Raw genomic sequence first — 115,343 nt, forward strand, 5'->3', positions numbered from 1 at the left:
GACATAGGGCCGCACTTTCATCAGCAAAGCTTCGGCTTTCTTGTAGTCTTCGGGATTCTTGCTGTGGTGCGGCAGGCCCAGGTAGTTGAGCGCCGCCGGGAGCAGTTCCGGGCCGTTGTCGAGGATCGCCACGCCGCACTTTTGCAGTTTTTCCATGTATTCGGGTTTGAAGATCAGATCCCAGGAATCCACCGGCGCGTTGTCGCCCAGCACCGCTTTGACCTTGGCGATGTTGTAGCCGATGCCAGTGCTGCCCCACAGGTACGGAAAGCCGTGCTCGTTGTTCGGGTCGTTGGTCTGCAAGGCCTTGAGCAGCGCCGGGTTGAGGTTCTTCCAGTTCGGCAACTGACTCTTGTCGAGTTTCTTCAGCGCCCCACCCTGAATCTGCCGCGCCATGAAGTGGTTCGACGGGAACACCACGTCGTAACCGGATTTGCCGGTCATCAATTTGCCGTCAAGGGTTTCGTTGCTGTCGTAGACGTCGTAGGTGACGCCGATGCCCGTGTCTTTCTGGAAATTCTTCGTGGTGTCCGGGGCGATGTAGTCAGACCAGTTGTAGACCTTGACCGTCTCGGCCGCGTGACTGACGGAAGCGGCCAGCAGCAGCGGCGCCAATGCGAGGGTTTTCTGGATCATGGGGCGATTCCTGTATGGGCTTTTTTTGTTGGCAGGCAATCAAAGGATCGAACAATCAGAAAATCAGCACGTAGCTCTTGCGCACGGTTTCCTGGATATCCCAGATCCCGAGCGTGTTGGCTGGCAACATCAGTGCGTCGCCGCCTTGTATGTGCAGGGTTTCGCCGCCACCGTCGGGGGTGAAGGTGCAGCGCCCGGAAATGAAATGGCAGAACTCCTGCGCGGTGATCTGCCGCCGCCAGCGGCCCGGGGTGCATTCCCAGACGCCGGTTTCAACGCCGTCATCGCGCTCGACGCTGGTGGTCGAGGCAATTGCGACGGGCTCGCCGAGGGGCACGGCGACCGGGCTGGATTCATCGAGCTCCAGCGTGGCTGTGTTCTTGAATTGGGTGATGCTCATGGCGTGACCTGTTTGTTGAGGGAAACGGCGGTTAGTGCATGAAACTTTCCATGAATCCGGCGACTTGGCTGGCGAGCTTGCGCCGCCAGGGCGCGGTCGCCGGATTGGCCAGCGTCTGGTCTTCATGCACGAAGCTTTTGATGATCGCGTTGTAACCGAGCCAACGGCATGGCTCCGGTTCCCAGGCACGCAGCGCATGAATGCCACCGTCGGGCAGGACCCACGGTTGTTGGGTCAGCTCGCTGTCGCGCTCAAGAATCAGATCGGCCAGGGTGCGCCCGCCAAGGTTGCTGGCGCCGACGCCCTCGCCGCCGTAACCGCCCGATAGCGCGATGCCGTTGGCGCGGTCGCAGAGCATGTGCGGTTTGAAATGCCGCGACATGCCGAGGTTGCCGCCCCAGGCGTGGGTGATCTGCACATTTTTCAGCTGCGGGAACAGTTCGCCGAACAGATAGCGGCGCAACTCGACTTCATCGCGAGTGAGGTTGAAGTCATGGCGCAGCTTGCCGGCGAACTGATAGCCGCCACGGGCGCCGAAAATCAGGCGGTTGTCGGCACTGCGCTGGCCATAGGTGACTTGACGGCTGAACTCACTGAAGGCCTGGCCGCGATTCAGGCCGATTTCGTCCCAGGTCGCGGCGGACAGCGGCTCGGTGGCGACGATCAGGCTTTGCACCGGCAACTGATAGCGACCAAGCGGCGGCAACGTCACCGAATAGCCTTCCACAGCCGGGACGATCCAACGGCTGCGCACGCTGGCCTTGGCGGTGCGCAAACTGCCAGTTTGCCAGTGGGTAACCGGGCTGTTTTCGTAGATTTTCACGCCCATGTTCTGCACGGTACGCGCCAGGCCACGGACCAGTTTCGCTGGGTGAATGGTCGCGACATGGGGGGCGAAGATGCCGCCGTAGGGCTTGGCCACGCGGATCTGCTGAGCCAGTTGATCGGGACTCAGCCAGCGGTAATCGTCGTCAGTCAGGCCTTGGGCATGCAGCTTGCTCAGGTAATCGCGCAGAACGGTTTCCTGCTCTGGGTAGCGCGCGGCACAATAAAGCACCCCGCCCTTGCGGTAATCGCAGTCGATGCCTTCGCGTTCAACGACGATCTCCACTTCATCGGGGATGCTGTGCAGCAGATCAAACGAAGCCCTGCGCTGCTGCGGCGATAAGCCTGCGAGCAAGCGATCCTCGCCCAGCAAGTTACCCATCAGCCAGCCGCCATTGCGTCCGGACGCACCGAACCCGGCGGTTTGCGCCTCGATGATGGCGATATCCAGGCCGGGCGCCTGTTTTTTCAGGTAGTACGCCGTCCACAGTCCGGTGTAACCGGCGCCGATGATCGCCACGTCGACATCCAGATCCCGCTCCAACGCGGGCCGCGCCAATAGCGGCTCATCGAGCTGATCCATCCACAAACTGATCGTGCGCCACGCCGACATGCCAGACTCCGCCACTGAAAACCTTCGATGGCGTCGATCCTAGTGGCTGCCTTCAGTGGATGTCTTGCGCGCGTGCCCGCAGAGAAATTTGTTTGGCGTAGGCCTTGGGCGACTGGCCGGTGTGCTCGCGAAAGCATTTGTAAAACGCCGACAGCGAATTGAAACCGGCGGCAAACGCCAGCTCGTCGACGCGCAATGGCGGTGCGGCGCTGTCCAGTGCACGCAGCAAATGCTGCAGGCGCGCCTGGTTGACGTAGCGATAAAAGCTTTGCCCGAGTACCTGATTGAGCAGATAGGAAATCTGATTGCGGCTGTACCCGCACTCCTTCGCCACCCTTTGCAGGTCAAGCTCAGGGTCCAGATAAGGCTGCTGCTTTTCGAAATACTGCTGCAGGTCTTCGGCCATGAAGCTCAGTTGGCGCGGTGACAGACCGAGACGACTGACCGCCGGACGGCTCGGTGCCGAACTGCCGTTGGTTTGGGTACGCACCAGCGAGGCGTATTCATTGACGCGCCATATCAGGCCGTCCTTGACCGTGATCGCTTCGCTGGAACGGAACGACACCAAACCATCGCCGCCACGCAAGGTCACTTCGTACTGAATGAACGCGGTATTGCCATCCACCCGAATGCGGTCGCAATGCTCGAGCAGTTCGTCGGATTCTCGCGGCATGCTCACGCGCACGTACTCGCGCAACTCATTAAGACCGAGTACACGGTTCTGAAAGAAATCGCTGTACTGGATATCGGCGTGATAAAGCGCCATGACGCTGTCCAGATCCCGGTGTTTCCAGCTCAGGTGATAGCGCATGACCGTGGCGGCCGTGGCCTGGGTCTGTTCTGGGCCGTCGTCATCGGCGTGCATAAGCGGCTCGGCGAAAAAGAACCGAGCTTGCCCAACTTCCTCTGCCGCTTCAATGAAAAATCCATGGTGGCGTTTTGGCGATAATCGATGAGCCAGTGACTTACATCAAAAAATGCGAATCAATCGCTAAACGGACTGAAAAAACTCACAGTTTTTTCACACACGGATGCTACTTTTAAAGCTCAAGCACTGGTTGAGCCAATGAAGGCTCTTCCCACCTAACATGAGCAAAAGGAAGCGCTCGATGAAGCAGGCGGGCAACACCATGAATAAAGGGTTCAGCAAAGTCACCTTTCCAAACGCTTGCCAGCTGATGCGCTGGCATTTTCATCCCATGGGTTTCGAGGCGACGATGGATGCGCCGGGCAGCCTGATCGCCCGTCTGTTTGATCGTGCCAGCGGCGAAACCATGATCGCCATCGCTGGCATTCCCTGCGCAACGGTGATGAACGCGGCGGACGTCGAGCGCATCATCGAGGCCATCGAAGATGAGCTGGAAGCTTTCACTCCTCCGGAATCTCTCAAGAACTACGCATAAACGACTGATTTAAAACAAAAAGCCCGCAGCGATGCGGGCTTTTTTATTGATCAGGCGCTGGCCTTCTCGGTTCGATGATCGACGAAGAACGGCTTGCCCTTGGCAACTCGATTCGATGCCCTCGGCATATTTACCGCTTGGGTTTCCTGCGGTTCGACGTACCAGTAGCAATGGCTGACGGCGCGCGTGATACCAACGTAGGCAAGGCGCAGGATTTCGTCTTTTTGCGCATTGTCGTACGGCTCGCTATCGCCACTTTTGCCCAATCCCGCCATGCGATACACCTGGTTCTTGTACGGAGAACTGGTCAGATGCTGGCAATCACCCAGCAGAAATACTGCATCAGCCTGCAAGCCTTTGGCGCTGTGATAGGTCAGCTGTTTCAGCCGCCGAGCCTCATAGGGCAAGCTCGAATCCACATTAAGTACAGGCTGAATATGCTGCTCTATCAATAACTTATCGCTGCTTTTTCGATAAAGCATCAGGATTGAATCTCCCCGCCGGTAATGCTCGGCCAGGCGCTGCCCCAACGCTTCATCGTCACGCTCAAGCACGTTGACCGGGTGAAGCGGCTTGGGCTCACCACTGGCCTTGGCCTTCTTGCCTGCGATCGCCGGCGCTGCACGGACAATGTGCTCGGCTGCGTCGATGATGTGCTGATGGCTGCGATAGTTGTCACTGAGCATGACCCGCGTGGTGCTTGGCGACGGAAACTCCTTGTTGAACTCCATGAAGTAACTCGGAGAACTGCCGCGCCAGCCGTAAATCGACTGCCAGTCATCACCCACACACAGCAACGATGAACGCTGTGCCCCACGCCCAACGTGCATGGCCGGGCCACGGCTGCGGATTTCATTGAGGCTGGCGCGAATCCACGAAACGATTTGCGGAGAGACGTCCTGGAATTCGTCGATCATCAAATGCGCCATCGGCCGCAGCAACTCATCGCTGAGCAGCTTGAGGTTTTCCGGCGAGTGTTCGCTGAACAGCGCGAACATGCGGTTGTAGGTCATGACTGGCGGTTTCTGATCCAGCAGGTGATCTTCAAATGCGCGCCAGAACAGGCTCAGGGCCTCAAAGAAAAAACGATCAGGATCGTCCTTGGCGAAGCTCATCCGGCTGACCGCGTCCGGCACATCCAGGCCGAGGTTTTCGATGAAGCCCGCCGCGGCGACAAAACAGTCCAGCAATGGCGCGGATGCCAGCTCGCCCTTGACCTTGTAATCAAATCCGGGACCGGCGCTAGCATCTCCGGCCAACGTCGCAAGAACGCGCCTGGATGACTCGTAACTATCCAGCCATATCAATGGCTTACGGCAGAAAGCTTGAAACAGGGTGCGCTTGACCGCCCATTCTGCGCGGACATTCAGCTTGGCGTTGGGTCGGGTTAGCTGGGCGTTTTCCCTGGGATCAAAGCCGAGCACCACCCAGGCATCGAGACTGGGAATATAGCCGTGAGCGTGGAAACGCGAGCCGTTGATTTCAAACGTTTGCCGACTCGGCTCAATGCCTTGGATAGGCCACGCACCGGCGCGAAACCACAGATCCTCGATGACATCGCAGAGCTCTTCATCGCGCTTGGCCGCCAGTTCGGTGACCGCCATGCGTTTCTGCACATCGGGATGATCGCGCTCCAGTTCCTTTAATTGCAAACCCGCGCGGGACAGCGGCTGGATCAATTGGCGGAAACGCTCATCCTCGTTGAACAAGCGGTGGTAGCAGGCATTGAGTTGCTGTCGTTGCGCGTCGTTGATCCGCAGGTCAAACGGATTGCTGTCGACCTCCTCTGCGCCACTTTGCGGGCGGTCGCTGAGGTTTTCGAAGGCCTGCAAGCGCTCGAAACCCGGCAGGCTGCGCACCATCGGCAGGATGCGCGAGTGGAAGGTTCGCACCAGTTCGCGCGCCTGCTTGAGGTTCAACGGCTGACCCCACAGCGTGAATATTTCGATGAGCTTGTTGATGAAGTCCTTGCGCGATTCACGGGTGAAGGTCACCACGGTCATCGAATCCAGCTCAAAACCCAGATAATGGCTGAGCAACAGTATGCGCAGCACCAACGTGGTCGACTTGCCGGCGCCCGCACCGGCGACCACCGAGGTGGACGGCGTATCGCTGAAGATCATTTTCCATTGCGCGGCGCTGGGCTGGGCGTGGGCCGGGAGCAAACGAGCGACGTCAGCCTTGATGCGTTTTTTCAATTCGGCGGTGAGCGGCAGGCGCCAGTCATCGAACAGGTTGTTATCGACGATGGGTGGCCGATGCTCGGTGTTGCGGCTGTCGCGAATCAGCAGCACCTGACGGCCCTCTTCCAGCCCCTCGAGCTTGCCTTCCTTGAAGCCGTACTCGACGCCGGCTGTGTGGCCACTGCGAAATCCGTCAGCTTGCCCGTGCAGCCACGATGCCCGGTGCTGCGCGCGCAGCTTGGTCAACCCGTGACCAAAGAATCGCGCGGCCAGACGCTTGAACCAGGGCATCTCGGCCAGTGGACGAAGTTCAGGGGGAAGATCGGGGGTGTGATGCGCCACGCTGACGGACTCCAGGGTGTGAGGCTGTGGCGGCTATGGTGTCTGGATTTGCTGATGAGTTCTAGCGAAATGCTTACAGGTCATCGGTTTAGGCGACGAATTGAAAGTCGGATGAGACGATTTTGAGGCAAATTCCTATCAAATAACCTGATCATGATGCGGCAGTTTTTGCGCTTTTTATCGATGATTGGCTGATAGATGATCGTCGTCATCAACCACGGGGCCCGCCCCCTGACGAACCTAATTTAAGGAGACGATCATGCTTGAACTCAGACCCTTCAGCTCGCTGGGCGGCGCCCATCATGGCTGGCTGGACGCGCATCACCACTTTTCGTTTGCCGAATACTACGATCCGCAGCGGATGAGCTGGGGCAACTTACGCGTGTGGAACGACGACATCATCGCCGCAGGCACCGGTTTCCCGCAGCATCCGCACCGCGACATGGAAATCATCACTTACGTGCGAGAAGGTGCCATCACGCACCAGGACAATTTGGGCAACAAGGGCCGCACCGAAGCTGGTGATGTACAAGTGATGAGTGCCGGCACCGGCATCGCCCACAGCGAGTACAACCTCGAAGACAAGGAAACCAAGATCTTCCAGATCTGGATTCTGCCGACCGAAACCGGTGCGCCGCCGTCGTGGGGAGCCAAGCCGTTTCCCAAAGGCGAGCGCGAAGGTTTTGTCACCTTGGCCAGCGGCAAAGACGGCGACGATGAGAGCCTGCACATTCGCGCCAATGCGCGCCTGGTGGCGGCGAACATCAAGGCCGGTGAAACCGCCGAATACCGGCTCGACGAAGGGCGTCGCGCCTATCTGGTTCCGGCCACTGGCGTGATCGAGGTCAATGGCTTGCGTGCCCAAGCGCGTGACGGTGTGGCGGTAGCCCATGAGCAAGTGCTGACGGTCACGGCGATCGAGGACAGCGAGATCGTATTGGTCGACCTGGCTTGATCGGCAGGCAATAAAAAAGGGCAACCATTACGGTTGCCCTTTTTCATGTGCGCATCATTTGCTGGAAATGGCGCCATCTACCAAAGTTTGCGCCTCGGCCACCAGTTGCTTGAGGTGGTCGTCGCCAAGGAAGCTTTCGGCGTAGATCTTGTAGATGTCTTCAGTGCCCGAAGGACGCGCGGCGAACCAGCCGTTTTCGGTCATGACTTTCAGACCGCCAATGGCCTGATCGTTACCCGGTGCATGGCTGAGGATGCTCTGGATCTTCTCGCCTGCCAGCTCGGTCGAGGTGACCTGCTCCGGCGCCAGCTTGCTCAGCAGTGCCTTCTGCTCAGGGTTGGCCTTGGCGTCGACGCGTACCGAGAACGGCTCGCCCAGTTCGTCGGTCAGCGCGCGGTAGGCCTGGCTTGGATCGCGCCCGGTGCGCGCCGTCATTTCGGCGGCGAGCAAGGCAGGAATCAGACCGTCCTTGTCGGTGCTCCATACGCCGCCATCCTTGCGCAGGAACGAGGCGCCAGCACTCTCTTCACCGCCAAAACCCAGCGAGCCATCGAACAGGCCATCGGCGAACCACTTGAAACCGACCGGCACTTCGTACAGGCGACGGCCCAGGCGCTTGGCCACGCGGTCGATCAGGCCGCTGCTGACCACGGTTTTGCCCACGGCGGCATCAGCGCGCCATTGCGGACGGTTCTGGAACAGGTAGTCGATGGATACCGCCAGATAGTTGTTCGGCGCGAGCAAACCACCGGACGGCGTGACGATGCCGTGGCGGTCGTGATCCGGGTCGCAGGCAAACGCCACGTCGAAGCGCTCTTTCAGGCCAATCAGGCCCTGCATCGCGTGGCTGGACGACGGATCCATACGGATTTGGCCGTCCCAGTCGACGGTCATGAAACGGAACGTTGAATCGACCTGTTTATTCACCACTTCCAGGTCGAGACGGTAGTGTTCGGCAATGGCCGACCAATAGCGCACCCCTGCTCCGCCCAGCGGATCGACACCCAGACGCAGCTTGGCGTCGCGGATGGCATCGAAGTCGATGACGTTGATCAGGTCGGCGACATAGGTGTTCAGGTAATCATGGCGATGGGTCGTGCTGGCCTTGAGCGCCTGCTCGTAGCTGATGAGTTTAACCCCGACCAGTTTGTTCGCCAGCAGCTCGTTGGCCTTGGCTTCGATCCACTTGGTGATGTGGGTATCGGCCGGGCCACCGTTGGTTGGGTTGTATTTGTAGCCACCGCTTTGTGGCGGGTTGTGCGACGGCGTGATGACGATACCGTCCGCCAGGCCGGAGGTACGGCCGCGGTTGTAGCAGAGAATGGCGTGGGAAACTGCCGGGGTCGGCGTGTACTCATCGCCTTGGGCGATCATCACGGTGACGCCGTTGGCGGCGAGGACTTCCAGTGCGCTGGCGCCGGCCGGGGTCGACAATGCATGGGTGTCGATGCCGACAAACAGCGGGCCGGTGATGCCCTGGGCTTCGCGATACAGGCAGATCGCCTGGCTGATGGCCAGAACGTGCCATTCGTTGAAACTCAAATCGAACGAACTGCCGCGGTGGCCGGAGGTGCCGAACGCCACTCGCTGGGTAGAAATCGATGCATCAGGCTGGCCGGTGTAATAGGCCGTAACCAGTCGCGGGATGTCGACCAACAGTTCTGCCGGTGCCGGTTTGCCCGCAAAAGGACTGAGTGTCATGCAAAAACCTCTGAAATCGGAGTGGTTCAGGAAATGCTGCGCAGTTTACTGGCAGTTTGACCACTGTGCGACGGGATGTATCCGAAACTCGCCCGATGTTTTTTAACGTTATTGGCCGGGCGACAGGCGCAAGGCATCGCCGAGCAAGCCGATGACACTCGGCAAATCCCGCTCGCCATGGTTTAGCGCGCTCAAACGCAGATGATCCGCATGCAAGCCCTGCAGACTGAACAGCTCGCCCGGTGCGACGATGATCTGTTGCTTGAGCAGGCGGTGAAAGACGCTTGCCATGTCGACCGGGCGTAACGAACGTACCCACACCGTCGCCCCGCCCGGCGGCTCGCCAATCTGCAGGGTATCGCCCAGGCGTTCGCGCAGTGTCTGGATCAACACGGCTCGCCGCTCACCCAGCATCCGCCGCAACACGGATAAATGCTGATCAAGCCGTCCGCCATTCAACAGCCGCGCAATTGCCTTCTGGCGAATGGGCGACAAGCGAAACGCCCGCAGCAGAAAATGGCGCTGCAATTCCTCGCGCCAGTGACGCGACAAGACAAAGCCGAATGGTGCTTCGGCGCCGATGAATTTCTCGAAAGTGGAAAACACCAGCAGACGATCAGGATCGAGCCAACTGCGCAAACGCTGCGAATCATTGCGCTCGTCAAGCTCGCTGTAGCAGTCGTTTTCCAGTACCCAGACGCCATGATGATTGAGCAACTGCGCCGTGGCCTGCTGACATTCGCGAGTGAAACCGTTGCCTTGGGGCATGCTCAGCACGGAAGACAGCAGGATCAAACGAACCGGCTCGTTCTTCAGCAGTGATTCGAGTGACGACAGATCGAGCACGCCTCGGGCAAGCAATGGCCACTCGATCACGCGTACTCCGCACGACTCAAGCAGGCGCAGGATGACCCAGTCGCACGGTGATTCGACAATCACGGTGGCCTGACGCAATCCAAGCACCGAAATCAGAATCTCCAGGACCCCGCGCAGATCAGCCCCGATATAAATGTCATCGGCGTGCCAGAAGTGCTCTGTCGAGCTGGTATACCGCGCCGCCAGCGCAACCCGCAGTTCCAGTTCACCGCAAGGCTGCACGAATGTCTGCAACTGACGCGGGTATTGACGCAAAAGCTCACGTTCCGAGGTCAGCAACGGACTGTCCAAAGGTTGCAGCGAGGCCGGTTCGTCAGCACTCAACACACACATCCCGGGACGCCTGGCGTTGACGTACAGGGTCTCCAGCAGGTCATTGCCGTTGCCGGGTGCATCCATGCTGAACTGCGCTTGCGCGTAATACCCTGACTTGGCGATCGAATAGACCCGGCCTTCCTTTTCCAGAAGCGAATAGGCGTATTGCACCGTTGAGATGGAGACATTCAGCCGGTCCGCCAGTTGTCGCAAGGAAGGCATGCGTACCGCCCCACCACCTCCGGCAGCATCAATCAGCGTTGTCAGATATCGATAAACTGCCTGATAAACAAAGTCGTTGTCCCGCGCGCCCTTCACACCCTCATTTCCGTAGATATTGGTTCACAATCCAGGCTCTGGCTCACCGTCAGCGTTCCGTCGACCGCTCGAACGGCGCAGCCGAACGCGCCTCGTCCGAACCCGAACTCTCCGAGGAGAATTGCGCAGGTGCATCAATCTGCACAGGACCCATCGCATACAGGCGGTTCAACAGCCTGACTGGCAAGCCGCTGACTTCCGTCAGCCACTTCATCACCTGCTCAGGTGCGTGCAGACCCTGCATGGCGCGGTGCAGGTCCGGCATGGCGACCAGCATGCCGGGATGACAGTTGCGCAGGAAGCGTTCGAGACCTTTGCCGTTGTCGATGAACGGCGCAAACAGCAGGCACGCCAACTGCGTTTCGGTCAATCCGAAACCATTGCTGAGGTAATCCTCGGCAAGCATCCGCAGTTGTTCTGGCCCGCCGGCGTTGTCGTAGCTGGCCAGCAAGTGCTCGCAGACGGGCTCGGCAACCTGCTTTCGCCGCATGTCGGCCAGCGTGTGCCGGACGTAATCGTCGATGCCCGCCTCATAGGCGCGCCCTTCGATGAACCGTGCATACAACCCTCGCACGTGTGCCGAGATCAGAGGATCAGCAAACACCGCTTCGCCCTGGTACAGCGCCAGATCATCAGGTTCATAACCGAGAAACTCGCCCAACAGCGGCCAGCGGTCCTCGAGCTTGCCGACCATCATGTTGTTGATGTCGATAAAACTGGTGCGCCGGCAGGCTTCGAATTCACCTTCCGGCCGCCACACGGTCCGGTCATCATCGGCACGCAGTTCCCGGTAAAAGTCGTCACCGAGCTCGTCGAGCAGAGGAAAAAGCGTTTCGAATCCGGCATTGACCAGGCCAGGAGCCGGTATTGCCACTCGCTGCATCGCGCGGTTCAGGCCTTCGAGGAAATGCTGCTGACTGCCTTTGGTTTCGGTGCTGATCATGGCGTCGACGCCGTTGTTCCAGCGCGCGATCTGGCTGTAGTACTCGGCCGTCGCCAGGTAGGCGTCATCCCATAATTCAGGTGTTTCCAGCCAGGTGCGACAGTGCCCCACCAGCAGCAGATTGACCCGGCTGGCCTCGCGCCCTTCATTGCTGACAGGCGTGCGATGGTCGAACGGCAGGACCTCGCGGTTATCCACCATCAGCACCTCGACCCGCGGATCGTCATAAAGGAATAGCGCGCTGTAGCTGCGATGCAGGTTTTGCAGGGCGAGCGGGCTGTCGCCATTCCAGCGCAGGGAAGCCACGCGCAGCTGAAAGGTCGCCGGAGCACGGCCGGCAATGGTCAGCTGAGCGGCCCGGAGCAAGGCCAGGGTATAGCAGCCGTCCCGCAGGCCGGACTGAGGCACCAGCACCTTGAACTGCCCGATGTTTTCCATGCCGCCAGCGGCCACCACCAAGCGCTGTATCAGCAATTGCAAAGCCGTGCGCTCGGCTCGGGAAAAGAAACTCAGCAAACGCTGCAATACTTGCTGATAGACATAGTTCATTGCCTGATCATGGATCGTGCTCATCGGTATTTACCCGGTATCAAAAGTTTCATGCCGCGCAGACATGACAGTAGGCGCGCGGCAATTGGATCAATAAGTAATAGACGCTGAAATGCTAACACTTACAAAGTTGTAGTTATTTGAAACACTTCACCTGAACAAAGCCTTCCAGACGCCAGGCTTGACGCTCAACCACCCGTATTCATTGGCCTTTCGCCACTCAACAATGTTCTGAGGAAACTTCCCACAACGTCCCACGCCAAATCATTACAAGAAAAAGAGAAGCAACTTCCGAATCGCCCTACAGCAATTAAACAGAAATTGACGAAGCCAGCTGAGCCAGCCATTTGATATTGCCTCGGACAAATTGAATGCACAGCCATAGCTCATTCCTTGAGATGAAAGTAATCATTCAATTATCAGTGCTTATAGTGTGATTAGAAGATACAGATGAACGGCAAAAACCAGTTCAGTTGCTGAAAAGGCCAATGCGTCGATATTGGGGAGGGTTTACTGACAGCGGAGGGTATAAACAGAAAAGAGTCCGTGGGGGCCACGGACTCTGATGATCGGATTTACGCGGTTTCCACTTGCAGGGCCACTCGCTCGCGGCATGGGCATTCGTCCATGTAGCGATGTGCTTCGACGAACTCGTTGAACGGGAATACACGAGTCTTGAGCGGCAAAAGCACGCGGTCAGCGGTCAACTGGTTGATGTCACGCAGAGCACGCTGCAGAGCGACGTGGTCCTGGACAATGCCCAGCTCCGGCTTGCCGGTGAAGTTGCCGATGCAGTGCACAAAGAACTGAATGTTCTTCTGGAACGCTGCACACGCCGGGAATGGGGTCTGGTTACCACCTTGCAGCCCGTACAGCACCAGACTGCCGCGTGGCGCCAGCACATCGCCGAGCAACGACATCTGCGGGCCGCCAAGACCATCGAACACCACATCGACGCCGCGGTTGTCGGTGATCTTGTTGATGCGCATCAACAGATCTTCCTCTTCGGTGACGATGACCTTCTCCGCACCGAGGGACAGCAGGTACTCCCGCTCCTCCGCCGATTTGGTCGCCGCGATCACTCGCACACCCAGCGCTTTGCCCAATTGCACAAACGACGGGCCGGCGCAGTGGCTGGCGTCGGTCACCAGCGCAAATTGACCGGGTTTGACCCGTGCCAGATCGGCATAAGCGAAGTAGGCGATCAGCAGCGGCGTGTAATGCACGCTCGCTTCGATCGGGCTGAGCACATCCGGATAACGGGTCAGCGCCGTGCGCGGCAGGACGATAGACTCGCCGTACACCGGATAGTCGTTCGGGCTTTCCGCCGGAAAACTGGCCACTTTGTCGCCGACGGACAGGTCGTCAACATCAGCGCCCACCGCAGTGACCACGCCAGCCATTTCATGACCGAGGCCCGAAGGCAGACGCGCCTGGGACGACGCCAGATTCTGGCGCCACAGGGTGTCGTACCAACTGATGCCGATTGCCTCGACACGCACCTGCACTTCGCCAGGACCTGGCTGAGCAGCCGCATGCTCTTCGCATTTGAGCACCTCGGCCGGACCAAACTTGTGAAAACGGATCGTGCGGGACATCGCAAACCTCGTCAAAGTAACCTCTAATGCCATGAACTCTATCTGGGCTTTGGACCCAAGACCATCAGTGGCTATTAATAGTCGACATGCCTGTCATTGATTCCGCATCAAGGGCGGCATTGGCAAAATCCATGAAAAAAGGCCTGCCACCGTCGCAGTAAAGCTGAATTTTCCGGTGCAGAGTACCAGCCTTTCCCCGTAAGATTCATGCCGGCCATTGTTCTCATATGGTCGCCCTCGTCAAGTTTGATGACTCTGCCAGGACTCCAGATGAATCGTAATGACCTGCGTCGTGTCGACCTGAACCTGCTGATCGTGTTCGAAACATTGATGCACGAACGCAGTGTGACTCGGGCCGCGGAAAAATTGTTCCTCGGCCAACCGGCTATCAGTGCGGCCTTGTCGCGCCTGCGCAGCCTGTTTGACGATCCCTTGTTTGTCCGCACCGGCCGCAGCATGGAACCTTCCGCGCGCGCGGTGGAAATCTTCGCCCTGCTCTCGCCTGCCCTTGATTCGATCTCGACCGCCGTCAGTCGTGCCGCCGATTTTGATCCGGCGACCAGCACCTCGGTGTTTCGCATCGGTTTGTCCGACGACGTCGAATTCGCGCTGCTGCCCATGCTGCTCAAACGTCTGCGCGCCGAAGCACCGGGCATTGTCCTCGTGGTACGGCGGGTCAATTACATCCTGATGCCGGGCCTGCTGGCCTCCGGCGAGATTTCGATCGGCGTCAGCTACACCACCGACCTGCCGGCCAACGCCAAGCGCAAGGTCCTGCGCCGCAGCGCACCGAAGCTGCTGCGCGCCGACACCGTGCCGGGGCCGCTGAGCCTGGACGACTACTGCGCCCGACCGCATGCACTGGTGTCGTTCGCTGGCGACCTCAGTGGTTTCGTCGATGAAGAACTGGAGAAACTCGGACGCAAACGGCACGTGGTGCTGGCGGTACCGCAGTTCAACGGACTGGGCACGCTGCTGGCGGGCACCGATATCGTCGCGACCGTGCCGGATTACACGGCTGAGGCACTGACGGCGGCTGGAGGGCTTCGTGCTGAAGATCCGCCGCTGCCGACGCGGACCTTTGAATTGCACATGGCATGGCGTGGGTCGCAGGATAACGACCCGGGAGAGCGGTGGTTAAGGTCGCGGATTCAGATGTTTTTTGGAGATCCGGATAGTCTTTAGGAACTACTTGCCACCCGTCACATCCAGAAAAGTCCCGGTGACAAACGAAGCCTCCGCGCTGGCCAGCCACAAAATGGCCCGCGCCACCTCTTCCGGCTGACCGCCCCGGCCCATCGGGATCGACTCCTTCACGCGATCCACCCGCCCCGGCTCGCCGCCGCTGGCGTGCATATCGGTATAGATGTGCCCCGGGCGAATGCAGTTGACCCTGATCCCTTCCCGCGCGACTTCCTTGGCAAAGCCGATGGTGAAAGTTTCCAGCGCGCCTTTCGATGCTGCGTAGTCGACGTATTCATTCGGGCTGCCCAGGCGCGCCGAGGCAGAAGAAACGTTGATCACTGCGCCACCTGTGCCGCCGTGCCGGTAAGCCATGCGCTTCACCGCCTGCTGCGCGCACAGGATCGGCCCAAGCGCATTGACTGCGAAGATGCGCTGCATGCGTTCGAATCTCAGGTCCTCCATGCGTGACTGCTTCGCCAGCACGCCAGCGTTATTGACCAGAACGTCGATACGCCCGAATGTACGATCAATGGCCGAGAACAGCTCAGCGACCTGCTCAGGGTCAGCGCTGTCAGCACGCACCGCCAGCGCCTTTCGCCCCAACGCTTCGATATCCGCCACCACCACCAGCGCGGCGGACTCGTTGGCGACGTAGCTGATGGCGACGTCATAGCCTTGCGCGGCGGCGAGTCGGGCGGTGGCGGCGCCGACTCCGCGACTGCCGCCGGTGATCAGAATCAGCGGTGCTTGCGAAAGGTTATTCATGCGACGTTCTCCCGAGCAGTTGGGCTGTGTCAGCCGATGATGATGGCGCCGCTGGCGATCACCACGCACGCCAGCATCCTGCGGACGGTGAGCTTTTCACCGAGGAACAGATAGCCGAGCAATGCCGCGAACAGCACGCTGGTTTCGCGCAGGGCCGACACCGCGCCCAGTGGCGCTTCGTTCATCGCGTAGATAACGATTGCGTAAGCCAGTAAGGAAACCAGTCCGCCGCCCACAGCGGCGAGCATGCCGGGCCGTACGGAAAACAGACTGCGGGCGTCGCGCAGGCCGATATACACCAATGGCATCAACACACCCCACAGGGCGCTCATCCACACCGTGTACGCGAGCGGCGCACCGGACAGCCTGGCGCCAATGCCATCGACGACGCTGTAGGCGGCGATGAAACAACCGGTGCCCAGCGCATATGGCAGGCTCGGCACCGACAGGCTGCGCCCGCGGAACGCCAACGAAATGATGCCCCCGGACACCAGACCAATGCCGAGCAGTTCGCCGGGGGTTATGGTTTCGCCGGCAAACAGCGCGGCGCCGAGGGTGATCAGCGCCGGCGACGACCCACGGGAAATCGGATAGATCTGCCCTAGATCGCCGACCCGATAGCTGCGTACCAGAAACAGGTTGTAGCCGACATGCAGCAGTGCCGAGAGCAGCGCATACCCCCAGCTCTCAGGTGCAGGCGCGGCCATGAAAAAGGTGGCGATGAGGCAGACGATGGCGATGGCCACGCACATCATCGTCATCGACCAGAGCCGATCGGCGCCACCGCGCAGCAGCGCGTTCCAGCTGGCGTGCAGGAGCGCGGCGAACAGAACGAGGAGTACGAGATGGATTGGCATGCAGCATTCTAAGCATCTCTGGCATCGGCCTTACAGTGAAGTCTCCTCATTACACCGTGAGCAATTGCTCATACTTCAGCGCTGTGCGCTCTGCACCTTCAGCGCTTCACTGAGCAACCATTGACGAAATCTGAGGATGTGCGGCTGGGTCTCGATGCCTTTGGGGCAGACGAAATAATAAGCAAGCGGCGAAGTGAACGGCACATCGAACAGCCTCACCAGACGGCCATCGGCGATTTCGTTTTCGACATGGCCGCTGCGCACCAATGCAACGCCCTGGCCGAGCAACGCAGCTTCCACCGTCATGTTGGTGTCGCCAAACCTGACGCCTTCGCGCAGCGGTAAAAACTCCAGCCCGACGGACTGAAACCACACCTCCCATTTCGGCGCCAACTCGGCGCCGTCGCGAATGAGTAACGGCATCTGCAGCAACTCGGCGGGACTGCCCGGCCTGCCGACGCGCTGCAGCAGTTCGGGGCTGGCCACGGGAAACACCTGTTCGCCGAACAGGAACTCTGAATACAGGCCGGGGTAATTGCCCTTGCCCAAGCGGATTGCGACATCGGCTTCGCCATTGGCGAAGTGGATGATCTCGTCCGTGGTATCCAGCGACACCAACAGCTCCGGGTGCAGGCGCGACAGAGTCGGCAAGCGTGGTAGCAGCCACTTCAAGGCAAACGAATAAGTGGTGCTGACAGTCAGGCGAACCCTGTCCTTTTGCTCGCGCAGATCCTCCAGCGTTGCTTCAAGGCTGATGAAAAACTCGCGCACGATCGGCGCCAGCGTCGCCCCCGCTGTTGTAAGGCGTAACGCCTTGCCGCGCTCGAACAATTGCAAGCCCCAAAGTTCTTCGAGGTGCCGGAGCTGGTGACTGACGGCGCTTTGGGTCACGTGCAGTTCTTGAGCGGCAGCCGTGAACGTCGGGTGCCGGGTGGCCACTTCGAAAGCCCGCAGGGTCGCGGTCGGGGGCAGGTCGCGCATAAAAATGATCCGGGGACGGTAAATGGCAGAGCATGAGGTTACGCTCATGTTAGAGCGAAACTCCCTTGGTTGCCCGTTCCGCGATATTGGCGTATTGCTCCGGCAAGTGGGCGAGGTGCTGGTAACAGCGAAGTATTTAATCGCCGGATAATCCTCCGCGCGCAGCGTCGGGCGCAATCATTGCAGATCAAGCAACACAGAATTGCCTTCAGGCCGATTGTTAGCCCCCTAACGAAAGGTGCATGCTAGAGGGCTGCCTCGCCGCTTATATCATTCCGAATGATAGTTACCTTTGCTTCATTCGATTCGTGCCATCACACCCGCGCCGAGCATCATCCGCCCATCTTCAATACTTCGGCGGATTGCATCCATGGAACAATCACTCAAACATTTGCGCTTCCCGTTGGCCATGCTGGCCGTACTGGTGATGAGCGCCTGCGGCAAAACTCCGGAGACTGCCGGCGCCCCGCCCGCTGCCAAAGTCAGCGTAGCCAAGGTGCTGGAACAACCGGTCAACGAGTGGGACGAATTTACCGGGCGCCTCGAAGCGCCGGAAACCGTTGAAATCCGCCCACGGGTTTCGGGCCAGATCGATCAGGTCGCGTTCACCGAAGGCGCGCTGGTCAAGAAAGGCGACCTGCTGTTCCAGATCGATCCGCGTCCGTTCCAGGCCGAGGTACGCCGCCTCGAAGCTCTGGTTGCTCAAGCCCGCGCCACCGCCACTCGCAGCGAAAACGAAGCCGCTCGCGGTGAACGTCTGCGTACCAGCAACGCCATTTCCGCTGAACTGGCCGACTCGCGCACCAGCGCTGCCCAAGAGGCCCGCGCCGCCGTCGGTGCTCTGCAGGCACAATTGGACCTGGCCAAACTGAATCTGAGCTTCACCCGCGTGACCGCACCGATCAGCGGCCGCGTCAGCCGCGCCGAAATCACTGCCGGCAACCTGGTGACCGCCGACACCACCGCACTGACCAGCGTCGTCTCCACCGACAAGGTCTACGCCTATTTTGACGCCGACGAACGCGTATTCCTCAAATACACCCAACTGGCCCGCAACGGCCAGCGTGGCGCCACTACGCCGGTATACATGGGCCTGTCCAACGAAGACGGCAACCCGCACCTCGGCCAGATGAACTTCGTCGACAACCAGGTCAATCCGAAAACCGGCACCATCCGTGGTCGCGCAGTCTTCGACAACGCTGACGGCACCTATACCCCGGGCCTGTACGCACGGCTGAAACTGGTCGGCAGCGGCACCTACAACGCCATGCTGATCAATGACGAAGCCGTGGGCACTGACCTGGGCAAGAAGTTTGTGCTGGTGATGGATGGCGACAACAAGACCGCCTACCGCGCCGTCGAACTCGGTCCGAAAATCGAAGGCCTGCGCATCGTCCGCAACGGTCTGAACAAGGACGACACCATCATCGTCAAGGGCTTGCAACGAGTTCGTCCTGGCTCACCGGTCACCCCTGAGGTGATTCCGATGGCCAGCGAGCAGACCCTCGCCGCCCTCGCTCAACAACGTCAAGCGCTGGAAGCCAGCAACCTGCCCAAAGTTGCCCCTGCCAAGGGTGCATCGGGTTCGGCTGCGAAGCTGGCTGCTACGACCCCACGCGGTTAAGGGACGACAACTCCGATGAATTTTTCCCAATTCTTCATTTCCCGGCCGATCTTCGCAGCGGTGCTGTCGCTGTTGATCCTGATCGCCGGCGCGATCTCGCTGTTCCAGTTGCCGATCAGCGAATACCCGGAAGTCGTGCCGCCGACCGTGGTCGTGCGCGCCAACTTCCCGGGCGCCAACCCCAAAGTCATCGGTGAAACCGTGGCCGCTCCGCTGGAGCAGGCCATCACCGGCGTCGAGAACATGCTGTACATGTCCTCGCAGTCGACCGCCGACGGCAAGATCACCCTGACCATCACCTTCGCCCTGGGCACTGACCTGGACAACGCGCAGGTGCAGGTGCAGAACCGGGTAACCCGAACCGAGCCGAAGCTTCCCGAGGAAGTAACGCGCATCGGTATCACCGTCGACAAGGCATCGCCCGACCTGACCATGGTTGTGCACTTGACCTCACCGGACAAGCGCTACGACATGCTGTACCTGTCCAACTACGCGATCCTCAACATCAAGGATGAGCTTGCTCGCCTCGGTGGTGTCGGTGACGTGCAGTTGTTCGGTATGGGCGACTACTCGCTGCGCGTCTGGCTTGACCCGAACAAGACCGCTTCACGCAATCTGACCGCCACCGATGTGGTGACCGCGATTCGCGAGCAGAACCGTCAGGTCGCCGCCGGTCAACTGGGCGCGCCCCCTGCCCCGACCGCGCAAAGCTTCCAGCTGTCGGTCAACACTCAAGGCCGTCTGGTTTCCGAAGAAGAGTTCGAGAATATCGTCATTCGCGCTGGCGACGACGGTGAGATCACTCGCCTGAAGGACATCGCGCGCATTGAACTGGGTTCCAGCCAATACGCCTTGCGCTCGCTGCTGAACAATCAGCCGGCTGTAGCGATTCCGATCTTCCAGCGTCCCGGTTCCAACGCCATCGACATTTCCAACGAAGTGCGCGGCAAGATGGAAGAGCTGAAGAAAGGCTTTCCGCAGGGCATGGACTACAGCATCGTGTATGACCCGACGATCTTCGTCCGTGGCTCGATCGAAGCGGTGGTTCACACCCTGTTCGAAGCGCTGATCCTCGTGGTGCTGGTGGTGATTCTGTTCCTGCAGACCTGGCGCGCCTCGATCATCCCGTTGGTGGCAGTGCCGGTATCGTTGATCGGTACGTTTGCGGTCATGCACCTGTTCGGTTTCTCGCTCAACGCCTTGTCGCTGTTTGGCCTGGTACTGGCCATCGGTATCGTGGTGGATGACGCCATCGTCGTGGTGGAAAACGTCGAACGGAACATCGAACTCGGCCTGACGCCGGTCGAAGCGACCAAGCGCGCCATGCGGGAAGTGACCGGGCCGATCGTGGCCACGGCACTGGTGCTGTGTGCGGTGTTCATTCCAGCGGCGTTCATTTCCGGCCTCACCGGGCAGTTCTACAAACAGTTCGCACTGACCATCGCGATCTCGACAGTGATCTCGGCGTTCAACTCGCTGACCCTGTCGCCAGCGCTGGCTGCCGTGTTGCTGAAAAGCCACGATGCGCCGAAAGACCGCTTCTCGAAAGTGCTCGACAAGATCTTCGGCGGCTGGCTGTTCCGTCCGTTCAACCGTTTCTTCGACCGTGCCAGTCATGGCTACGTCGGCACCGTGCGCCGGGTTATCCGTAGCAGCGGCATCGCCCTGCTTGTGTATGCAGGCCTGATGGTACTGACCTTCTTCGGTTTCTCCAGCACGCCGACCGGTTTCGTACCCGGCCAGGACAAGCAATACCTGGTGGCCTTCGCGCAATTGCCGGATGCCGCGAGCCTGGATCGCACCGAAGACGTGATCAAGCGCATGTCCGACCTCGCGCTGAAACAGCCGGGCGTGGAAAGCGCCGTAGCGTTCCCGGGCCTGTCGATCAACGGTTTCACCAACAGCCCGAACGCCGGCATCGTCTTCGTGACGCTGAAACCGTTCGACGAGCGTAAAGACCCGAGCATGTCCGCCGGCGCGATTGCCGGCGCCTTGAACGGCCAGTACGCGAACATTCAGGAAGCGTACATGGCGATCTTCCCGCCACCGCCGGTACAAGGTCTGGGCACCATTGGTGGTTTCCGCCTGCAAATCGAAGACCGGGGCAACCTGGGCTACGACGAGCTGTACAAAGAAACCATGAACATCATCAACAAAAGCCACAACGTGCCGGAACTGGCCGGCCTGTTCACCAGCTATACGGTGAACGTGCCGCAGGTCGATGCCGCCATCGACCGCGAAAAAGCCAAGACCCACGGCGTGGCCGTCAGCGACATCTTCGACACCCTGCAGATCTACCTGGGTTCGCTGTATGCCAACGACTTCAACCGCTTCGGGCGCACCTATCAGGTCAACGTTCAGGCCGAACAACAGTTCCGCCTTGAATCCGATCAGATCGGCCAGCTGAAAGTACGCAACAACAAAGGCGAAATGATCCCGCTGGCGACCTTTATCAAGGTCAGCGACACCTCCGGGCCGGACCGCGTGATGCACTACAACGGCTTCATCACCGCTGAAATCAACGGTGCCGCAGCTCCGGGCTATAGCTCTGGCCAGGCGGAAAAAGCCATCGAGAAACTGCTCAAGGAAGAACTTCCGAACGGCATGACCTATGAGTGGACCGACCTGACCTACCAGCAGATTCTGTCCGGCAACACCGCGCTGTTCGTGTTCCCGCTCTGCGTACTGCTGGCGTTCCTGGTGCTCGCCGCCCAATACGAAAGCTGGAGCCTGCCACTGGCGGTGATCCTGATCGTACCGATGACCCTGCTGTCGGCCATCACCGGTGTGATCATTTCCGGCGGTGACAACAACATCTTCACCCAGATCGGCTTGATCGTACTGGTGGGACTTGCCTGTAAAAACGCGATTCTGATCGTCGAGTTCGCCAAGGATAAACAGGAAGAAGGCCTCGATCCGCTCGCTGCGGTGCTGGAAGCCTGCCGCCTGCGTCTGCGGCCGATCCTGATGACCTCCTTCGCGTTCATCATGGGTGTGGTGCCACTGGTGTTCTCCAGCGGCGCCGGTGCCGAAATGCGTCACGCCATGGGTGTCGCGGTGTTCTCCGGGATGCTCGGGGTGACCTTCTTCGGTCTGCTGCTGACGCCAGTGTTCTATGTACTGATCCGTAACTTTGTCGAACGCGGCGAGCAGCGCAAAGCAGCCAAGGCGCACACTCTTCAAAAGCCACTGGAGGCGCAACAATGAGTCTGAAAGTCTTCCTGCCGAGTCTGCTGGTGCTGGCCCTCAGCGCCTGCGCCGTCGGCCCCGACTACAAGACCCCAGCTACGGAGGCGGCCAACATCACGACCGCCACCGACGGCGCCGCCGGGCAAAAGAACTTCGACCGTTCGAAATTCGAAGGCATCTGGTGGCAGCAATTCGATGATCCGACTCTGAACCAGTTGGTGAGCCAGTCGCTGCAAGGCAACCGTGAACTGCGCGTGGCGTTCGCCCGCTGGAAAGCCGCCCGGGCGATCCGCGACGACGCCAGCAATGATGCGATGCCGACCATCACCAGCCGCGCCAGCAGCGACTTGGGCAAGGGCCAGATTCCCGGCCAGACCACCGACCGGGTCAATAGCGAGCGTTATGACCTCGGTCTGGACATGGCCTGGGAGCTCGACCTGTTCGGCCGCATCCAGCGCAATCTGGAAGCCAGTGACGCCGACCAGCAGGCCGCCGAAGCCGATCTTTACCAGTTGCAAGTCACCATGATTGCCGAACTGGTCGACGCCTACGGTCAACTGCGCGGCGCCCAGCTGCGGGAAAAGATCGCCGTGGCCAACCTGAACAACCAGCAGGAGTCGCGCAAGATCACCATCAGCCTGCGTGACGCCGGTGTCGGTGATCAGCTCGATGTCGAACGCGCCGATGCGCGTCTGGCCAACGTCGAAGCCACGGTGCCGCAGTTGCAGGCGGAACAGGTTCGGCAGAAAAACCGTATCGCTACCCTGCTCGGTGAGCGCCCGGACAAACTGACCGTCGACCTGAGCCCGAAAGATCTGCCGGCCATCGCCAAGGCGCTGCCGATCGGTGATCCGGGTGAACTGCTGCAACGTCGTCCGGACATTCTCAGCGCCGAACGGCAATTGGCTTCGGCCACTGCGCGCATCGGCGTGGCCAAGGCCGACCTGTTCCCGCGGGTCAGCCTCAGCGGCTTCCTCGGCTGGACCGCCGGACGTGGCTCGCAGATCGGTTCCTCGGCAGCCAACGCCTGGGCACTCGGCCCGAGCATCACCTGGGCTGCGTTTGACCTCGGCAGCGTCCGCGCCCGTTTGCGCGGTGCCGATGCTGACGCCGAAGGCGCGCTGGCCAACTACGAGCAACAGGTGCTGCTGGCGCTGGAAGAATCGGAAAACGCCTTCAGCGATTACGGCAAGCGTCAGCAACGTTTGATCTCGCTGATCCGTCAGAGCGAATCGAGTCGCAAGGCCGCTGATCTGGCGGAAATCCGCTACCGCGAAGGCACCACCGATTTCCTCGTCCTGCTCGACGCCCAGCGTGAGCGCCTGAACGCCGAAGACAGTCAGGCCCAGGCCGAAGTCGAGCTGTATCGCGGCATCGTCGCGATCTACAAGGCCCTCGGCGGTGGCTGGCAACCGGAGACAGTCGCCAGCAAGTAAAGGTTGTTAAAGAGCTCCTTTGGTTGGCCGCAACCAACCAAATTTTTTGCCCCGCGTATCATTCGGTCGCGGGTTTTTTTTATGCCACTGAATCACCAATCCCGTGTAGGAGCTGTCGAGTGCAACGAGGCTGCGATCCTTGATGGGAATGTAGCCGGGGACGCTCTGCGTCCCAAGATCAAAAGATCGCAGCCTCGTTGCACTCGACAGCTCCTACAGGGGGATCAGTGTTCCAGTACCGTCACGGTGGCGGTTGTACCGGCGCGCAGGCGATCCTTACCGGCAAAGTCACCATCAATCCCAATGCGCACCGGCACCCGCTGCGCCAGCTTCACCCAGGTGTAACTCGGGTTGATGTTTGCCAGCAATCGGCTGCCGGGCGCGTTTTCGCGGTCGGCGATGGCGAAGGCGATGCTTTCCACCGTGCCGCCGAAACGCTCACCGCTCATCAATTGAATGCGCACCCGATCACCCTCCGCGATTCGCGGCAGCTTGGTTTCTTCGAAATAGCCGCTGACGTAGAACGAATCGCTGTCGACCAACGCCAGCAGTGCCCCGCCCGCCTGTGCGTAATCACCTTGGCGGGTAAGCAGGTTGGTGACATAACCGCTGACCGGCGATTCGACACGGGTGCGCTGCAAATCCAGTTCAGCCTGGGTCAGCGCAGCAATTGCCAGTTGCACATTGGCTTCGGCCAAGCCGAGGTTGGCCTGATTGCGCAGCAGATCCGCTTGGGCAACCGCCACGTCGGTACTGGCCTTCTCCCATTCTTCACCTGAAATCGCGAAGCCCTGCTTCAGCGTACGTCGCCGGCGCTCCTCGCTCTGGCGTTGCTTGAGCAACGCTTCACTGGCGACGATTGCCGCTTGCGATTGCCCCAGCGAAGCCTTGGACACTTCCACCGAGCGTCGGGCATGCTCGACCGCCAGTTGATAGCGCGCCGGATCGATCTCCAGCAACAATTGACCTTTGTCGACATGCTGGTTGTCCTGCACCGCCAGTTTGACGATACGCCCCGAAACATCCGCCGACAGCGTCACCACATCCGCCCTCACCCGAGCATCCCGTGTCCACGGCGCGCGGGTGTAATACTCCCAGGCAAACCAGCCGAGGACGATCGCCAGGATCACCACTGCCACGGTCATCATTCGTGCAACTAGTGCTTTCAAGACATCAGGCTCCCATCAACAGAATCAGCGTGGCGCAGACACAGGCGTACAGCGCGCCTTCGAACAGCGCTTCATGCCAGACCAGGCGCAGTAGGCCCAGGCGGCGCAAGCACCAGTCCAGCAACATGAAAATCGGGATTGCCAGTAACAGTGCCTGGGCAATCGGCGGCAGGTAAACCCCGCCAATTTCGAAATCAATGGGCAAGTTGCGGTTCTCCTTCCAGACCTTGAGGTTGCAAATATTCGCCGTGCCGCTCGAGGAACGACACCACAATCAGCAGCGCCACACGCATGCGAAAAACCGACCATAAATGTTCATGGCTGGCGGCGTGCAACTCGTCCAGCTCATCTCCGAGTTGGTGCAACGTCGCCAGCAGCACCGGGAGCTGCACATCCGCGCGTCCGGCGACCAGGCGACCGGTCTTGCGTAACGCCGATACCAGGCGCTGGCTGAACGCATCGGTGAGTAACGCGTTGTTCTGCACCTGCTGCCTCATCTGATGCATGGCCACGCCGAGGGCTACGCAAGCCAGGCTGATTTCATACAAGCGTTGCATGGCGCGATCGTTTGCCGCTGGCAGCAGGCCGAGCATGCTGGTCAGGCGATCGGTCATCCGACTCTCGAAGGCGAATTGTTGTTCATCGGTGGCCGGCATTTTGCTCAGTTGGTACACCTGCTCCCGCGCTTCGCCGTACAGGCGCCGGATGCGCAAGGCCGGGCGGAACGGGAAGATCAGCGCATAAACGATCAAGGCCAGCATCGCTGCACTGACGTAGGCGCCGGCGAATTCGAACCATTGGATCGCCGTATTCTGCCCAGTGCCGGTGTTTTGCGGTCCGAGCATGAGAAAACTCGACAGCCCAAGGCCCATGCCGATGCCGGCGGTGGCCGGACTGGAGATGCCCACGGCAATGGCATACAGCAGCGGCGCCAGCAGCAAGGCCAGCAGCTCGAAATCACTGATCGCCGGCACCAGCATGAATTGATAGAACGCCGACACCACCAGCGCCAGACCCAAACCTCGCGCATAGCTTTGCGCAGCCATGAGCGGACGCGGAAACGTCGCCATCAGCGAGCAGAGAATCCCCACCAGAATCATTCCGCCGCGCGCGCCATCCCACGCCGTTTCGATCCAGATCAGTCCGCTGACCAACAGCGCGGTAAAGGCGCGAATGGCGTTCATCGAGGCCAGGGTGAAATCCAGATGCAACGGACTGCTCTGGCCGCGATAGAGGCAACTGGCCGGGCGCCCTTCCTGAATGGCGTCGCTCAGTTCGAGAATCTGCTCCAGTTGCTGCAGCAGGCGCGCCTGCTCCCAACGCAGCGCCCAGGCCAGTGAACGCAGGGCCGCACTCATGTTCTCGGTCTGCTGCTCGGCCTTGTACGCCAACGCTTCGAACTGTTGCTGCAAGGTGACGAAACGTTGCCGGTCCGCGCCAGACAGCGCACGACCCTGTTGCGCCAGTTGCTCAAGCAACGTCAGTTCCTCGGCCCGCAGTTGCTGCACCTCCAGCGGCAGATCGCCCTCCCAGCGTTCGATGAGCAATTCGCGCTGATGCCGTAGCGCGGTCAGTCGCGACGTCAGCAGCATCAGTTGATTGCCGAGCAGCAACACCAGATTGTCGGCATCGCGCAAACGTGGGGCATCGAAATACAAATGGCGCCGCAACCCCTCCAATGCGCTGATCTCGCCGAGCAGTTGCATCTGCCGACGCTGAAAATCGGCTTCGCTTTCTTCCGTGCGAAGCACTTCGGCGGCGTGGCTGGCGGCCAGTTTGATCACCTGATCGATTTTGGCGAAATAACCTTTGGCCACTGCTTCAGGCCGGGCTGTGAGCAGGCTCACCACGCACACGCAGGCAACGGCCAGCAGGGTTTCGGTGACGCGGGTGACCGCTAGCAAAAACGTGCCTTCCTGGTCCGGGATCGCCAGCAAGGCCACCACCACCGCCGTGTAGCCACTGAGCACGAACGCCTGGGAACTGGTGTAGCGCAACAAGGTGCCGCCCGCTGTGCACAGCGCCAGCCACAACGCCAATGTCGTGATGAACGGCAGCGGCGCCTGAGGAAAAATCGCCATGATCAGCACCGCCACCGCGGCACCCACGGTGGTGCCGACCACTTGGCCGAAACTGCGCGCCAGTGCCATCCCTGCCAATGGCTGACTGACAATCACCACAGCCATAATCGACCACTTCGGTTGTTCGAGATCGAAAATGAACGCCAGATATAGGGTCAACAGCCCGGCGGCGATGGTCCGCAGGGCAAACAGCAGAACAGCCTGACCGGGATGGATCAAAGCCTTGAAATAGGTGTACAGCGCAGACATAGGCACTCTCTTTAAAACGACTTCTGCAAGCGTAGACATTGCAGCAAAAGCCTGACGGATTTCACAGTCGACACGTGTTGTAGGACGATTCGCCGGCAACGGTTTGACTCCCGCGCCAAGCTGAACGAAGCTTGCCGCTCTGCTCAAGTTCGAAGCTTTCGGAAACCCCGCATGACTCAGTCCCGCCGCAACCTGCTGATCGGCCTAGGCCTCGTACTGATCCTCGGCGTCGTCTGGCTGTCATGGCGCAGCAGCACACCGACCATTCCCGATGCTATCAAACATGGCTACAGCGAAGCGCTGAACGCCGCGCGCACTGGTGAACCCGGAGCGGCGCGCCAGTTGTACCAGCAATTGGGCCGCCCGGACATCTCGGTCAAACGCCGGGTCTGGCTGCACGGCGAGCTGCCCAACTACCCCAGCCCGCAGGCCTTGAAACTGGCTGACATCGACCTGCATCACGAAGCGCCGCAAGTGCGCGTCGCCGCGATCAAAAGCATCGTCGGTCTGGTGCCCGGCGGGCAACGCAGTCTGCTGCTCGGACCGTTGCTCGACGATGAAGAACAAACTGTCCGTTTCGCTGCGATCAATGCCCTGCTCGGCCTGAGCCCGGACGAGCTCGGCCTGTATTTCGCACCGCTACAGCAGGCTATCGACGGCTGGCAACAGACCTTGGAAAACCAGCCGGAAAGCGCTGCCAACTATGCGCAACTGGCCCGTCTTTATATCCATAACGCCGAATACAAACAGGCCCAACAGGCGTTGGACAATACCTTGCGTCTGGAACCCGGCAACCTGCCGGCGCTGGTCATGCAGATCGATGTGCTTGACCGCCAGGGCCAGAGCGATGCCGCACGCCAGTTGCTTGCCCGCCAGCTCAAGGCGCAGCCAGATTCGGCCTATCTGCAACATGCCCTCGGCCTGTGGCTGCTGCACCACGGCCAGCGCGAATACGCCCTGCTCGGCCTGTCCAAAGCGGTAGAACTGGAGCCGGACAACAAGGATTATCGCTACGACCTCGCCACCACTCTGCACAGCGCGGAAGAACTGGAAGCGGCGCAAAAACAGCTGCAGGAAATCGTCCAGCGCCACCCCGCCGACCGCAAGGCGCGGGTGTTGCTGATCAACTACTGGAAGGAAAGCGGCCAACTGCAGAATGTGCAGATCCTGTTGGCGCAACTGGAGCAGCTGAATCCGGACGACCCGGCTTTGCAGCAAGGTCTTTAATCCAGTCAGGGCGGACTCAATTGGCCGCCCGTCCAAGAAAAAGCGGAACCGTGAACACGCCGTGAGGTCAAGTTACTCAGGCGGCTCACTCTAGCCAGCCGCCGGATTACCCTAGTCATAAGAGGGCGTTTTTTGACTACATCAAACGAGTTGATCAGTGCAAAGGCCGCCGTCGGCATTGTAGGTCTGGATGACATCCTTGCCGGTGGCTTGTCTCGCGGCCATGTGTTTTTGCTCGAGGGGGAACCCGGGACCGGCAAAACCACGGTGGCGTTGCATTTCCTGCGCGCCGGTGCGCTGGCCGGGGAACGCTGCCTGTACATCACTCTCTCGGAAACCGAGAAAGAACTGCGTCAAGGTGCGCTCTCCCACGGTTGGGAGCTGAACGAAAACATCAAGATCTTCGAGCTGACACCGCCGGAAAGCCTGCTCAATGCCGAGCACCAGCAAAGTCTGCTGTATTCCTCGGACCTTGAACTGGGTGAGGCGACCAGGCAGATTTTCGAAGTGGTCGAACGCTTCAAACCGACCCGCGTAGTGCTCGACAGTCTCTCGGAGATCCGTCTGCTGGCGCAGAGCTCGTTGCGCTATCGTCGGCAGATTCTGGCGATCAAGCATTACTTCGTGCGCTACGACGCCACCGTCCTGCTGCTCGACGACCTGACCACCGAGTCCCTCGACAAGACCGTGCACAGTGTCGCCCACGGCGTGATTCGTCTTGAAGAGCTGACGCCAAGCTACGGCGCTGAGCGTCGGCGCGTTCGAGTGGTCAAGTATCGCGGGCAGAAATACCGTGGCGGTTTCCACGACTTCACATCATGGGCGACGGCGTCCATGTTTTTCCACGCTTGGTAGCGGCGGAGCATCGCGGCGACTACCCACGTCTGCAGCTGTCCAGCGGCATCCCGCAAATGGACGCCCTGCTCGGCGGCGGCATCGAGACCGGCTCCAGCACGCTGATTCTCGGCCCGGCCGGTACCGGTAAATCGCTGATCTCAATGATCTTCGCCGCCGCAGCGGTGGCCCGAGGCGAAAAAGCCGCGCTGTTCATTTTCGATGAAGAGCTGGGTCTGCTGTTCGAACGCATGCGTCATCTCGGTATCGACCTCAAAGTCTTGCAGGCCACCGGTAATCTGCTGATCGAACAAGTAGACGCCGCCGAATTGTCTCCCGGCGAGTTGTCCCACCGCGTGCGGCGTTGCGTCGATGAGCTGGGTATCAAAACCGTGGTGATCGACAGCATCAACGGCTATCAAGCGGCGATGCCGGAAGAAAACGCGCTGGTGCTGCACATGCACGAGCTGTTGCTGTACCTGAACCGCAAAGGCGCGGCGACTTTCATGACGGTCGCCCAGCACGGCCTGGTGGGCGATATGCAGGCGCCGGTCGATATCACTTACCTGGCCGACACGGTGATTCTGTTGCGCTACTTCGAAGCCCTCGGCAAAGTCCGCCGGGCGATCTCGATTATCAAGAAACGTACCGGCAACCACGAGTCGACCATCCGTGAATACCGGATCTCCTCGCATGGCATGACCATCGGCCAACCGCTGGAATCCTTCCAGGGCGTGCTGCGTGGCGTGCCGACTTACATGGGAGCGAGCAATCCATTGCTTGAGGATGAAAGCTTGTGACGGTCAACACGCCGTTGGCCGAGCGGGTGCTGGTGCTGGCGCCTATGGGTCGCGACAGCCAGATCGCGTTGATGATCCTCAACGAAGCCGGCTACGGCGGCATGGTGGCGCCGAATCTCGGCGCTTTATGCACCGAGCTGGAGGTCGGTGCCGGACTGCTGGTGATTGCTGCTGAAGCGCTGCGCGGACCTGAACTGGAAGGGCTAATCGCCTACCTTGACCAGCAGCCCGCGTGGTCGGACATGCCAATTGTCCTGCTGACTCATCATGGCGGCGATGAACAAGGCCCTCCGTCGCGCCTCAGTACCCTGCTCGGCAACGTGACGTTTCTCGAGCGCCCCTTCCATCCCGCGACGCTGGTCAGCCTGGTCTCCGCCGCCCTGCGTGGGCGACGACGACAATATGAAGCGCGCGATCGGCTGATCGACCTGAGTGAAAGCGAACGACGCCTGCAATCGACCCTGGAAACCCTCGAGCAGCAAGTCGAAGAACGCACCGCACAACTTCGCCACAACGAAGAAGCCCTGCGCCAATCGCAGAAAATGGAAGCGGTCGGCCAACTCACTGGCGGTATCGCTCACGACTTCAACAACATGCTCACTGGCATCATCGGCAGTCTTGAATTGCTGCGTCGACGCCTGGCCCGAGGCCGCACCGAAGACCTCGACAGTCTGATCGATCTAGGCGTGACCTCCGCCAACCGCGCCGCCGGCCTGACTCACCGTCTGCTGGCGTTCTCGCGCCGTCAGTCACTCGACCCGAAAGCCGTGCAAATGAACACGCTGGTGCTGTCGATGGGCGAGCTGCTGCAACGCAGCCTCAATGAAAGCATTCATCTGGAAATGCGCCTGGACGACAATCTCTGGGTGGCCGAGGCCGATCCCAATCAACTCGAGAGCGCCCTGCTCAACCTGGTGATCAATGCCCGCGATGCGATGCCCGAGGGTGGCAAGCTGGTGGTGGAAACCAGCAATCAGGTGCTGCATAGCGAATTCACGGCTGCGTACAGCAATCTGGAGCCAGGCGATTACGTGATGCTCAGCGTCACTGACAATGGCAGCGGCATGCCCCAGAGCGTGGTCAGCCGTGCGTTCGATCCTTTTTTTACCACCAAGCCGATCGGCCAGGGCACCGGCCTCGGACTGTCGATGATCTATGGTTTCAGCAAGCAGTCGCGCGGGCATGTGTCGATCGACAGTGAAATCGATGAAGGCACCACGGTAAAACTCTATCTGCCGCGTTTCCGGGGTGAGGAAGTAGAAATTCCCGTCTCGGATTCGCAGCAGGCTCCGTATGCGATGGATGGCGAAACCGTACTCATCGTTGAAGACGACCCTGCGGTGCGCGTATTGGTCAGCGCCGTGCTCAGTGAGCTGGGTTACGCGTTCGTAGAGGCCGGTGATGCCGACGGCGCCATGCCGATTCTAAATTCGACGCAACGCATCGATTTGCTGATCAGCGACGTCGGTCTGCCGGGCATGAACGGTCGGCAACTGGCAGAAGTCGGTCGGCAATACCGGCCGGGTCTGAAGGTGTTGTTCATCACCGGCTATGCCGAGCACGCGGCGGTGCGCGGAGGCTTCCTCGACTCGGGGATGCAGATGATCACCAAGCCATTCACCTTTGATCTGCTCACCGCAAAGGTGCGCGAGATGATCAATAGCTGAGCCTGTAGGAGCTGCCGAAGGCTCGGGCCGCGATCGGACGATCTTTTGATCTTGATCTATAAAAAGCAAAATCAAAAGATCGCAGCCTTCGGCAGCTCCTACATATCAGGCCAGCAATTCCTGAATCTTTTCCTGCAACACATCCAGATCAAATGGTTTTTCCAGGATCGGTGCCCTGTTGGTAATCGGGCTGCCGGTCTCACGGATTTCCTGCGGGTAGCCGCTGATGAAAATCACTTTGAGGTCCGGTCGCAATTTCACCGCCGGCTCGGCAATCTGCACGCCGGAGATACCGCCCGGCAGGCGGAAATCGGTAATCAGTATGTCGAGATGAGGTTTGCTGGCGAGGATCTCGAAAGCCTGCTCGCCATTTTCCGCTTGCAACACGCGATAGCCCTGCCCTGACAGGTAATCCGTCAGGACCATCAAGATAACCGGTTCGTCTTCGACGACGAGTACTACATCTTGCGCATCTACGCTCATGGGAAGCCTTTGTTCGGTCAATAGCTGCTGATACGACCGTGTGGTCACTCAGAGGTTGCGTCGGATATGCCGTTTTCCTGGATCGGCAGACAAACGCGAAACAGGGCGCCCTCGTTGATTTCACTCTCGACGACGATGGAGCCGCCATGGGCGGCGACGATCTGCTCGGAAATGAACAGACCCAGCCCGAGCCCGGCCACCACCGTCTTGGCGGACACCCGTTCGAACTGCTGAAAAATACGCTTCTGGTTCTCGGCGCTGATGCCGATGCCGTGGTCCTGGACCTCGACCCGGGCCTCGTCATCTTCGCGATAGACGCGCACCTGAATCGGGCTGCGACCACCGTAACGCAAGGCATTGGTCAGCAGATTGGACACCACTTGCTCGATGCGGAACTCGTCCCAGCAACCTTCTACCGGCGCCGATGCCTCGAAGGAAACGCTGGTTTCTGCCGCTTCCATTTGCGAGGCAAAATTCTGCAGGAGATTGCTGACCAGTTGCACCAGATCGAAACGACTCGGTCGGATCGACAGTTTGCCGGTGCGGATTCGCGAGACATCGAGCATGTCTTCGATCAGGCGAATCAGGCTTTTGATCTGCCGCTCATCGCGGTCGACCATCGCCTGCATCTTGTCGAGGGTGAACGCTGAGGCGTTGTCTCGCGCCAGATGCATTTTACGCAACTGGGTTTCGAGAATCAGGCCATTGAGCGGCGTACGCACCTCGTGGGCGACGATGGACATGAAGTCATCACGCATGCGCACCGCTTGCTCCAGCTCCAGCTGAGTGCTTTGCAGCTGTTGCAGCAGCGCTTCCTGCTCACGCCGGGCCTGCTCCAGCGCCTCGACCTGCTGCTTCATCGCCTTGCTCTGGCGATACAGATCGACGAAAACGTTGACCTTGCTCTTCACCGCATGGATATCCAGCGGCTTGTGCAGGAAGTCCACCGCACCGCTTTCATAGCCTTTGAACGCGTAGTTGAGTTCTCGGCCGGCAGCGCTGACAAAGATGATCGGAATGTTCTTGGTCTTCTCTGTACCGCGCATCAGCTCGGCGAGTTCGAAGCCGTTCATGCCGGGCATCTGCACGTCGAGAATGGCCATGGCGAATTCGTGCTGCAGCAACAGCGACAGTGCTTCGTCCGCCGACAGAGCCTTGTAGACCGTGCGATCCTCGCGCTTGATCAGCGCTTCCAGCGCCAGCAGGTTTTCTGGCAGATCGTCAACGATCAACAGTTTGGCTTGGATATTACTCAGCATGCGATTCGTTCCAGCTCGACTAGCAGACGGCCGATGCCGTGAATGGGTAGGACATGATCCGGCTGCAGAACGTTCAGTGCAGCCTGGGGCATGGTGGCGACTTGTGCATCCTCGGGGTCTTGAACAATGGTCAGGCCTGCGCAACGCTTGACGTAAGCGAGCCCGCGCGCGCCATCGTGATTGGCGCCGGTCAGCAGGACAGCGGCGAGTGTCTCGCCGTAAACGTCAGCGGCGGATTCAAACAAGTAATCAATAGACGGCCGCGAATGATGTACGCGGTCCTCCAGGCTCAGTGACAAGCTGCGATCCGCTTCGACCGACAAGTGGTAACCGGGCGTGGCGAAATACACCGTGCCGGCTTCAATGTCCTGCTTGTCTTCAGCTTCCTTGACCGGCATCGCCACACGGCGGGAGAACACTTCGGCCAGATGACTGCGGCGTTCTTCCGGCAGATGCAGAACGATGATGATCGGCAGCACATAGCCTTTGCGCAATGGCCCGAGCAGGGTCAACAAGGCCTCGACACCGCCCGCAGAGGCGCCGATCACGACAGCCTCGATGCGAGGCAGGCTCGGGGTGTCGTTCATGATTTGCGGTAGATCCGTTCTTGTTTGACCAACGCCTCGAACTGGTTCGAATAGTTGGAAAAATCCAGGGTTTCCTTGCTGCCCAACACCAGAAAGCCGCGATGCGACAGTGATTCATGGAACAGCCCGAATGCCCGGTCCTGCAGCTTCTTGTTGAAGTAGATCAGCACATTGCGGCAGGAAATCAACTGGGTTTCGGAGAACACGCTATCGGTGGCCAGGCTGTGGTCGGCGAACGTCACGTTCTCGCACAGGCTCTTGTCGAAAATCGCGTAGCCATAGGCTGCGGTGTAGTAATCGGCAAACGAACGCTGGCCGCCGGCCTGCTGATAGTTGGCAGTGTAGGCGCGGACGTTTTCCATGGAGAAAATCCCTTGCTTGGCCTTCTCCAGCGAGCGCGGGTTGATGTCGGTGGCGTAGATGATCGTGCGGTCGAGCAGGCCTTCTTCACGCAGCAGGATCGCCATCGAATAGACCTCCTCGCCCGTGCTGCAGCCGGCAATCCAGATTTTCAGCGACGGATAGGTGCGCAGCAGCGGCACCACTTCGTTGCGGATCGCCAGGAAGTGCGACGGATCGCGGAACATCTCGCTGACCGGGATCGTCAGCAGTTGCAGCAGCTGCATGAACGCCGTCGGGTCGTGCAGGACTTTCTCTTGCAGGGCCGAGATGGTCGCGCACTCGAACTGACTCAGCGCGTGCTGCACCCGGCGCTTGATCGAAGCGCCGGAGTAGTCGCGAAAGTCATAGCTGTACTTCAGGTAAATCGCCTCGATCAACAAGCGTAATTCGATTTCGCTGTTGCGCTCGGCCGGACTGCTGCGTTCCACTAGATGCGTTCCATTTTCGGTAACCACACACGTATCAGCGAGAACAGACGATCAAGGTCGATGGGCTTGGCCAGGTAATCGTTGGCGCCCGCTTGCAGGCAGCGCTCCTGATCGTCCTTCATGGCCTTGGCCGTTACCGCGATGATTGGCAACTTGCGCCAGCGCGGATCCTTGCGGATTTCCATGGTGGCTTCGAAGCCATCCATTTCCGGCATCATCACGTCCATCAGCACCAGATCGATGTCCTCGACTTCATGAAGTCTCTCAATTGCTTCACGACCATTACGGCCGATCACCACGACAGCGCCTTTGTGTTCCAGTGCACTGGTCAGGGCGAAGATGTTGCGCACATCGTCGTCCACCAGCAGCACTTTACGACCTTCAAAGACCTTGTCGCGGCTGCGCGCGGTCTTGAGCATCTTCTGCCGTTCATGGGACAGCTGCGATTCGACTTTGTGCAGAAATAGTGTGACCTCGTCGAGCAACCGCTCCGGGGAGCGTGCGCCCTTGATGATGATCGAGCGTGAATACTTGCGCAGCTCGGCCTCTTCATCGCGGGTCAGGTTGCGCCCGGTGTAGACAATGACCGGCGGGAACGAGCAAATGTCTTCGGTGGACATGCGCTTGAGCAGATCGTTGCCGAGCATGTCCGGCAGCTTGAGGTCGATGACCATGCAGTCGTAGATGGTCGTGCGCAGCAATTCCAGCGCGTCCTGGGCCAGGCCGACGGCAGTGATTTCAATGTCTTCATCGCCAATCAGCCGCGCGATGCTTTCGCGTTGCAGATCGTCGTCTTCGACCAGCAGCACGCGTTTGACCTTCTGCGTCAGCTTGGCCTCGAGACGGGCGAACACATCCTTGAGCTCTTCGCGGGTGGTCGGCTTCACTGCGTAGCCGATCGCGCCCATGTGCATGGCGGCTTCGACGCGGTCTTCCACGGAAATCACGTGCACTGGAATGTGCCGGGTTTCGGCGCGTTCTTTCAGGCGTTGCAGCACAGTCAGACCGGAATGATCCGGCAGGCGCATGTCGAGCAGGATCGCATCCGGGACGAATTCGCGGGCCAGGTCATAACCTTCGTCAGCGCCGTGGGCGACCAGACACTGATAACCCAACTCATGGGCCAGGTCATACAGGATGTGCGCGAAGTTCGGCTCGTCCTCCACCACCAGAATGCAGCGCGTGGCGAACGGTGCCTTGTCGCGATCGTCGGCGAAGCGCGGGATGACAGCCGGAATCGCTGACGCCAGCGGTGCCGCAACGGCCACTGGTGTAGCCACCGCAGGCGCGGTATGAAAAGTCAGCGGCGCGGCCGGCGTTTCGCCGAATTCGTGATACTGACGCGGCAACAGCAGCGTGAACGTGCTGCCCTGCCCCGGTACGCTGTCGACGCTGATCGAGCCGCCCAGCAACGTTGCCAGATCCCGCGAGATCGACAGGCCCAGGCCGGTACCGCCGTACTTGCGGTTGGTGGTGCCATCCGCCTGACGGAACGCTTCGAAGATACTTTCCTGCTGATCCGCAGCGATACCGATCCCGGAATCCTTGACGCTGAAAGCGATGTGATCATTCGGCTGCGCGGTGATGCTCAGGCTGACCGCGCCGTGCTCGGTGAACTTGATCGCGTTGGACAGCAGGTTCTTGATCACCTGCTCCAGCCGCTGTCGGTCGGTGAACAGCAAGCCCGGAGCGTCCGGCTGGACCTCGACGGTGAAAGCAAGGTGCTTGTCGGCAGCAAGCGGTTCGAACATCGAGCGCAAGCCATCGACCAGACGATCGACGCGGGTGTTTTCGGCAATCACTTCCAGCTTGCCGGCCTCGACCTTGGAAATGTCGAGGATGTCGTTGATCAGGTTGAGCAGATCGTTGCCGGCCGAATAGATCGATTCGGCAAACTTGACCTGTTCCGCCGACAGATTCTGCTGCGGGTTTTCCGCCAGCAGCTTGGCCAGAATCAGCGAACTGTTGAGCGGCGTGCGCAGTTCGTGGGACATGTTGGCGAGGAATTCGGACTTGTACTTGCTCGAGCGTTGCAGCTCTTCGGCACGCTCTTCGAGTTGAATCTGCGCCTGATTCAGCTCGGTGTTTTTCTTGTCCATCGCATCGCGCTGTTCGGCGAGCTGCTCGTTGGTCTGCTCCAGCTCCACTTGCTGGGTTTCCAGATGCGCCTGGGATTCCTTGAGAATCCGCGACTGTTCTTCCAGCTCTTCGTTGGCAGTCTTCAGCTCTTCCTGCTGCACTTGCAGCTCTTCATTGAGCTGCTGGGTTTCGGCGAGCACTTCCTGCAAGCGTTGACGGTAGCGCGCCGCCTCGATCGACGTGCCGATGTTGCCGGCAATCAGCTCCAGCAATTCGATGTCGCGCTCGGACAGCGGACGCAGGAAGCCCAACTCGATTACGCCGTTGACGCGGTCGTCATCGCTGGTCGGCACCACCAGCACACTGTGCGGCAGGCCTGCGCCGAGGCCGGAGCTGACTTTGAAATAATCGCCAGGGACCGCGTCGAGACGGATCAGGCGTGCTTGTTCTGCGACTTGGCCGACGATGCCTTCACCGCTGTAAATCGTCTGGTTCAGCTCTTCCTGCTCGCGGGAGAAACCATAAGTCGCCACACGCTTGAGGCCGCCATGTTCTTCGCGCACATAAAGCGCAGCGACGGCAGTGCCAAGGTATTGCGCGCAGAATTGCAGAATGTTGCGCCCCAGCAGGTTCAGCGTCAGTTGCCCCAGCACCTGCTCGGCCAATTGTGTCTGGCCGTTGCGCAGCCACGCCTGCTTCTCCAGGCGTTCGGCGCTGGCCTGTTGCGCCGCGAGGTTGGCGCTGTAATTGGTCGACAGATTGACCAGGTCACGGCGGCCGATGTAGGCCAGCAAACCGCTGATACCAACGATGAAAATCAGATAAAGGGTGATGCTCCAGATGGTGGTGCGACGCACATCCTCGTTGCGCGTGGCGCGCAGCACTTGCTCGGTTTCGATGACGTCTTCGAACTGCTTGCGAATTTCGTCGGTCAGTCGCTTGCCCCGCCCGGCCTTGACCGCACCGCGATAATCGCCGCTGCTGCGCTGCAGGTCGATCATCGATTGCGCGTAGTTGGCCCATTCCACCTGCAACGCTTGCAGACGACGCAGGCGGTCGGTCTGCACCGGATTATCGGCGGTCAGCTCCAGCAACGTATTGAGAGCGACGTCGATACGCGGCTTGGCAACTTCGTACGGGTCGAGAAAGTGCTCGTCACCGCTGAGCAGATAGCCGCGCATGCCGGTTTCGAGATCGACAGTGAGTTTCACCGCCTCATTGGCGTTATTGATCACCCGGTCGGTATGCTCGACCCACTGGATGACGGACAGCAAATAGGTGATCAGTGAGACGAAAAACACCGCACTGAGCACGCCGACGCCCAGCGGCAGGCTGACGTTGCGACTCAGAAGTTTGCGGAACCGTTGTTCATCAACCGAGGACGGAGAGGACATGGGGCAGCCTTGTCGAACTGTTGAAAACCCGAGAGTTTGCCCCAAAACCCCGCCATGGATCCATTTTTCTCACACAAATGATGGCATTTTCCTACGCACACCTGCGCATTGGACGACGCCAACGGTTATCCTTGCCTCACCACACTGACCTGTTCTTTTTTTGTATCAGCTCGGGAACTTGTGGCTATGCGCCACTTACTCATGCAAGAGTCCGGCAAAATTCGCTTGCCCGGTATCCCCCGATTTCAATTTTTGAGAGTCCTGCCATGTCTGCCAATGCCTCCACTATCCTTGTCGTAGAAGATGACGACATCGTGCGCATGCTCATCGTGGATGTGCTGGAGGAGCTGGAATACACGGTATTGGAGGCTGATGACGGCAACGCGGCACTGGAAATCCTTGCGGATCCTGGCAAAGCCATCGATTTGATGATGACCGACCACGGCTTGCCTGGCATGGATGGCCGCGAACTTGCCGAAAAGGCGCGGGAGCTGCGCCCTGTTCTGCCCATCCTGTTCGCCAGCGGCTATGCCGAGAATATTGATGTGCCCAGCGACATGCATGTCATCGGCAAGCCCTTCTCCATCGATCAATTGCGCGACAAAGTTAAAAGCATTCTGAACTAAACCTGATAAAAGTCCGTCGCAGATGCAACTTGTCACATCCGAAAATAATCAGCAACTAACTAACACTGCCATTGCTTAACCTGCCAGCTCTATCCTGAATCATCTTTGGCCGCGTTAATAAATAACGAAATACAGCCAGGGAACTTTCGATACTCATTCAGGATAGAGCCCATGCAGTTCATTTCTTCCGACGTGCCTGCCGCCGTCGATTGCTCCGCTTCCGACAAACAGGAACGCGCGCTTATTGTTCAGTTACTTGTTGAAGCCCTTAAGGCAACTGAGTTTGAAGTCTCGGCCGACAGTTACTCGGCAAGCGCCTCGCTGCCGGTCGCCACTGTATTCAATGTGCAAGATCGCTTCATCCCCCGGGTCATCGGCAGCAGTTTTGACGAACGCTGTGAACCAGCACGCAATGCCTTGAAAAATTTAATTGCAGCCCCGGAGTTTGCGCAGCTGTTACGCAACCATTCTTTTTCAGCTGATATTCAACTAGCAGTGGATGCCAACGCCGGAGTTCTCGTTGTTTATGATTCAGAGTTCGAATCCCATCGCTTCAGCATTGCACTGGATAATGCTGAAGTTTCGGTGTTTTCCGAAGAACTCGATATGCTCGCCGATTTGGCGAAGAACATCGGCGGCGTCGTTTATTCCGGCCAAGTGATTGGCATAGTGCAATGGTTGAAGTTCAACGGTTATGACGTGCCGACGAACATTGCCGAAACCCGGGCACTGATTGAATGGCTGGCCTTTGAACTGCCTGAGCCGCCCTCCTTGGGCGACTACCATGAATTGCTCCACGCCGATGAGTCGTCACCGTTTCATCTATCGATAGCGGACCGCAAAGTCATAACCCAGACAGTGCATGAGCTGACCCAAGGTGCGACAAGCCTGTTGCAGGTACTGGCGTTCGCCAACTTCAACCTGATTCCGGCACAGGACATACGCGACAACGCGGACAAGTTCCTGCACAACTTCCTGAGGCGAAAAACCGCTCGCGCCCTGGGAGAAACCCTGCATGCACGCCTTGGCTGGCATCTGGAAGCCAATAACGCGGAGGTGCGCGAACGCCAGGTCAATGAGTTAGTCATCGCTGCGCTGATCATCGACATGCAATTGCGCTCCGATCAGCCTCTTGTCGCCGGCTATGACTTCTATCAACCGGCGAATTCCACACTCGGCGCTGCCGAAGTGCGCGTCCTGTTCGAACAGCATCTGGTTGATCTGGGCCTGAGCGAAGCGCACAACGCGCCACTGGCAGCGCATCTATTGATGGCGGGTGCAGCACCGGAGTTGCTGATCGACCAGATCCCGCCCGGGCTCACGCTGGACAAGCCAGGCTGGGTAACTGCGCGCCAGAGCGCTGCCGTGGTCGAGCACGCCGCACCTGGCAGCTCGCGTGCAATGACGTTTGCACAACTCAAGGCGTTTTCCGAGCTGACCCCGGTTTCCGGTGAGCTCGACAAGTTGTACGAAGCGGCGGCGATCCCGGCGGTGGTGGACTGGGCGGTACTCAACGGAGTCATCCCTTACCGCAGCGACAAAGACTACGACAAGACCACGGTGATCAAGGCCAGCGCGTATTTCTCGCGTTACATGGAGGCTCTGGCCCAGTCTGAAACAGGCTTGTCCACCGCGCCTCCGGACCGGCGCAAAATCGCTTTGCGTGCGCTGGAGCAAGTGATGCCCGCCGGCGCCTATCTCGAACAGCCGGCCTTCGAAATAAAGTACCTGGACAGTTTCGGCGAACGTAGCTGGCTGGAAGGGCTGAAGGCTGCGCATCCGGCGGGGATTCTTACCGAGTTCTGGAATTTCCTCGCCAGCGCCACTGACAACAACCAATACGCGATCAACGGCCTGTTGCGCCTACGCCTGTCGATTCTCGATCTGTATCTTTCCGGCGATCTGGTTGAAGACGGACAACTTTCGGACAAATTCAAGACCCGCGACAACTTCCACCCCCCGGCCGATGCCTTCACCCGCCTGGCCGAACTGCAATCGCCGTCGCAACTGTTTGATCAGGCGTTTGATCGTTACTACCGGAACGTGCGCGAGGGTCTATCGTCCCTGATCAAAATGGCGATCACGCAGATGCCAGAGCATGATCGTCAGGCCTTGACCAGCGGCCAAATGACCTTCTACACCGTCAGGAAGGAAGTCAATCCACTGAATCCGCAGCAAGAAACGCAAATCCAGCGAGATGAGGCCAATGGGCGTTACGGGATAATTCTTTGCTGCGACGACGGTGATCGGCTGCGCGCTTACGAACTGTTCACGCTGCGCGGCGTCTGCTACGAGCGTCCGGATCTGGCGCTCAAGCTGCAAGACACCGGCCTCATTCATCAACGGCCGACCCTTTCATACACTGGCAGCAAGTACGATTTTCAGGACAAGAACAAAGCCAGCGAGTGGCCCCTCGATTACGCCGCCTACCGCGAAGGCAGCGAACCACGCCAGGGCATGACTTCCAAAGTAGTGGTGGAGAAGCTCTGGCAGTTGCAACTGCAAGAGACTGATGTGCGCGCGGTTCCGCTGTTCTTTTCTGCGCAACTGGATGAGATCGCCCAATGCGTACTGGACAACCATCCTGTCGCCCGCCGCGAAGAGTTGTATGCCGCACTGGATGTGCGCAACGGCCTGGAAGAATGGCGCGACACCAGGGAGATCGTCGAGAACCTGGCAATCAACGTCATCGTGCCGTTCAAACAGTGCATTGAAGACATTCGTTCCGGACGCACCGACCGTGTCGCCGAAGGCATTGGTGGCTGCATTCTGGATGGCCTGTCGGTCATCGGCCTGCTGGTCGGTCTTGGCGCGTCGGCAGCGAGCATCATCGCCAAGACCGGGTCAACCACCCTAAAACTGCTGAAAGTCGCCAAAGCCGTGGCCCGAGCGGCCGTGTCGCTGATCAACCCGCTCGACGGATTGCCCACCCTCGCCCGCAAAGGTTTTCGTCTGGTCAAACGCGGCGTGGTCTTTGCCGGTGAAACCGCGCTCGACACCGCGCACACCGCCAGCGTGCAATTGAAAAGGTTGATCCATGGCGTCGAGAGTCGGGACTGGCTCAGGCTCTCCCACACCGGCGATGTGCGTCAGGCGACCTGGCGAGGCGCCGACGCGCTTGGCGAGGCGATCGACATCGCAGTGCTGGAACGCAACCAGGATTGGCATGCGCTGAGCATCCGCACCGGCGGTGCCTGGGGCCCGCGCCTGAAACTGCTCGACCTGGGTAACTTCGCCCCGTTGAAGCGCCTGTTCGGCCGCTTCAAGCCATTCAGTTACACCCGCGGTTATCTGAAAAAAGCCATTCCCCGCGCCCGGACCAAGCTGGACAACTCCATCAACGCGCTGTCGCAACCGTCTTCCAACGACGACATTCGCGCGGTGCTCAAGCATGTGTTCGGTAACGATTCCGATGAAGTGGCACAGCACGTGTCGAAACATCTCAGCGCGATGCGCAAGGATCTCGAGTCGATCAGTTTCAGCAATGTGACGTTCCGCCCGCATCAACCCGGCGTGATCGCCTCGCTTTCGCCACCGGCCTATAAGCGTTGGCAGACAGCGCTGCGCACAGGCGAAAAAATCGATGAGTCCGCAGGCCGGTTTCTGTCGATCTACCCGGACAATCTCGATGAGTTTTACAAGTTGTCGCGTTACGACGACGGCAGCGTCGCCGACGTGCTGATTCACGAAATGTCCCACGGTGGCCCGGACACCCTCGACCTGTACTACGGCAAGGTCTACCCGGAGTTGCATCAGGCGGAATTCGATGCGGTCGGACTGCTGGAGCTGGCTCGGGACGCGCGCAAGGCGCATCCGGACAACCTGATCAATCCACATCACGCTCTGGCGCACCGACCGGGATTCGTCGAGTTCAACCAGGTAAAAACCAGTCTGCCGAAACTGGTCCAGGACCATCCGGCCCTGGCCAACGCTGAGTCGTACATGCTTGCGGTATCGCTGCTCGATCAAGCACAAACGCGTCCGGCCATATTGAGCTTCAATGTGAAGACCATCGACGATGCCGTGCGCAACACCGCTGCCGGCAAGTTTCTGCAAGGGCCGCTGCTGCTCAACCTCGCCAAACCGGTCATTTAAACGCTGAAACGGCTGGTCGGTGGACAGGGTGCATTTCGATCACTTCGCTGTGGTTTAATTGCGCCCTTTTTCTTCCATGGGTCAGAGGATCAGTCGTGAGCCATTCGCGTACCACCAAAGTTCTGGTCATCGGCTACGTCTGGCCAGAACCGCGCTCATCAGCGGCCAGCGGGCATGTCATGCAGATCCTCGAGACATTTCTCGATCAGGGATGGGACATCACTTTCAGCAGCCCGGCCGGCCCGGGTGAACACAAGGCTGATCTGACGGCGCTAGGCATTCGCGAAGTATCGATCGAGCTCAACAACAGCAGTTTCGACACGTTCATCAGCGAGTTGGCACCAGATATCGTGCTGTTCGATCAGTTCATGATGGAAGAACAGTTTGGCTGGCGTGTGGAGAAACACTGCCCGGACGCCCTGCGCATCCTGGAAACTTCCGACCTGCAAAGCCTGCGGCATGCGCGTCATCAGCGCCTGAAAGACCGGCTGAAAAGCAACGACGAGCAGACTGATTTCACCGAGCTGTTTGCACCGGCATTGCACGAAGAATTCCAGTTGATGGCCGGCACCGATCTGGCCAAACGGGAAATCGCTGCGCTGTATCGCTGCGACTTGAACCTGATGATTTCCGAAGTCGAGATCGACCTGCTGGTGGAGGAGTTTGGCCTGCCTCGGCAAATCCTGCATTGGTGTCCATTGATGATTGATCTTCCGGACACCGCCCCGCCAGGTTTCGAAGAGCGGGCGCATTTCCTCAGCATTGGCAACTTCCGTCACGCGCCGAACTGGGATGCCGTGCTCTGGATGAAGACCACCCTCTGGCCGCTGATCCGCGCGCGCCTGCCTCGCGCGCAACTGCATATCTATGGCGCCTATACGCCGCCCAAAGCCACCGCACTGCACAATCCGGCCCAAGGCTTTCACATCATGGACTGGGCCGAAGATGCACTTGAAGTGATGTCGGCAGCACGAGTCTGCCTTGCGCCATTGCGTTTCGGCGCGGGAATCAAGGGCAAACTGCTCGATGCCATGCTCTGTGGCACACCGAGTGTGACCACACCGATCGGCGCCGAAGCCATGCACGGCGACGCTCCGTGGCCGGGAGCCGTCGCCCTCGACGCAAACACCTTCGCCGAACAGGCCGTGCAACTGTACGAAGATCCAGCGCGCTGGCAGCAAGCGCAAAGTCAGGCTTCGGCACTTTTAAAGCAGCGTTATCAGCGCAGCGTACATGGCCCGAGCCTGATCAACAGGATCAGCGGCTGTCGACAACACTTGGCACAACTTAGAAACGACAACTTCACCGGCGCCATGTTGCGACATCACACACTCAAAAGTACTCAATACATGGCTCAATGGATCGAAGCGAAAAACCAGTTGAATCCAACAGAGCGTTAATTACATGACTTGCATTAAAAGCGAACTTTCGCAATAACACGAACATGCTTATAAACATCCTGCGCGCAACTTACTAACCACTTCGCAGGATATGCAACATGGAAAACTTCGACGATACACCAACCCATCAATGGATGGCTGATTCACCACAAATCGATAATCTTTCGTTATTCGAAATGACCCTGCCCGGCGCGCACAACGCCGGCTGTGACTGGGAAGCGTCTTACGCCCTTATTCCCGGGAAAAACTGGCTTGCCTGTCAGGACGTTTCGTTTTATTCGCAGTTGAATCGCGGCGCTCGCGCACTTGATGTACGCCTTGTTTACAACAGCAAGGCGAAACAACTGGCGAGATTCCGTTTCCAGCACAATGGATTCAACTCTTCGCGAACGCTTGAAGACCTGATCAGGGACGTAAAGGGGTTTTATGAAAGAAGCCCGAACGAGTTTATCGTTCTGGACTTTCATGAACTTTCCAACGCTACAGACCCATTCAACCATGAGGAATTCAAAACAGCTTTGCTGGAGCACCTTGGGGAACGGATCATTCCCACCGACAATCTGCATCTGACAATTGGCCAACTCAAAGCCATCAATCCATTGCAACGCATCATGGTGGCCGCGCCGATGACCTGGGAAAGCGAAGACTTTCGTTTCTACAGACCAATCAATCACAAGTGGATCGGCAAATCACAGGTCAGCACCTCGGATCTTTATGGCTATATAGACAACGTACTGAGCACACCTGTCAGTACGCTCCGCCCATGGTCGCTGTCGGCAACCAGTTACACACTCGGCGGGCCGCAGCGAATCCTCGACAGTCTGGACGAGTGGTTCGACCCGGAAAAATCCGATTGGGCGCGCAAGTGCAACATCATCAATTTCGACTTCATCAAAAATTCGAACATCGTGCGTTTCTGCCAAATGGCCAACCTGCAAAAGGCACGCGACAAGCTCAGCTGAGCGGTCACCACGGACGGCCGGTCGGAAGTGGCACAAATGGCAAAAAACGAGGCATGATCGTGCAGCGATAATAAAAAAGTGCCCCGTCATGACCCGAACCGCTCGCGTGACCGACCCTTCCTACGAGTTGATGGACGACCATAACGGTTTGTCCATCATCTACCGCCAGCACGGTTTCCCCTGCCCGCTGGTGCGCTGGCATTTCCACAAAGAGTACGAGTTGCACCTGATCGTGGCCAGTTCCGGCAAGGTGTTCATCGGCGATTACATCGGCAACTTCTATCCAGAGACTTTGTTTTTGACCGGTCCCAACCTGCCGCACAACTGGATCAGCCAGGTCGCCGAGGATGAAGTGGTGGAGAAGCGCGACATGCTGGTCAACTTCACCGACGAATTGTTCGAGAGCGGGCACCAGGTGTTCGCTGAGCTGAAATCCCTGACGCCACTGCTTGAGCGTGCGCAGTACGGCATCGAATTTCGTTGCAAGCGCACGATCCGTCAGGCCATGACACTGATGCAGCGGATCGCCGACAGCACGGGCATCACTCGCCTCGGGCACTTTTTCATCCTGATGGAGTTGCTCGCGGCCAGTGATGATTTCCAGTTGTTGTCCGGTGCCACCACGCCGCAACTGGCCGACGAACACAACATCGACCGCACCAACCGCGCGGTCGACTACATCTTCAGCCACTACGCGCGGGACATCTCACTGGAAGAAGTGGCCGAGCACCTGGGCATGACACCGACCTATTTCAGCCGGGTATTCAAACAGGCCACCGGGCGCAACTTCATCGAATTCGTCAATCGCCTGCGCATCAGCAAATCCTGTGAGCTGCTGGCCGATGGTGACAAACCGGTGACCGAGGTGTGCTTCGAGTCGGGCTTCAACAATATTTCCAACTTCAATCGACGCTTCCAGCAACTCAAGGGCATGACGCCGTCGCACTATCGACGGCTGGCGGTGCAGCGGCTGACTGAACAGAACCATCTCTGACGACACGCCACCTGTGGGAGCGAGCCTGCTCGCGAAAGCGGTCTGTCTGTGAAAAATCCTGTGGCTGACACACCATCTTCGCGAGCAGGCTCGCTCCCACAAAAAACCGTGCCCCGGCTGGCGAAATCTATACGCATTCGCTAACGGTCCCTCGCGCAAAACCCCTTCCCTGCGTTCCCCCGCCCAAACCCCAGTGCAAAAAAGTATCAACAAAAGTGCTAGGGATGATTTGTCAGCCCCGCCGTTGAAGGCTGTAATCAGCGCAGATTCTTCCTGCATTCGGAAGACACAAAAACAATAACTGTCCTTCTGCCCCGTCGGGTGTCAGAAAAGGAGTGCACGATGCAACCCACTGCAAAAGCTCTGCTCGCTCTCACCTGCATGACCCTCAGCAGCGTCAGCCTTGGCGCCCAGACCCTGACCATCGCCACCGTCAACAACAGCGACATGATCCGCATGCAAAAACTCTCGAAAACCTTCGAGAGCGAGCATCCGGACATCAAGCTCAATTGGGTGGTGCTGGAAGAAAACGTCCTGCGTCAGCGCCTGACCACCGACATCGCCACACAGGGCGGCCAGTTCGACGTATTGACCATCGGCATGTACGAAGCCGCACTCTGGGGCGGCAAGGGTTGGCTGGAGCCGATGAAGGACCTGCCGGCCAGTTACGCCCTCGACGATGTCTTTCCGTCGGTGCGCGAAGGCCTGTCGGTGAAGGGTTCGCTGTATGCGCTGCCGTTTTACGCGGAGAGTTCGATCACCTATTACCGCACCGACCTGTTCAAGGAAGCCGGGCTGACCATGCCGGAGCGGCCGACCTGGGAAGAGATCGCCGGGTTTGCCGAAAAGCTCACCCTCAAAGACAAAGAGCAGTACGGCATCTGCCTGCGCGGCAAGGCCGGCTGGGGCGAGAATATGGCGCTGGTCACCACGGTCGCCAATGCTTATGGCGCACGCTGGTTCGATGAGCAATGGAAACCGGAATTCAGCGGCCCAGAGTGGAAAAACGCGCTGAATTTCTACGTCAACACCATGAAGAAATCCGGCCCGCCGGGCGCATCCAGCAACGGTTTCAATGAAAACCTCGCCCTGTTCAACAGCGGCAAATGTGCGATCTGGGTCGACGCCAGCGTCGCCGGCTCGTTCGTGACCGACAAGACCCAGAGCAAGGTCGCCGATCACGTCGGTTTCACCTTCGCTCCGCATCAAGTCACGGATAAAGGCTCGGCGTGGCTGTATTCGTGGGCGCTGGCGATTCCGACCAGCTCCAAGGCCAAGGACGCAGCAAAAACCTTCAGCGCCTGGGCCACGTCCAAAGAGTACGGCGAACTGGTTGCCAAGACCGATGGCATCGCCAACGTGCCGCCGGGCACCCGCGCTTCGACCTACAGCGATGCTTACATGAGCGCCGCGCCGTTTGCCAAAGTGACGCTGGAATCGCTGAAAGCCGCTGACCCGAGCAAACCGACGCTGAAACCGGTGCCGTACATCGGCATTCAACTGGTGACCATTCCTGAATTCCAGGCAGTCGGCACCCAGGTCGGCAAGCTGTTCTCGGCAGCGCTGATCGGCCAGACCACGGTGGATCAGGCGCTGGCGGCGGCGCAGCAGACCACGGAACGCGAGATGAAGCGCGCGGGTTATCCCAAGTAACCGCTGAATGCCTTGCTCCTGCCTCTTGTGGGAGCGAGCCTGCTCGCGAAGGCGTCGTGTCAGCCAACACACATGACACTGACCCAGCGCTTTCGCGAGCAGGCTCGCTCCCACATGGGGATCTCCATAGGTCTGTATGACTCGGTTGTGAATGCCATGAATACTTCAACTGCCAAAGCCCACATCGACCTGTCGCCACCGCAGCGCAAGCTGCGCGTGCGCAATCCCGGCTGGTTTCTGGTCAGCCCCTCGGTGGCGCTGTTGCTGCTGTGGATGATCGTGCCGCTGGGCATGACCCTGTACTTTTCGATGATCCGCTACAACCTGCTCTACCCCGGCGAAAACGAATTCGTCGGGCTGGAGAACTTCACCTATTTCCTCACTGATTCGGGTTTCATGCCCGGCGCGACCAATACATTGCTGCTGGTTGGCAGCGTGTTGCTGATCAGCGTGGTCTTCGGTGTGTTGATCAGCGCGTTGCTGGAGGCCAGCGAATTCCTTGGTCGCGGCCTGGTGCGGGTGATGCTGATCTCGCCGTTTTTCATCATGCCCACCGTCGGCGCGTTGATCTGGAAAAACCTGATTTTCCACCCGGTCTCGGGGATCCTCGCCTACATCTGGAAGCTGTTCGGTGCGCAACCGGTGGACTGGCTGGCGCACTACCCGCTGCTGTCGATCATCATCATTGTTTCGTGGCAATGGCTGCCCTTCGCGATCCTGATTCTGATGACCGCGATGCAATCGCTGGATCAGGAACAGAAAGAAGCTGCACGCCTGGACGGTGCCGGCCCGATCGCGATTTTCTGGCACTTGACCCTGCCGCACCTGGCGCGGCCGATCGCTGTGGTAGTGATGATCGAAACGATCTTCCTGCTCTCGGTGTTCGCCGAAATCTTCACCACCACCAACGGTGGCCCCGGCTACGCCTCGACCAACCTGGCCTACCTGATCTACAACCAGGCGCTGGTGCAGTTCGACGTCGGCATGGCTTCGGCCGGCGGTTTGATTGCCGTGGTCATCGCCAACATCGCCGCGATCATTCTGGTGCGAATGATCGGCAAAAACCTGACTGACAAAGCGTGAGGCCTGCCATGACGCTCCAACAATCCCGTCGCCTGCAAAGCCTGCTGCTCGGCACGCTGGCCTGGGCCATCGCGATCGTGATTTTCTTCCCGATCTTCTGGATGGTGATGACCAGTTTCAAGAGCGAAATCGACGCTTTCGCCACGCCGCCGCAGTTCATCTTCACGCCAACGCTGGAGAACTACCTGCACATCAACGAGCGCAGCGACTACTTCAGCTTCGCCTGGAACTCGGTGGTGATCTCCTTCAGCGCCACCGCCCTGTGTCTGTTGATCGCGGTGCCGGCGGCCTACTCGATGGCGTTCTACGAAACCCAGCGCACCAAAGGCACGCTGCTGTGGATGCTCTCGACCAAAATGCTGCCGCCGGTGGGCGTGCTGATGCCGATCTACCTGCTGGCCAAGAGTTTCGGCCTGCTCGACACGCGCATCGCGCTGATCGTGATCTACACGCTGATCAACCTGCCAATCGTGGTCTGGATGGTTTACACCTACTTCAAGGACATTCCCAAAGACATCCTCGAAGCCGCCCGCCTCGACGGTGCGACGCTGTGGCAGGAAATGGTCCGCGTGCTGCTGCCGATCGCCAAGGGCGGCCTCGCTTCGACCGTGCTGCTGTCGCTGATCCTGTGCTGGAACGAGGCGTTCTGGTCGCTGAACCTGACCTCTTCGAATGCCGCACCGCTGACCGCTTTGATCGCCTCGTATTCAAGTCCCGAAGGGTTGTTCTGGGCCAAGTTGTCGGCCGTCTCGACCCTGGCCTGTGCGCCGATTCTGATCTTTGGCTGGATCAGCCAGAAGCAACTGGTGCGCGGCCTCTCCTTCGGTGCCGTGAAATGAATATCCCTGAGCCAGTACACCCCCTGTGGGAGCGAGCCTGCTCGCGAATGCGGAGCGTCATTCAACGCTGAAGGCGGCTGAAACGGCCCCTTCGCGAGCAGGCTCGCTCCCACAGAAAAGCCGATCTGGTTTAACCCAATAATAAATTGCGGAGGCCCATCTCATGGCCAACCTGAAAATCAAGAATCTGCAAAAAGGCTTCGAAGGCTTTTCCATCATCAAGGGCATCGACCTTGAAGTGAACGACAAGGAATTCGTGGTCTTCGTCGGTCCCTCGGGCTGCGGCAAATCTACCCTGCTGCGCTTGATCGCCGGCCTTGAAGAGGTCAGCGGCGGCACCATCGAACTCGATGGCCGCGACATCACCGAAGTCAGCCCGGCCAAGCGTGATCTGGCGATGGTGTTCCAGACCTACGCGCTGTACCCGCACATGACGGTGAAAAAGAACATGTCGTTCGCCCTCGATCTGGCCGGCGTGCCGAAAGCCGAGGTCGAGCGCAAGGTTGGCGAAGCGGCACGTATTCTTGAACTCGGGCCGATGCTCGAGCGCAAACCGAAACAGCTGTCCGGCGGTCAGCGTCAGCGCGTGGCGATCGGCCGCGCCATCGTGCGCAACCCGAAGATTTTCCTCTTCGATGAGCCGCTGTCCAACCTCGACGCGGCGTTGCGCGTGCAGATGCGGCTGGAACTGCTGCGCCTGCATAAAGACCTGAAAGCAACGATGATTTATGTGACCCACGATCAGGTCGAAGCGATGACCATGGCCGACAAAGTCGTGGTGCTCAATGGCGGCAGGATCGAGCAGGTAGGCTCACCGCTGGACCTCTATCACAACCCGGCCAACCTGTTTGTCGCAGGCTTCCTCGGTACGCCGAAAATGGGTTTCCTCAAAGGCAAGATTGCCCGCATCGACGGCGCCAGCTGCGAAGTTTCGCTGGACGCCGGCACACGCATCACCCTGCCGTTCAACGCCGCCAACCTCAGTGTCGGCAGCGCTGTCACGCTGGGCATTCGCCCGGAACATCTTGAACTGGCGCAACCCGGCGACTGCACGTTGCAAGTCACTGCCGACGTCAGCGAACGCCTTGGCAGCGACACCTTCTGCCACGTCACCACCAGCGCCGACGAAGCCCTGACCATGCGCGTGCGCGGCGATCTGGCCAGCCGTTACGGCGAGCAATTGAGCCTGCGTCTGGACCCGACTCACTGCCACCTGTTCGACGCTGAAGGTGTGGCGCTGACCCGTCCACTGCGCGCTGCCGCCTGATTTCGAGACTATCCGATGAAACTCAACCAACAGAACCTCAATCGCCTCGCCGCCCAGGTGCAACTGCCAGGCTACGACCTCGCTGACACGCGTCAGGGCATCGCCCACATCGGCGTCGGTGGTTTCCATCGTGCGCATCAGGCGTATTACACCGATGCCTTGATGAACACTGGCGAAGCGCTGGACTGGGCGATCTGCGGCGTCGGCCTGCGCCCGGAAGATCGCCGCGCCCGCGATGATCTGCGCGAGCAGGATTACCTGTTCACCCTGTTTGAGCTGGGCGACAGCGATGACACCGAAGTGCGCGTCATTGGCGCGATCCGCGACATGCTGCTGGCCGAAGATGACGCCCAGACGCTGATCGACAAACTCGCCGAACCACAGATCCGCATCGTCTCGCTGACCATCACCGAGGGCGGTTACTGCATCGACGACAGCAACGGCGAATTCATGGCGCACCTGCCGCAGATTCAACACGACCTCGCCCAGCCCGAGGCGCCGGGCACCGTGTTCGGTTTCCTCTGCGCAGCGTTGGCCAAACGGCGTGCGGCGGGCGTTCCAGCATTTACTGTGATGTCCTGCGATAACCTGCCGCACAACGGCGCCGTCGCCCGCAAGGCACTGCTGGCCTTCGCCGCCCTGCGTGAGCCGGATCTGCGCGACTGGATCGACCAGAACGTCAGTTTCCCCAACGCCATGGTCGATCGCATCACACCGATGACCAGCACCGCGCATCGCCTGCAGCTGGCCGACAAACACGCCGTCGACGATGCCTGGCCGGTGGTCTGCGAACCGTTTGTGCAGTGGGTGCTGGAGGACAAATTCGTCAACGGCCGCCCGGCATGGGAAAAGGTCGGCGTGCAGTTCACCGACGACGTATCACCGTACGAAGAGATGAAAATCAAACTGCTCAACGGCAGTCACCTGGCGCTCACTTATCTGGGCTTCCTCAAGGGCTATCGCTTTGTCCACGAGACCATGAACGATCCGCTGTTCGTGCGTTACATGCGCGCTTATATGGATCTGGATGTCACGCCGCAGCTGGCCCCGGTGCCGGGCATTGATTTGAGCGAATACAAGGACACGCTGGTCGCGCGATTCTCCAATCAGGCGATTGCCGATCAGCTGGAGCGCGTGTGTTCGGATGGCTCATCGAAGTTTCCCAAGTTCACCGTGCCGACGATCAATCGGCTGATCGCCGATGGCCGCGAGACCAAACGCGCGGCACTGGTAGTCGCGGCGTGGGCGTTGTATTTGAAGGGCGTGGATGAGAATGGCGATACGTATTCGATTCCGGATCCGCGAGCGGCTTTCTGTCAGGGATTGGTGGCGGACGATGAGTTGATCACGGAGCGGTTGCTGGGTGTTGAAGAGATTTTCGGCACGGCGATACCGAAGTCGGCGGAGTTTGTTGCGGCATTCGAGTGGTGCTGCCAGAGTCTGCGCGAGGTTGGGGTTTCGCGGACTCTGGAGAAAGTTCTCGCGACCTGATCGTTCCCACGCTCTGCGTGGGAATACAGCCCGGGACGCTCCGCGTCCCATCAAAAGCGGACGCAGAGCGTCTATTGAGGCGTTCCCACGCAGAGCATGGGAACGAGCAGCCGTGGAGTATTCATGACAACAACAAAGCTCTTCCTGGGTATCGACTGCGGCACCCAAGGCACCAAAGCGATCATCCTCGATGCCGACAGCGGTCAGGTGCTCGGTCTGGGCGCGGCGCCGCACACGATGATCAGCGGCGCCAACGGCCGCCGCGAACAAGACGTCCAGCAGTGGCTCGATGCATTCGTCAGCGCCACCCGCCAGGCCTTGCAAGCGGCGAATGTCGACGGCCAGGCGATCCTCGGCGTTGGCGTCTCCGGCCAGCAACACGGTTTGGTCCTGCTCGATGAGCAAGGCGCAGTGCTGCGCCCGGCCAAGCTCTGGTGCGACACCGAAACCACGCCGGAAAACGACCGCTTACTCGCGCAACTGGGCGGCGAGCAAGGTTCGCTGGAACGCCTCGGGGTGGTCATTGCGCCGGGCTACACGGTGTCGAAACTGCTCTGGACCAAAGAGCAGCATCCCGACGTGTTCTCACGCATCGCCCGGATTCTGTTGCCCCACGACTACCTCAATTACTGGCTCACCGGCCGCGCTTGCAGCGAATACGGCGATGCCTCCGGCACCGGCTATTTCAACGTGCGCACGCGGCAATGGGATGTGCAGATCCTGCGCGACATCGACGCCAGCGGCCGTTTGCAAACCGCGCTGCCGGAGCTGATCGACGCGCACGCCGCCGTCGGCACTCTCCTCCCGGCAATCGCCGAGCAACTGGGCATCAACCCCAACGCTGTGGTCTCGAGCGGCGGTGGCGACAACATGATGGGCGCCATCGGTACCGGCAATATCCAGCCCGGCGCGATCACCATGAGCCTCGGTTCTTCCGGCACGGTCTACGCGTTCTCCGACGCACCGAAGGTCAGCGCCGATGCCTCGGTTGCCACATTCTGCTCCTCCAGCGGCGGCTGGCTGCCGCTGATCTGCACGATGAACCTGACCAATGCCACCGGCGCCATTCGCGAACTGTTCAAGCTCGACCTGCCGACCTTCAACGAATTGGTCGCGCAATCGCCGATCGGTGCCGAAGGCGTGAGCATGTTGCCGTTTCTCAACGGCGAACGCGTGCCCGCCCTACCCCACGCCACCGGCAGCCTGCACGGCCTGACGATGGACAACCTGACCCAGGCCAATCTGTGCCGCGCGGCCGTCGAAGGCACCACCTTCGGTTTGCGCTACGGGCTGGATTTGCTCCGCCAGAATGGTTTACAAAGCCTGCGCATCTGCCTGATCGGCGGCGGCTCGAAGAGCGCGGTGTGGCGGCAGATCGTCGCCGATATCATGAACGCTCCGGTGATCTGCACCGAACAAAGCGAAGCCGCCGCACTGGGTGCGGCGATTCAAGCGGCGTGGTGCGCATCGCGCTCGAACGGCCATGATGTGTCCCTGGCCGATCTGTGCGAACGCTGCGTCAAGCTCGACGCGCGCAGTGAAACCCTGCCGATCGCCGCCAATGTCGCGGCGTTCCAGCAGGCCTACGAACGCTATCAACAGCATGTCGCAACCCTATAACGAGCAAACAACTATGTACTTGGTGTGTGGCGAAGCCCTGTTTGATTTCTTCAGCGAAAACGACGCCAGCGGTCGGGCCTCGAAAGTCAATTTCAAGGCGATTGCCGGCGGCTCGCCGTTCAACGTTGCCGTAGGTTTGCGGCGTCTGGGCGTGGACTCGGCGCTCTTCGGTGGGCTGTCCACCGACTACCTCGGCCGCCGTTTGCAGCAAGTGCTGCAGGACGAAGGCGTGCGCCCGGACTATCTGGTGGATTTCGCCGCGCCGACCACCCTGGCGATGGTCGCGGTAGGCGCCAATGGCTCACCGCACTACAGCTTCCGTGGCGAAGGCTGTGCCGACCGGCAACTGAGCGAGGCGCATCTGCCGACACTTGGCGACGAGGTGCGCGGCCTGCACATCGGCTCGTTTTCGCTGGTGGTGCAGCCGATTGGCGACACGTTGCTGAAACTGGTCCAACGCGAAAGCGGCAAACGCCTGATCAGCCTCGACCCCAACGTGCGCCTCAATCCCGAGCCGAACATCGAGCTATGGCGCGAGCGCATCGCCACGCTGGTGCGCCTGGCCGATCTGATCAAAGTCAGCGACGAGGATCTGAGCCTGCTCTATCCCGAGCAGGATCCGCAGCATGTTATTGAAAGCTGGCTCGAGCATCGCTGCCAGATCGTATTCCTGACACGCGGTGGCGACGGCGCAACGGTGTTCAGTCGCACCCATGGCTCGTGGTCGGTACCGGCGAATCCGGTGAAGATTGCCGACACCGTTGGCGCTGGCGACACCTTCCAGGCGGCGCTGATCACCTGGCTGACCGAACATTCGCTGGACTCGGTAGAAGGCCTGCAGCAGCTCAGTCGAGAGCAAATCGACGGCATGCTCAGGTTCGCCGTACAAGCCGCCGCGCTGACCTGCAGCAAAACCGGTCCGGATCTGCCCTATCGTCATCAATTGAGCTGAGCGCGTAGACTGTCGGCCTTTTTGCGCACGACGGAAAACAGCTCTTGAATCACAGGCACATCCTCGCCCTCCTGACCATGGCCACCCTGCTGAGCGGTTGCGGCACCTCGCCGCCCCGCTCCCCGGAAGACATCTGCGCAATCTTCCGCGAGAAAAGCGATTGGTACGACGCTGCGCAAGTCACCCAGAAACGCTGGGGCGTGCCGATCCAGGTGCCTTTCGCGATCATGTATCAGGAATCCGGCTACCGCTACGACGCCAAGACGCCGCGCAAATACCTGCTCTGGGTGATTCCGTGGGGCCGCGTCTCGACCGCTTCCGGTTATGCGCAAGCCAAGGATGAAGTCTGGGCCGACTACCAGAAAAGCACCGGCCGCAACTGGGCCGACCGCGAAGACTTCGACGACGCCATCGACTTCGTCGGCTGGTACATGGACAAGACCACCTCGATCAACGGCGTGTACAAATACGACGCCTACAACCAGTACCTGAACTACCACGAAGGCTGGGGCGGCTTTCGCAACAAGACCTACGCGAGCAAGGCCTGGCTACCGCCGACCGCGCGCAAGGTGCAGAACCGTTCGGATCTGTATGCGCAGCAATATGCCGGATGCAAGGAAGACCTCAATCGCGGGTTCTGGAGCCGGTTCTGGCATTGGTTGTAGAAGCCCTTCGCGAGCAGGCTCGCTCCCACAGGACCTTAGTGAACGCCGATTTTGTGTACACCCGAGAAACCTGTGGGAGCGGGCTTGCCCGCGATGGCAATCTCTCAAACACCATCAAAGTCTATGAAAGGCCCGATTTCACTGACCCAAACCGCCCTCCTAAGGGTTTTCCCTATGGCATCAAGGCCCCACACCTACGCCATTTGCGCCTTGAATGAGGCCGTCTAATCCTGCAACATCCATCACCTGCTTATTCAACGGACGGAATTCAAGGCATGCTGGACGCCAATGCAACCCACATCACCCTCTCGATCGAAGACGCCAACGCCGACCTGCAAGTCCTCAGCTTCACCGGTCGCGAAGCCCTCAACGAACCGTTCCGTTTCGACCTCGAACTGGTCAGCGCCCGCCCCGACCTGAAGCTCGAAGAGCTGCTGCACAAGCGCGCCTGCCTGACCTTCGGCGCCACCGGCGAAGGCAAGATTCACGGTCAGGTCTATCGCATCGAGCAGGGCGACTCCGGCAAGACCCTGACCCGCTACAGCATCAGCCTGATGCCGCAACTGGCCTATCTGCAGCACAACCATGATCAGCAGATCTTCCAGCAACTGACGGTGCCGAAAATCATCGCCCAAGTGCTGGAAGATCGCGGCATTCTCTCCGACGCCTACAGCTTCCAGCTCGGCGCCGAGTATCCGGAACGCGATTATTGCGTGCAATACGACGAGTCCGATCTGCATTTCATCCAGCGTCTGTGCGAAGAGGAAGGCATTCACTTCCACTTCCAGCACAGCAGCAGCGGCCACAAACTGGTGTTCGGCGACGACCAGACCGTATTCCGCAAACTGAAGCCGGTCAGCTACCAGCAGGACTCCGGCATGGCTGCGGAGAAACCGGTGATCAAGCGCTTCAACCTGCGCCTGGAAACCCGTACCACCCGCGTCAGCCGTCGCGACTACGATTTCGAAAAACCAAAGCTGCTGCCCGAAGGCGCGGTCAAATCCGAATTCGCCCCGGATCTGGAAGACTACGATTACCCCGGCCGCTTCACCACCCGCGAGCGCGGCAAGTTCCTCTCGACCCGCGCCCTCGAACGCCATCGCAGCGACTACAAACTCGCCGAAGGCAAAGGTGATGAACCGACGCTGACCAGCGGCCATTTCCTCACGCTCGCCGAACACCCGCGCGCCGAGTGGAACGATCTGTGGCTGCTGCTGGAAGTCTTCCACGAAGGCAAACAGCCGCAAGTGCTCGGCGAAAACGTCACCAGCGACGTCACCGACAACAAAAGCGATTTCCATCAGGGCTACCGCAACAGCTTCCTCGCCACCCCGTGGGACGCGCACTACCGCCCTGCCCTCGAACATCCGAAACCGAAAGTCCTCGGCAGCCAGACCGCCGTCGTCACCGGCCCGCCCGGTGAAGAAATCCACTGCGATCAGTACGGCCGCATCAAAGTGCAGTTCCACTGGGACCGCGACGGCCAGTCCGACGACAAAACCACCTGCTGGATGCGCGTCGCCAGCGGCTGGGCCGGAGCAGCCTACGGCGGCATCGCCATCCCGCGCATCGGCATGGAAGTCCTCGTCACCTTCCTCGAAGGCGACCCCGACCAGCCCCTCGTCACCGGCTGCCTGTACCACAAGGAAAACGTCGTCCCCTACGACCTTCCGGCAAACAAAACCCGCAGCACCTTCAAAACCCTCAGCTCCCCGGGCGGCAAGGGCTACAACGAATTCCGCATCGAAGACAAGAAAGGCGCCGAACAGATCTACATCCACGCCCAGCGCGACTGGGACGAAAACATCGAACACGACCAGAAAATCCGCGTCGGCAACGAACGGCATGACACTGTTGAAGCCAATGTGTTGAGCGAGTTCAAGGTTGAAGAACACCGGATCACCCATCTGGACCGCATCAGCGAAATGCGCGCGGATGATCACCTGACGGTGGGTGTGACGCAGCATGTGAAGGTGGGGACTGGGCAGTTTGTTGAGGCCGGCAACGAAATCCATTATTACGCCGGCCAGAGAGTCGTGGTCGAAGGCGCCATGGAACTGACCGCCAAGGCTGGCGGCAGCTTCGTCAAGGTCGATGCAGGTGGCGTGACCATCAGCGGGGCTGAGGTGAAGGTGAATACCGGCGGCTCGCCCGGGGTGGGCACGCCGGCGGCGCCGTTGTTGCCGGGGCCGATGAAGGTTGCGGATGCGGATAAGGCGGGGAAAGTCCCTGTCCCGCTGCCCAAACGTCTGAATGAGTCTGGAATAACGCCGTTGTGCGGCAAGCAAAGCAACGGCGCCTGCAGCCGTAAGGATTGCACATGCATGTGAAAGCGCTCAGCGCCCTCCTCGAAGCTCCACGCCATGGGTTCGTTGATTTACCGAGAGAAAGCTCTGAATCAACACTGTGTTTCATTATTGACCCGGTTCGACAGCCTGACGCGATGAGCCGCCTTTATCGTGTTGGCGAACCGGTGGTGGATGCACAGGGCCTGTTCCTCAAAACCGCCTTCGCTGAGATCGCCGCTGACGGTCCGCTCTGGATCACCGCGCCATGGGGCAGTCGCCTTGCGGCTGAGGCAGCAAAGCTGTGCGAGGAAAATTTCTCTGGCATTGCCATTACCACAGCTGATTCTGACAAAGCGCTCGCCCATGCGCGCTGGCTCTTGCGCGCTAATGATGGCTCTGGCGGACAAAGCCTGTTGAGCTACCACAAGCCAAGCCTGTGGGCCGCGCTGGCCTATACCGCTGGCGACAACTCCCATCAGCTGTTCGGCCCTTGGCAGCACGTATACAGCCCAGCGCCGGTTCATTTTGGGCGCAATAAAGGTCCATGGCTCAGTTGGCGCGCCGTCTCGGAAGTCGAATGGCTGGGCGATACTTCAGTGTTCAGCCTGCCGCCATCCGCGGCGAACGTTCAAGAGCATTTGGGTTGGGTTTATTGGGCAGATGAACATCACGCAGATTACGGCGAGCCGAGCGATGAGCATCTGCCCAACCTTGTGGCAAACCTCAATGTGCTGGTTGCCCACAATATTTACGAAGGCCGTCACTTGCTGAAGCTGGGGTCAATCACAAATGGCCCACTGCTTGAAACACAGCCACAGGCAATGGCCATCCTGCAATCCAGGGAAGAGTCGTTCATCAAAGTACAGCAGCTGCAGCAACTCACCACCAGCGTTGCTTGATGAACCCGTCCGTTAAGAATGAATGGAAGCGAAATGGAACAAAATACCAGCGCAGCACCTAACACCGAATCGGCACCTGCAAAACCGGTAGTTGCCGATGAAACTTGTGCAAAACCGCCTCGGGATATTGGTGAACAGCCCGAAGCGCCGGAAGACACACCAGGCGATCACGACAAAGTGAAAACGCCCTGCTCCACCATTTATGGCAGTGCAATTTACGATACGGAAAATGAATCCTTCTGGTTACTACCAGAGCGGACAAACTCCGCCCTGAAAGAAGCTTCCAGTGACTTGGAACAGAAGGTCAGCTCAAGCAAATCTCCAGAAGAACGGAAAAAAGGGCTCTACGAGTCGGGACTCCTTGAGTATTTCCTAGAGCCTAAACTGGCAAACTTTCTTGAGGGTGACGAGAAAGCACGGATGCTAGAAATCGAAGCTCAACATCCGAATATCAGCAATCTGGATGCAGCACTTCTAGACGCTCAGCAGAACTTAAAAACCACGGCGCCAGAAGATTCTTCCACTCAGCTTACCGCCCTTGAGCAAGATCAGCTTAAAAGAAACCATTTCATGTCCGCCCGGGATGCTGCAACCCGCGTACGTGGCATGCATAGCGAATGGCAAAAGCTCAAGCGCATGGCCATCGCCGCCGCTAAGGAAAAAGGCTACGCGTACGAAAGCGGCAACCTTTATGCGCCCAAAGCCATCGCGGCCCGGGAAGCCGTTCAAAAGTATCTGAAAGCGCGAGAAGCGCTGTTAGAGGACAAGGATCTCACCACGTTAACCTCGGCAGAGCTCGCGCCGATGCTCGCTCAAGATAAAAAGCGAATCGACGAGATCGCGATGTGCGGCACTAACAATCAGTTGATGCTCTGCACCTATGTACGCGACCAGGAAATCAAACGTAAGGAAAGGAAAGCGACCTACAGCGCTTATCTGGAGGCCATCACCGACGTCGCACAATATGGGATCGCATTGCCGGAGTTCGCGCTGATTTCTGAGGGCGGAGCAGTCGAAAGTGGAGTCGACCTGTTCAAGCAATATATGGCGCTCGAGAAGGAGCAAAAAGAGACCAATGAACGTCTCAGCGCCAAGTACAAAGGCTGGATCGAGGCAAGTGGCCGACAAGCCAAAGCGCCCACCAACCTGGTCACTAATGAACGTGCCGACTGGGACCGCTTGCAGGCTTCGAAAGAAAAACTACGACTTCAGGCTGAGAGCAATGTGGAAACGGCAATTGTTCGCCGTCATCTATTGTGGGAGCCAGAGCAATTTCAGGCGAGACCTGAAGAGCGCTTGATTAAAAACGGTTTCCCGCTGGCCGAGATGAGCATGGCGGACAGCCTGAAAAAACCGCTGACCTATCTCAGCATGTATTCGCTGCCACGACTCAAACAAACTGTTAAGGATGACTGGAAGAAAGTTGGCGCCAAGGTCAAAGATCTGATGAAGCGTCCGGGCAATAGCGATGGAAAAGCAACGACGGACACTGAACTGAGTTTGTTTGGACAGTGGCTGAAAAGTGAAGGCGCGTTAAGAATCAAGGATCAGGAAAGCGATTGGTTCTCAGCCGAAGGGTGGTTCGAAATCGAAAAATTCAACGCCTACCTTGAAAACAAAAAGTACAAGGTCACTGCGCTGGAGAACGCTGGTACCCGTAAAGAATGGGGGGACCGATTGCAGCAAGTGTTGTTCAAGGACAACGTACGCAAGACATTCCGCATTTTCGACATCACACCGCAAGCCCAGTTGGTTCGATGCCTAATGCCCTCCACCACGGAAACTATCCATTCATCGACAAAAGTAGAGGGGCCGGACTGGACTCTGGCCGAAGGATTCCAAGCCTCCGCCAAGGCTACTTTTGCCGTTGATCTTGCCAGAGGCGAGGTCGAGCTTTTTAAAGTCGACTTGCCAGATCGTGCCAGCGCGAAAGATATTGTCATCACGTACCGAAATGCAGAAGACATGCAGCAAAAGATGAATCTTGGACGTTTTTCGCTCTATTTAGGCGCGAAGGCTTGGGGCTATGCAGGAGCATCATTGTTGCTTTCTTCGGAAATTGCATTGGATGTCAGCAACGCTGGGTTCCATTTAGCTCCTCCGGAACCGGTTGTGCGCAACCCCGATAAGCGCAGCTACGCGAGAACTGAAAAAAGTGGACAGATTAAAAAAGCTCCTGAAACGCTACAGATACAGGATGGCGCGAAAGCCGCATTTAATCTATTCGCCGGTCTGCAAACCGGGATAATGGTCACCGGAGCGCTAAATTGGGCACCACCCGGCGAAGTAGCCTTGCTAACCAAAGCACCCGTTTCCGGAAAAGCTGCCGGAATGAAAGCCAGCGAATGGTTCAGCCTTGCGCGTTTGACTGTGGAACTCAACGCCGCTGCCGGTCTCGGAGCGAGGGCTGAGGCGAGTATTTCCCTGCACGAGGGCCGTCTGATTCTGGTGCTCAAGGCAGCGTTGATCGCCGGCCCAGGCGTCGGTGGCTCCTTCAAGTTCGAAGTCGGCTACGATGCCGTCACCGAGCTGCTTAACATGTTCCGTAGAGAACTATATAAAAACAAACAGAACCCTTACTTTGTCATTGAAGACGAAACCTATGCGTACCTTTCAAAATTAAATACGCTGGCCATTGGCGGTTTTGATATTCGGATGATTTATCTTATGGGCGCTGATGCGGTGATGACGCTTTATGAGAGCTTGACTGCGACAGGTAAAGGCGGATCTATTGCTGATACGATTATGTTTTACGATCCAGTGGAGGAGCTTGAGGAGTGGTGCATCAATGCGATTCCAGGCGCGCTCGGACCATTATTGATGACACTCATTAGCCCACCTGATGATTTCTCTGTAAATTATTCGAATAACTCAGATAAACCTGATAAAAAAGAGCGCAAATATGACAGTGATCAAGCGCACCTAGTTCAGCAGCAGGCCATTGAGCGCATTCTCGGCTGGATTGTAAAAAGTGCAACCAAGCAAAATTCAATCGAACAAGCTCAGTATCAATTTGAGCAAATTTGCATGTGCATGAATAAGTTTGGAATGAAGCCAGCTAATGCTGATGAGAAATATTGCGAAAACCGTTTGGCGCTTGATAATTTCATGACTGAGGCAGTCCTTCGCCTTACTGTTCCCTCAGGGGAGGAAATGCGAACGCGCTATAAAGATCATGTCAAATTGTTAGGTGCAAAACGTGACGGATCTTGCCAGCGCAGCCAATATCAAGGACGAACATACGTACCAGCAGGTGTGGCTAAATTTATTCCGACCATCCATTAATGAATTAAAGAGACAAGCATATGTGGCTGCGCTCACTATTCTCAGTAGTTATATTCCTCACTTCTGCTAGCTCCTCTCTGGCAGAACTCGCCCCACGCCAAGAGCAGGCCAAAAACCATGGCATTGTCCTTTATAATCAATTGAAGACCGAGTCTGCCAAGCCTTTTTTATTGATCGCATCGGAGGCAGGAGATAGTGAAGCTCAATATTTGTTAGCGGAAGTGCTTAGAAAAAAAAATCACTACATGAGCTCCGAAGCTAGGGCTTGGTATGAGGCGTCGGCTAATCAAGGCAACCTATACGCCATGATTCAGCTAGGACGGAGTGAAAAAGATCTATGCGATATCACTCGCGACTGCAAACCGCCTCAGAAAGATCCGATCGAGTGGCTGAACGAAGCCAAGAAACAGGCTATAGAGAAAGCAAAAAACGGTAACGCTGAAGCAATGTACATTATGTATGAAATTACCCTAGACGATCAGTGGCTTGAAAAAGCAGCAATTGCGGGTGACGATCAGGCCCAGTACTGGCTAGCGGTATCTTATAAGCAAGGTGATGGATTTTTCTTACCTTGGAAACGAACAGAAGAAGTAAAAAAATGGTTCAAACTGTCCGCTGAAGCAGGAAATCCGCGTTCCATGATGGAGTATGCGGCTCTTCTTTTCGAGAGCGGAGATCTTGAAGGTTTTAGACACTGGAATGAGCAAGCAGCGATAGCAGGTTATGCGGAATCAGTGTATGGATATGGCTCATATCTTGCTCATGAGCCCGACACATATGGATTTCCATATGACCCCGTTAAAGGCTATTCACTAGTTTCATCCTTAAGTATTCTGAACGGCGGGGGTGGAATGCAAGAAAACGTTGAATACAAACTCCCTCTCATTGCAGCCAAGTTGACACCCGCACAAATTTCCGAAGCGCACGAGCAAACAAAGAAATGGGCTGCTACACATCCTCCGCTGTCCTTTTTTCCCGAAAAACTGAGTCGTTAATTCACTTTAATCGGTAATGAGTTAGGACGCGAACTACTTGAGAGCCATAATCAGGATTATCGCTCCTGGTTATGGCTGATCGGCAATCGCTTCAATGCAAATATCTTTGGTTAAATGTGCTTACCGCTTGATCCCCGATCTATTCAGCTTAATTAGTCCAATTACCCCCGTTGATCCTCGAATCAAAGACTCTACAGTACTGTTCCGCTCAGGCATCGCGCTGAAACCGACTGCGGCAGGCTCGCCCGGCTTCGTGCCCGGGCGCCTATCCGTTACGCTGGAGTCCTCTCATGAACATTCGTCCCTTCCTGCTCACCGCCACCCTCGCCTGCTGCTCATACGCCGCACAGGCCCAAGCCAACGACACCTCCGCCACATCGAATCAAACACCCTACCAATACGGCATGCCACTACACGTGGCGAAGGCACTTTCGCTAACCGAGCCGCCGACCCTGGAATGCAAAGTCATCACCGCCGACATGAAATACATCGACAACACCGGCAAGCCCGCACAAATCAGTTACAGGAAATTATCTGACGCTTGCAGTCAACAGAACTGACAGACGCTTCTGGTTTTCCGGTTGGCCATAGGCTTGGGGTGGCTTCGGCGGTTATGCTCGGGGCCTTCCCTACTGCCGCAAGGATTGGCCATGCAGTTGTCGTTCCGCACGTTGTCGAGCTTCACTTCAATCCTGTGTTTTCTGCTGGCGCTGGTCTGGGGATTTTTTCCGGAAGTGTTGCTGGCGATCTGGAGCATTGGCTATTCGGAAGGCACTGGCGTAGTCGCAAGGCGCAGCGCGGTGCTGTTTGCGGCGTTGGGGGTGATGTTTTGTTTGCTGCGCAATGCTCCGCCGTCAGCGGCACGCAGTGCACTGAGCAATGGTTTTATCGTCGGCTGTTTCGGTTTGGCGGCGTTGGGTTTTGGCGAATGGCTCAATGGCCATGCCGGCCCCGGGATTTTGCTCGCGGTGCTGGTCGAGTTCGCGCTGGGCCTAGGTTTCGTGCAGGCCCGGCGCGTGACGGTCGAACTGGGTGAAACGGTGGGTTAAACGGCTCGAGAGCGAGCGCTGGTTTGATGGGTCGTGGTTTGTTGCGCGAGGTCGGAACGCAGGCCAGCGACCAGGTTGTTGATCTCACGGCAGCTGTTCAGGCGGCTGGCGTCGATTCCACTTACGTAGAGATCGGCTTGGTCGGTTCGATGGTCGCCAAATACTTTGACGGACATCGACAAGTCTGGTGTCAGCGTGCACTGGCAGCGTTTCGGCAGGAAGCTGCTTTCAATGATGTTGCGTAATTCCAAGGCAGATAAAAACATGGCGAACCCTCTCCTTTCTGTGCGATTGCCAATCAAGTATTCACGCTGACCCTCTGCTGCGCCTTCACGGGTGTGCCCCCGCTGTTTCCCTGGTGCGGCAAGTGGTGGTACTGCGAAATGCCCATTGGAGTGTAGGCGCCCAAATCCTGTGCGCCTCACCAAAAGAACGCATAAAACGTGCCTTTGATCGGTTCGTTTTGCTCCCTTCAAAATCAAGCACTTGGAAATGTGGCCAGTATCCTGCTATTTGCAAATTGCATGAATCGACCACCCGTCCCCTGCAATCTGCAATCTCCGGGCAAATTTGCTTTCGAAGACTATCACGGCAAGAATGTCTCCCATTCCAATTCAACCCGCACGGAGGCCTCCATGAATTCCTTAAGCGTTTGCGCGATCACCGGCCTGTTGATCGCCAACCTTTCCACTCTAGCCCACGCCGCCAAGCTCGAAGACGTCGCGCCGTACCCCAAAGCCGAAGCCGGGTTCACCCGACAAGTCATCCATCTGCCCAAGCAAGAGCAGGAAGAGAATTTCCAGGTTGAAATTCTCGCCGGCAAAACCCTCGAAGTGGATTGCAATCGCCAGCGTCTGGGCGGTGTGCTCGATGAAAAGAATCTGCAAGGCTGGGGCTATCCGTTCTATCGCCTGGAAAAAGTCATCGGCCCGATGAGCACGATGATGGCCTGCCCGCCTGGCAGCAAGAAAAAGCGCGCTTTCGTTCCGGTCGTCGGTGATGGCTTCATGTTGCGCTACAACAGCAAGCTGCCAGTCGTGGTGTACGCGCCTTCGGACGTCGAAGTGCGCTATCGCATCTGGTCGGCGTCGGACAAAGTCGGCACCGCCCTGCAGGAATAACCGGAGAGCTTATTACGCCGGCACGCCGCAAGCAGCGGCGCGTTCGGCGACATGGCGCAGGCTGTCGAAGTTGATGTTGGCCCCGGAGTCGATGGCGACGAATGTCTGATCGCGAACCCCACTGCGCGCCACGTACTGCTTGATCCCCGCCACGGCCAGCGCCCCCGACGGTTCAGTGATCGAACGGGTATCGTCGTAGATATTCTTGATCGCGGCGCAGAGTTCGTCATTGCTGACCGTAATTACTTCATCTACGCAGAAGCGGCATACCTCAAAGCCATACGCGCCGACCTGCGCCACCGCAACGCCATCGGCGAAGGTGCCGACGCTCGGTAGAACCACCCGCTCGTCCGTACTTAAAGCCGCTTGCAGGCACGCCGAATGTTCGGATTCGACGCCGATGATCCGCACTTCCGGACGCAGGTATTTGACGTAGGCCGCGATACCGGCGATCAAACCTCCGCCCCCGACCGGGATGAAGATGGCGTCCAGCGCGCCTTGATGCTGGCGCAGGATTTCCATTGCCACGGTGCCTTGTCCGGCGATCACGTCAGGATCATCGAACGGTGAAACGAACGTGCATCCGGTCTGCTCGGCCAAGTGCAACGCATGGGCCAGAGCAAAGGGGAAACTCTCGCCATGCAGCAATGCGTCGGCACCGCGACTGCGCACGCCGAGCACCTTGAGCTCAGGGGTGGTAGACGGCATGACGATCGTCGCGGCAATGCCCAATTCCCGTGCCGCCAGCGCTACACCCTGCGCGTGATTACCCGCCGATGCCGTGATCACTCCCCGCGCTCGCTGCTCATCGCTCAGTTGCACGAGTTTGTTGTAAGCACCACGGATCTTGAAAGAGAACGTCGGTTGCAGATCTTCGCGCTTGAGCAGGACCCGATTGCCCAATGCTTCCGACAACGCTGGCGCAAGCTGCAACGGCGTGCGCACCGCAATGTCGTACACCGGCGCGGCCAGGATCTTTTTCACGTAATGCTCAAGCAGGGCTTGCTGGTCGGGGCTGTGCGGCATGGTCGTCTCCTGACATTTTTCAGAACCCCGGAGACAGAAAGTAAAAACCCGCCTCTAGGGCGGGTTGGGTGCTGCAGTCGTGAGCTAGCCCGCCAAATGAGGAATGGCGGTAATAATGCTTGGCTGGCAGCGCGATACGGTGAAAGTCATGCACTGGAAATTAGCCTGCCGTTGGATGACAAGTCAATGGTCCGCTGCAGAACATTGAATCTTCCGCAGAACTGAGCAGTCACTGCAAAGGAGAACAACAACTTCTGCTCCAAGCCGATGAAAGTGGAGATCGACCATGAATATCCGCCAAATGCTGTTCGCCGTCCCGCTGCTGGTCGCCGCCCTGTCCAGCCCTGCTGCTTTCGCCGTCGACGAAAGCGACGCCGTGAAAAAGCCCGAATGTCCGAAAGGCCAGGTGTGGGACAGTAAAACCCATCAATGCGTGCTGCAGACCAGTGGCTGACAGAAGCCCTGCTAAACTGGCCGAGGTTTTATTCTCAGGAAGATTTCCCCGTGCCCATTTCGTCCCGCGCTGCATTGCTGGTCATCGACGTTCAAAACGACTTCATTCCCGGCGGCCAATTGCCGGTGCCTGAAGGTGACCGGATTGTGCCGCTGATCAACCGTCTCGCGCGGCATTTCAGGCAAGTCTTGATTGCGCAGGACTGGCACCCGAGCGGGCATATATCGTTTGCATCCAGCCACCCCGGGCGCCAGCCCTACGACGTCATCGAATTACCGTACGGCGCACAAACGTTGTGGCCCGATCACTGTGTGCAAGCCAGTGTCGGCGCCGAATTTCATCCGGAACTGGATCTACCGCACGCGCAATTGATCATCCGCAAGGGCTGCAATCCCGATATTGACAGCTACTCGGCTTTTCTCGAAGCGGATCGAAGCACCACCACCGGGCTCGCCGGCTATTTGAAAGAGCGCAGCATCGACACCGTTTACATGGTTGGCCTGGCGCTGGATTTCTGTGTGATGTTTTCGGCGCTGGATGCGCGCGCGGCGGGTTTTAATGTCTGTGTGGTGCTGGATGGCTGTCGCGCGATTGATCTGGACGGTTCGCTGGCAGCCGCCATAGCGCGGATGCAAGAGGCCGGCGTCAGCCTGATTCAATCATCAGATGTCCGTTAGGATATTCAGGCCATGGCCGGCAACCAGAGCCTGAATCGCGCCCCACCCAACGGCGAACTTTCAACCGTCAAAGTGCCGCCCTGCGCTTCGAGCGCTCGGCGGCTTATCGCCAAACCGAGGCCGAACCCACCCGTCGCGCGATCACGGCTGCGGTCGAGCCGATAGAACGGTTCGAAAATCCGCTCGCGCTCATCGTCGGGAATGCCGATACCATCATCGTCGACCCATATCTCACACCCTCCGGCAATGACCTGCACACCGATCTGAATGCGCTTTTCGCAATAGCGCATGGCATTGCGCAACAGGTTCTGGATGGCCCGGGCGGTCAGGCGCGGGTCCAGCGCGAAGCGTTCGAGCTGACCGTGCAGCAGAACGTCAATCACGATGTCTGGCGACTCCAGCTCCTCATCGACGCTGCCGAGAATGCTGTCGATGAATTCGTCCAGCGACACCTCGATGCGCTCAGGCGACTGCGCCGGATTCTGCAAACGGCTGTAGGAAAGCAACTCCAGCACCAATTCATCCAGCTCACGAATATGCGCGACCAAACTCTGCAGACGCTCGCGGCTGGCGGCGGGCAAGTCTTCTGACAATGCCAGCGCCAGGCCGAAATCCAGACGCGTCAACGGCGTACGTAGCTCATGGGAAACGGCGTTAAGCAGATCGCGCTGCTGGTTGAGCAGGTTTTCGATATCGCCGGCCATGGTGTCGAACACGTTGGCGAGGCTGCCGATGTTCGAACTAGGGGCGATTCTGGTTCGCTCGCTCAAATGCCCCTTGCCGAAGCGTTCGGCAGTGCCCTTCAAACGTTCAAGATCGCGCCAGTGCGGGCGCAACCAGAGCAGCAGGCAGCCGAGCAACATGGCGCCGATGAGCACATTAATGCTCCAGTACAACAGATCGACGTCGACCGGATCCGGCGGTACGACCATACGCACGGCCATGTCCGCATTCAGCGGAGTGACTGCCAAAGTTCGCCAGCCCCAGTCACCGATCCGCACCACGTTCTCACCACGGTGCAAACGTTCCTGCTCGATGGGCGTGAACACCGGGTCGTCGATTGGCGTCAGGACGATGTGCAGCGGCTGGAATTCCTTGTCCATCGCCGCCGCAATCGCCGGCCATTGCTCTTGCGGCGCAGCATGAAACTGCTTGGTGATCAGCGATTGCAGACCTCGGGAGAATTCCAGATTGTAGGTGACGAAGCGATCCCGAAAGGCCATGACCACCAGATCCGGCACCAGATAGATCGCCGCACTATAGGAGACGATTGTCACCAGATACAGGCGAAACAGAATGCGAAACATCAGCTCAGCATTCCCACTCGGAGCGGCTGAACAGATAGCCCTTGCCCCACACGGTCTTGATCTTGCGCGCCTCGCCGGCGTGATCATCGAATTTGCGCCGCAGCTTGGAAATCGCCACGTCCACCGAGCGGTCAGTGCCATTGAATTCAATACCGCGCAGCCGCTGAAGAATCTGATCGCGACTCAGCACTTCGCCGGCATGTCGGGCCAGCACCACCAGCAAATTGTATTCGCCGCTGGACAGTTCAACCGCTTGATCACGCCAGGTCACGGTGCGCTCGGACAGATCAATGCACAGATTGCCCATGACGATCCGATCGTTGACCGCCAGCGGTTCGCCGAGGCTGCTGCGCCGCAACAACGTGCGCACCCGCGCCAGCAGCACTCGTGGCTCGCAGGGTTTGGTGACGTAGTCGTCAGCGCCCATTTCCAGGCCCAGTACCTGATCATGACTGTCATCGCGGGCCGTGAGCATGAGGATCGGCAGTGTTGCCGAATCGGCACGCAGCAAACGGCACACCTGCAAGCCGTCGAGGCCCGGCAGCATGAGGTCGAGAATCACCAGATCCGGCGGACTGATCCGCGCCCGCTCGCGCACATGGTCGCCACGGCCGATGACGCTGACGGAATAACCGTTGCGCTCCAGGTAGCTGGAAATCAGTTCGGCGAGGGCGGTGTCGTCTTCGACCAGGAGGATGTTGGGCATGGGGTGTTCCAGAGAATGCTGTGGCGACAGTCGGGACTCATTCGCTCGCACATTGAAATGCGATCTCCTGTGGGAGCGAGCCTGCTCGCGAAAGCGATCGAACTGTCGCAATAAGTTTCAAGGCCTGCAGGATATACGCCCTCGCGCACCACCGAGCAAAACCCTTACACAATTTCACACAGCAGCTACAAAGCTTCACCGCTAACCTCCCCGTCTGGCCGTAGGATGCGGCCTTCAATATTGGGGGTTGTACATGTCTGGAAAACTGCTGGCCGGGCTCGGCCTGATCGCATTGGCGCTGACGCTGAGCGCCTGTGACTCATCCTCGAACGCCGAAGAGCAAGCACCACCAGCCACCGTGCGCATCGAGACCATCAAAACCCAGCCATTGTCGATCAGCAGCGAACTGAGCGGCCGCATCGCCGCGCCACGGATTGCCGAAGTGCGTGCGCGAGTGGCCGGCGTAGTGTTGCAACGCACCTACCGCGAAGGCAGTGACGTGAAAAAAGGCGATGTGCTGTTCCGCATCGACCCGGCACCTTTCAAGGCGGATCTGGACAGTGCCGAAGCCGCGCTGCGCAAAGCCGAGGCCAACGCCTTTCAGGCCAGATTGCAAGAACAACGCTATGCGCAGTTGATCGAGGACCAGGCCATCAGCGGGCAGGACTACGACAACGCCCGCGCCGCTGCACGGCAGACGGCAGCTGATGTCGCGGCCAGCAAAGCGGCGCTTGAACGGGCGAAACTGAACCTCGGTTATGCCACCGTCACCGCGCCGATTTCCGGCCGTATCGGTCGCGCCTTGGTCACCGAGGGTGCGTTGGTCGGGCAGAACGAAACCACGCCACTGGCGCTGATTCAGCAACTCAACCCGATCCATGCCGACCTCACCCAGTCGACCCGCGAGCTCAATGAACTGCGCCGGGCATTGCGCTCCGGGCAGTTGCAGGAAGTCGGTCAGGATCAAGCGAAGGCCACGCTGATTCAGGATGACGGTAGCGTGTATCCGTTGCCCGGCAAGCTGCTGTTCAGCGACATCACTGTCGATCCCGGAACCGGGCAGATCATTGTGCGCAGCGAGTTTCCCAATCCGGATCTCGACTTGCTGCCGGGCAGCTTCATCCGCGTACGCCTTGAGCAGGCAACCATCCAGAACGGCATCACCGTACCGCAACGCGCGGTGCAGCGTGACAGTGCCGGCATTGCCCAGGTGCTGACTGTCGATGAACAGATGCGCGTGGCGCAGCAACCGGTGCAACTGGGTGCGGTGCAGAACAATCGCTGGATCGTCACCGGCGGCCTGAAGCCCGGCGACCGTGTTGTCATCGAAGGCCTGCAACACGCCCGTCCCGGGGAAAAGGTGCAGATCGACGAAACCCCACTTCCACTTGCCCAGACCACTGGTCAGTAAGCAGGACGCTTCTATATGCCGCAGTTCTTTATCGACCGCCCGGTGTTCGCCTGGGTGGTCGCCCTGTTCATCCTGTTGGCTGGTGCGCTGGCCATCCCGCAGTTGCCGGTCGCGCAATACCCCGACGTCGCACCGCCGCAGATCGAAATCTACGCCGTCTACCCCGGTGCCTCGGCGCAAACCGTCGATGAAAGCGTGGTCAGCCTGATCGAGGAAGAGCTCAACGGTGCCGATCACCTGCTCTATTTCGAATCACAAAGCAGCCTGGGCAGCGCGACGATCAAGGCAACCTTTCAGCCGGGCACCAATCCCGAGCTGGCGCAGGTCGATGTGCAAAACCGCCTCAAGGTGGTCGAGTCGCGCCTGCCGCAAGCGGTCAATCAGCAAGGGTTGCAGGTGGAGAAGGTCTCTTCCGGTTTCCTCTTGCTGATCACTTTGACCTCTAGCGACGGCAAGCTCGATGACGTGGCGCTCAGCGATTATCTGGCGCGCAACGTGATGAACGAGATAAAGCGTCTGGACGGTGTCGGCAAGGCGCAGTTGTATGGTGCCGAGCGGGCCATGCGCATCTGGATCGATCCGCAGATGCTCATCGCGTTCAACCTGACGCCGGCCGATGTCAACGAAGCCATTGTTGCGCAGAACGCCCAGGTTTCAGCGGGCAGCATCGGTGATTTGCCGTCGCCTTCCACACAGGAAATCACTGCGACAATTCTGGTCAAAGGCCAATTGTCGACGCCGCAGGAGTTCGCCGACATCGTGCTCAAGGCCAATCGCGACGGCTCCACGGTGCGCATCGGTGATGTTGCGCGAGTGGAGATCGGCAGCCAGGAATATCAGTTCGGCACACGCCTGAACGGCAAGCCGTCCACCGCCGTTGGCGTGCAGCTTTCTCCAGGCGCCAACGCGCTGAACACCGCGACACTGGTGCGGGCGAAGATGGATGAACTGGCGCGCTACTTCCCGGCCGGCGTGGCATACAAGATTCCTTACGACACTTCGCCGTTCGTCAAAGTCTCGATCACCAAAGTGATCTACACCCTCGGCGAAGCGATGCTGCTGGTTTTTGCAGTGATGTTCCTGTTCCTGCAAAACGTGCGCTACACGCTGATCCCGACACTGGTGGTGCCGGTGGCGTTGATGGGCACTTTCGCGACCATGCTGGCGCTGGGGTTCTCGATCAACGTGCTGACCATGTTCGGCATGGTGCTGGCCATCGGCATTCTGGTGGATGACGCCATCGTCGTGGTGGAGAACGTCGAGCGCATCATGGCCAGCGAGGGCCTGTCGCCCAAGGAAGCCACGCGCAAGGCGATGACGCAGATTACCGGGGCGATCATCGGCATAACGCTGGTGTTGGTCGCGGTGTTTATTCCGATGGCGTTCATGCCGGGTTCGGTAGGGGTGATCTATCAACAGTTCTCGCTGTCCATGGCCACCTCGATTCTATTCTCGGCGTTCCTTGCTCTGACGTTGACCCCGGCATTGTGCGCGACCTTGCTCAAGCCTGTTGCCAAGGGCGAGCACCACGAGAAGTCCGGATTTTTCGGCTGGTTCAATCGCCGATTTGAGCAATTGACCGACCGTTATCAGGGTTGGGTCGGCTATGCGCTCAAGCGTACGGGTCGCTACCTGATGATCTACGTGGTCCTGCTGATTGGACTCGGAATCTGTTTTGCGCGCCTGCCCTCCTCGTTTCTGCCGACCGAGGATCAGGGCTACACCATTACCGATATTCAATTGCCACCCGGCGCAACGAAGAACCGTACTGTACAAGTAGCCGAGCAGCTCGAAGCGCACAACGCCGGTGAGCCGGGAATCAGTGACAGTGTGGTGATCCTGGGTTTCAGTTTCTCCGGTAGCGGGCAGAACGCAGCGCTGGCGTTTTCGACGCTCAAGGATTGGTCGGAACGTGGCAGTGACGATACTGCCAGCTCAATCGCCGACCGCGCCAACGCGGCGCTGAGCCAGATCAAGGACGCCATGGCCTTCTCGGTGCTGCCGCCGCCGGTGGATGGCCTTGGCACGTCCAGCGGTTTCGAGTTCCGCTTGCAGGATCGCGGTGGTCTGGGCCATGCGACGTTGATGCAGGCGCGTACGGAACTGCTCGCCGCCGCCGAGAAAAGTCCGGTATTGATGAACGTCCGTGAAAGCGCGCTGGCCGAAGCACCGCAGGTGCAGCTGATCGTCGACCGCAAGCAGGCGAATGCCTTGGGCGTATCGTTCGCCGACATTGGCAACGTGCTGTCGACTGCCGTGGGTTCGAGCTACATCAATGACTTCCCCAATCAGGGCCGCATGCAGCGGGTGGTCGTGCAAGCCGAAGGTGATCAGCGCAGTCAGGTGGATGATTTGCTGAAAATGCATGTGCGCAACAACGCCGGGAACATGGTGCCGCTGTCGGCCTTCGTTCAGGCCAACTGGATTCAAGGCCCGGCGCAGTTGACTCGTTACAACGGCTATCCAGCGATCGCGATATCTGGTGAACCGTCACCTGGGCACAGTACCGGCGAGGCCATGGCGGAAATCGAACGACTGGTTGCGCTGGGGCCGAAAGGTCTGGGTCAAGAGTGGACCGGTTTGTCGTTGCAGGAACGCCTGTCCGGCAATCAGGCGCCGATTCTGCTTGGCCTGTCGCTACTGGTGGTATTCCTGTGTCTGGCGGCGCTGTACGAGAGCTGGTCGATCCCGACTTCGGTATTGCTCGTTGTCCCGCTTGGTGTGCTCGGCGCGGTACTCGCCGTGACACTGCGCGGCATGCCCAACGACGTGTTCTTCAAGGTCGGACTGATCACCATCATTGGTCTGTCGGCGAAGAACGCGATCCTGATCATCGAGTTCGCCAAGAGCTTGTATGACGAAGGTCACGATCTGATCGATGCGACGTTGCAGGCCGCGCGCTTGCGTCTGCGGCCGATCGTGATGACATCGCTGGCGTTCATTCTCGGTGTGGTGCCGTTGGCCATCGCCACCGGCGCCAGTTCGGCCAGCCAACAGGCGATCGGCACTGGCGTGATCGGTGGGATGATTACGGCGACGCTGGCGGTGATCTTCGTGCCAGTCTTCTTCGTCGTAGTGATGAAACTCGTACAACGATTCACCAAATCCCACTGATCCAAATGTAGGAGCTGTCGAGTGCAACGAGGCTGCGATCTTTTGATCTTGAAAAGCTAAAGTCGAAAGATCGTCCGATCGCGGCCCGAGCCTTCGGCAGCTCCTACAAAAGCCGGATCGCCTGCGCTATGGTGCACTGACAGTTCACCGCCGTGAGTCACCATGCGCTTCCTCGCCCGCACCCACCCTCGCCTCTCCGCCGCCGCTCTGCTCGGCCTCGCCACCGGCCTGTTGGTCCCGGCCGATTCCATCGTCAGCAAAATCCTCATTGGCTGGAACGCCGGTGTCTGGACATACCTGATCCTGATGTTCTGGCTGACCATACGCGCAAAGGCCCCGGACGTGCGACGCATCGCCGAAGTCGAAGACGAGAACGCCGGGCTGGTGCTGTTTGTGGTGTGCATTGCCGCGTTGGCCAGTCTCGCCACCATCACCCTTGAACTGGCCGGCAGCAAAGACCTGGAAACCTCACGCAAACTCATGCACTACGGGTTCACAGCGCTGACAGTGACCGGCTCATGGCTGCTGATAGGTGTGATCTTCTGTGTGCACTACGCCAGATTGTTTTACACCTGGGACGGCAAAGAGCCGGCGCTGCGTTTTGCTGAAGGACTGACCACCCCCAATTATTGGGATTTTCTGTACTTCTCGTTCACCATCGGCGTGGCTGTGCAGACTTCGGATGTGGGTGTTGCAACGCGGGATATTCGAAAGATTGTGCTGGCGCAGTCGTTGATCGGTTTTGTGTTCAATACGGCGATCCTCGGGTTCTCGATCAACATTGCAGCAGGATTGTTCGGCTGAAAAACACGGCTTGTTCTGGCAGTTCAAAGCTCACAAAAACGTACGCCTGTAAACTGTCAACACTGACAGTTTACAGGCGTACTGTATTCACGCTTCCATACAACATCCAGAAGTAGGACGGGTCAGTCTTTGGATGTCCCCAACCATATTGTATGGAGATAAAACTCATGAGCTATGCAGCCCGAGCCTACACGACGATCTTTCCGGTTTTAGCGCCGACCTATCTGTCAGCCACGATCAACGGCGATGCCAACCCACTCTACAGGTTTGTCAAAATCCCTCAATTCATGGAGTTTCGATCTACCTCTGTACCTTCCTTCGGGCCGAAGCCCTACCCGGAAGGCCTGCGTTACGTCCTGACAGCTGGACACACTAAGGATGGTGTGACGCGTACGCTTGAGTTTGTGTTCCCTTTTAAACCCCAATCGTTGACCTATGACCTCTCCAAAGATAGCGATGATGTCAGAAGTACCTACTATTCCAATCCTGCGACGGGTGATCTGCACGTCTCTGTGAGCGGGAGCCTGACATTGAAATATGACGACATTGAAAAAACCCTGAGTGGCACTTGGTCCGGCACATATGACCATGGTGGAGAGAACGGCAACGAAGAGTTTCCGATCACTGGGGAGTTTGTCGCTAACGCAGACCTGAGCAAGAGAAAAAACGCTAACTGACTACGACAAAAAGGAAGCTGCGAGGCTTCCTTTTTTTAATGCTGATGCAATCAGAAACTGAAGCTCAGCCCGACACTCCCTCCTAGCTCCTGATCAGCTTTGCTGCCCCTGCTGGTCCCTATCTCGCCATACAGTTGCCATTTGTTATTGGCCGGCACCCAATTGAGGCCCCCGGTCAGCTCTAGGCTGGTGCTGGACAAATCGTTGTTGAATCCAGTGTCATTCACGCTGACACGATTATTGTTGACGAATTCATGACTTAACGCCGCGTGCAGCCTGGGTTGCAATTTTCCGCCATTGTTCAGCACCACCTCGCGGCCAACGGTCATTCCGACCTTGCCGAGCAATGAGCGGGTCTCGTTGCTGTCTACCTGCAGTCCGTTGTCCAACTTGTAGTCCTTGCCTTTCACCGTCGCAACACCAATCTGAGCAGAGGGCTCGATGAAGTAACCTCGGTTAAAGACTATATGCTTACCCACTTCGACGGTTCCACTGATGCCGAGATTATCGAAGTCACCCTTTGTTCGAGTGTCATCGCTCAAGGTGACTTTGACGTCATTACTGAAACGGTTGATTTTGCCAACGGTATCCACGTAATACCCGGTCGTTTCGTCATACCAGGACAGATACATCCCGCCATAGGTGCTGTTGATCGTGCCGGCGCTGCCGCGGGCCAGGTTAAGGCGAGTGGTGCTGTAGCCACCAAAAACCCCGATCAACCATTGGCCATCACCTATCGGTAGTGGCGTGTCCACCCCCAATGAGACGCCAGTCTGATTTTGTTTATAACCATCACCGTAGGCATTCTTGACGTTGTACTGATTGGCATGAGTGCGTATCCACAGGCCGGTGGTCGCGTTTTGATTATCTGAGTCCAGTGCCGCAATCGATCGCGATCGCGGCTGAGTGCCGGCCATGCGACGGTCGCCGAGGCGGGTATTGAGAGTGGTCATTTCTGAATAGATAACCGTAGGAGCGGTACCGGCAATTGCCAACGCTGTTTGTGAACCAGTGCTCGGCGTTGTCCCATCAGTCCGCAGGAAAATACCTTCGCCCTCTCGCACCAGTTTGTACGCCAAAGCACCACGATCAACCTGACCGTTTCTCAGATCGAACTCAGCATCCCCGCCAGCGATGTTAGCCACTTGAAGCGGTGCACCGGTGACAGGTTCGCTGGCGCTTGCACCAACTACCAGCTCGTGACGGCCACTGGCTGATTCCGTGACATTGAGAAAGTCCGTTTCACCGGTGGACACGTCAGCATCCAAAAAAAACCGGCCGTTGCCTGACAGGTTGGCAACGTCCAGGCGGACGAACTCGGCGGGCGTGCCGAATCTGACGTTCCCGCCCTGCATTTCGAGATTCGATAACGAATTGCTGCCAACCAGGTTCCATTCACCGCCACGCCCGATGGACATAGCGCTGACGCCAGTAACCGAACCGTGCAGGATCGAGTCGTTATCCAGCATCACGACGCCAGTCCCAGAGCCCTGAATGTTACCGGTGAGTATGCTTCGGGTATCGAGCGAAACAGAATCGACGTTGGTCAAATCGCCGTCAAGGCTGGCATTGTTTTGCAAGAAAACCGCGGCGGTCCCGCCGTCAGCAACCTCTACATTGCCGGTCAACTGGCTGTCGTCGATCTGAAAGCGCGCCGCTGCTCCATCGATGACTTCGAGGATATTACCGTTGCCGCCGATCAGATTCGAACGGTTAGCTATTTCGATCAATACCGGTTGATCGTCCGGCGTCGCAAAATCGACTTTGATCGCTGCGCCGGTTCGACCCTGCACGGTTGACGCATCAACCTTCAACACGCTCTGTGCGGTGACATCGCTCGGGTTCAGGACGCTATCCTCGCCAAAGATGATCCCATTCAGTTCCCCGGTGACCTCACTGGCTGCACTGACATTGGCGTTGCCGCCATAGAGTTCGAGACCAACACCATCGGCGTCTGTCCCTTCAACCCGGCTGTCCACCAGATTCAACGTACTGAGGGATGTCACGGCTGCACCCGAAAAACCGCCTGTCAAAGTACTGCCAGTGACGGTCGCTGTTGAGCCAACGGGTATATTCAGGTCGCGCGCAAGCGACATTGCTCTGCCATCGCTGGACAGCGTACTGCCGGATACCACTGCCGAGCTGTCGGTCAAGCTCAGCGCAGTGTCAAAATTGCTAGCCGTCACCGTTGCCGCGTCCAGAGACACTCGGGCGTCTGCGGAGGCTTCAATCTGTGAAGTGCTGGCGGAAATCGCGTTTAACGTCCCACCGCCGACAACGATGTTCAGCGTATCACCGCCATTGACGTTGAGCGTGGCGGTGACAGGGATGAACCAGGCTTCTGGCGTAGCACCGCCGGATACGGTTTCGACTTCACCAGGATTGAGATTTCGGGAAAAGGCCGTCTCGGATATTGCAATCAGCAATGCTGCGCAAGAGAGCGTGCCAGCGAGTTTTGAAACTGTCGGTCCCAAGCAATTTTCAAACGTCATATTCACTTCTCGTTGAGTTTTATCGGGACGGAAGAAAGACGGTTCAGACGTACATATTCCATCAGACGACCGTTGTAGACGGCGCTGGAGAATACCTGCTAGTCCGGACTTTCTCTGTAGGACTAATCCTCTTAATAGGTGGGCTTAATCGCCCACTCGCGACATTTCGAGATGTTTCTTACTCCGCAAATAAAATTGCATTGCCTGAAGAGGCTGGCTCTCCGGCAATGCAATGATCGCGAATGCCGTTTATGGAGCAGGCGCAGGATCCCAGCCCGGTTCCGATTCGCAGTACAAGAAGTCAGCATTGAGCAAGTAGACAATCATTTCCTGAACTTCTGACGTCGTTACAATTGGCGTCGAATACCAGATTTTTACATAACCTGCGTAAAAGTCGGTCGGATCAGGCGTGGTAGCAGGTGGACGAGGAAGATTGCGAATAAAAGGTGCGTATGGCACTTCCCAAAGCATCCCCTCCGTTAGCTCGAGCGCAGTGATCGCACGAGTACGGGAAAAAACCGTATCCGACGGTGCGTCTATGGTGTATTTGTCGTCATGCCAGCCTTGCCAATTGAATGTGATGTTCATCCCGTCGGTGAAATGATCATTAGGTTTGATCTTGAACGTCGCAACGTGATCATCCCCCGTCAAGCTCTCGCAAATAATGTATGGGTCTTCGGTGCCATCTGTAGGTGGGCGTTGGAATTCCGGCTTATCGAGAACGATGACTACAGTATTGACAGTAACCGTCTCTTTTGCTGAATCCTGAGTATTATTCCGAGCAGGGTTTTCATATGTCCACCAAGCCTCTTTAAGCCCGATACCACCCGGACCGACAACGGTATATGGCAAATCTACCTGAATGACTGTATTGATATTCGACGGAGTCATTTGAATGGAATTAACGATAATTTCGCCTTGATCCCCGAGATACTTCAGAGTAACCAGATCGCCCGATTCGGGATCGGGAAATGTCGTCCCGGCGGTGACAGGCGAGACATCGATGTGAGCCTTGGCTGTCTGATCGACATCATGAGGGCCCAGCACGTTATCCGTGACAGGTGCCTGTCCGCGGACGATCAGTTTCCGGAATTCGGGATTAACCTCAGGGGGCGGGGTCGTCGGGTCGACGGTATAAGGCGGATGCGTCGAGAAATCTGTTTTTACAGTTGTTGTTCCATCGTCGATGGATAAGCCGCCACGCATCAAGTCAGCTTTGACGACCACGTCCAATTCGAAATTCGTACCCGTCTGGTTGTCAAAGTATTGTTTGCTCAGACTCGACCAAGGAATGGTGAACTCCAGCTCCGTGAGTGCGTTGAATGGCAGATCCTGGGCTGGTTGAGCGCCGTATGTCAGGCTCACTACGTCGGTGCCGATTGTATCTACCAACCGGCTGACTTTTACCTTCACACCTGCACGCGCATCTTTTAAATCGATCAGACCATCTTCGTTTGCCGGGACGGTAATGACGCCCAGTTTGGGAAGTGGCAGAAAACGCACGTTTTTGAAATACACGCCCCATGCGCTCTGGTTGCCAGCAGCGTCAGTAATGATGAACCAGATGAAGGCCCGGCCGCTCGTTACCTTTCGTAGCTCTGCGGTCGGGATGGACAGCTTGCCATCGGTTGGCATCGGTCCGTTGAAAAAAGGGGGCACCTGCGGAGGGTTGGTACGTGTACCTGCCACGTACAGGGTCAACGTGTCATCCGGCTGAACGTTGGCGTAGCCTGTATCAATTTGTACCTGCAATCCCCCTTCGTTACCTGGCTGACCCGCCCATGTGTCATCCAGATCCCCGGGGGCATTTGGAAACGTGGCTGGCGGAATTGTTCTGGCGCCTGGAACCTGTCCTGGATTTGTACCTGTTTGTGCAGGTTTCGCTTGCCAGGCACCAGTACGGTCGATAAAAAACTTCATCACAGGACCGGTCAGCGGGTTGAGCCCACGCTCATACAGCACGCTACGCACCCAGATCGGCGTCGGCCCCACCGGGGTTGCATCCTCACCCAGAAATTCGGTAGGCACTGTGATCGGAAAATCTACAGGACGGCTGGCTACGTCGCCGAGGTTTACCCTGTTTAACCGCGTGAAGTCTGTCGGCAGCGGATTGGCAGGAGGCTGGGTTCGCGTAACGTCAAGGGCGATCTGATCTCTGCTGTTAGGATTCGACCACACGTTGGTCTTGACCATAAGTGTCAGCGCGGCGCCCACAGGTATCGCAGCTATCGGAATGATGTCCTTGTTCGTGCCGCGCCCGTCTGGCAATTCGGGGGTAGGTGCGACCAGAACGCCCAAGGGTGTGCCTGACTCCGCAGTTTGAATACTTGTCATGTGCCTTCTCCATTGCGTAGAAAATGTTTTTTGATCCATGCATCTTCGACAATGGCGAATGTCGCCAACTGCAGTCGTAATATCGCTGCTACTGTTGCGGCCTGATCACTTCATCCAACTTGCATCCGAGCAATACTTGTTTTCTCCCGGAATTTTCCTGTCTACCTTCACCAGCCCGGTAAACGAGCGAAAGATAGGTACACCGTCGCGCAATAGCTGGTAATTAACTAAGGCCGAATCGTTTTCCTCCATGGGTTCTATATGTGAAGCAAATGGTCTGATTACGATCTTGACTGGCTCCTTGGTCACAACATCTGTCACAACCTCAGTAAAGTTAAACACCTGTGTCAAAGGGTTTCCCGACCCGTTTAAAGAATCCCATGCCTGCCAATCCAGGCTGAGGACATCCGTAAGCTGAAACAAGTCATCGAAAGGAATTTCGATACGTACCCCTTCCCAGATAAACAAGGCTTCCGGATCGCCGGGATGGTTCTTGTAACATCCGATATATCCCCAGGCATCCGCATCGGGAAAAGTAACCTCCTTCAAAAGTTGCGGCGGCTTAACTATCGCAAAAGTCAGGCGTCGTGAAGGTGACGTAGTAGGGTTGATCGAACGTACTGTGTACAAAAGCTCAAACGTAGCCACATCCGGAAGTTTCTCGGGAGCTACTGAAATACGAAACTCCGGCGCATCGTCCGCGGCCCCATACTCGCCAAAGGCGACGAAATCAGGGTTACCAACGATGAAAATTTCAACACGATCTTTATTCACGCCTGAAACAGGAAAGTTCGGCCAGCGGTCAATAATACAAACGATGCCCACCTGTTTTGCGTCCGGCGGCAATGTTCCGGCCGGGTCAAGCGGATCGACGCCTTCCACTCGTGGCAGGCTCAGAAGCACGCCGGGATTCAATGGATCGCTGGAGGTAATCGGCGTTTCGATCGGCATGGAATTTCTCACTGGCTGGTCATCTAGGCCTGAAAGAAATTAAGCGCTGGTATTGGAAAGATGCCTACTGTCAGATCTGACAGGTAAAGCAACCGTTTGTCGGAAATCCATTTTGTCGTGACTGCTTCTGCTGCATCTGAAGGTTGACGGCTCAAGGTCAGATAGTGTCTGCTGAAACCGGTTTCAGCGGTATCCATGCCGTTAAAACGCTACATTTCAAAAATAAGGTCTGACCCATTGAACGACTTCTCCGCCGCCCAGCGCAGCCGCGTGACCATGCTTGATGTTGCCGAACGCGCTGGCGTGTCAAAGGCCAGCGTCTCGCGCTTCATCGGCGACGACCGCGCGCTGCTCTCCGATACCATTGCCCGGCGCATCGAGCAGGCGATTGATGAACTCGGTTACCGCCCCAACCAAATGGCCCGTGGCCTGAAACGCGGGCGCACTCGGCTGATCGGCATGCTCGTCGCCGATATCCGTAACCCCTATTCGATTGCCGTGATGCACGGGGTGGAAACCGCCTGCCGTGCGCACGGCTACAGCCTGGTAGTGTGCAACACCGACCGCGATGACGAGCAGGAACGGCAGCACCTGGCGCTGTTGCGCTCGTACAACATCGAAGGGCTGATCGTGAATACGCTGGGCCATCATCGAGACGAGCTGCACGAGCTGCGCCGCGAGATGCCTATGGTATTGGTGGATCGCAAGGTCGACGGGCTGGACAGCGACATGGTCGGGTTGAATAACCCGCAAGCAGTAGAGATGGCGCTCGCGCACCTTGAGCAGCGCGGATATCGGGACCTATTGATGGTCACCGAACCGTTTGACGGCACCAGTTCGCGGATCGAACGGGTCAGCAGTTTTCAAGCGCAGATTGCCCAACGCTCGGCCCTGACCGGGGCGGTGCTGGAAACCGGCGATGATCTGAAGGCGCAACTTCAAACTTTTTTAAACACCCACGTTGACGGTCCGAAAGCACTGTTTTGCGCCAACGGCGTGGCGGCGCTGGCGGCGACTCACGCGTTGCGCGCACTCGGTGTGCGCTTGTTCGAGGATGTCGGGCTGATTGCCCTGGATGATCTGGATTGGTATCCGCTGGTGGGCAGCGGGATTACCGCGCTGGCACAGCCGACGCAAGAGATAGGCGCGCGGGCGTTTGAGTGTCTGCTCAAGCGCTTGCGCGGGGATGATGAGGTGGCGCGAATTGTGGATTTTGCGCCGGTGCTGATTGAGCGGGGTTCGACCCGAGGGATTGGCGGCGTCTGATCTGGCGCTTTCGCGAGCGGGCTCGCTCCCACAGGTGACCGTGTTGCAAATGTGGGGGCGAGCCTGCTCGCGAAAGGGCCTGCAAAAACGCTACAGAATCATCTGATTTTTTTTGAACAAAAATGAAACCGGTTTCAGAGGTCAATAACAATGAATAAACCAGCCGTTTCCATCAGTCTGTCCAGCTACGGCGCCGAGCTCGTGCGCCAGCGTGGGCAGGATTGTTTTATCGACATCCTCGCGGCAGCCGGGGCGAATCGCATCGAGTGGCGTGAAGAGCTGCTGACCCGTGAAGACCCGGCGCAACTGGCTCAGGCTACCCAGGCGCAGGGCCTGCAAAGCATTTATTCCTCACCCACCGAACTCTGGCTCGCAGGGCAAGCGCAGCCAAATCCCGAACTGATTACCGCGCTGCAGCAGGCCCAGGCATTTGGCTCGAAATGGCTGAAAGTGTCCCTCGGTTATTTCACCGACAACTCTGACTTGCAGGCACTGGCCGAGCGACTCAAGCAAAGCCCGGTGCAACTGCTGGTGGAGAACGACCAGACCTTGCACGGCGGACGTATCGAGCCGTTCCAGCGTTTCTTTACCGCCGTCGAGCAACACAACCTGCCGATCAAGATGACCTTCGACATTGGCAATTGGCATTGGCAGGACCAGTCCGCCGCCAGCGCCGCACGCGCGCTTGGTCGTCATGTCGGTTACGTGCATTGCAAAGCCGTTGCGCGCCGCGCCGACGGCAAACTGGTTGCCGTACCACCCGCCATCAGCGATCTGCATCTGTGGGAACAACTGCTGCGGCACATGGACCAAGGCGTTATGCGCGCTGCCGAATACCCGCTGCAAGGCGATGACCTGGTGCAACTGACCCGCGAACACGTCGCCGCCCTCGCCCGCCTCGGTCAATCGCGCCTGGAGCCAGCTCATGTCTGAGATCGATATTCTTTCTTTCGGTGAAACCATGGCGATGCTGGTCGCCGAGCAGACCGGCGATCTGGCCAAGGTCGAGCAGTTTCACAAACGGATTGCCGGGGCCGACAGCAACGTCGCGATCGGCTTGTCGCGCTTGGGTTTCAACGTCGCGTGGCTGAGCCGGGTGGGTAACGATTCGCTCGGACGCTTTGTGGTGGAAACGCTGATCAAGGAAGGTCTGGATTGCAGCCACGTCGAAGTCGATAAAAACCAGCCAACGGGTTTCCAGTTCAAATCGCGCAACGACGATGGCAGCGACCCGCAGGTCGAATATTTCCGGCGCGGTTCGGCGGCCAGTCATTTGTCGCCGCACTCCATCAGCGACAACCTGCTGAGCGCCCGTCACTTGCACGCCACCGGTATTCCGCCGGCGCTGTCAGGTTCCAGCCGGGAAATGTCCTTCGAGCTGATGACCCGGATGCGCAACGCCGGGCGCAGCGTGTCGTTCGACCCGAATCTGCGCCCGAGCCTGTGGGCCAGCGAGGGCGAGATGATCCGCCAGATCAACCGCCTCGCCGCCCTTGCCCACTGGGTCCTGCCGGGGTTGAGTGAAGGTCGCTTGCTCACCGGTTTCGATGACCCGGCCGACATTGCTGCGTTCTATCTGGATCAAGGCGCCGAGGCGGTGGCGATCAAGCTCGGGCCTGCGGGTGCTTACTACCGCACGCAGCTGGATCAGGGCTTCGTTGCTGGCGTGCCGGTGAGCAACGTGGTCGATACCGTGGGCGCCGGTGACGGCTTTGCGGTGGGGATGATCAGCGCCCTGCTCGAGCATCAGAGTTTTGCCGAGGCAGTGCAGCGGGCGAACTGGATTGGCAGTCGCGCGGTGCAGAGTCGTGGCGACATGGAGGGGTTGCCGACCCGCCAAGAGTTATCGGTTGAATTTGAATCCGCCTTCGCGAGCAAGCTCGCTCCCACATTTGGAATGCATTCCTCTGTGGGAGCGAGCCTGCTCGCGAAGAAGCCCGCCTGATCACCGCAAATCAATGAACCTGCTGCGACAAAAACAACAAGCTCAGGAGTTACACCGATGAAAACCGCTACCCTCGCCACCCGCCGCTGGTGGTACATCATGCCGATTGTGTTCATTACATACAGCCTGGCCTATCTAGATCGCGCCAACTACGGTTTTGCCGCCGCGTCGGGCATGGCCGAAGACCTGATGATCACACCGGGTCTGTCCTCGCTGCTCGGTGCGCTGTTCTTTCTCGGTTACTTTTTCTTCCAGGTTCCCGGCGCGATCTACGCGCAAAAGCACAGCGTCAAGAAGCTGATTTTCGTCAGCCTGATCCTCTGGGGTGGTCTGGCCACGTTGACCGGCGTGGTATCCAACGCCTATTGGCTGATCGTCATTCGCTTCATGCTCGGCGTGGTCGAAGCGGCGGTGATGCCGGCGATGCTGGTGTATCTGTGCCATTGGTTCACCCGTGCCGAACGTTCGCGGGCCAACACCTTTCTGATCCTCGGTAACCCGGTGACGATGCTGTGGATGTCGGTGGTGTCGGGCTATCTGGTGCAGCATTTCAGCTGGCGCTGGATGTTCATCATTGAAGGTCTGCCGGCGGTGTTGTGGGCGTTTATCTGGTGGCGTCTGGCCGATGATCGACCAGCTCAGGCCAAGTGGCTCAATGAGCAGGAAAAACACGATCTGGAAAGCGCGCTGGCCGCTGAGCAGGTCGGGATCAAAGCGGTGAAGAACTACGCCGAGGCGTTCCGTTCGCCGAAGGTGATCATCCTGGCGCTGCAGTTTTTCTGCTGGAGCATCGGCGTCTACGGTTTCGTTTTGTGGCTGCCATCGATCCTCAAGGCCGGCGCGCAGATGGACATGATCGAGGCTGGCTGGCTGTCGGCGCTGCCGTATCTGGCGGCGGTGATCGGCATGCTCGCGGTGTCGTGGGGTTCGGACAAATTGCAGAAGCGCAAACGCTTCGTCTGGCCGCCGCTGCTGATCGCCTCCATCGCGTTCTACGGCTCTTATGCCTTGGGCGCCGAACACTTCTGGTGGTCGTACACGCTGCTGGTCATTGCCGGCGCCTGCATGTACGCGCCATACGGGCCGTTCTTCGCCATCGTTCCCGAGATCCTGCCGGCCAACGTTGCCGGTGGCGCCATGGCGCTGATCAACAGCATGGGCGCGCTCGGTTCTTTTGGCGGCTCGTATCTGGTCGGTTATCTGAACAGCTCCACCGGTTCGCCCGGCGCTTCCTATCTGCTGATGAGCGGCGCGCTGTTGCTGTCGGTGGTGTTGACCATTTTCCTCAAGCCCGGCGCCAGTGATCGCGTCGTCGCCAAAGCCGTCGCCACACCGCGTGTGCCGGCGCATTCCTGAAAGGACTTTTTGCCATGAAAAAACAGGTCGTGCTGTACAAGAAACTCTCGCCCGCGCTGATGGCGCGCCTGCAAGAGCAGTTTGACGTGACGCTGATCGAAAGCCTCGACGCCGACGGCCTCATGCAGTTGCGCGATGCCCTGCCCCGCGCCCACGGCTTGCTCGGGGCCAGCCTTAAACTCGATGCCGCGCTGCTGGATCTGGCGCCGCAGCTGGAAGCGATTGCCAGCGTCTCGGTAGGTGTCGACAACTACGCCATCGAGTATCTGAATCGACGCAAGATTCTGCTGACCAACACCCCCGACGTGCTCACCGAAACCACCGCCGACACCGGTTTCGCCCTGATCCTCGCCGCTGCCCGGCGGGTGGTCGAACTGGCGAACATGGTCCGTGGCGGGCAGTGGAGCCGCAACATCGGCCCGGCGCATTTCGGCACCGATGTGCACGGCAAGACGCTGGGCATCATCGGCATGGGCCGCATCGGCGAGGCCCTGGCCCAGCGCGGGCATTTCGGTTTCGGCATGCCGGTGATCTACCACAGTCAGTCGCGCAAACCGGCGGTCGAGGAGCGTTTCGGCGCACAATATCGCAGCCTCGAAGAGTTGCTCCAGCAGGCCGATTTCATTTGCCTGACCTTGCCGCTGACGGCGCACACCGAACGCTTGATCGGCGCCGAGCAATTTGCGCTCATGCGGCCGGAAAGCATTTTCATCAATATCTCGCGGGGCAAGGTGGTTGATGAGGCGGCGATGATCGAGGCGTTGCGCAGCAACCGTATCCGCGCTGCGGGGCTGGATGTGTTCGAGCGCGAGCCGTTGAATCATGACTCGCCGTTGTTGCAGTTGAGCAACGTGGTGGCGACGCCGCACATGGGCTCGGCGACCCATGAAACGCGTGAGGCAATGGCGCGGTGTGCGGTGGAGAATCTGTTGGCGGCGTTGAATGGACAGCGGCCGGCGAATCTGGTGAATCCTCTAAACTGATCGTTCCCACGCTCTGCGTGGGAATGCCTCAAGGAACGCTCCGCGTTCCAGCTTACGAAGGGACGCAGAGCGTCCCGGGCTGCATTCCCACGCCGGAGCGTAGGAACGATCAGTGTGTAGGGTAAGGCCGGGGCAGGCAATGCAAGACCCTCAGGCACTGCGCGCCTGCAACAGCTGCACCGCACACAACGCAATCCGCGCGCAGGCATCCGCCAGTTTGACCCGATCCACCACCAGCCCGATGCGAATATGCCCCGCCGCGCTCGGCCCGAACGCTTCACCGGCCAACACTGATACCCCGTAACCTTCCAGCAAGCGCTCGGCAAATGCTTGCGCGCCGAGGCCGGTCTGACGAACGTCGACCATCACGAACATGCCGCCATCCGGGCGAATCGGCTGCAACCCGGGGCAACCGTGCAAACGCTCGCACACCAGATCGCGCCGCAAGCGGTATTCCTCGCGCATCTGAGAGACTTCCGGCAGATCACTTTGCAGCGCCACTTGCGCGGCTTTCTGTACGAAATCCGGCAGACCGAAGAGCATGCTCAGCGACAGATTCACCAGATGCTCGGCCAAGGGTTTCGGGCCGATCATCCAGCCGATACGCCAACCGGTCATCGCATGGGATTTCGACAGACTGTTGATCGTCGCGGTGCGCTCGGCCATGCCCGGCAGGCTCGCCGGGCTGATGTGCTCGCCTTCATATAACAGCTCGCTGTACACCTCATCGCTGATCAGCCACAGATCATGACGAATGCACAGCGCTGCCAGTTCCTGCCAGATCAGCAAGGGCAAACTCGCGCCGCTGGGGTTGTTCGGACTGTTGAGCAGCATGGCGCGCGTTCGCGGGGTAATGCGCGCGGCAACATCGGCCGGGTCGACACGGAAACCGTTGTCGGGGCGTACCGGCACCGCAATCACCTTGGCACCGCAGGCGCCAAACACACCTTCGTAAGTGACGTACATCGGCTCAGCGACGATCACTTCATCGCCCGGATCGAGCAGACACTGCGCCACCGAGTACACCGCGCATTGCGCGCCGGGCAGGACAATCACCTGATCAGGATCAACCCGTTGACCACTGCGCTGGCGATGACGCTCGGCAATCAGCCTGCGCAGCTCAAACCGCCCACGCACGTCGGCGTAATGGGTATCGCCGGCCAACAGGCTATCGATCGCGCCATGGACGATCGGCAACGGCGTATCGAAATCCGGATCGCCGACGCTCAACAACAAAACATCAACGCCCTCGGCGCGCAGTTCCAGCGCTCGGTCGTGAATCTGCCAGGCAGCGGCACCCTCCCCGGCGATTCGTTGGGTCAAGGCTGAATAGCGCATGTACGTCTCCTGTTAGCGCGGTTTCCAGCCTTCACCGTATCTCAAATCACGAAACGCGCCACCATGGCGTTCAAATCCACTGCCAGTCGCGACAGTTCATGGGTCGCGGCACTGGTCTGATTGGCGCCGGCGGCCGATTGCGTGGCGAGGTCGCGGATGTTGACCAGGTTGCGATCGACCTCACGGGAGACTTGCGCCTGCTCTTCCGACGCGCTGGCGATGACCAGGTTGCGTTCGTTGATCTGGTGAATCGATTGAGTGATCTGCTCCAGCGCCACGCCGGCGGCGCGGGCCATTTCCAGTGTGGACTGGGTGCGCTGGTTGCTTTGCTGCATCGAGGAGACCGCTTCACCGGTACCGTTCTGGATGCCGGCAACCATTTTTTCGATTTCCTGGGTCGACTGCGCGGTGCGATGGGCCAAGGCGCGCACTTCGTCCGCCACCACGGCAAAACCACGGCCAGCCTCGCCGGCGCGCGCCGCTTCAATCGCAGCGTTGAGCGCCAGAAGATTGGTCTGCTCGGCGATGGCGCGAATCACGTCCAGCACCTTGCCAATGTCACGACCTTGCGCGGCGAGGCCTTCGATCATCTGCGCGGTGTTCTGCACGTCGTGGGTCATGGTCTGGATCGCGTCGACGGTTTTCACCACCTGATCGCGACCTTCGCGGGCGGCGTGGGTCGACTGGTTGGAAGCTTCGGAAGTCGAAACGGCGTTGCGCGCCACTTCTTCCACCGCAGCGGTCATCTCGTTGACGGCGGTGGCGGCCTGTTCGATTTCGTTGTTCTGCTGCTGCAGCCCGCGCGACGCTTCTTCGGTGACAGCGCTGAGTTCTTCGGCAGCGGCGCCCAGTTGCGTGGCGGAGCCGGCGATCTGCTCGATGGTTTTGCGCAGGTTGGTCTGCATCGCGGCCAAGGCTTCGAGCAGGCGCGCCGGTTCGTCCTTGCCGTCGACTTCGATGGCTTTACTGAGGTCACCGCCAGCAATGGTTTGCGCAGCGAGTACGGCGCGGTTGAGCGGCGTGACGATGCTGCGGGTCAGCAACCAGGCGAGCAACACGGTGGCCAGCGCCGCAATCACGGCGACGATAATGATCCCGGTGATGGCGCTGTCATAGTTTTCACCGGCCTTAATGGCCGCCGCTCTGGCCCCGGCGGTATTCATGCCGATCAGCTTGTTTAGCTGCTCGCCCATCTGATCGGTGCCTTCCTTGATGCGCGTGTTGATCAACGCGCGCATCGCTTCCAGATCGCCCTGGCGCGACAGCTCAAGCATCCGGTTCTGGGCTTGCAGATAGTTATCGAGGGTGGTCGAAAACGTCTGGAAAACTGCGTACTCTTCAGGACCTGCCGGCAACGCAGCGTAGCTGGCCTGAGCTTTGCGCACCTTGTCGACCAGCACCGCGATGCGGGTTTCTGCCTCTTGCAGGCTGGCCGGTTCGCGATTGACCAGCACACGGAACGAGAGAATGCGCATGCGCAGGACGTTTTCCGTGACCACGCTGAGGTGGGTCACGCTAGGTAATTGGTTGGTGTCCATGTCGACCGACGCCTGACGAATGACCGTCATGCGGCTGACCGCGAACACGCCGAGAATAATCACCAGCAAGGCGATAAAGGCAAAACCGAGGAAAGCACGTGGCGCGATATTCAGGTTACGCAGGGACATGGTCGGACTCTCGAAAGAAAGAAACTACGAGCGTCCATGCCGTGAGCACTGGCCCATAGCGGGCGACAGTCCGGCGGCACTGAATTGTGGTTTTGTGTGCGCCTGACCGTTGTATCGGCCAGGCTTGAGGAAGGTTTCGGGTCCGCAGTAAATATTTTTCGGGACGTGACAACGATCAAACACTGCTCCGCTGCCTTTGGTAGGAGCTGTCGAGTGCAACGAGGCTGCGATCTTTTGACTTTTAAAAGCAGGATCAAAAGATCGCAGCCTCGTTGCACTCGACAGCTCCTACATAGGCAAGCCGATCAGCGTTGGGTGGCGAGTTGCCAGACCCGAGCAATATCGGTCGCGCGCTCACGCAGCAGGCGCGGTGCTTCGGCGCAGGCTTGTTCGAGTGTCATCGGTCCGCTGGTCACGGCGAAAGCGGCGTCGATGCCGTGTTGATAGAGCTCCTGATAGCCCTCGCCCAAGGTCCCGGCAATCACGATCACCGGCACAGCGTGCTGTTTGGCAACTCGCGCAACACCGAACGGCGTTTTGCCGCGAAGGGTTTGCGCATCGAAGCGGCCCTCTCCGGTAATGACCAGATCCGCACCTTTGACCGCGTCAGCGAGCCCGACCAGTTCCGCTACCACCTCGACGCCCGCCTGAAACTGCGCGCCGAGAAAAGCCTTGGCGGCAAAGCCCAGACCACCCGCCGCGCCGCTGCCCGGTTCATCGCGCACGTCTCTGCCCAATGCTTGCGCGCAGAGTTTGGCGAAGTGCCCCAGCGCCTGATCGAGTTGCTCAACCTGCGCGGGCGATGCGCCCTTCTGCGGGCCGAAAATGGCCGAGGCGCCGTGAGGGCCGCAGAGCGGATTGTTGACATCGGCGGCGATGTCGAAACGCACATCGGCCAGACGTCGATCAAGCCCACTCAGATCCAGCCGCGCCAATTGCGCCAAAGCCAGGCCGCCGGGCACCAGCGACTGATTCTGCGCATCCAGCAACTTCACCCCCAGCGCCTGCATCGCCCCGGCGCCGGCGTCATTGGTCGCGCTGCCGCCAATCGCCAGAATCACCCGTTGCGCGCCGGCATCCAGCGCTGCACGAATCAATTCACCGGTGCCAAAGGTGCTGCTGATGCAGGCATCGCGCTGTCCCGGCGGGACCAGTTGCAGACCGCTGGCCTCGGCCATTTCGATGATCGCGGTATGGTTGTGCGGCAGCCAGCCCCATGCGGCTTCGACCGGCGCGCCCAGTGGACCGCGCACGCGGGTGCGGCGTAACTCACCTTCGCAGGCTGCGAGAATCGACTCGACCGTGCCTTCGCCGCCATCGGCCATGGGGCATTTGATCAGCGTCGCCTGCGGCCAGACCTGGGCCAGTCCGAGGGCAATGGCTTCGGCAACGCCTTGGGCACTCAGGCTGTCCTTGAACGAGTCGGGGGCGATGACGATTTTCATGGGAATTCTCCGGTTGCATTGGCGTTCATGCTGCCAGTCGGCCTGCGCCTTGACGCCGGTCGAGTGCACAAGTGGCGTCGGCGTTTATTGTTCATTTCCACAAAAGGCTGGCGTTGGATGTTCCGGCCCCTTCGCGAGCAGGCTCGCTCCCACATTTTGAAATGCATTCCAAATGTGGGAGCGAGCCTGCTCGCGAAGGGGCCATTGAACACACCGATCAATTCGGATCAGTCTGCGGCAGCAGCTGCACCCCAAGATACAACGCCAGCATCCCGTCCAGCTTCAACGGATCAACCCCGCTCAACTCGGCAATCCGTTCCATGCGATAGCGCAGGCTGTTGCGATGGATGCCCAGCGCTTCGGCGCAGGCCTGGCTCTGCCCGTCGTGCTCGCACCAACTGCGCAGGGTCGCCAGCAACTGGCCGTTGCTGTCCTTGGCGATGACCTGGCGCAGCGGCTTGAGCAGTTCGTCCAGCGCATCATCGTTGCGATGACGCCACAGCATGACCGGCAAGCGATAACGATTGAGCGTCAGCAGTCTCGAATTCGGCAGCACGTCACGACCATAAGCGAGCAAATCGCCGACCCGTCGATAACAGCGACGCAACCCGGCCAGACCATCCGCCTGCCCGCCGACGGCGATGCGCAAAATCTTCCAGCCGAGGCCATCGAGTTTTTCCAGCAGTCGATCGTGCTCGACGTTCTGGCTCGCCGGGCGACACCACAACAACGAAGACTTCGCCGAACTCACGCACCAACTGTCCGGATAACGCGAGGTCAGCCACGCACTCAGTGCCTCGACGGTTTGCCCCGGGCCGTGCTCAAGACCCAGCTCAAACAAATACGGCACCCGGGTCAATTGCGGCTTGAGCCCTAGTTGCTGCGCCTCATCGATCAGACGCGGCGAATCCCCCGCCTCGCTCAGCAGCAACGCCAGCAGATCATCGCAACGCTGCCGTCGCCATTGTTGCTCGGCCTGCTGGTTGCGCTGGCCGACCAGCATTTCAGCGGTCATGCGCACCAGCTCGGCGTAGGTGCGCAATTGCTCCGGCTCGCCGGTGATGCCGAGCACGCCGATCAAGCGCTGATCGAGCAGCAGCGGCAGATTGATCCCCGGCTGCACGCCTTTGAGATGCACCGCCGTCTGCGCGTCGATTTCCACCACACGCCCGTTGGCCAGCACCAGTTGCGCGCCTTCATGCCGGGTGTTGATGCGCTCCGGTTCACCGCTGCCGAGGATCAGGCCCTGGCTGTCCATGACGTTGACGTTGTACGGCAAAATGGCCATGGCCCGGTCGACGATGTCCTGGGCAAGGTCGTGATCGAGTTCGAACATAGCAGCGGCAATCCTTCAGTTCAGGCACGAACGGTTGTTCAGCCGCACAGGGTCTGGCGGCAAACCCTGTGCTCAGGCACAAAGACAATCCGGCCAAAGGTGGCCGAGACTCTCAGGGCGATCAACGTTACCCTTTGCATCGCAAAAAATCATAATAAAGAGAGAGCCGCTATGTCGCAGAGCGCCGCAGCTACCCAGACCATCGACGACGGTAAAAACGCCGTCTACAAACGCATCACCCTGCGTTTGATTCCCTTCATTTTCATCTGCTATCTGTTCAACTACCTCGACCGGGTCAACGTCGGCTTCGCCAAATTGCAGATGCTCGACGCACTGAAATTCAGCGAAACGGTGTACGGCCTCGGCGCCGGGATTTTCTTCATCGGTTATGTGCTGTGCGGCGTGCCGAGCAACCTGGCATTGACCCGCTTCGGTCCTCGGCGCTGGATTGCCTTGATGATGATCACCTGGGGCACGCTGTCGACCTGCCTGTTGTTCGTCACGACCCCGACCGAGTTCTACACCCTGCGCTTTTTCACCGGTGCCGCTGAAGCCGGGTTCTTCCCGGGCGTCGTGCTGTACCTCTCGCAGTGGTTCCCGACCTTCCGCCGTGGCCGGATCATGGCGTTGTTCATGTCGGCAATCCCGGTCTCCGGTTTGCTCGGCAGCCCGTTTTCCGGCTGGATTCTCAACCACTTCGCCGCTGGCCAGGGTGGCCTGGCGGGCTGGCAGTGGATGTTCCTCCTGCAAGGCATTCCGACGGTGATCCTCGGCGCACTGGCGTATTTCCTGTTGAGCGACAGCTTCGCCAATGCCAAATGGCTGACCGCCCATGAACGTTCCGTGCTCGAAGCCGACCACGCCGAAGACCTCGCCAACAAACCGAAAACCGCCACCGACTCGCTGCTTGCGGTGTTCAAGAACCCAGCGATCTGGGCCTTTGGTCTGATCTATTTCTGCATCCAGAGCGGCGTGTACGCGATCAACTTCTGGCTGCCGTCGATCATCAAGAACCTCGGCTTCAGCGATAACCTGGTGATCGGCTGGCTGAGTGCGATTCCGTATCTGCTCGCGGCAGTGTTCATGCTGGTCGTCGGGCGTTCGGCGGACTTGCGCAAGGAGCGCCGCTGGCACTTGGTGGTGCCGATGCTGATGGGCGCTGTCGGGCTGGTGATCGCGGTGAATTTCGCGGCCAATCCGGCGATTGCGATTCTCGGCCTGACCATCGCGACCATGGGCGCACTGACCGGTCTGCCGATGTTCTGGCCGGTGCCGACCGCCATGTTGAGCGCGGGCGCGGCGGCTGGTGGGCTGGCGCTGATCAACTCGATGGGGCAGATGGCCGGGTTCCTCAGCCCGTACCTGGTGGGTTGGGTCAAGGACAGCACGGGTTCGACGGATGCAGCGTTGTACGTGCTGGCGGCGGTGATCGTCGGCGGGAGTCTGCTGGCGTTGCGGATGACGCGGACGTTGCGGGCTTAATCAGACGCGCAGATCAAAAGATCGCAGCCTTCGGCAGCTCCTACTCTGGAATGCGTTCCCTGTAGGAGCTGCCGAAGGTTGCGATCTTTTTGCGTTTAAGCGGTGCAATCATGCATAGCGCCAGTCGACGCAACATCTATGCTGAATCTGCCGGCCTCTTCGCGAGCAGGCTCGCTCCCACAGGATTTGTGGCTCCTGGATGTGGGAAATAATGAGCATCCGCTCAATATTCAGCACAAAAACCACGTATCCTGCGCGCCCCATTCAACCATCACGTCGCGAGGACAGTTTGTCTAAAGGTATCGCTCTATCGGTTTCAGCCTCCGTGCTGTTTGCCGTCATGTATTACTACACGTCGCTGCTGACGCCTCTGAGCGGCGTGGAAATATTCGGCTGGCGCATGCTTCTGACCGTGCCGTGCATGACGGTGTTCATGCTGGTTTCCGGGGAATGGCGGCGGGTGCTGGAGCTGTTCCGATTGATGGCCGCCAGGCCGAAGCTGATCGCCGGGCTGCTGGTTTCTTCCGCCCTGCTCGGGGTTCAGCTGTGGCTGTTCATGTGGGCACCGCTCAACGACTACAGCCTGGATGTATCACTGGGCTATTTCCTGTTGCCACTGGCGATGGTGCTGACCGGGCGGATTGCCTATGGCGAGAGCCTGTCTTACCTGCAGAAAATCGCGGTATTTTTCGCCAGTCTTGGCGTGTTGAACGAGCTGTATCAGGTTGGCGGATTTTCCTGGGCGACGCTGGTGGTCGTGGTCGGTTATCCGCTGTATTTCGTGCTGCGCAAATACCTGCAAACCGACAACCTGGGTGGCCTGTGGGTCGACATGACCCTGATGCTGCCGATCGCCTACTGGTTTGTGCAGGGCGGCGAACAGGGTCTGGCCGTGTTCGATCAATATCCGGGACTGATGTGGCTGATTCCACTGCTCGGCCTGATCAGTGCGTCTGCGCTGGTGGTGTATATCATCGCCAGCCGCTTGCTGCCGTTCAGTCTGTTTGGGTTGTTGAGTTATGTCGAACCGGTGCTGTTGCTTGCGGTGGCGTTGTTGCTTGGGGAAAGCATCAAATCGGGAGAATGGCTGACGTACATCCCGATCTGGCTGGCGGTTGTGGTGCTGGTGTTCGAGGGCTTCAAACACTTGACGCGCCAACGCCGCTCTTGAATGCAACACAAGACAAATGTGGGAGCGAGCCTGCTCGCGAAGTCGTCAAACCAGTCAACATGACTGTTGAATGAAAGTCCGCATTCGCGAGCAGGCTCGCTCCCACAGGTTTTGTATGAAGCAAAAAAATCCCGGCCCTGCATTTCTGCAGGCCGGGATTTTTTCATTTCAGATTACTCGGTGGTCAACACACCACGACGCACCTGGTCACGCTCGATCGATTCGAACAAGGCCTTGAAGTTGCCCTCGCCGAAACCATCGTCGCCCTTGCGCTGGATGAATTCGAAGAACACCGGCCCCATCAGGGTTTCCGAGAAAATCTGCAGCAGCAGACGCTTGTCGCCCTGCTCCGATGCGCCATCGAGCAGGATGCCGCGCGATTGCAGCTGATCGACCGGCTCGCCGTGATTCGGCAGGCGACCTTCGAGCATTTCGTAGTAGGTATCCGGCGGCGCGGTCATGAAGCGCATGCCGATTTTCTTCAGTTGATCCCAGGTCTTGATCAGGTCGTCAGTGAGGAACGCGACGTGCTGGATACCCTCACCATTGAACTGCATCAGGAACTCTTCGATCTGCCCGGCGCCCTTGGACGACTCTTCGTTGAGCGGGATGCGGATCATGCCATCCGGTGCGGTCATGGCTTTCGAGGTCAGGCCGGTGTACTCGCCTTTGATGTCGAAGTAACGGATTTCACGGAAGTTGAACAGCTTCTCGTAGAAGTTCGCCCAATAGGCCATTCGACCGCGATAAACGTTGTGGGTCAGGTGGTCGATGATCTTCAGACCAGCGCCAACCGGGTTGCGATCAACACCTTCGATGAACACGAAGTCGATGTCGTAGATCGAGCTGCCTTCGCCGAAACGGTCGATCAGGTACAGCGGCGCGCCGCCAATGCCTTTGATTGCCGGCAGGTTCAGTTCCATCGGACCGGTCTCGATGTGAATCGGCTGAGCGCCGAGTTCGAGTGCGCGGGAATAGGCCTTCTGCGAATCCTTCACGCGAAACGCCATGCCGCAAACGGACGGGCCGTGTTCGGCGGCAAAGTAGGAGGCGACGCTGTTGGGTTCGTTATTGAGGATCAGGTTGATTGCGCCCTGACGATACAGGTGCACGTTCTTGGAACGGTGGGTCGCGACTTTGGTGAAGCCCATGATCTCGAAGATCGGCTCCAGTGTGCCAGGAGTCGGCGCTGCGAATTCGATGAATTCAAAGCCCATCAGGCCCATTGGGTTTTCGTATAAATCTGCCATGGTGACGCCTCATCATTTCTTATCAATTAACCAGGGTTATTTGTCAGGAAAGTGATGTGGACGGCGGCGCACAGGAGATGCCACGCACGCTGCGCGCGAGGAAGTCTCCGTAGATCAGTTGAAACCCGAATATCTTCATTGTCGACCCAAGGCTCTTGCGGGCGAGGCTTCTGCTGCCAGAAGACGATTATTATTGTATGCGTAACCCGATTCTACACAGCGTAACCAGACCTGTCTGCCCTCTGTATAAAATCCGCTTTTTTACCTACGGCACAAGAGCTATCTGCCATCTATTCTCCCCTCTGGCTCAATTGTTTATCGGGTCGGATTTCTAAACCACAGGATGTGTCCATGCCACTGACCCACCGATCCCGCCGCAAACGCAGCACCCGAATCGCAGTGACTTTGCTCACCGGTCTGCTGCCAATCGTGCTGGGCAGTGGGATTCTTTATATGCAGGCAAAACGAACGCTGGAGCAAAGTGCCGGGGAAACGGCCGAACAAGCGTTGCAACAGTTCGATCTGATGCTCGACAACACGGCAGAAGCCGCCCGGGTTCTGCTGCCTCTGGCCGGGAAAAATTGCGAAGACGTGAAACTGGCCCTGCGCGAACAAGTGACCCGACGCCCCTTCGTGCGCTCGACCAATCTGGTCTGGGACAACATTCTCTACTGCAGCTCACTGTTCGGGCAGTTCAAGGAAGCGGTCAATGCCGGGGACTATCATCAAGGCAAACTGTGGTTGATGAACGGCAATCCCGTCACCCCCGACACGGCATTGTTGATCTACCGCCTCAGCGACGGTCGTGGCGGCGCGCTGACCACGCTTGATGGTTATCACCTGAGCAACATCCTGCGCCTGATCGGCCGCCAGACATTACTGATGTTGCAAGTGGGCGATAACTGGCTGTCCGCCGACGGCAGAGTGCATCAAGGGCCCCTGCCCGCTTTGCCAGTCGCGCATAGCATGCTCGAATCCGAACGATACGGTTTCAACGTGTCGGCGGGTTTTCCCGAGGGAGAAACCTGGCGTTACATGGCGGCCAATTATCCGCCGTTGTTCAGCCTGCTGATATTTTTCGGCGTGATCTCGGGCGCCATCGGCCATGTCGTGCAGAAACGCTCGAACTCGCCCAGTCACGAAATGCTTCGCGCACTCGAGGCCGGGGAATTCATTCCTTATTTCCAGCCGGTGGTTCACGGTGACAGCAAGCAGTGGTCCGGCGCTGAAGTGCTGATACGCTGGAATCACCCGAAAGAGGGCCTCGTACGCCCGGACTTGTTCATTCCATTTGCCGAGCATTCAGGCTTGATCGTGCCGATGACCCGCGCGCTGATGCAACAGACTGCCGCCCTGCTGGGACCGCATTCTGCGGCCTTCGCCAAACCTTTCCATATCGGCATCAACATCACTGCCAGCCATTGCAAGGATCTGGAACTGGTCGAAGACTGTCGCGATCTCCTGGCGGCGTTTGCGCCCGGCAGCGTCGAACTGGTGCTGGAATTGACGGAGCGCGAGCTGATCGAACCGAACGACATGACCCTTCAACTGTTTGAGCAATTGCACGCACTTGGAGTGAAAATCGCGATCGACGATTTTGGTACTGGCCACTCAAGCCTCGGCTACTTGCGCGCCTTCAAGGTCGACTTTCTCAAGATCGATCAGAGCTTTGTCGCCATGATCGGCATCGATGCGCTATCACGACATATTCTCGACTCCATCATTGAACTGTCGGCAAAGCTGGATCTGGCCATTGTTGCCGAAGGTGTCGAAACACAGGCCCAAGCCGATTACCTGACGGAGCATCAGGTGGATTTCATGCAAGGTTATTTGTTTGCCAAACCGATGCCGGCAGCAGATTTCATCAGCGCATTAAGTGATCGTTAACTCATTAGCACAGCCCGCCCAACAACCGCACCAAATTGATACAAAAAGTCATTGTTGTTACATGGCGACAACATCAGGATTTACTCTTGTCGCATTAACTACTACAATTTTTTCAACCTGAGCCAGACTGACAGGTGAGCCAATTATCACCGAGTCGCTTCCAGGCTCTTGGCTTATAGCTTTGTTTGCGGTTGGTATCAGCCAAACACACTATTGGAGTAAAGATATTGTCCAGACTCGCTGAATTTCGCGCAGCTGAAAAGGCCCTTCAGGAACAGCTCAAACAGCTGGAGTCACTGAAGAATGACGCCGGGCTCAAGAAAGAAATCGAATTCGAAGAAAAGCTCCAGGGACTGATGAAAACCTATGGCAAAGGCCTGAAAGACATCATCGCCATCCTCGACCCGAACCCGGCGAAGTCCGGTCTGCAGGCTGCCCCAGCGCCGAAGACCCGCCGCGCCCGCGTCGTCAAGGTTTACCAGAACCCGCACACTGGCGAGCTGATCGAAACCAAGGGCGGCAACCATCGCGGCCTGAAAGCCTGGAAAGAACAGTACGGTGCGGCCACCGTGGATTCATGGTTGCGCGGTTAATCTGACGCCAACAAAAAGCCCTGCGCGATGCAGGGCTTTTTTATTGACAATATCTAACAAATGAAATGATTTTCATCGAACAAGTTGGAAAATTGTGTAACGCTTCTGAATCATCAGGCTAAACATTTTGCTGCGCGATGTTACCTCGAGCGCTTGATCAAACTATGTGCTTAATCCTTTCCGGTATTCGAACCGCTACGAGTTAGTACGGGCGTTTATAATTTCAGGCTATTGCGCGCCGCCTCTATCTCGTCCGCGCTTACCTTATAAACGTCAGCCTGACCGGCATATGAAAGTACATAAGCCTTGTCTGTTTCCACGGCGGCCACCAACGTTTGTGATAATACGTGCCGGCCGTTCTCGGTGATCGTGCAGGTCGTCTCCAACCCGCTCAATGATCCGAACGCAGCCGGATGGATTCGGTTGCAGACGCTCTGATAACCACTGCGGAAGAAATCCTTCTGGATGGACTTACGCATCTCCAGCAACACGCCTTGCAAATTGACCTGATGCCCCGCCTCCACTTGCGTCATGGTCAACTCCATCACCATCACCTGATTGCCGTCAGCATCGAGCTTCACCGCCCTTTGCCGCGAGACTGGCGGCGCGGTATCCGGCAACATTTCAACCTTCCAGCCCGCCGGCCAGGTGATGCTCGGTTCGGCCATGGCCGGGAAAACCACGGCCAATGACAAAGCAAAAAAAACAAACACGGATTTGAACAGTCGGATCATTGCCGGACGCACTCGAAGGTAGAGAGCAAAGTCTGAGCCCCGCCCTCGCGCAGGGCAAGCCCGCCTTGCATTTGGCGATGCCGGCCGGCATGCGTATCATTGCGCCCATTCACTCGCCCATTGTTATTGGAGGGCCCATGAGCCTCAACGAACTGAACACTTTCCCCGGCGTGACAGCCACGCCAGACAGCGCAACCCGCAACTTCGTGTTCAACCACACCATGCTGCGCGTGAAGGACATCACCAAGTCGCTGGATTTCTACACCCGCGTCCTGGGTTTCTCGCTGGTCGAGAAGCGTGATTTTCCGGAAGCCGAATTCAGCCTGTACTTCCTTGCGCTGGTCGATAAAGCGCAGATCCCGGCCGATGCTGCTGCGCGTACCGAATGGATGAAATCGATTCCAGGCATTCTCGAATTGACCCACAACCACGGCACCGAAAACGATGCCGACTTCGCCTATCACAACGGCAACACCGATCCCCGTGGCTTTGGTCACATCTGCATTTCGGTGCCGGACATCGTCGCAGCGTGTGCACGCTTTGAAGAGCTGGGTTGCGATTTCCAGAAGCGCCTGACCGACGGCCGGATGAAGAGCCTGGCCTTCATCAAGGACCCGGATGGCTACTGGGTCGAGATCATTCAGCCTGCGCCGCTGTAACTGACGATATAAATCCATTGTGGGAGCGAGCCTGCTCGCGAAGGCGTCCGGTCAGCCAACGTATCGTTGAATGAAACTCCGCTTTCGCGAGCAGGCTCACTCCTACAAATGGATTTGTGCCAGGCACAAAAAAACCCATGATCGCTCATGGGTTTTTTCATTTCAGGCCTGACGCTTACGCCGGCGCCGAAGTCCGGATCAAGTGATCGAACGCACTCAGCGAAGCCTTGGCGCCCTCGCCCACTGCAATCACGATCTGCTTGTACGGCACAGTCGTCACGTCACCCGCTGCAAAGATTCCCGCAATGGAAGTCTCGCCACGGTTGTCGACAATGATCTCGCCACGCGGCGACAGCTCGATGGTGCCCTTCAGCCAATCGGTGTTCGGCAGCAGACCGATCTGCACGAAGATGCCTTCCAGCTCAACCGTGCGCAGTTCATCGGTAGTGCGGTCCTTGTAGCGCAGGCCGTTGACCTTCTCGCCATTGCCGGTGACTTCAGTGGTTTGCGCACTGGTGATCACGGTAACGTTCGGCAGGCTGTGCAGCTTGCGTTGCAGCACGGCGTCGGCGCGCAGTTGCACGTCGAATTCCAGCAGCGTTACGTGCGCCACAATACCGGCCAGATCGATCGCCGCTTCAACGCCGGAGTTACCGCCGCCGATCACTGCTACGCGCTTGCCCTTGAACAGCGGACCGTCGCAGTGCGGGCAGTACGCCACGCCTTTGTTGCGGTATTCCTGCTCGCCCGGGACGTTCATTTCGCGCCAGCGTGCGCCGGTCGCGAGAATCACGCTCTTGGCTTTCAGGGTTGCACCGCTGGCGAAGTGGACTTCATGCAGCTCGCCGTTCTTGCCCGGGATCAGCTTGTCAGCGCGTTGCAGGTTCATGATGTCGACGTCGTACTGCTTGACGTGTTCTTCCAGCGCCGTGGCCAGTTTTGGCCCTTCGGTTTCCTGCACGGAAATGAAGTTCTCGATGGCCATGGTATCCAGCACCTGACCGCCGAAGCGCTCAGCCGCGACACCGGTGCGGATGCCTTTACGTGCGGCGTAGATAGCGGCCGAAGCACCCGCCGGGCCACCGCCGACGACCAGCACGTCAAAGGCTTCTTTGGCGCTGATCTTCTCGGCCTGACGCTCAATCGCGCCGGTGTCGAGTTTGGCGAGAATTTCCTCCAGGCCCATGCGGCCCTGGCCGAAGTTCTCGCCGTTGAGGTAGATGCTCGGCACAGCCATGATCTTGCGATCGTTGACTTCGTCCTGGAACAGCGCGCCGTCGATGGCGACGTGGCGGATGTTCGGGTTGAGCACGGCCATCAGGTTCAGCGCCTGAACGACGTCCGGGCAATTCTGGCAAGACAGCGAGAAGTAAGTCTCGAAGCTGAACTCGCCTTTGAGCGAGCGGATCTGATCGATCACCTCAACGCTGGCCTTCGACGGATGGCCACCGACTTGCAGCAGAGCCAACACCAGCGAGGTGAATTCGTGGCCCATCGGAATACCGGCGAAGCGCAGGCTGATATCGGCTCCAGGGCGATTGATCGAGAACGATGGCTTGCGGGCATCGTCACCGCTGTCGATCAGAGTAATCTGGCTCGAAAGACTGGCAACGTCTTTCAGCAGTTCCAGCATTTCACGGGATTTCGCACCGTCGTCGAGGGATGCAACGATCTCGATCGGTTGGGTGACCCGTTCCAGGTACGATTTCAACTGGGCTTTAAGATTGGCGTCCAACATACGGGCGATTTCCTTTATTTGAGGCGAAAAAAAGCCCGAGCGAATCTCGCCCGGGCATTTTTATTGGGCGGTGCAGCTAACTTATGAAGGTGCGGCGTGCCGCCCTGCGTTGCATGTCACAGACTTAGATCTTGCCGACCAGGTCCAGGGACGGAGCCAGAGTGGCCTCGCCTTCTTTCCACTTGGCCGGGCAAACTTCGCCTGGGTGTGCAGCGACGTACTGAGCAGCCTTGATCTTGCGCAGCAGCTCGGAAGCGTCACGGCCAACGCCGCCATCGTTCAGTTCAACGATTTTGATCTGGCCTTCAGGGTTGATCACGAAGGTGCCACGGTCAGCCAGACCAGCTTCTTCGATCAGCACGTCGAAGTTGCGGGAGATGACGTGGGTAGGGTCGCCGATCATGGTGTATTCGATTTTGCCGATGGCTGGCGAAGTGTTGTGCCAGGCAGCGTGAGCAAAGTGGGTGTCGGTCGAAACGCTGTAGATTTCCACGCCCAGCTTCTTGAACTCAGCGTAGTTGTCAGCCAGGTCTTCCAGCTCGGTTGGGCACACGAAGGTGAAGTCGGCTGGGTAGAAGAACACTACGGACCACTTGCCTTTCAAGTCAGCATCCGAGACTTGAACGAAGTCGCCGTTTTTGAACGCGGTAGCTTTGAACGGTTTTACTTGGCTGTTGATGATAGGCATCGATGACTCTCCGTCAGGGGTTATGAAGTTGATGGGTGAATCCTACCCACTCACTCGACGGAAGGCTCATTGGCAAACCTGATACTGCTGATTTGTTTTCGCTATTAGCTGACTGTATTAATAGAAGAAAACGATCTCTACGGCTGATCCGGCTTATCCATAATCCGAGCCATTCCCTGGAATGGGCTGACCTCAACATAGCGCATGGCGGATTTCATGTCCTTCCAGCCAACATAACTCATCAACGATTTCAGATCCCAGCCGCTCTGATGCGCCCAGGTTGCAAAACCGCGTCGCAACGAGTGACTGGTATAACCGGCGGCGACAATCCCGGCACGCTGCAACGCCTGGCGGAGCAGCGGAATAATGCTGTTGGCGTGCAGGCCCTCCTCGCTCAGATTGCCCCAGCGATCAATGCTGCGGAACACCGCGCCGCGCACCAGCGCGGCTTCAGTGATCCAATCGATATAGGCCTGCACCGGGCACAACTTCAACAGCGCCGGGGCCTGGTAGGTCTGCCCGAGGTTCTCCCGGTCGCCCTTGCTGCGTGGCAGATACAGAGTGATGCCCTTGCCAGCGCTCGCCTGCACATGCTCGATCTGCAAACGGCACAATTCGTCGCTGCGAAAGCCGCGCCAGAAGCCCAACAGAATCAGCGCGCGATCCCGATACGCCTTGAGCAAGGTCGGGCGATCCTGTTCCTGGCGGGCGGTTTGCGCCTCCTGCTCCAAGCAATCGATCACTCGTTGCAAATCCTGCAGTTGCAACGGTTCGGCCTGTTTTTCCTGTGCTGGATGCAAAGCACGAATGCCCTTGAACACCTTGCGCACCACTGGCGCCTTGGTCGGATCGGCAAACCCCTGACTGTTATGCCACTGCGCCAGCGCCGACAGACGCAACTTCAACGTATTGATCGACAGCACCCCGGCGTACTCCACCAGATAGCGCGCAACGCTGTCGGCAGTAGCCGGCAGAAATCCTCCCCACGTCACCTCGAAATGCTCGATGGCCATGCGATAGCTGCGGCGAGTGTTGTCCCGGGTGGCGGCTTGCAGATATCGATCAATGTCGCTCATGGGCAGTTTTCTCGCTGGTGTACGGGTTCAGACATGCAGAGGCGCATTTTGCCCCCTGACATTGGGTAATACCAGTATATCCCGCCTGTTTAATCTCAAAGATTTACCTATATTTTCAGCGTGGTACACTGTGTACTATAGTGGCATGTACCACAGTACGTAAACGTAGGAGTTCACATGGCCCGTGGCGGCATTACCAAAGCACTGGTGCAAATCGCACGCACAGCGATCCTCGCTCGCGGCGAACACCCAAGCATCGATGCAGTACGCATTGAAATGGGCAACACCGGCTCGAAAACCACGATCCATCGCTATCTGAAAGAACTGGACGACGGTGCCCAGCCGAATGAGGCGTCGGCAGAACCGATCGATGATGAGCTCACCGCCCTCGTCTCTCGCCTCGCCCAGCGCCTGAAAGAACAAGCACAGGAACCAATCGAGCAAGCCCGCGAACAGTTCGAGGAGCAACGCCAAGCACTGGAAGTCGAGCTGAAGCAGACGCGCCAGGCGCTGGAAAAACTCGAGCACGACCACGACATTCAAGGCGCCGCGCTGCAACGCGAATCCGAAGCGCTGAGCAGCACCCGCTCGATGCTGCAAACCGAACAGACGCGCAACGCCGGCCTCAACCAGGCATTGGCCGACTTTGAATTGCGCTTGCAGGACAAGGACGAACAGATCCGCTCACTGGAAGAAAAACACCTGCACGCCCGCGATGCGCTTGAGCATTACCGAAACGCAACCAAGGAACAGCGCGAGCAGGAGCAGGCCCGCCACGAAGGGCAACTTCAGCAGATACAGGCAGAATTGCGTCAAGCCCAGCAGAGCGCGTTGGTGCGTCAGGATGAGATCACACAGTTGCACCGTGACAACGAACGCTTGCTCACCGAAAACCGTGGCACCCAGCGCGAGCTGAACCTGGTGCAGGATCAGCTCAAGCACAGCAATCAGCGTCAGGATCAGTTGCTTGAGCAGGCCACGCGCATGGACAGCGAGCGCACCCTCCTCCAGGAACGTCTGCGCGTGGCGGCACTGGAAAGCCAGGCGCTCAAGCAGAGCGTCGACGAACAAACGCAGCTCAATCAGTCATTGGAAAAGGAATTGCTCAAGGTTCAGGCAAGCCTTGAAGACAGCCAGCGTCTGGCGGCTACCGTTGCGGCAGCGCCAGACTCGGCCAAAGCGACAGACGCTTAAGCGCTGACCGGCGTACGCATGGTGACGAACTCTTCGGCGGCCGTCGGGTGCACCCCGATGGTGTCGTCGAAGTCGCGCTTGGTTGCGCCAGCCTTCAAGGCAATCGCCAGACCTTGCACGATCTCGCCAGCGTCCGGGCCGACCATGTGGCAGCCAAGCACCTTGTCGGTTTTGGCGTCGACTACCAGCTTCATCAGGGTTTTCTCCTGACAGTCAGTGAGGGTCAGCTTCATCGGCCGGAAGCGGCTCTCGAAGATCACCACCTCGTGGCCACATTCGCGCGCTTCTTCTTCGCTCAAACCGACCGTACCGATGTTCGGCAGGCTGAACACGGCGGTCGGGATCATTTTGTAATCCACCGGACGATACTGCTCCGGTTTGAACAGACGCCGTGCCACGGCCATACCTTCGGCCAGAGCGACCGGGGTCAGTTGCACGCGACCAATGACGTCGCCCAGCGCCAGAATCGACGGCTCGGTGGTTTGATACTCGTCGTCGACTTTGATAAAGCCCTTGTCGTCGAGCTGCACATCGGTGTTTTCCAGGCCCAGATTGTCCAGCATCGGACGCCGGCCGGTGGCGTAGAACACGCAGTCGGCTTCGAGTACGCGACCATCCTTGAGCGTCGCCTTCAAGCTACCGTCGGCCTGCTTGTCGATGCGCGCAATGTCGGCATTGAATTGCAGATCGAGGCCACGCTTGGTCAATTCTTCTTGCAGGTGCTTGCGCACCGACCCGTCGAAACCACGCAGAAACAGATCACCGCGATACAGCAGCGTGGTGTTGGCGCCGAGGCCATGGAAAATTCCGGCGAACTCGACGGCAATATAACCGCCGCCGACCACCAGCACACGCTTGGGCAGCTCTTTGAGGAAGAACGCTTCATTCGAACCGATCGCATGCTCATGCCCGGGGATTTCAGGGATCTGCGGCCAGCCGCCGGTGGCGATCAGAATGTGCTTTGCCGTGTAGCGCTCGCCATTGACCTCGACCTCGTGCGGCCCGACGATTTTCGCGTGCGACTCGTGCAGGGTCACGCCGCTGTTGACCAGCAGATTGCGATAAATGCCGTTGAGGCGATTGATTTCACGGTCCTTGTTGGCGATCAGCGTGGCCCAGTCGAAGTTGGCTTCGCCCAGGTTCCAGCCGAAACCGGACGCCTGCTCGAAGTCCTCGGCAAAGTGCGCGCCGTAGACCAACAGCTTTTTCGGCACGCAGCCGACGTTGACGCAGGTGCCGCCCAGGTAACGGCTCTCGGCCACCGCCACTTTCGCCCCGAAGCCGGCGGCAAACCGCGCAGCCCGCACACCGCCGGAACCGGCACCAATCACATAAAGGTCAAAATCGTAGGCCATTTCTATCTCCTCGGCAGGCCATCAGCATACCCGCAGCCATTCATTGGGCAAGCACTGCCATCCATATAAGGGCGGAAAATGAAAAAGCCACCCGAAGGTGGCTTTCTTTTGCAGACGCGGCGAAGACTATTAGTAAGCCTTGCCAGTCTTGTAGAAGTTTTCGAAGCAGAAGTTGGTCGCGTCGATGTAGCCTTCAGCGCCACCGCAGTCGAAACGCTTGCCCTTGAACTTGTAGGCCATGACGCAGCCGTTCTGGGCCTGCTTCATCAGGGCGTCGGTGATCTGGATTTCGCCGCCCTTGCCTGGTTCGGTCTGCTCGATCAGATCGAAGATGTCCGGGGTCAGGATGTAGCGACCGATGATCGCCAGGTTCGACGGCGCGTCTTCCGGCTTTGGCTTCTCGACCATGCTGTGCACGCGGTAGATGTCGTCGCGGATCATTTCGCCAGCGATTACGCCGTACTTGTTGGTTTCCTGCGGATCGACTTCCTGGATCGCGACGATCGAGCAGCGGAACTGCTTATACAGTTTGACCATCTGGGTCAGTACGCCGTCGCCGTCGATGTTGACGCACAGGTCGTCCGCCAGGACCACGGCGAACGGTTCGTCACCGATCAGTGGGCGGCCAGTCAGGATTGCGTGGCCCAGACCTTTCATTTCGGTCTGACGGGTGTAGGAGAACGAGCACTCGTCCAACAGCTTGCGGATACCGACCAGGTACTTTTCCTTGTCGGTGCCCTTGATCTGGTTTTCCAGCTCGTAACTGATGTCGAAGTGGTCTTCCAGAGCACGCTTGCCACGGCCGGTGACGATGGAGATTTCCGTCAGGCCCGCGTCCAGCGCTTCTTCAACGCCGTACTGGATCAGTGGCTTGTTTACCACCGGCAGCATTTCTTTAGGCATGGCTTTGGTCGCTGGGAGGAAGCGAGTGCCGTAACCGGCTGCTGGAAACAAGCATTTCTTGATCATATAAGTCCTTGAAAAGGCTGTGTGTACGAGTTTCGGGGCAGTCTAATCAGGCGGCGTGCGCCTTACAATGCCCCGCGCTGGCTAACCGATGCCAACATAGAGAAATATTCGCGCGGATAGTTCCATCCGGGTATTTCAGCGGCGGAGTCAGCGTAGCTCAAGATCCGGGCAAACAGGATCACCATACGCTTATCAGCCCCCATTGCGAGCATTTGCCGCTATCATGGCGCCTTTGAACCAGCGAATGAGACAGACTAGATGGCTGCGGTAAAAATCATCAACGGGTATGTGATCGACAAGAAAGACGGCAAGTGGACGCTGACCACTACCAATGGCGAACATATCGCCGGGCCTTTCGACAGCGAGCAGATGGCGACAGATGTGGCCTCGGTGTTCACTGATACGCCTGCTTCTTCCAAGCGCCGAGGCAAAGATCAGGACTGATCCTTTTAGCACTTGCGCCAAGCCCTGCCAGCATGCAGGGCTTTTTTGTGCTTTGTTGGCAAACAAGTGGCCAATCGCTATAACCTTTTCATCGCGGCGCTGTCAGAGCAACCAGTCCCCCACTTGAAGACCTCGCAACCATGAACCTGAACAAACTGCAGCCGCTTTTCGCGGTATTGGTACTGAGCGGCTGTGCCACTTCGCAGCCCACCTATCTGAACAATGGCGAACAGGGTCTGAGCATCGACTGTTCCGGCGAAGCCAACTCATGGGCCATGTGCTACGAAAAGGCCGATGCATCCTGCGCCGGCACCGGCTATCGCATCGTCGGCACTGATGGCACACCGGCGCCCAAGGAAGATGACAAAACCCTGGGCGTTGACGTTGGCAATTACAAGACCCGTAACGTCGTGGTCGTCTGCAAGTAAGCCTTACATGTGGATTTCGGCGAATTTGATCCCGAGGCCACGGACGACCTCGATCAGGTCGTCGAGCCGATTGAAGGACTCGACCTCGTCATTGTCATCCACCAAAAAGTAGCTGCGCCCTGCACTCTTCTTGAAAAACACGATCCATTCACCCGGATTCGCCGGGTTCTGGATGACATGAGTGGCAGAGATAAGGCCCTCTGCGTGGCGCTCCCGCACGTGCTCTCGCTTCATTGCGACTCCATAAATGACAATGCCGCCACAGCAGGACTGTGACGGCATCGGGTGCTGATGTTCGATAGTCTATCAGCCGGAAATACAGGCGTTCGCAGCTTTCTGTACATCGCGAGGGCGAACCGGCACGTTGGACATGCGCTCATGCAGCTTGATGCTGCTGCCGCCGGCGCGATCTTCGATATCAAACACGGCTGCCGGGCCTGACGAAAGTTTGCCGGGAACGATGACTCGTACACCGTCTTTCTGCGGCTGGACTTGCAACGCACCACGACTGTCAGCGAGCTTGTCGGTCAGACACTGCGCATACTCCTGGGGCTTTTTGCCGGAGATCACGCTCATGGTTGGCAGCGTTTCATTGATTTCGGAAACATTTGCACAACCGGCCATCGCCAGAATCAACGGCACACACACCACACCCCACTTCATATAAATCCTCCGTTAAAGACCGTCCGACAGCACAAATGCCGCTTTTCTCCGGGGCCTTGTGCATTTAACCCGCCCGCCATGGCGAAGTTCTGTTCAAAATTTGTCAAAGCAACGCCCGACGGCCAGATAATAACCCGTGCGGGCTGATAAACTGCGCCCATCGACAAGCTATCGTTTTGATTTAGTAGAAAAAGCCCTTCTGGAGGCGCCCATGAAATTCATTCACCAGCGCGAGCACCTCAACGAAGACGACATCGTCGTCATTCAATGCTCGCAGATGTGCAACATCCGTTTGATGAACGACGCCAACTTCCGCAGCTTCAAAAACGGCGGCCGTCACACCTACCACGGCGGCGCGTTCGACACGTTCCCGGCACGCATCACTGCACCGAGCACCGGCTTCTGGAACATCACCATCGACACCGTCAACCGCCGCGCAATCAGCGTGACGCGCAAGCCGACGCTGACCCACTCGATCAAGATCATCCGTCGCTCCAGCACTAAACTGAGCTGAGACGCGCAGCCTATTCTGAAAGGGAAACATGACCGTGGCGCAAAAAACCAAATACGTGATCAAGTACAAACTGGACGGTGAACAGCGTTTCGAATTCGCCGAGCTGGAAACCGGCACTGACGAGGAAGCGAAGGCGGCGCTGAAGAAAATGCACGCTGACGAAGAGCTCAGTGACATCAAGGTCAGCAAAGCGCTGTAACCAACCTATGCAACTGACCACGTTAGACCTGTTCGCCGACAACGAACCCGTACAGCAAGCCCGCGCCGAGCAGATCGGCGAACAATCGTGGGTGCTGCGCGGGTTCGCCTTGCCGCAGGTCGAGCAACTGCTGACCGGGCTCGACGCCATTCTTGCCGCCGCCCCGCTACGCCACATGGTCACGCCCGGCGGTTTCAGCATGTCGGTCGGCACCAGCAGTTGCGGACAGCTGGGCTGGATCACCGATCGCAGCGGTTACCGTTATTCCAGCGTCGATCCACTCAGCGGCTTGCCGTGGCCGTCGATGCCGGCGGTGTTTGCCGAACTGGCACACCAAGCGGCTGAGCGCGCCGGTTTCCCGGATTTTCAGGCCGACTCCTGCCTGATCAACCAGTACGTCACCGGCGCCAAGATGTCGCTGCATCAGGACAAAGACGAAAAAGGTTATGCCGCGCCCATCGTTTCGCTGTCGCTAGGTTTGCCGGCAATGTTTCTGTTCGGCGGCTTCGAACGCAGCGATAAAACCCAGCGCATTCCGCTGTTGCATGGCGACATGGTGGTCTGGGGCGGCGTGGACCGCCTGCGCTATCACGGCGTGCTGCCAATCAAACCTGGCCGTCACCCGCTCTTGGGCGAGCGGCGCATCAACATCACCTTCCGCGTCGCGGGCGCTCAATAAAAGTTTGACCGCAAGGCGCGGAGTGTTGCGGGTTAGGATGCTGGTTAACCTGACTCAAACAGGTCAACGGATTCCCTCTCATGGACACGCTTTCGAAGACAATCAGCATTGAACACGATCCCCGCTGGGCCGCTGTGGTGGCGCGCGATCCGCGTGCCGACGGGCAATTTGTCTATGCGGTCAAAACCACTGGCATCTACTGCAGACCGAGCAGTCTTGCGCGCCTGCCGAAACCGCAGAACGTCGAGTTTTTCGACACCGCCGAACTGGCCGAAGCTGCCGGATATCGGCCGAGCAAACGCGCCAGCAAGGACCAGAATGACGCGCAGCATGCAGCAATCGTGGCTGCAGCGTGTCGGCAGATCGAAGCCTGTGAGACGCTGCCGGCGCTCAGCAGCCTCGCAGCCACCGCTGGCCTTAGCCCTTTTCATTTCCACCGGCTATTCAAAGCAGCGACCGGCCTGACGCCGAAGGCTTACGCCACGGCGCACCGCTCACGCAAGCTGCGTGCGCGCCTGTCGGACGGCGGCTCGGTGACCGATGCGCTGTATGACGCCGGATTCAATTCCAACAGCCGCTTTTACGAATCAGCCGATCAACTGCTGGGCATGAAGCCCACCGATTACCGCGCCGCCGGGCAGAACAACGACATTCGCTTTGCCGTTGGCCAATGCTCGCTGGGGGCGATTCTGGTGGCGCAAAGCGAACGTGGGATTTGTGCGATTCTCCTGGGAGACGATCCGCATCAACTGGTCTGCGATCTGCAGGATCAGTTTCGCAAGGCCAACCTGATCGGCGCCGACAGCGAATTTGAACAGTTGATTGCCAGCGTCGTCGGCTTTGTCGAAGCACCGGCGAAAGGCCTGAACTTGCCGCTGGATATACGCGGCACAGCGTTTCAGGAGCGCGTCTGGCAGGCGCTGCGTGAGATCCCCGCAGGCAGCACCGCAAGTTACGCCGAAATCGCGCAACGCATCGGCGCGCCGACTTCGATGCGCGCCGTTGCCCAGGCTTGCGGGGCCAACCGTTTGGCGGTGGCGATTCCCTGCCACCGCGTGGTGCGCAGTGACGGCAATCTTTCCGGCTACCGCTGGGGCGTCGAGCGCAAACGCCAACTGCTTGAGCGCGAACTCAACGATTGACGTCGACCACCACCCTGCCCCGCAGTTGCCCGGCGAGTAATCTGGGCGCGGCCTCAAGGGCTTCGCTCAAGCTGATTTCGTGACTGATCAATTGCAATAACGAGAAATCCAGATCCTTGGCCAGTCGGCCCCAGGCCTCGATACGGCGCGCTTTGGGCTGGGTCACGCTGTTGATCCCGGCCAGCGTTACGCCGCGCAGAATGAACGGTGCTACCGAGGCCGGGAAATCCATGCCTTGCGCCAACCCGCATGCCGCGACCACGCCTTCCGAGCGTGTGCTGGCGCAAGCATTCGCCAGCGTATGACTACCGACCGAATCGACCACCGCCGCCCAGCGCTCTTTCGCCAACGGCTTGCCCGGTTCGGACAAGGTGGCTCGATCGATGATGTCGGCAGCACCCAATTGCTGCAGGTATTCATGCTCGGATACACGGCCGGTGGATGCCACCACGCGGTATCCCAACTTGCTGAGCAAGGCGATGGCAAAGCTGCCGACCCCGCCATTGGCGCCGGTGACCAGCACTTCGCCGTGATCCGGTGTCAGGCCATGGCGCTCCAGTGCCAGAATGCACAGCATTGCCGTGTAGCCTGCGGTGCCGATGGCCATGGCTTGCGCCGGGGTGAAAGCTTCGGGCAATGGAATAAGCCAGTCACCATTGAGCCGGGCCTTTTGCGCCAGCCCGCCCCAGTGGCTCTCACCGACGCCCCAACCGTTGAGCAGCACCCGATCACCCGCCTTGAAATCCCCATGCGAACTGGACTCGACAGTCCCCGCCAGATCGATCCCCGGCACCATGGGAAACTTGCGTACTACCGGGCTGCTGCCGGTAATCGCCAGGCCGTCTTTGAAATTCAGGGTGCTGTACGCGACGCTCACGCTGACGTTGCCTTCGGGCAGTTGCTGCTCATCGATTTGCTGCAGATTGGCGCGATAACCGCTGTCATCTTTGTCGATCAGGATGGCGTTGAACATGTCGGCCCCTCGAAAATAATGGGAAGAAAGCGTGCGCTGAAATAACACATCGCAACACATTGCCACACTCGACTTTCGCTAAGCCACCCACACCGACGCTGAAAAACTGCACGTAATGTTCAGAATTTCAGACTGGCCCCGCAGCCGGTTTTGCTGCTAAAACCGCTTGCCGTCCCTGCCCGTTTCATCGTTCGGAGATTCGTTATATGAGCCAGTGGCCAGACACCCGTATCCTTGATCTTCTCGGTATCGAACTGCCGATCATCCAGGGCCCGATGGCCGGTGCGACCAACTCTTCGATGGTGATTGCCGTGTGCAATGCCGGCGGCCTCGGTTCGATGCCCGCAGCGATGCTGAGCATCGAGCAACTGCGCGAAGAACTGAAGACGATTCGCCAGCACACCACCAAGCCGTTCAACGTCAATTTCTTCTGCCATCAGCCACCGGCGCCTGATGAGCAGCGAGCCCGGGACTGGAAAAACCTGCTCGAACCTTACTACCGCGAACTCGGTGCCGATTTCGAGGCGCCGACGCCGGTGTCTAATCGCGCACCGTTCGACGAAGCAGCGTGTGCCGTGCTCGAAGAATTCCGCCCCGAGGTGGTGAGTTTTCATTTCGGGTTGCCGGAGAAAAATCTGCTTGATCGGGTCAAGGCAACCGGGGCGAAAATCCTTTCGTCTGCCACCACGGTCGAAGAAGCGATCTGGCTGGAGCAACACGGCTGCGATGCGATCATCGCCATGGGTTATGAGGCGGGCGGGCATCGCGGGATGTTTCTCAGCGATGATCTGAGCAGCCAGGTCGGCACCTTTGCACTGGTGCCGCAGGTGGTCGACGCGGTGAAAGTGCCGGTGATCGCGGCGGGCGCGATCAGCGATGCCCGGGGTGTTGCGGCGGCGTTGATGCTCGGCGCCTCGGCGGTGCAAGTTGGTACGGCGTACCTGTTCACGCCGGAAGCCAAAGTCAGCGCCTCACACCACAAGGCCCTGCGTACCGCCAAGGAAAGCCAGACCGCCATCACCAACATTTTCACCGGACGTCCGGCGCGGGGCATTGTCAATCGGGCGATGCGTGAACTCGGCCCGATGTCAGCGCAAGCGCCAGCCTTTCCGTTGGCCGGCGGCGCGCTGATGCCGCTACGAGCCAAGGATGACGCCGATTTTGCCAATCTGTGGGCCGGTCAGGCGCTGACGTTGGGCAAGGATATCGGCAGCGCTGAACTGACCCGGCAACTCGCCGAGGGCGCATTGGCGAAACTCAACCGTCATTGAATTTACGCGGCGAGCGGATTTATTCCCTCGCCACTTGGCGGCGTATCGCTATATATTTCCGTATACAGCGATTGCGCCCGTGTATCGGCGTTATCCAAAGCAAAGCATTTACCGCCGATCACGGAGCCTTTACATGACACTTGCTGCCACACGCTTCGCCCCTGCTTGTCTCGCCTCATTCCTCGCATTTTTCAGCATCGGCGCCGCGCAGGCTGACGAAGTGCAAGTGGCGGTCGCCGCCAATTTCACCGCGCCAATCCAGGCCATCGCTGCCGACTTCGAAAAAGACACCGGGCACAAACTGGTCGCTGCTTACGGCGCAACCGGCCAGTTCTACACCCAGATCAAAAACGGCGCGCCCTTCGAAGTGTTTCTCGCAGCTGACGATAGCACCCCGGCAAAACTCGAACAGGAAGGCGAAACCGTCAAAGGCTCGCGCTTCACCTACGCCATTGGCACGTTGGCGCTGTGGTCGGCAAAAGAAGGTTATATCGATGCACAGGGTGACGTGCTGAAAACCAACCAATACCAGCACTTGTCCATCGCCAACCCGAAAGCCGCGCCATACGGTCTCGCCGCCACCCAAGTGCTGGAAAAACTCCAGTTGAGCGAAGCCACGAAAAGCAAAATCGTCGAAGGCCAGAACATTACTCAGGCCTACCAGTTCGTCTCCACCGGCAACGCCGAACTGGGCTTTGTGGCGCTGTCGCAAATCTACAAGAACGGCAAGGTGAGCAGCGGCTCGGCATGGATTGTTCCCGCCACCCTGCATGATCCGATCAAACAGGACGCGGTGATCTTGAACAAAGGCAAGGACAGCGCTGCTGCCAAGGCCCTGGTCGATTATCTCAAAGGCCCGAAAGCCGCTGCGGTGATCAAGTCCTTCGGATATGAACTGTAAATGTCGCTGACCAGTGCCGACTTCGCCGCGATCTGGCTGACGCTGAAACTGGCGTCGCTGACCACCGTGATCCTGCTGATAATCGGCACACCGATCGCGTTATGGCTGTCGCGCACCTCGTCGTGGTTGCGCGGCCCGATTGGCGCCATCGTCGCCCTGCCGCTGGTGCTGCCGCCGACGGTGATCGGCTTTTATCTGTTGCTGGCGCTGGGCCCGCACGGTTTTCTCGGCCAGTTCACTCAATGGCTGGGGCTGGGCACGCTGACGTTCAGTTTCACCGGGCTGGTGATCGGCTCGGTGATCTACTCCCTGCCGTTCGTGGTGCAACCGCTGCAAAACGCTTTCTCGGCAATCGGCACCCGCCCGCTGGAAGTCGCCGCGACGTTGCGCGCCAATCCCTGGGACAC

94 protein-coding genes and 2 pseudogenes (2 of these 96 running past the window's edge) are annotated in these 115,343 nt (G+C 58.6%); 55 read left to right on the forward strand and 41 right to left on the reverse strand.

Annotation, left to right across the window (positions count from 1 at the left end):
• The 4 genes in view from FEE99_RS18995 to FEE99_RS19010 are tightly spaced (at most 55 nt apart) and all read right to left on the reverse strand, a layout consistent with a single transcriptional unit that may run on beyond the window.
• Window positions 1-636, reverse strand: partial view of a polyamine ABC transporter substrate-binding protein gene (locus FEE99_RS18995; RefSeq protein WP_041480282.1) — the 5' portion only. The gene continues 450 nt to the left of window position 1, outside the view; 636 of the gene's 1,086 nt are visible here — the first part of the coding sequence; the start codon lies at window positions 634-636; its stop codon lies beyond the left edge, outside the window.
• A 55-nt stretch (window positions 637-691) separates the two neighbouring features.
• Window positions 692-1,036 (reverse strand): cupin domain-containing protein, encoded by a 345-nt coding sequence (locus tag FEE99_RS19000; RefSeq protein WP_041480281.1) that lies wholly within the window; start codon window positions 1,034-1,036, stop codon window positions 692-694.
• Between the two features lie 31 nt (window positions 1,037-1,067).
• Window positions 1,068-2,474 (reverse strand): NAD(P)/FAD-dependent oxidoreductase, encoded by a 1,407-nt coding sequence (locus tag FEE99_RS19005; RefSeq protein ID WP_041480280.1) that lies wholly within the window; start codon window positions 2,472-2,474, stop codon window positions 1,068-1,070.
• Window positions 2,475-2,526: 52 nt separating this feature from the next.
• Complete coding sequence (locus FEE99_RS19010) at window positions 2,527-3,339, reverse strand: helix-turn-helix domain-containing protein (protein WP_041480279.1); 813 nt, start codon at window positions 3,337-3,339, stop codon at window positions 2,527-2,529.
• Window positions 3,340-3,604: 265 nt separating this feature from the next.
• Between FEE99_RS19010 and FEE99_RS19015 the strand changes: the two genes are divergently transcribed.
• Window positions 3,605-3,877 (forward strand): DUF1652 domain-containing protein, encoded by a 273-nt coding sequence (locus FEE99_RS19015; protein ID WP_041480416.1) that lies wholly within the window; start codon window positions 3,605-3,607, stop codon window positions 3,875-3,877.
• Window positions 3,878-3,927: 50 nt separating this feature from the next.
• Here FEE99_RS19015 and FEE99_RS19020 read toward each other — a convergent pair whose 3' ends face one another.
• Complete coding sequence (locus FEE99_RS19020) at window positions 3,928-6,402, reverse strand: UvrD-helicase domain-containing protein (protein ID WP_041480278.1); 2,475 nt, start codon at window positions 6,400-6,402, stop codon at window positions 3,928-3,930.
• Window positions 6,403-6,661: 259 nt separating this feature from the next.
• On the opposite strand from FEE99_RS19020, the gene FEE99_RS19025 reads away from it, so the two are divergent.
• Window positions 6,662-7,357: a pirin family protein gene (locus tag FEE99_RS19025; protein WP_016774845.1), complete on the forward strand. Its 696-nt coding sequence runs from the start codon at window positions 6,662-6,664 to the stop codon at window positions 7,355-7,357.
• A 54-nt stretch (window positions 7,358-7,411) separates the two neighbouring features.
• Here the strand turns inward: FEE99_RS19025 and pgm are convergent, their stop codons facing one another.
• From pgm to FEE99_RS19045, 4 genes are all read right to left on the reverse strand, one after another.
• Window positions 7,412-9,058: a phosphoglucomutase (alpha-D-glucose-1,6-bisphosphate-dependent) gene (pgm, locus tag FEE99_RS19030; protein ID WP_041480277.1), complete on the reverse strand. Its 1,647-nt coding sequence runs from the start codon at window positions 9,056-9,058 to the stop codon at window positions 7,412-7,414.
• A 108-nt stretch (window positions 9,059-9,166) separates the two neighbouring features.
• Window positions 9,167-10,567, reverse strand: coding sequence for an aminotransferase-like domain-containing protein (locus tag FEE99_RS19035; RefSeq protein WP_041480276.1), 1,401 nt, complete (start codon window positions 10,565-10,567; stop codon window positions 9,167-9,169).
• 49 nt (window positions 10,568-10,616) lie between these two features.
• Entirely contained in the window at window positions 10,617-12,083 is a 1,467-nt protein-coding gene (locus tag FEE99_RS19040; protein ID WP_143978917.1) for a hypothetical protein, read from the reverse strand.
• 551 nt (window positions 12,084-12,634) lie between these two features.
• Entirely contained in the window at window positions 12,635-13,657 is a 1,023-nt protein-coding gene (locus FEE99_RS19045; protein ID WP_041480274.1) for a zinc-dependent alcohol dehydrogenase family protein, read from the reverse strand.
• A gap of 270 nt (window positions 13,658-13,927) precedes the next feature.
• Here FEE99_RS19045 and FEE99_RS19050 point away from each other — a divergent pair, with 270 nt between their 5' ends.
• Window positions 13,928-14,842 carry a LysR family transcriptional regulator gene (locus FEE99_RS19050; RefSeq protein ID WP_016774850.1) on the forward strand — a complete coding sequence of 305 codons (915 nt, stop codon included), beginning with the start codon at window positions 13,928-13,930 and terminating at the stop codon, window positions 14,840-14,842.
• A 3-nt stretch (window positions 14,843-14,845) separates the two neighbouring features.
• Here the strand turns inward: FEE99_RS19050 and FEE99_RS19055 are convergent, their stop codons facing one another.
• The 3 genes from FEE99_RS19055 to gcvA form a co-directional block, all read right to left on the reverse strand.
• Window positions 14,846-15,607 (reverse strand): glucose 1-dehydrogenase, encoded by a 762-nt coding sequence (locus FEE99_RS19055; protein WP_041480273.1) that lies wholly within the window; start codon window positions 15,605-15,607, stop codon window positions 14,846-14,848.
• Between the two features lie 29 nt (window positions 15,608-15,636).
• Entirely contained in the window at window positions 15,637-16,464 is an 828-nt protein-coding gene (locus FEE99_RS19060) for a DMT family transporter (protein ID WP_041480272.1), read from the reverse strand.
• 75 nt (window positions 16,465-16,539) lie between these two features.
• The gene (gcvA, locus tag FEE99_RS19065) at window positions 16,540-17,445 is read right to left on the reverse strand and encodes a transcriptional regulator GcvA (protein ID WP_041480271.1); all 906 of its coding nucleotides are present in this window, start codon (window positions 17,443-17,445) and stop codon (window positions 16,540-16,542) included.
• Window positions 17,446-17,815: 370 nt separating this feature from the next.
• Between gcvA and mexE the strand changes: the two genes are divergently transcribed.
• The 3 genes from mexE to FEE99_RS19080 are packed head-to-tail and all read left to right on the forward strand — an operon-like array spanning window position 17,816 to window position 23,694.
• On the forward strand, window positions 17,816-19,069 hold the full coding sequence (gene mexE / locus FEE99_RS19070) for a multidrug efflux RND transporter periplasmic adaptor subunit MexE (RefSeq protein ID WP_039761553.1): 1,254 nt from the start codon (window positions 17,816-17,818) through the stop codon (window positions 19,067-19,069).
• A 15-nt stretch (window positions 19,070-19,084) separates the two neighbouring features.
• The gene (locus tag FEE99_RS19075) at window positions 19,085-22,276 is read left to right on the forward strand and encodes an efflux RND transporter permease subunit (protein ID WP_041480270.1); all 3,192 of its coding nucleotides are present in this window, start codon (window positions 19,085-19,087) and stop codon (window positions 22,274-22,276) included.
• A complete protein-coding gene (locus tag FEE99_RS19080) occupies window positions 22,273-23,694 on the forward strand; it encodes an efflux transporter outer membrane subunit (RefSeq protein ID WP_039761555.1) in 1,422 nt (473 codons plus the stop codon). Before FEE99_RS19075 ends, FEE99_RS19080 begins: the two co-directional genes overlap by 4 nt.
• A gap of 224 nt (window positions 23,695-23,918) precedes the next feature.
• Here the strand turns inward: FEE99_RS19080 and FEE99_RS19085 are convergent, their stop codons facing one another.
• The 3 genes from FEE99_RS19085 to FEE99_RS19095 are packed head-to-tail and all read right to left on the reverse strand — an operon-like array spanning window position 23,919 to window position 27,193.
• Window positions 23,919-24,842 (reverse strand): biotin/lipoyl-binding protein, encoded by a 924-nt coding sequence (locus FEE99_RS19085; protein ID WP_371924016.1) that lies wholly within the window; start codon window positions 24,840-24,842, stop codon window positions 23,919-23,921.
• 25 nt (window positions 24,843-24,867) lie between these two features.
• The gene (locus FEE99_RS19090; RefSeq protein ID WP_024013080.1) at window positions 24,868-25,068 is read right to left on the reverse strand and encodes a DUF1656 domain-containing protein; all 201 of its coding nucleotides are present in this window, start codon (window positions 25,066-25,068) and stop codon (window positions 24,868-24,870) included.
• The gene (locus tag FEE99_RS19095) at window positions 25,058-27,193 is read right to left on the reverse strand and encodes an FUSC family protein (protein ID WP_064361167.1); all 2,136 of its coding nucleotides are present in this window, start codon (window positions 27,191-27,193) and stop codon (window positions 25,058-25,060) included. Before FEE99_RS19095 ends, FEE99_RS19090 begins: the two co-directional genes overlap by 11 nt.
• 171 nt (window positions 27,194-27,364) lie before the next feature.
• On the opposite strand from FEE99_RS19095, the gene FEE99_RS19100 reads away from it, so the two are divergent.
• The 3 genes and pseudogenes from FEE99_RS19100 to FEE99_RS19110 all read left to right on the forward strand — a co-directional run bounded on the left by FEE99_RS19100 (window position 27,365) and on the right by FEE99_RS19110 (window position 31,721).
• Window positions 27,365-28,420: a tetratricopeptide repeat protein gene (locus tag FEE99_RS19100; RefSeq protein ID WP_041480266.1), complete on the forward strand. Its 1,056-nt coding sequence runs from the start codon at window positions 27,365-27,367 to the stop codon at window positions 28,418-28,420.
• A gap of 132 nt (window positions 28,421-28,552) precedes the next feature.
• A pseudogene (locus tag FEE99_RS19105) lies at window positions 28,553-30,054 on the forward strand (ATPase domain-containing protein).
• Window positions 30,051-31,721 (forward strand): ATP-binding protein, encoded by a 1,671-nt coding sequence (locus FEE99_RS19110; protein ID WP_041480264.1) that lies wholly within the window; start codon window positions 30,051-30,053, stop codon window positions 31,719-31,721. The pseudogene FEE99_RS19105 and the gene FEE99_RS19110 overlap by 4 nt, the downstream one beginning before the upstream one ends.
• 105 nt (window positions 31,722-31,826) lie before the next feature.
• Here the strand turns inward: FEE99_RS19110 and FEE99_RS19115 are convergent, their stop codons facing one another.
• The 5 genes from FEE99_RS19115 to FEE99_RS19135 are packed head-to-tail and all read right to left on the reverse strand — an operon-like array spanning window position 31,827 to window position 38,353.
• Window positions 31,827-32,204 (reverse strand): response regulator, encoded by a 378-nt coding sequence (locus tag FEE99_RS19115; protein ID WP_041480262.1) that lies wholly within the window; start codon window positions 32,202-32,204, stop codon window positions 31,827-31,829.
• 44 nt (window positions 32,205-32,248) lie between these two features.
• Window positions 32,249-33,463 carry a hybrid sensor histidine kinase/response regulator gene (locus FEE99_RS19120; protein ID WP_041480260.1) on the reverse strand — a complete coding sequence of 405 codons (1,215 nt, stop codon included), beginning with the start codon at window positions 33,461-33,463 and terminating at the stop codon, window positions 32,249-32,251.
• On the reverse strand, window positions 33,457-34,050 hold the full coding sequence (locus FEE99_RS19125; protein WP_041480259.1) for a chemotaxis protein CheB: 594 nt from the start codon (window positions 34,048-34,050) through the stop codon (window positions 33,457-33,459). Before FEE99_RS19125 ends, FEE99_RS19120 begins: the two co-directional genes overlap by 7 nt.
• On the reverse strand, window positions 34,047-34,880 hold the full coding sequence (locus tag FEE99_RS19130; RefSeq protein ID WP_041480257.1) for a CheR family methyltransferase: 834 nt from the start codon (window positions 34,878-34,880) through the stop codon (window positions 34,047-34,049). The genes FEE99_RS19125 and FEE99_RS19130 overlap by 4 nt, the downstream gene beginning before the upstream one ends.
• Complete coding sequence (locus tag FEE99_RS19135) at window positions 34,880-38,353, reverse strand: response regulator (RefSeq protein WP_041480254.1); 3,474 nt, start codon at window positions 38,351-38,353, stop codon at window positions 34,880-34,882. Before FEE99_RS19135 ends, FEE99_RS19130 begins: the two co-directional genes overlap by 1 nt.
• 266 nt (window positions 38,354-38,619) lie before the next feature.
• On the opposite strand from FEE99_RS19135, the gene FEE99_RS19140 reads away from it, so the two are divergent.
• The 19 genes from FEE99_RS19140 (at window position 38,620) to FEE99_RS19230 (ending at window position 64,516) form a co-directional block, all read left to right on the forward strand.
• Window positions 38,620-38,979: a response regulator gene (locus tag FEE99_RS19140; protein WP_041480252.1), complete on the forward strand. Its 360-nt coding sequence runs from the start codon at window positions 38,620-38,622 to the stop codon at window positions 38,977-38,979.
• Between the two features lie 171 nt (window positions 38,980-39,150).
• On the forward strand, window positions 39,151-43,074 hold the full coding sequence (locus FEE99_RS19145; RefSeq protein WP_041480250.1) for a hypothetical protein: 3,924 nt from the start codon (window positions 39,151-39,153) through the stop codon (window positions 43,072-43,074).
• A 95-nt stretch (window positions 43,075-43,169) separates the two neighbouring features.
• Window positions 43,170-44,474 (forward strand): glycosyltransferase, encoded by a 1,305-nt coding sequence (locus tag FEE99_RS19150; RefSeq protein WP_041480248.1) that lies wholly within the window; start codon window positions 43,170-43,172, stop codon window positions 44,472-44,474.
• Window positions 44,475-44,572: 98 nt separating this feature from the next.
• Window positions 44,573-45,436, forward strand: a complete 864-nt coding sequence (locus tag FEE99_RS19155) for a phospholipase (RefSeq protein ID WP_041480245.1) — start codon at window positions 44,573-44,575, stop codon at window positions 45,434-45,436.
• Between the two features lie 88 nt (window positions 45,437-45,524).
• A complete protein-coding gene (locus tag FEE99_RS19160; protein ID WP_041480243.1) occupies window positions 45,525-46,430 on the forward strand; it encodes an AraC family transcriptional regulator in 906 nt (301 codons plus the stop codon).
• A gap of 342 nt (window positions 46,431-46,772) precedes the next feature.
• On the forward strand, window positions 46,773-48,083 hold the full coding sequence (locus FEE99_RS19165) for an ABC transporter substrate-binding protein (RefSeq protein ID WP_041480241.1): 1,311 nt from the start codon (window positions 46,773-46,775) through the stop codon (window positions 48,081-48,083).
• A 156-nt stretch (window positions 48,084-48,239) separates the two neighbouring features.
• Entirely contained in the window at window positions 48,240-49,166 is a 927-nt protein-coding gene (locus FEE99_RS19170) for a carbohydrate ABC transporter permease (RefSeq protein WP_041480415.1), read from the forward strand.
• A gap of 8 nt (window positions 49,167-49,174) precedes the next feature.
• Complete coding sequence (locus tag FEE99_RS19175) at window positions 49,175-50,005, forward strand: carbohydrate ABC transporter permease (protein WP_016774872.1); 831 nt, start codon at window positions 49,175-49,177, stop codon at window positions 50,003-50,005.
• Between the two features lie 163 nt (window positions 50,006-50,168).
• Window positions 50,169-51,272: an ABC transporter ATP-binding protein gene (locus FEE99_RS19180; protein WP_041480240.1), complete on the forward strand. Its 1,104-nt coding sequence runs from the start codon at window positions 50,169-50,171 to the stop codon at window positions 51,270-51,272.
• A 15-nt stretch (window positions 51,273-51,287) separates the two neighbouring features.
• Complete coding sequence (locus tag FEE99_RS19185) at window positions 51,288-52,763, forward strand: mannitol dehydrogenase family protein (protein WP_041480238.1); 1,476 nt, start codon at window positions 51,288-51,290, stop codon at window positions 52,761-52,763.
• 123 nt (window positions 52,764-52,886) lie between these two features.
• Window positions 52,887-54,383: a xylulokinase gene (xylB, locus tag FEE99_RS19190; protein ID WP_041480236.1), complete on the forward strand. Its 1,497-nt coding sequence runs from the start codon at window positions 52,887-52,889 to the stop codon at window positions 54,381-54,383.
• 13 nt (window positions 54,384-54,396) lie between these two features.
• The gene (locus FEE99_RS19195; protein ID WP_041480234.1) at window positions 54,397-55,335 is read left to right on the forward strand and encodes a carbohydrate kinase family protein; all 939 of its coding nucleotides are present in this window, start codon (window positions 54,397-54,399) and stop codon (window positions 55,333-55,335) included.
• A 77-nt stretch (window positions 55,336-55,412) separates the two neighbouring features.
• Window positions 55,413-56,000 (forward strand): transglycosylase SLT domain-containing protein, encoded by a 588-nt coding sequence (locus tag FEE99_RS19200; RefSeq protein ID WP_041480414.1) that lies wholly within the window; start codon window positions 55,413-55,415, stop codon window positions 55,998-56,000.
• Window positions 56,001-56,275: 275 nt separating this feature from the next.
• On the forward strand, window positions 56,276-58,330 hold the full coding sequence (locus FEE99_RS19205) for a type VI secretion system Vgr family protein (RefSeq protein ID WP_041480232.1): 2,055 nt from the start codon (window positions 56,276-56,278) through the stop codon (window positions 58,328-58,330).
• Entirely contained in the window at window positions 58,321-59,187 is an 867-nt protein-coding gene (locus FEE99_RS19210; RefSeq protein ID WP_041480230.1) for a DUF4123 domain-containing protein, read from the forward strand. Before FEE99_RS19205 ends, FEE99_RS19210 begins: the two co-directional genes overlap by 10 nt.
• 33 nt (window positions 59,188-59,220) lie before the next feature.
• A complete protein-coding gene (locus tag FEE99_RS19215; protein ID WP_041480228.1) occupies window positions 59,221-62,472 on the forward strand; it encodes a hypothetical protein in 3,252 nt (1,083 codons plus the stop codon).
• A 20-nt stretch (window positions 62,473-62,492) separates the two neighbouring features.
• The gene (locus FEE99_RS19220) at window positions 62,493-63,467 is read left to right on the forward strand and encodes a tetratricopeptide repeat protein (RefSeq protein WP_041480226.1); all 975 of its coding nucleotides are present in this window, start codon (window positions 62,493-62,495) and stop codon (window positions 63,465-63,467) included.
• A gap of 290 nt (window positions 63,468-63,757) precedes the next feature.
• Window positions 63,758-64,027: a DUF2790 domain-containing protein gene (locus FEE99_RS19225; RefSeq protein WP_041480224.1), complete on the forward strand. Its 270-nt coding sequence runs from the start codon at window positions 63,758-63,760 to the stop codon at window positions 64,025-64,027.
• 90 nt (window positions 64,028-64,117) lie between these two features.
• Window positions 64,118-64,516 (forward strand): hypothetical protein, encoded by a 399-nt coding sequence (locus tag FEE99_RS19230; RefSeq protein WP_041480222.1) that lies wholly within the window; start codon window positions 64,118-64,120, stop codon window positions 64,514-64,516.
• On the opposite strand, the gene FEE99_RS19235 is transcribed toward FEE99_RS19230, so the two are convergent.
• Window positions 64,513-64,782, reverse strand: a complete 270-nt coding sequence (locus tag FEE99_RS19235) for a DUF1652 domain-containing protein (protein WP_041480220.1) — start codon at window positions 64,780-64,782, stop codon at window positions 64,513-64,515. The genes FEE99_RS19230 and FEE99_RS19235 overlap by 4 nt on opposite strands.
• Window positions 64,783-65,151: 369 nt before the next feature.
• Between FEE99_RS19235 and eco the strand changes: the two genes are divergently transcribed.
• Window positions 65,152-65,637: a serine protease inhibitor ecotin gene (eco, locus tag FEE99_RS19240; RefSeq protein WP_041480219.1), complete on the forward strand. Its 486-nt coding sequence runs from the start codon at window positions 65,152-65,154 to the stop codon at window positions 65,635-65,637.
• Between the two features lie 36 nt (window positions 65,638-65,673).
• Here the strand turns inward: eco and ilvA are convergent.
• Window positions 65,674-66,663 (reverse strand): annotated as a pseudogene (ilvA, locus tag FEE99_RS19245) (threonine ammonia-lyase, biosynthetic); the annotation flags it as partial.
• A gap of 286 nt (window positions 66,664-66,949) precedes the next feature.
• Here ilvA and FEE99_RS19250 point away from each other — a divergent pair.
• Entirely contained in the window at window positions 66,950-67,117 is a 168-nt protein-coding gene (locus FEE99_RS19250) for a hypothetical protein (RefSeq protein WP_156115296.1), read from the forward strand.
• Window positions 67,118-67,167: 50 nt separating this feature from the next.
• Window positions 67,168-67,794 carry a bifunctional nicotinamidase/pyrazinamidase gene (gene pncA, locus FEE99_RS19255; RefSeq protein WP_041480217.1) on the forward strand — a complete coding sequence of 209 codons (627 nt, stop codon included), beginning with the start codon at window positions 67,168-67,170 and terminating at the stop codon, window positions 67,792-67,794.
• Between the two features lie 5 nt (window positions 67,795-67,799).
• Here pncA and FEE99_RS19260 read toward each other — a convergent pair whose 3' ends face one another.
• A complete protein-coding gene (locus FEE99_RS19260; RefSeq protein ID WP_041480214.1) occupies window positions 67,800-69,101 on the reverse strand; it encodes an ATP-binding protein in 1,302 nt (433 codons plus the stop codon).
• A gap of 4 nt (window positions 69,102-69,105) precedes the next feature.
• The gene (locus tag FEE99_RS19265) at window positions 69,106-69,807 is read right to left on the reverse strand and encodes a response regulator transcription factor (protein WP_016774890.1); all 702 of its coding nucleotides are present in this window, start codon (window positions 69,805-69,807) and stop codon (window positions 69,106-69,108) included.
• 253 nt (window positions 69,808-70,060) lie between these two features.
• On the opposite strand from FEE99_RS19265, the gene FEE99_RS19270 reads away from it, so the two are divergent.
• The 4 genes from FEE99_RS19270 to FEE99_RS19285 all read left to right on the forward strand — a co-directional run bounded on the left by FEE99_RS19270 (window position 70,061) and on the right by FEE99_RS19285 (window position 75,813).
• Entirely contained in the window at window positions 70,061-71,218 is a 1,158-nt protein-coding gene (locus tag FEE99_RS19270) for an efflux RND transporter periplasmic adaptor subunit (protein WP_041480213.1), read from the forward strand.
• A 15-nt stretch (window positions 71,219-71,233) separates the two neighbouring features.
• Window positions 71,234-74,332: an efflux RND transporter permease subunit gene (locus FEE99_RS19275; protein ID WP_041480211.1), complete on the forward strand. Its 3,099-nt coding sequence runs from the start codon at window positions 71,234-71,236 to the stop codon at window positions 74,330-74,332.
• Window positions 74,333-74,494: 162 nt separating this feature from the next.
• Window positions 74,495-75,136 carry a DUF1345 domain-containing protein gene (locus tag FEE99_RS19280; protein ID WP_041480210.1) on the forward strand — a complete coding sequence of 214 codons (642 nt, stop codon included), beginning with the start codon at window positions 74,495-74,497 and terminating at the stop codon, window positions 75,134-75,136.
• A gap of 167 nt (window positions 75,137-75,303) precedes the next feature.
• Entirely contained in the window at window positions 75,304-75,813 is a 510-nt protein-coding gene (locus tag FEE99_RS19285) for a hypothetical protein (protein WP_041480208.1), read from the forward strand.
• Window positions 75,814-75,863: 50 nt separating this feature from the next.
• Here the strand turns inward: FEE99_RS19285 and FEE99_RS19290 are convergent, their stop codons facing one another.
• The 3 genes from FEE99_RS19290 to FEE99_RS19300 form a co-directional block, all read right to left on the reverse strand.
• Entirely contained in the window at window positions 75,864-78,305 is a 2,442-nt protein-coding gene (locus FEE99_RS19290; RefSeq protein WP_041480206.1) for an autotransporter outer membrane beta-barrel domain-containing protein, read from the reverse strand.
• Between the two features lie 249 nt (window positions 78,306-78,554).
• On the reverse strand, window positions 78,555-80,639 hold the full coding sequence (locus FEE99_RS19295; RefSeq protein ID WP_041480204.1) for a hypothetical protein: 2,085 nt from the start codon (window positions 80,637-80,639) through the stop codon (window positions 78,555-78,557).
• Window positions 80,640-80,744: 105 nt separating this feature from the next.
• Entirely contained in the window at window positions 80,745-81,590 is an 846-nt protein-coding gene (locus FEE99_RS19300) for a hypothetical protein (RefSeq protein WP_041480202.1), read from the reverse strand.
• A gap of 237 nt (window positions 81,591-81,827) precedes the next feature.
• On the opposite strand from FEE99_RS19300, the gene FEE99_RS19305 reads away from it, so the two are divergent.
• From FEE99_RS19305 to FEE99_RS19325, 5 genes are all read left to right on the forward strand, one after another.
• Complete coding sequence (locus FEE99_RS19305; RefSeq protein ID WP_041480196.1) at window positions 81,828-82,856, forward strand: LacI family DNA-binding transcriptional regulator; 1,029 nt, start codon at window positions 81,828-81,830, stop codon at window positions 82,854-82,856.
• A 150-nt stretch (window positions 82,857-83,006) separates the two neighbouring features.
• The gene (locus FEE99_RS19310) at window positions 83,007-83,789 is read left to right on the forward strand and encodes a sugar phosphate isomerase/epimerase family protein (RefSeq protein WP_041480194.1); all 783 of its coding nucleotides are present in this window, start codon (window positions 83,007-83,009) and stop codon (window positions 83,787-83,789) included.
• Window positions 83,782-84,801, forward strand: coding sequence for a sugar kinase (locus FEE99_RS19315; RefSeq protein ID WP_041480192.1), 1,020 nt, complete (start codon window positions 83,782-83,784; stop codon window positions 84,799-84,801). The genes FEE99_RS19310 and FEE99_RS19315 overlap by 8 nt, the downstream gene beginning before the upstream one ends.
• Before the next feature lie 57 nt (window positions 84,802-84,858).
• A complete protein-coding gene (locus FEE99_RS19320; protein ID WP_041480189.1) occupies window positions 84,859-86,157 on the forward strand; it encodes an MFS transporter in 1,299 nt (432 codons plus the stop codon).
• Between the two features lie 14 nt (window positions 86,158-86,171).
• On the forward strand, window positions 86,172-87,140 hold the full coding sequence (locus FEE99_RS19325; protein ID WP_041480187.1) for a 2-hydroxyacid dehydrogenase: 969 nt from the start codon (window positions 86,172-86,174) through the stop codon (window positions 87,138-87,140).
• 150 nt (window positions 87,141-87,290) lie between these two features.
• Here FEE99_RS19325 and FEE99_RS19330 read toward each other — a convergent pair whose 3' ends face one another.
• From FEE99_RS19330 to FEE99_RS19345, 4 genes are all read right to left on the reverse strand, one after another.
• The gene (locus FEE99_RS19330) at window positions 87,291-88,478 is read right to left on the reverse strand and encodes a pyridoxal phosphate-dependent aminotransferase (protein WP_041480186.1); all 1,188 of its coding nucleotides are present in this window, start codon (window positions 88,476-88,478) and stop codon (window positions 87,291-87,293) included.
• Window positions 88,479-88,519: 41 nt separating this feature from the next.
• Window positions 88,520-90,145: a methyl-accepting chemotaxis protein gene (locus tag FEE99_RS19335; protein ID WP_041480184.1), complete on the reverse strand. Its 1,626-nt coding sequence runs from the start codon at window positions 90,143-90,145 to the stop codon at window positions 88,520-88,522.
• 305 nt (window positions 90,146-90,450) lie between these two features.
• A complete protein-coding gene (locus FEE99_RS19340; protein WP_041480182.1) occupies window positions 90,451-91,590 on the reverse strand; it encodes a glycerate kinase in 1,140 nt (379 codons plus the stop codon).
• A gap of 217 nt (window positions 91,591-91,807) precedes the next feature.
• Window positions 91,808-92,926 (reverse strand): sugar diacid recognition domain-containing protein, encoded by a 1,119-nt coding sequence (locus FEE99_RS19345; RefSeq protein WP_041480181.1) that lies wholly within the window; start codon window positions 92,924-92,926, stop codon window positions 91,808-91,810.
• 171 nt (window positions 92,927-93,097) lie between these two features.
• On the opposite strand from FEE99_RS19345, the gene FEE99_RS19350 reads away from it, so the two are divergent.
• The gene (locus tag FEE99_RS19350) at window positions 93,098-94,408 is read left to right on the forward strand and encodes an MFS transporter (protein WP_039762752.1); all 1,311 of its coding nucleotides are present in this window, start codon (window positions 93,098-93,100) and stop codon (window positions 94,406-94,408) included.
• 289 nt (window positions 94,409-94,697) lie between these two features.
• On the forward strand, window positions 94,698-95,579 hold the full coding sequence (gene rarD / locus FEE99_RS19355; protein WP_041480179.1) for an EamA family transporter RarD: 882 nt from the start codon (window positions 94,698-94,700) through the stop codon (window positions 95,577-95,579).
• 173 nt (window positions 95,580-95,752) lie between these two features.
• Here the strand turns inward: rarD and hppD are convergent, their stop codons facing one another.
• A complete protein-coding gene (gene hppD / locus FEE99_RS19360) occupies window positions 95,753-96,829 on the reverse strand; it encodes a 4-hydroxyphenylpyruvate dioxygenase (protein ID WP_016774910.1) in 1,077 nt (358 codons plus the stop codon).
• 351 nt (window positions 96,830-97,180) lie between these two features.
• On the opposite strand from hppD, the gene FEE99_RS19365 reads away from it, so the two are divergent.
• Both FEE99_RS19365 and FEE99_RS19370 read left to right on the forward strand, forming a co-directional pair.
• Window positions 97,181-98,716 carry an EAL domain-containing protein gene (locus FEE99_RS19365; protein ID WP_041480177.1) on the forward strand — a complete coding sequence of 512 codons (1,536 nt, stop codon included), beginning with the start codon at window positions 97,181-97,183 and terminating at the stop codon, window positions 98,714-98,716.
• A gap of 227 nt (window positions 98,717-98,943) precedes the next feature.
• Complete coding sequence (locus tag FEE99_RS19370; protein ID WP_041480175.1) at window positions 98,944-99,309, forward strand: histone-like nucleoid-structuring protein, MvaT/MvaU family; 366 nt, start codon at window positions 98,944-98,946, stop codon at window positions 99,307-99,309.
• Between the two features lie 215 nt (window positions 99,310-99,524).
• Here the strand turns inward: FEE99_RS19370 and FEE99_RS19375 are convergent, their stop codons facing one another.
• Window positions 99,525-100,043, reverse strand: coding sequence for a DUF4946 domain-containing protein (locus tag FEE99_RS19375; RefSeq protein ID WP_041480173.1), 519 nt, complete (start codon window positions 100,041-100,043; stop codon window positions 99,525-99,527).
• 137 nt (window positions 100,044-100,180) lie between these two features.
• Between FEE99_RS19375 and gloA the strand changes: the two genes are divergently transcribed.
• A complete protein-coding gene (gene gloA, locus FEE99_RS19380; RefSeq protein ID WP_039762746.1) occupies window positions 100,181-100,702 on the forward strand; it encodes a lactoylglutathione lyase in 522 nt (173 codons plus the stop codon).
• A 175-nt stretch (window positions 100,703-100,877) separates the two neighbouring features.
• Here the strand turns inward: gloA and ahpF are convergent, their stop codons facing one another.
• The 3 genes from ahpF to FEE99_RS19395 all read right to left on the reverse strand — a co-directional run bounded on the left by ahpF (window position 100,878) and on the right by FEE99_RS19395 (window position 104,204).
• Window positions 100,878-102,440 carry an alkyl hydroperoxide reductase subunit F gene (ahpF, locus tag FEE99_RS19385; RefSeq protein WP_041480170.1) on the reverse strand — a complete coding sequence of 521 codons (1,563 nt, stop codon included), beginning with the start codon at window positions 102,438-102,440 and terminating at the stop codon, window positions 100,878-100,880.
• 124 nt (window positions 102,441-102,564) lie between these two features.
• A complete protein-coding gene (ahpC, locus tag FEE99_RS19390; RefSeq protein WP_016774916.1) occupies window positions 102,565-103,128 on the reverse strand; it encodes an alkyl hydroperoxide reductase subunit C in 564 nt (187 codons plus the stop codon).
• 137 nt (window positions 103,129-103,265) lie between these two features.
• Window positions 103,266-104,204 (reverse strand): site-specific integrase, encoded by a 939-nt coding sequence (locus FEE99_RS19395; protein WP_041480168.1) that lies wholly within the window; start codon window positions 104,202-104,204, stop codon window positions 103,266-103,268.
• A gap of 177 nt (window positions 104,205-104,381) precedes the next feature.
• Between FEE99_RS19395 and FEE99_RS19400 the strand changes: the two genes are divergently transcribed.
• On the forward strand, window positions 104,382-105,398 hold the full coding sequence (locus tag FEE99_RS19400; RefSeq protein ID WP_041480166.1) for a DNA-binding protein: 1,017 nt from the start codon (window positions 104,382-104,384) through the stop codon (window positions 105,396-105,398).
• On the opposite strand, the gene gorA is transcribed toward FEE99_RS19400, so the two are convergent.
• Window positions 105,395-106,753, reverse strand: a complete 1,359-nt coding sequence (gorA, locus tag FEE99_RS19405) for a glutathione-disulfide reductase (RefSeq protein ID WP_041480164.1) — start codon at window positions 106,751-106,753, stop codon at window positions 105,395-105,397. The two genes, FEE99_RS19400 and gorA, sit on opposite strands and share 4 nt — an antisense overlap.
• 129 nt (window positions 106,754-106,882) lie before the next feature.
• Window positions 106,883-107,722, reverse strand: a complete 840-nt coding sequence (gene galU / locus FEE99_RS19410) for a UTP--glucose-1-phosphate uridylyltransferase GalU (protein WP_024013124.1) — start codon at window positions 107,720-107,722, stop codon at window positions 106,883-106,885.
• A 258-nt stretch (window positions 107,723-107,980) separates the two neighbouring features.
• On the opposite strand from galU, the gene FEE99_RS19415 reads away from it, so the two are divergent.
• A complete protein-coding gene (locus FEE99_RS19415; protein WP_016774922.1) occupies window positions 107,981-108,166 on the forward strand; it encodes a hypothetical protein in 186 nt (61 codons plus the stop codon).
• Between the two features lie 140 nt (window positions 108,167-108,306).
• The gene (locus tag FEE99_RS19420; RefSeq protein WP_016774923.1) at window positions 108,307-108,594 is read left to right on the forward strand and encodes a hypothetical protein; all 288 of its coding nucleotides are present in this window, start codon (window positions 108,307-108,309) and stop codon (window positions 108,592-108,594) included.
• A gap of 3 nt (window positions 108,595-108,597) precedes the next feature.
• On the opposite strand, the gene FEE99_RS19425 is transcribed toward FEE99_RS19420, so the two are convergent.
• Both FEE99_RS19425 and FEE99_RS19430 read right to left on the reverse strand, forming a co-directional pair.
• On the reverse strand, window positions 108,598-108,828 hold the full coding sequence (locus tag FEE99_RS19425; protein WP_016774924.1) for a hypothetical protein: 231 nt from the start codon (window positions 108,826-108,828) through the stop codon (window positions 108,598-108,600).
• A 72-nt stretch (window positions 108,829-108,900) separates the two neighbouring features.
• Window positions 108,901-109,257, reverse strand: a complete 357-nt coding sequence (locus FEE99_RS19430; RefSeq protein WP_016774925.1) for a hypothetical protein — start codon at window positions 109,255-109,257, stop codon at window positions 108,901-108,903.
• 211 nt (window positions 109,258-109,468) lie between these two features.
• Between FEE99_RS19430 and FEE99_RS19435 the strand changes: the two genes are divergently transcribed.
• From FEE99_RS19435 to ada, 4 genes are all read left to right on the forward strand, one after another.
• Window positions 109,469-109,771, forward strand: a complete 303-nt coding sequence (locus tag FEE99_RS19435; RefSeq protein WP_007912251.1) for a DUF1883 domain-containing protein — start codon at window positions 109,469-109,471, stop codon at window positions 109,769-109,771.
• Between the two features lie 28 nt (window positions 109,772-109,799).
• The gene (locus tag FEE99_RS19440; protein ID WP_016774926.1) at window positions 109,800-109,970 is read left to right on the forward strand and encodes a hypothetical protein; all 171 of its coding nucleotides are present in this window, start codon (window positions 109,800-109,802) and stop codon (window positions 109,968-109,970) included.
• Between the two features lie 7 nt (window positions 109,971-109,977).
• Complete coding sequence (gene alkB / locus FEE99_RS19445) at window positions 109,978-110,649, forward strand: DNA oxidative demethylase AlkB (RefSeq protein WP_041480162.1); 672 nt, start codon at window positions 109,978-109,980, stop codon at window positions 110,647-110,649.
• A gap of 80 nt (window positions 110,650-110,729) precedes the next feature.
• Window positions 110,730-111,791: a bifunctional DNA-binding transcriptional regulator/O6-methylguanine-DNA methyltransferase Ada gene (gene ada, locus FEE99_RS19450; RefSeq protein ID WP_041480160.1), complete on the forward strand. Its 1,062-nt coding sequence runs from the start codon at window positions 110,730-110,732 to the stop codon at window positions 111,789-111,791.
• On the opposite strand, the gene acuI is transcribed toward ada, so the two are convergent.
• The gene (gene acuI, locus FEE99_RS19455; protein WP_041480158.1) at window positions 111,781-112,764 is read right to left on the reverse strand and encodes an acrylyl-CoA reductase (NADPH); all 984 of its coding nucleotides are present in this window, start codon (window positions 112,762-112,764) and stop codon (window positions 111,781-111,783) included. The two genes, ada and acuI, sit on opposite strands and share 11 nt — an antisense overlap.
• 206 nt (window positions 112,765-112,970) lie before the next feature.
• Here acuI and FEE99_RS19460 point away from each other — a divergent pair, with 206 nt between their 5' ends.
• The 3 genes from FEE99_RS19460 to modB form a co-directional block, all read left to right on the forward strand.
• Entirely contained in the window at window positions 112,971-114,035 is a 1,065-nt protein-coding gene (locus FEE99_RS19460; protein ID WP_041480157.1) for an NAD(P)H-dependent flavin oxidoreductase, read from the forward strand.
• A gap of 133 nt (window positions 114,036-114,168) precedes the next feature.
• A complete protein-coding gene (modA, locus tag FEE99_RS19465) occupies window positions 114,169-114,936 on the forward strand; it encodes a molybdate ABC transporter substrate-binding protein (protein ID WP_041480155.1) in 768 nt (255 codons plus the stop codon).
• Window positions 114,937-115,343: the 5' portion of a molybdate ABC transporter permease subunit gene (gene modB, locus FEE99_RS19470; RefSeq protein WP_041480153.1), read on the forward strand. Its footprint extends 274 nt past the window's final position; the window shows 407 of its 681 coding nt (coding positions 1-407); the start codon lies at window positions 114,937-114,939; the stop codon falls past the right edge of the window.

The sequence above is a fragment of the Pseudomonas sp. ef1 genome (assembly GCF_007293365.2).
Lineage (GTDB): Bacteria > Pseudomonadota > Gammaproteobacteria > Pseudomonadales > Pseudomonadaceae > Aquipseudomonas > Aquipseudomonas siliginis.

Bases quoted from the DNA above. Each gene is read 5' to 3' on its own strand.
- FEE99_RS19000 (WP_041480281.1), bottom strand. From the start codon at position 1,036: ATGAGCATCACCCAATTCAAGAACACAGCCACGCTGGAGCTCGATGAA.
- FEE99_RS19005 (WP_041480280.1), bottom strand. From the start codon at position 2,474: ATGTCGGCGTGGCGCACGATCAGTTTGTGGATGGATCAGCTCGATGAG.
- FEE99_RS19010 (WP_041480279.1), bottom strand. From the start codon at position 3,339: ATGCACGCCGATGACGACGGCCCAGAACAGACCCAGGCCACGGCCGCC.
- FEE99_RS19015 (WP_041480416.1), top strand. From the start codon at position 3,605: ATGAATAAAGGGTTCAGCAAAGTCACCTTTCCAAACGCTTGCCAGCTG.
- FEE99_RS19025 (WP_016774845.1), top strand. From the start codon at position 6,662: ATGCTTGAACTCAGACCCTTCAGCTCGCTGGGCGGCGCCCATCATGGC.
- pgm (WP_041480277.1), bottom strand. From the start codon at position 9,058: ATGACACTCAGTCCTTTTGCGGGCAAACCGGCACCGGCAGAACTGTTG.
- FEE99_RS19040 (WP_143978917.1), bottom strand. From the start codon at position 12,083: ATGAGCACGATCCATGATCAGGCAATGAACTATGTCTATCAGCAAGTA.
- FEE99_RS19045 (WP_041480274.1), bottom strand. From the start codon at position 13,657: ATGTCCCGCACGATCCGTTTTCACAAGTTTGGTCCGGCCGAGGTGCTC.
- FEE99_RS19050 (WP_016774850.1), top strand. From the start codon at position 13,928: ATGAATCGTAATGACCTGCGTCGTGTCGACCTGAACCTGCTGATCGTG.
- FEE99_RS19055 (WP_041480273.1), bottom strand. From the start codon at position 15,607: ATGAATAACCTTTCGCAAGCACCGCTGATTCTGATCACCGGCGGCAGT.
- FEE99_RS19060 (WP_041480272.1), bottom strand. From the start codon at position 16,464: ATGCCAATCCATCTCGTACTCCTCGTTCTGTTCGCCGCGCTCCTGCAC.
- gcvA (WP_041480271.1), bottom strand. From the start codon at position 17,445: ATGCGCGACCTGCCCCCGACCGCGACCCTGCGGGCTTTCGAAGTGGCC.
- mexE (WP_039761553.1), top strand. From the start codon at position 17,816: ATGGAACAATCACTCAAACATTTGCGCTTCCCGTTGGCCATGCTGGCC.
- FEE99_RS19075 (WP_041480270.1), top strand. From the start codon at position 19,085: ATGAATTTTTCCCAATTCTTCATTTCCCGGCCGATCTTCGCAGCGGTG.
- FEE99_RS19080 (WP_039761555.1), top strand. From the start codon at position 22,273: ATGAGTCTGAAAGTCTTCCTGCCGAGTCTGCTGGTGCTGGCCCTCAGC.
- FEE99_RS19085 (WP_371924016.1), bottom strand. From the start codon at position 24,842: ATGATGACCGTGGCAGTGGTGATCCTGGCGATCGTCCTCGGCTGGTTT.
- FEE99_RS19095 (WP_064361167.1), bottom strand. From the start codon at position 27,193: ATGTCTGCGCTGTACACCTATTTCAAGGCTTTGATCCATCCCGGTCAG.
- FEE99_RS19100 (WP_041480266.1), top strand. From the start codon at position 27,365: ATGACTCAGTCCCGCCGCAACCTGCTGATCGGCCTAGGCCTCGTACTG.
- FEE99_RS19115 (WP_041480262.1), bottom strand. From the start codon at position 32,204: ATGAGCGTAGATGCGCAAGATGTAGTACTCGTCGTCGAAGACGAACCG.
- FEE99_RS19120 (WP_041480260.1), bottom strand. From the start codon at position 33,463: ATGCTGAGTAATATCCAAGCCAAACTGTTGATCGTTGACGATCTGCCA.
- FEE99_RS19125 (WP_041480259.1), bottom strand. From the start codon at position 34,050: ATGAACGACACCCCGAGCCTGCCTCGCATCGAGGCTGTCGTGATCGGC.
- FEE99_RS19135 (WP_041480254.1), bottom strand. From the start codon at position 38,353: ATGTCCTCTCCGTCCTCGGTTGATGAACAACGGTTCCGCAAACTTCTG.
- FEE99_RS19140 (WP_041480252.1), top strand. From the start codon at position 38,620: ATGTCTGCCAATGCCTCCACTATCCTTGTCGTAGAAGATGACGACATC.
- FEE99_RS19145 (WP_041480250.1), top strand. From the start codon at position 39,151: ATGCAGTTCATTTCTTCCGACGTGCCTGCCGCCGTCGATTGCTCCGCT.
- FEE99_RS19155 (WP_041480245.1), top strand. From the start codon at position 44,573: ATGGAAAACTTCGACGATACACCAACCCATCAATGGATGGCTGATTCA.
- FEE99_RS19160 (WP_041480243.1), top strand. From the start codon at position 45,525: ATGACCCGAACCGCTCGCGTGACCGACCCTTCCTACGAGTTGATGGAC.
- FEE99_RS19165 (WP_041480241.1), top strand. From the start codon at position 46,773: ATGCAACCCACTGCAAAAGCTCTGCTCGCTCTCACCTGCATGACCCTC.
- FEE99_RS19170 (WP_041480415.1), top strand. From the start codon at position 48,240: ATGAATACTTCAACTGCCAAAGCCCACATCGACCTGTCGCCACCGCAG.
- FEE99_RS19175 (WP_016774872.1), top strand. From the start codon at position 49,175: ATGACGCTCCAACAATCCCGTCGCCTGCAAAGCCTGCTGCTCGGCACG.
- FEE99_RS19180 (WP_041480240.1), top strand. From the start codon at position 50,169: ATGGCCAACCTGAAAATCAAGAATCTGCAAAAAGGCTTCGAAGGCTTT.
- FEE99_RS19185 (WP_041480238.1), top strand. From the start codon at position 51,288: ATGAAACTCAACCAACAGAACCTCAATCGCCTCGCCGCCCAGGTGCAA.
- xylB (WP_041480236.1), top strand. From the start codon at position 52,887: ATGACAACAACAAAGCTCTTCCTGGGTATCGACTGCGGCACCCAAGGC.
- FEE99_RS19195 (WP_041480234.1), top strand. From the start codon at position 54,397: ATGTACTTGGTGTGTGGCGAAGCCCTGTTTGATTTCTTCAGCGAAAAC.
- FEE99_RS19200 (WP_041480414.1), top strand. From the start codon at position 55,413: ATGGCCACCCTGCTGAGCGGTTGCGGCACCTCGCCGCCCCGCTCCCCG.
- FEE99_RS19205 (WP_041480232.1), top strand. From the start codon at position 56,276: ATGCTGGACGCCAATGCAACCCACATCACCCTCTCGATCGAAGACGCC.
- FEE99_RS19210 (WP_041480230.1), top strand. From the start codon at position 58,321: ATGCATGTGAAAGCGCTCAGCGCCCTCCTCGAAGCTCCACGCCATGGG.
- FEE99_RS19215 (WP_041480228.1), top strand. From the start codon at position 59,221: ATGGAACAAAATACCAGCGCAGCACCTAACACCGAATCGGCACCTGCA.
- FEE99_RS19220 (WP_041480226.1), top strand. From the start codon at position 62,493: ATGTGGCTGCGCTCACTATTCTCAGTAGTTATATTCCTCACTTCTGCT.
- FEE99_RS19225 (WP_041480224.1), top strand. From the start codon at position 63,758: ATGAACATTCGTCCCTTCCTGCTCACCGCCACCCTCGCCTGCTGCTCA.
- FEE99_RS19230 (WP_041480222.1), top strand. From the start codon at position 64,118: ATGCAGTTGTCGTTCCGCACGTTGTCGAGCTTCACTTCAATCCTGTGT.
- FEE99_RS19235 (WP_041480220.1), bottom strand. From the start codon at position 64,782: ATGTTTTTATCTGCCTTGGAATTACGCAACATCATTGAAAGCAGCTTC.
- eco (WP_041480219.1), top strand. From the start codon at position 65,152: ATGAATTCCTTAAGCGTTTGCGCGATCACCGGCCTGTTGATCGCCAAC.
- FEE99_RS19250 (WP_156115296.1), top strand. From the start codon at position 66,950: ATGAATATCCGCCAAATGCTGTTCGCCGTCCCGCTGCTGGTCGCCGCC.
- FEE99_RS19260 (WP_041480214.1), bottom strand. From the start codon at position 69,101: ATGTTTCGCATTCTGTTTCGCCTGTATCTGGTGACAATCGTCTCCTAT.
- FEE99_RS19265 (WP_016774890.1), bottom strand. From the start codon at position 69,807: ATGCCCAACATCCTCCTGGTCGAAGACGACACCGCCCTCGCCGAACTG.
- FEE99_RS19270 (WP_041480213.1), top strand. From the start codon at position 70,061: ATGTCTGGAAAACTGCTGGCCGGGCTCGGCCTGATCGCATTGGCGCTG.
- FEE99_RS19275 (WP_041480211.1), top strand. From the start codon at position 71,234: ATGCCGCAGTTCTTTATCGACCGCCCGGTGTTCGCCTGGGTGGTCGCC.
- FEE99_RS19280 (WP_041480210.1), top strand. From the start codon at position 74,495: ATGCGCTTCCTCGCCCGCACCCACCCTCGCCTCTCCGCCGCCGCTCTG.
- FEE99_RS19285 (WP_041480208.1), top strand. From the start codon at position 75,304: ATGAGCTATGCAGCCCGAGCCTACACGACGATCTTTCCGGTTTTAGCG.
- FEE99_RS19290 (WP_041480206.1), bottom strand. From the start codon at position 78,305: ATGACGTTTGAAAATTGCTTGGGACCGACAGTTTCAAAACTCGCTGGC.
- FEE99_RS19295 (WP_041480204.1), bottom strand. From the start codon at position 80,639: ATGACAAGTATTCAAACTGCGGAGTCAGGCACACCCTTGGGCGTTCTG.
- FEE99_RS19300 (WP_041480202.1), bottom strand. From the start codon at position 81,590: ATGCCGATCGAAACGCCGATTACCTCCAGCGATCCATTGAATCCCGGC.
- FEE99_RS19310 (WP_041480194.1), top strand. From the start codon at position 83,007: ATGAATAAACCAGCCGTTTCCATCAGTCTGTCCAGCTACGGCGCCGAG.
- FEE99_RS19315 (WP_041480192.1), top strand. From the start codon at position 83,782: ATGTCTGAGATCGATATTCTTTCTTTCGGTGAAACCATGGCGATGCTG.
- FEE99_RS19320 (WP_041480189.1), top strand. From the start codon at position 84,859: ATGAAAACCGCTACCCTCGCCACCCGCCGCTGGTGGTACATCATGCCG.
- FEE99_RS19325 (WP_041480187.1), top strand. From the start codon at position 86,172: ATGAAAAAACAGGTCGTGCTGTACAAGAAACTCTCGCCCGCGCTGATG.
- FEE99_RS19330 (WP_041480186.1), bottom strand. From the start codon at position 88,478: ATGCGCTATTCAGCCTTGACCCAACGAATCGCCGGGGAGGGTGCCGCT.
- FEE99_RS19335 (WP_041480184.1), bottom strand. From the start codon at position 90,145: ATGTCCCTGCGTAACCTGAATATCGCGCCACGTGCTTTCCTCGGTTTT.
- FEE99_RS19340 (WP_041480182.1), bottom strand. From the start codon at position 91,590: ATGAAAATCGTCATCGCCCCCGACTCGTTCAAGGACAGCCTGAGTGCC.
- FEE99_RS19345 (WP_041480181.1), bottom strand. From the start codon at position 92,926: ATGTTCGAACTCGATCACGACCTTGCCCAGGACATCGTCGACCGGGCC.
- FEE99_RS19350 (WP_039762752.1), top strand. From the start codon at position 93,098: ATGTCGCAGAGCGCCGCAGCTACCCAGACCATCGACGACGGTAAAAAC.
- hppD (WP_016774910.1), bottom strand. From the start codon at position 96,829: ATGGCAGATTTATACGAAAACCCAATGGGCCTGATGGGCTTTGAATTC.
- FEE99_RS19365 (WP_041480177.1), top strand. From the start codon at position 97,181: ATGCCACTGACCCACCGATCCCGCCGCAAACGCAGCACCCGAATCGCA.
- FEE99_RS19375 (WP_041480173.1), bottom strand. From the start codon at position 100,043: ATGATCCGACTGTTCAAATCCGTGTTTGTTTTTTTTGCTTTGTCATTG.
- gloA (WP_039762746.1), top strand. From the start codon at position 100,181: ATGAGCCTCAACGAACTGAACACTTTCCCCGGCGTGACAGCCACGCCA.
- ahpF (WP_041480170.1), bottom strand. From the start codon at position 102,440: ATGTTGGACGCCAATCTTAAAGCCCAGTTGAAATCGTACCTGGAACGG.
- ahpC (WP_016774916.1), bottom strand. From the start codon at position 103,128: ATGCCTATCATCAACAGCCAAGTAAAACCGTTCAAAGCTACCGCGTTC.
- FEE99_RS19395 (WP_041480168.1), bottom strand. From the start codon at position 104,204: ATGAGCGACATTGATCGATATCTGCAAGCCGCCACCCGGGACAACACT.
- FEE99_RS19400 (WP_041480166.1), top strand. From the start codon at position 104,382: ATGGCCCGTGGCGGCATTACCAAAGCACTGGTGCAAATCGCACGCACA.
- gorA (WP_041480164.1), bottom strand. From the start codon at position 106,753: ATGGCCTACGATTTTGACCTTTATGTGATTGGTGCCGGTTCCGGCGGT.
- galU (WP_024013124.1), bottom strand. From the start codon at position 107,722: ATGATCAAGAAATGCTTGTTTCCAGCAGCCGGTTACGGCACTCGCTTC.
- FEE99_RS19415 (WP_016774922.1), top strand. From the start codon at position 107,981: ATGGCTGCGGTAAAAATCATCAACGGGTATGTGATCGACAAGAAAGAC.
- FEE99_RS19420 (WP_016774923.1), top strand. From the start codon at position 108,307: ATGAACCTGAACAAACTGCAGCCGCTTTTCGCGGTATTGGTACTGAGC.
- FEE99_RS19425 (WP_016774924.1), bottom strand. From the start codon at position 108,828: ATGAAGCGAGAGCACGTGCGGGAGCGCCACGCAGAGGGCCTTATCTCT.
- FEE99_RS19430 (WP_016774925.1), bottom strand. From the start codon at position 109,257: ATGAAGTGGGGTGTGGTGTGTGTGCCGTTGATTCTGGCGATGGCCGGT.
- FEE99_RS19435 (WP_007912251.1), top strand. From the start codon at position 109,469: ATGAAATTCATTCACCAGCGCGAGCACCTCAACGAAGACGACATCGTC.
- FEE99_RS19440 (WP_016774926.1), top strand. From the start codon at position 109,800: ATGACCGTGGCGCAAAAAACCAAATACGTGATCAAGTACAAACTGGAC.
- alkB (WP_041480162.1), top strand. From the start codon at position 109,978: ATGCAACTGACCACGTTAGACCTGTTCGCCGACAACGAACCCGTACAG.
- ada (WP_041480160.1), top strand. From the start codon at position 110,730: ATGGACACGCTTTCGAAGACAATCAGCATTGAACACGATCCCCGCTGG.
- acuI (WP_041480158.1), bottom strand. From the start codon at position 112,764: ATGTTCAACGCCATCCTGATCGACAAAGATGACAGCGGTTATCGCGCC.
- FEE99_RS19460 (WP_041480157.1), top strand. From the start codon at position 112,971: ATGAGCCAGTGGCCAGACACCCGTATCCTTGATCTTCTCGGTATCGAA.
- modA (WP_041480155.1), top strand. From the start codon at position 114,169: ATGACACTTGCTGCCACACGCTTCGCCCCTGCTTGTCTCGCCTCATTC.